This window comes from Fibrella aestuarina BUZ 2 (assembly GCF_000331105.1).
GTDB classification, from domain to species: Bacteria; Bacteroidota; Bacteroidia; order Cytophagales; family Spirosomataceae; genus Fibrella; species Fibrella aestuarina.
Window position 1 is genome coordinate 3,408,478 of sequence record NC_020054.1, and the last position, 115,343, is coordinate 3,523,820.

Annotated in this window: 88 protein-coding genes, 1 tRNA gene and 1 pseudogene; 36 read left to right on the top strand and 54 right to left on the bottom strand. The window is 57.9% G+C overall.

Annotation, left to right across the window (positions count from 1 at the left end; translation table 11 throughout):
- Nucleotides 1-76: 76 nt before the first annotated feature.
- Both FAES_RS13895 and FAES_RS13900 read right to left on the bottom strand, forming a co-directional pair.
- Nucleotides 77-850: an SDR family NAD(P)-dependent oxidoreductase gene (locus tag FAES_RS13895; RefSeq protein WP_015331857.1), complete on the bottom strand. Its 774-nt coding sequence runs from the start codon at nucleotides 848-850 to the stop codon at nucleotides 77-79.
- A gap of 59 nt (nucleotides 851-909) precedes the next feature.
- The gene (locus FAES_RS13900; RefSeq protein ID WP_015331858.1) at nucleotides 910-2,610 is read right to left on the bottom strand and encodes an IlvD/Edd family dehydratase; all 1,701 of its coding nucleotides are present in this window, start codon (nucleotides 2,608-2,610) and stop codon (nucleotides 910-912) included.
- Between the two features lie 191 nt (nucleotides 2,611-2,801).
- Between FAES_RS13900 and murI the strand changes: the two genes are divergently transcribed.
- Nucleotides 2,802-3,647 carry a glutamate racemase gene (murI, locus tag FAES_RS13905; RefSeq protein WP_148289363.1) on the top strand — a complete coding sequence of 282 codons (846 nt, stop codon included), beginning with the start codon at nucleotides 2,802-2,804 and terminating at the stop codon, nucleotides 3,645-3,647.
- A 117-nt stretch (nucleotides 3,648-3,764) separates the two neighbouring features.
- On the opposite strand, the gene FAES_RS13910 is transcribed toward murI, so the two are convergent.
- Entirely contained in the window at nucleotides 3,765-4,985 is a 1,221-nt protein-coding gene (locus FAES_RS13910) for a nucleoside permease (protein WP_015331860.1), read from the bottom strand.
- A 186-nt stretch (nucleotides 4,986-5,171) separates the two neighbouring features.
- Between FAES_RS13910 and FAES_RS13915 the strand changes: the two genes are divergently transcribed.
- Nucleotides 5,172-5,612, top strand: a complete 441-nt coding sequence (locus FAES_RS13915) for an NfeD family protein (RefSeq protein WP_015331861.1) — start codon at nucleotides 5,172-5,174, stop codon at nucleotides 5,610-5,612.
- 101 nt (nucleotides 5,613-5,713) lie between these two features.
- Here FAES_RS13915 and FAES_RS13920 read toward each other — a convergent pair whose 3' ends face one another.
- The 4 genes from FAES_RS13920 to pgeF all read right to left on the bottom strand — a co-directional run bounded on the left by FAES_RS13920 (nucleotide 5,714) and on the right by pgeF (nucleotide 9,606).
- A complete protein-coding gene (locus FAES_RS13920) occupies nucleotides 5,714-5,956 on the bottom strand; it encodes a GlsB/YeaQ/YmgE family stress response membrane protein (RefSeq protein ID WP_015331862.1) in 243 nt (80 codons plus the stop codon).
- Nucleotides 5,957-6,059: 103 nt separating this feature from the next.
- The gene (locus tag FAES_RS13925) at nucleotides 6,060-6,476 is read right to left on the bottom strand and encodes a hypothetical protein (RefSeq protein ID WP_065814302.1); all 417 of its coding nucleotides are present in this window, start codon (nucleotides 6,474-6,476) and stop codon (nucleotides 6,060-6,062) included.
- 65 nt (nucleotides 6,477-6,541) lie between these two features.
- On the bottom strand, nucleotides 6,542-8,824 hold the full coding sequence (locus tag FAES_RS13930) for a carbohydrate binding family 9 domain-containing protein (RefSeq protein ID WP_015331864.1): 2,283 nt from the start codon (nucleotides 8,822-8,824) through the stop codon (nucleotides 6,542-6,544).
- Between the two features lie 11 nt (nucleotides 8,825-8,835).
- Nucleotides 8,836-9,606 carry a peptidoglycan editing factor PgeF gene (pgeF, locus tag FAES_RS13935; protein WP_015331865.1) on the bottom strand — a complete coding sequence of 257 codons (771 nt, stop codon included), beginning with the start codon at nucleotides 9,604-9,606 and terminating at the stop codon, nucleotides 8,836-8,838.
- 51 nt (nucleotides 9,607-9,657) lie between these two features.
- Between pgeF and FAES_RS13940 the strand changes: the two genes are divergently transcribed.
- On the top strand, nucleotides 9,658-10,545 hold the full coding sequence (locus FAES_RS13940; protein WP_015331866.1) for a LytR/AlgR family response regulator transcription factor: 888 nt from the start codon (nucleotides 9,658-9,660) through the stop codon (nucleotides 10,543-10,545).
- Nucleotides 10,546-10,615: 70 nt separating this feature from the next.
- On the opposite strand, the gene FAES_RS13945 is transcribed toward FAES_RS13940, so the two are convergent.
- From FAES_RS13945 to FAES_RS13955, 3 genes are read right to left on the bottom strand one after another with little or no spacing between them, the layout of a single operon-like run.
- On the bottom strand, nucleotides 10,616-11,539 hold the full coding sequence (locus tag FAES_RS13945; RefSeq protein WP_015331867.1) for an aspartate carbamoyltransferase catalytic subunit: 924 nt from the start codon (nucleotides 11,537-11,539) through the stop codon (nucleotides 10,616-10,618).
- 55 nt (nucleotides 11,540-11,594) lie between these two features.
- Nucleotides 11,595-13,163: an alpha-amylase family glycosyl hydrolase gene (locus FAES_RS13950; protein WP_015331868.1), complete on the bottom strand. Its 1,569-nt coding sequence runs from the start codon at nucleotides 13,161-13,163 to the stop codon at nucleotides 11,595-11,597.
- 58 nt (nucleotides 13,164-13,221) lie between these two features.
- Complete coding sequence (locus FAES_RS13955) at nucleotides 13,222-13,719, bottom strand: Lrp/AsnC ligand binding domain-containing protein (RefSeq protein ID WP_015331869.1); 498 nt, start codon at nucleotides 13,717-13,719, stop codon at nucleotides 13,222-13,224.
- A gap of 568 nt (nucleotides 13,720-14,287) precedes the next feature.
- On the opposite strand from FAES_RS13955, the gene FAES_RS13960 reads away from it, so the two are divergent.
- Nucleotides 14,288-15,514, top strand: coding sequence for a DUF819 family protein (locus FAES_RS13960; RefSeq protein WP_015331870.1), 1,227 nt, complete (start codon nucleotides 14,288-14,290; stop codon nucleotides 15,512-15,514).
- A 1,024-nt stretch (nucleotides 15,515-16,538) separates the two neighbouring features.
- On the opposite strand, the gene FAES_RS13965 is transcribed toward FAES_RS13960, so the two are convergent.
- Complete coding sequence (locus FAES_RS13965) at nucleotides 16,539-17,708, bottom strand: glycoside hydrolase family 43 protein (protein ID WP_041257874.1); 1,170 nt, start codon at nucleotides 17,706-17,708, stop codon at nucleotides 16,539-16,541.
- Nucleotides 17,709-17,972: 264 nt separating this feature from the next.
- On the opposite strand from FAES_RS13965, the gene FAES_RS13970 reads away from it, so the two are divergent.
- Together FAES_RS13970 and FAES_RS13975 are read left to right on the top strand one after the other, a co-directional pair.
- Nucleotides 17,973-21,140: a DUF2723 domain-containing protein gene (locus FAES_RS13970; RefSeq protein WP_015331872.1), complete on the top strand. Its 3,168-nt coding sequence runs from the start codon at nucleotides 17,973-17,975 to the stop codon at nucleotides 21,138-21,140.
- Between the two features lie 279 nt (nucleotides 21,141-21,419).
- A complete protein-coding gene (locus FAES_RS13975; protein WP_015331874.1) occupies nucleotides 21,420-22,004 on the top strand; it encodes a 1-acyl-sn-glycerol-3-phosphate acyltransferase in 585 nt (194 codons plus the stop codon).
- 10 nt (nucleotides 22,005-22,014) lie between these two features.
- Here FAES_RS13975 and lpxB read toward each other — a convergent pair whose 3' ends face one another.
- Nucleotides 22,015-23,127, bottom strand: a complete 1,113-nt coding sequence (gene lpxB, locus FAES_RS13980) for a lipid-A-disaccharide synthase (protein WP_015331875.1) — start codon at nucleotides 23,125-23,127, stop codon at nucleotides 22,015-22,017.
- A gap of 105 nt (nucleotides 23,128-23,232) precedes the next feature.
- Nucleotides 23,233-23,649, bottom strand: coding sequence for a 6-carboxytetrahydropterin synthase QueD (locus FAES_RS13985; protein WP_015331876.1), 417 nt, complete (start codon nucleotides 23,647-23,649; stop codon nucleotides 23,233-23,235).
- Nucleotides 23,650-23,966: 317 nt separating this feature from the next.
- Between FAES_RS13985 and rfaD the strand changes: the two genes are divergently transcribed.
- The gene (rfaD, locus tag FAES_RS13990; RefSeq protein ID WP_015331877.1) at nucleotides 23,967-24,932 is read left to right on the top strand and encodes an ADP-glyceromanno-heptose 6-epimerase; all 966 of its coding nucleotides are present in this window, start codon (nucleotides 23,967-23,969) and stop codon (nucleotides 24,930-24,932) included.
- Between the two features lie 92 nt (nucleotides 24,933-25,024).
- Here rfaD and egtD read toward each other — a convergent pair whose 3' ends face one another.
- From egtD to FAES_RS14005, 3 genes are read right to left on the bottom strand one after another with little or no spacing between them, the layout of a single operon-like run.
- Nucleotides 25,025-26,017 carry an L-histidine N(alpha)-methyltransferase gene (gene egtD / locus FAES_RS13995; protein WP_015331878.1) on the bottom strand — a complete coding sequence of 331 codons (993 nt, stop codon included), beginning with the start codon at nucleotides 26,015-26,017 and terminating at the stop codon, nucleotides 25,025-25,027.
- Between the two features lie 7 nt (nucleotides 26,018-26,024).
- Complete coding sequence (gene egtB, locus FAES_RS14000) at nucleotides 26,025-27,197, bottom strand: ergothioneine biosynthesis protein EgtB (protein WP_015331879.1); 1,173 nt, start codon at nucleotides 27,195-27,197, stop codon at nucleotides 26,025-26,027.
- A gap of 43 nt (nucleotides 27,198-27,240) precedes the next feature.
- Nucleotides 27,241-27,735: a DUF4126 family protein gene (locus FAES_RS14005; RefSeq protein ID WP_015331880.1), complete on the bottom strand. Its 495-nt coding sequence runs from the start codon at nucleotides 27,733-27,735 to the stop codon at nucleotides 27,241-27,243.
- An 88-nt stretch (nucleotides 27,736-27,823) separates the two neighbouring features.
- On the opposite strand from FAES_RS14005, the gene FAES_RS14010 reads away from it, so the two are divergent.
- From FAES_RS14010 to FAES_RS14020, 3 genes are all read left to right on the top strand, one after another.
- Nucleotides 27,824-29,290: an ATP-binding cassette domain-containing protein gene (locus FAES_RS14010; protein WP_015331882.1), complete on the top strand. Its 1,467-nt coding sequence runs from the start codon at nucleotides 27,824-27,826 to the stop codon at nucleotides 29,288-29,290.
- A 75-nt stretch (nucleotides 29,291-29,365) separates the two neighbouring features.
- Complete coding sequence (locus FAES_RS14015) at nucleotides 29,366-30,244, top strand: bifunctional 5,10-methylenetetrahydrofolate dehydrogenase/5,10-methenyltetrahydrofolate cyclohydrolase (protein ID WP_015331883.1); 879 nt, start codon at nucleotides 29,366-29,368, stop codon at nucleotides 30,242-30,244.
- A gap of 98 nt (nucleotides 30,245-30,342) precedes the next feature.
- Nucleotides 30,343-32,196 (top strand): family 10 glycosylhydrolase, encoded by a 1,854-nt coding sequence (locus FAES_RS14020; protein ID WP_015331884.1) that lies wholly within the window; start codon nucleotides 30,343-30,345, stop codon nucleotides 32,194-32,196.
- Between the two features lie 7 nt (nucleotides 32,197-32,203).
- Here FAES_RS14020 and FAES_RS14025 read toward each other — a convergent pair whose 3' ends face one another.
- The 6 genes from FAES_RS14025 to FAES_RS14050 all read right to left on the bottom strand — a co-directional run bounded on the left by FAES_RS14025 (nucleotide 32,204) and on the right by FAES_RS14050 (nucleotide 41,772).
- Nucleotides 32,204-33,691, bottom strand: a complete 1,488-nt coding sequence (locus FAES_RS14025; RefSeq protein WP_015331885.1) for an efflux transporter outer membrane subunit — start codon at nucleotides 33,689-33,691, stop codon at nucleotides 32,204-32,206.
- Nucleotides 33,669-36,863 carry an efflux RND transporter permease subunit gene (locus tag FAES_RS14030; RefSeq protein WP_041257875.1) on the bottom strand — a complete coding sequence of 1,065 codons (3,195 nt, stop codon included), beginning with the start codon at nucleotides 36,861-36,863 and terminating at the stop codon, nucleotides 33,669-33,671. Before FAES_RS14030 ends, FAES_RS14025 begins: the two co-directional genes overlap by 23 nt.
- A 65-nt stretch (nucleotides 36,864-36,928) precedes the next feature.
- Nucleotides 36,929-38,065, bottom strand: coding sequence for an efflux RND transporter periplasmic adaptor subunit (locus FAES_RS14035; RefSeq protein ID WP_015331887.1), 1,137 nt, complete (start codon nucleotides 38,063-38,065; stop codon nucleotides 36,929-36,931).
- 312 nt (nucleotides 38,066-38,377) lie between these two features.
- The gene (locus tag FAES_RS14040) at nucleotides 38,378-40,093 is read right to left on the bottom strand and encodes a tetratricopeptide repeat protein (RefSeq protein WP_041257876.1); all 1,716 of its coding nucleotides are present in this window, start codon (nucleotides 40,091-40,093) and stop codon (nucleotides 38,378-38,380) included.
- Between the two features lie 113 nt (nucleotides 40,094-40,206).
- Nucleotides 40,207-40,431 (bottom strand): heavy-metal-associated domain-containing protein, encoded by a 225-nt coding sequence (locus FAES_RS14045; protein WP_015331889.1) that lies wholly within the window; start codon nucleotides 40,429-40,431, stop codon nucleotides 40,207-40,209.
- A gap of 93 nt (nucleotides 40,432-40,524) precedes the next feature.
- Nucleotides 40,525-41,772, bottom strand: a complete 1,248-nt coding sequence (locus tag FAES_RS14050) for a cation:proton antiporter (protein WP_041258955.1) — start codon at nucleotides 41,770-41,772, stop codon at nucleotides 40,525-40,527.
- 96 nt (nucleotides 41,773-41,868) lie between these two features.
- Here FAES_RS14050 and FAES_RS14055 point away from each other — a divergent pair, with 96 nt between their 5' ends.
- Nucleotides 41,869-43,269, top strand: a complete 1,401-nt coding sequence (locus FAES_RS14055) for a DUF389 domain-containing protein (protein WP_015331891.1) — start codon at nucleotides 41,869-41,871, stop codon at nucleotides 43,267-43,269.
- Between the two features lie 11 nt (nucleotides 43,270-43,280).
- On the opposite strand, the gene FAES_RS30065 is transcribed toward FAES_RS14055, so the two are convergent.
- The 3 genes from FAES_RS30065 to FAES_RS14065 form a co-directional block, all read right to left on the bottom strand.
- Nucleotides 43,281-43,484, bottom strand: a complete 204-nt coding sequence (locus tag FAES_RS30065) for a hypothetical protein (protein WP_015331892.1) — start codon at nucleotides 43,482-43,484, stop codon at nucleotides 43,281-43,283.
- A gap of 86 nt (nucleotides 43,485-43,570) precedes the next feature.
- Nucleotides 43,571-44,941: a sensor histidine kinase gene (locus tag FAES_RS14060; protein WP_015331893.1), complete on the bottom strand. Its 1,371-nt coding sequence runs from the start codon at nucleotides 44,939-44,941 to the stop codon at nucleotides 43,571-43,573.
- Nucleotides 44,942-45,619: a response regulator transcription factor gene (locus FAES_RS14065; RefSeq protein WP_015331894.1), complete on the bottom strand. Its 678-nt coding sequence runs from the start codon at nucleotides 45,617-45,619 to the stop codon at nucleotides 44,942-44,944.
- A 156-nt stretch (nucleotides 45,620-45,775) separates the two neighbouring features.
- On the opposite strand from FAES_RS14065, the gene FAES_RS14070 reads away from it, so the two are divergent.
- Nucleotides 45,776-46,012: a hypothetical protein gene (locus FAES_RS14070; protein WP_015331895.1), complete on the top strand. Its 237-nt coding sequence runs from the start codon at nucleotides 45,776-45,778 to the stop codon at nucleotides 46,010-46,012.
- Between the two features lie 3 nt (nucleotides 46,013-46,015).
- Here FAES_RS14070 and FAES_RS14075 read toward each other — a convergent pair whose 3' ends face one another.
- The 6 genes from FAES_RS14075 to FAES_RS14100 all read right to left on the bottom strand — a co-directional run bounded on the left by FAES_RS14075 (nucleotide 46,016) and on the right by FAES_RS14100 (nucleotide 56,907).
- Complete coding sequence (locus FAES_RS14075) at nucleotides 46,016-48,223, bottom strand: bifunctional alpha,alpha-trehalose-phosphate synthase (UDP-forming)/trehalose-phosphatase (RefSeq protein WP_041257878.1); 2,208 nt, start codon at nucleotides 48,221-48,223, stop codon at nucleotides 46,016-46,018.
- Between the two features lie 78 nt (nucleotides 48,224-48,301).
- Complete coding sequence (locus tag FAES_RS14080; protein ID WP_015331897.1) at nucleotides 48,302-49,075, bottom strand: alpha-amylase family protein; 774 nt, start codon at nucleotides 49,073-49,075, stop codon at nucleotides 48,302-48,304.
- Nucleotides 49,076-49,220: 145 nt separating this feature from the next.
- On the bottom strand, nucleotides 49,221-50,726 hold the full coding sequence (locus FAES_RS14085) for a family 43 glycosylhydrolase (protein WP_015331898.1): 1,506 nt from the start codon (nucleotides 50,724-50,726) through the stop codon (nucleotides 49,221-49,223).
- A gap of 160 nt (nucleotides 50,727-50,886) precedes the next feature.
- Nucleotides 50,887-51,936 carry a glycoside hydrolase family 43 protein gene (locus FAES_RS14090; protein WP_041257879.1) on the bottom strand — a complete coding sequence of 350 codons (1,050 nt, stop codon included), beginning with the start codon at nucleotides 51,934-51,936 and terminating at the stop codon, nucleotides 50,887-50,889.
- 183 nt (nucleotides 51,937-52,119) lie between these two features.
- The gene (locus FAES_RS14095; RefSeq protein ID WP_041258957.1) at nucleotides 52,120-53,643 is read right to left on the bottom strand and encodes a RagB/SusD family nutrient uptake outer membrane protein; all 1,524 of its coding nucleotides are present in this window, start codon (nucleotides 53,641-53,643) and stop codon (nucleotides 52,120-52,122) included.
- 33 nt (nucleotides 53,644-53,676) lie between these two features.
- Nucleotides 53,677-56,907, bottom strand: a complete 3,231-nt coding sequence (locus tag FAES_RS14100; protein ID WP_015331901.1) for a SusC/RagA family TonB-linked outer membrane protein — start codon at nucleotides 56,905-56,907, stop codon at nucleotides 53,677-53,679.
- 537 nt (nucleotides 56,908-57,444) lie between these two features.
- Here FAES_RS14100 and FAES_RS14105 point away from each other — a divergent pair.
- The 3 genes from FAES_RS14105 to FAES_RS14115 all read left to right on the top strand — a co-directional run bounded on the left by FAES_RS14105 (nucleotide 57,445) and on the right by FAES_RS14115 (nucleotide 60,884).
- Nucleotides 57,445-58,158 (top strand): gluconate 2-dehydrogenase subunit 3 family protein, encoded by a 714-nt coding sequence (locus tag FAES_RS14105; RefSeq protein ID WP_015331902.1) that lies wholly within the window; start codon nucleotides 57,445-57,447, stop codon nucleotides 58,156-58,158.
- 107 nt (nucleotides 58,159-58,265) lie between these two features.
- Nucleotides 58,266-59,984, top strand: coding sequence for a GMC oxidoreductase (locus FAES_RS14110; protein WP_015331903.1), 1,719 nt, complete (start codon nucleotides 58,266-58,268; stop codon nucleotides 59,982-59,984).
- A 231-nt stretch (nucleotides 59,985-60,215) separates the two neighbouring features.
- The gene (locus FAES_RS14115) at nucleotides 60,216-60,884 is read left to right on the top strand and encodes a hypothetical protein (protein WP_041257880.1); all 669 of its coding nucleotides are present in this window, start codon (nucleotides 60,216-60,218) and stop codon (nucleotides 60,882-60,884) included.
- 120 nt (nucleotides 60,885-61,004) lie between these two features.
- Here the strand turns inward: FAES_RS14115 and acs are convergent, their stop codons facing one another.
- From acs to FAES_RS14135, 4 genes are all read right to left on the bottom strand, one after another.
- Nucleotides 61,005-62,906 (bottom strand): acetate--CoA ligase, encoded by a 1,902-nt coding sequence (acs, locus tag FAES_RS14120; RefSeq protein ID WP_015331905.1) that lies wholly within the window; start codon nucleotides 62,904-62,906, stop codon nucleotides 61,005-61,007.
- 115 nt (nucleotides 62,907-63,021) lie between these two features.
- A complete protein-coding gene (locus FAES_RS14125) occupies nucleotides 63,022-64,938 on the bottom strand; it encodes a propionyl-CoA synthetase (RefSeq protein ID WP_015331906.1) in 1,917 nt (638 codons plus the stop codon).
- Nucleotides 64,939-65,033: 95 nt separating this feature from the next.
- Nucleotides 65,034-65,252, bottom strand: a complete 219-nt coding sequence (locus FAES_RS14130; RefSeq protein WP_015331908.1) for a DUF6814 family protein — start codon at nucleotides 65,250-65,252, stop codon at nucleotides 65,034-65,036.
- A gap of 52 nt (nucleotides 65,253-65,304) precedes the next feature.
- Nucleotides 65,305-66,885, bottom strand: a complete 1,581-nt coding sequence (locus FAES_RS14135) for an MFS transporter (RefSeq protein WP_015331909.1) — start codon at nucleotides 66,883-66,885, stop codon at nucleotides 65,305-65,307.
- 337 nt (nucleotides 66,886-67,222) lie between these two features.
- Between FAES_RS14135 and FAES_RS14140 the strand changes: the two genes are divergently transcribed.
- Together FAES_RS14140 and FAES_RS14145 are read left to right on the top strand one after the other, a co-directional pair.
- Nucleotides 67,223-67,477, top strand: a complete 255-nt coding sequence (locus FAES_RS14140; protein WP_015331910.1) for a hypothetical protein — start codon at nucleotides 67,223-67,225, stop codon at nucleotides 67,475-67,477.
- Between the two features lie 47 nt (nucleotides 67,478-67,524).
- Nucleotides 67,525-68,523 carry an MBL fold metallo-hydrolase gene (locus FAES_RS14145; RefSeq protein ID WP_015331911.1) on the top strand — a complete coding sequence of 333 codons (999 nt, stop codon included), beginning with the start codon at nucleotides 67,525-67,527 and terminating at the stop codon, nucleotides 68,521-68,523.
- Nucleotides 68,524-68,659: 136 nt separating this feature from the next.
- On the opposite strand, the gene FAES_RS14150 is transcribed toward FAES_RS14145, so the two are convergent.
- Nucleotides 68,660-70,405, bottom strand: coding sequence for a SulP family inorganic anion transporter (locus tag FAES_RS14150; RefSeq protein ID WP_015331912.1), 1,746 nt, complete (start codon nucleotides 70,403-70,405; stop codon nucleotides 68,660-68,662).
- 9 nt (nucleotides 70,406-70,414) lie between these two features.
- On the opposite strand from FAES_RS14150, the gene FAES_RS14155 reads away from it, so the two are divergent.
- The 5 genes from FAES_RS14155 to FAES_RS14175 all read left to right on the top strand — a co-directional run bounded on the left by FAES_RS14155 (nucleotide 70,415) and on the right by FAES_RS14175 (nucleotide 77,317).
- Nucleotides 70,415-71,620, top strand: a complete 1,206-nt coding sequence (locus FAES_RS14155) for a THUMP-like domain-containing protein (RefSeq protein WP_015331913.1) — start codon at nucleotides 70,415-70,417, stop codon at nucleotides 71,618-71,620.
- A gap of 113 nt (nucleotides 71,621-71,733) precedes the next feature.
- A complete protein-coding gene (locus FAES_RS14160) occupies nucleotides 71,734-72,405 on the top strand; it encodes a hypothetical protein (RefSeq protein ID WP_015331914.1) in 672 nt (223 codons plus the stop codon).
- Between the two features lie 152 nt (nucleotides 72,406-72,557).
- Nucleotides 72,558-72,953 (top strand): DUF2267 domain-containing protein, encoded by a 396-nt coding sequence (locus tag FAES_RS14165; RefSeq protein WP_015331915.1) that lies wholly within the window; start codon nucleotides 72,558-72,560, stop codon nucleotides 72,951-72,953.
- Nucleotides 72,954-73,093: 140 nt separating this feature from the next.
- Nucleotides 73,094-74,374: an acetyl-CoA hydrolase/transferase family protein gene (locus tag FAES_RS14170; RefSeq protein WP_041257882.1), complete on the top strand. Its 1,281-nt coding sequence runs from the start codon at nucleotides 73,094-73,096 to the stop codon at nucleotides 74,372-74,374.
- A 252-nt stretch (nucleotides 74,375-74,626) separates the two neighbouring features.
- The gene (locus tag FAES_RS14175) at nucleotides 74,627-77,317 is read left to right on the top strand and encodes an MGH1-like glycoside hydrolase domain-containing protein (RefSeq protein ID WP_015331917.1); all 2,691 of its coding nucleotides are present in this window, start codon (nucleotides 74,627-74,629) and stop codon (nucleotides 77,315-77,317) included.
- A 305-nt stretch (nucleotides 77,318-77,622) separates the two neighbouring features.
- On the opposite strand, the gene FAES_RS14180 is transcribed toward FAES_RS14175, so the two are convergent.
- The 8 genes from FAES_RS14180 to FAES_RS14215 form a co-directional block, all read right to left on the bottom strand.
- Nucleotides 77,623-78,531 carry a phospholipase A gene (locus FAES_RS14180; RefSeq protein ID WP_015331918.1) on the bottom strand — a complete coding sequence of 303 codons (909 nt, stop codon included), beginning with the start codon at nucleotides 78,529-78,531 and terminating at the stop codon, nucleotides 77,623-77,625.
- 63 nt (nucleotides 78,532-78,594) lie between these two features.
- Nucleotides 78,595-79,242 carry a hypothetical protein gene (locus tag FAES_RS14185; RefSeq protein ID WP_148289364.1) on the bottom strand — a complete coding sequence of 216 codons (648 nt, stop codon included), beginning with the start codon at nucleotides 79,240-79,242 and terminating at the stop codon, nucleotides 78,595-78,597.
- Nucleotides 79,243-79,244: 2 nt separating this feature from the next.
- Entirely contained in the window at nucleotides 79,245-80,513 is a 1,269-nt protein-coding gene (locus FAES_RS14190) for a glycerophosphodiester phosphodiesterase (RefSeq protein ID WP_015331920.1), read from the bottom strand.
- Complete coding sequence (locus tag FAES_RS14195) at nucleotides 80,513-81,283, bottom strand: hypothetical protein (protein WP_015331921.1); 771 nt, start codon at nucleotides 81,281-81,283, stop codon at nucleotides 80,513-80,515. The genes FAES_RS14190 and FAES_RS14195 overlap by 1 nt, the downstream gene beginning before the upstream one ends.
- A 16-nt stretch (nucleotides 81,284-81,299) precedes the next feature.
- Nucleotides 81,300-82,001, bottom strand: coding sequence for a hypothetical protein (locus FAES_RS14200; RefSeq protein WP_148289365.1), 702 nt, complete (start codon nucleotides 81,999-82,001; stop codon nucleotides 81,300-81,302).
- 28 nt (nucleotides 82,002-82,029) lie between these two features.
- A complete protein-coding gene (locus tag FAES_RS14205; protein ID WP_015331923.1) occupies nucleotides 82,030-83,502 on the bottom strand; it encodes an META domain-containing protein in 1,473 nt (490 codons plus the stop codon).
- A 59-nt stretch (nucleotides 83,503-83,561) separates the two neighbouring features.
- Complete coding sequence (locus FAES_RS14210; RefSeq protein ID WP_041257885.1) at nucleotides 83,562-84,215, bottom strand: beta/gamma crystallin family protein; 654 nt, start codon at nucleotides 84,213-84,215, stop codon at nucleotides 83,562-83,564.
- 119 nt (nucleotides 84,216-84,334) lie between these two features.
- Complete coding sequence (locus tag FAES_RS14215) at nucleotides 84,335-85,573, bottom strand: helix-turn-helix domain-containing protein (protein ID WP_158408781.1); 1,239 nt, start codon at nucleotides 85,571-85,573, stop codon at nucleotides 84,335-84,337.
- Nucleotides 85,574-85,811: 238 nt separating this feature from the next.
- On the opposite strand from FAES_RS14215, the gene FAES_RS14220 reads away from it, so the two are divergent.
- The 5 genes from FAES_RS14220 to FAES_RS14240 all read left to right on the top strand — a co-directional run bounded on the left by FAES_RS14220 (nucleotide 85,812) and on the right by FAES_RS14240 (nucleotide 92,251).
- The gene (locus tag FAES_RS14220; protein ID WP_015331927.1) at nucleotides 85,812-86,192 is read left to right on the top strand and encodes a co-chaperone GroES; all 381 of its coding nucleotides are present in this window, start codon (nucleotides 85,812-85,814) and stop codon (nucleotides 86,190-86,192) included.
- 70 nt (nucleotides 86,193-86,262) lie between these two features.
- A complete protein-coding gene (locus FAES_RS14225) occupies nucleotides 86,263-86,655 on the top strand; it encodes a DUF4174 domain-containing protein (protein WP_148289366.1) in 393 nt (130 codons plus the stop codon).
- Between the two features lie 110 nt (nucleotides 86,656-86,765).
- Nucleotides 86,766-87,638: an SDR family oxidoreductase gene (locus FAES_RS14230; protein ID WP_015331929.1), complete on the top strand. Its 873-nt coding sequence runs from the start codon at nucleotides 86,766-86,768 to the stop codon at nucleotides 87,636-87,638.
- A 39-nt stretch (nucleotides 87,639-87,677) separates the two neighbouring features.
- Entirely contained in the window at nucleotides 87,678-91,061 is a 3,384-nt protein-coding gene (porU2, locus tag FAES_RS14235) for a putative type IX secretion system sortase PorU2 (RefSeq protein ID WP_015331930.1), read from the top strand.
- On the top strand, nucleotides 91,058-92,251 hold the full coding sequence (locus FAES_RS14240) for a hypothetical protein (protein ID WP_015331931.1): 1,194 nt from the start codon (nucleotides 91,058-91,060) through the stop codon (nucleotides 92,249-92,251). The genes porU2 and FAES_RS14240 overlap by 4 nt, the downstream gene beginning before the upstream one ends.
- 19 nt (nucleotides 92,252-92,270) lie before the next feature.
- Here FAES_RS14240 and FAES_RS14245 read toward each other — a convergent pair.
- Nucleotides 92,271-93,775 (bottom strand): annotated as a pseudogene (locus FAES_RS14245) (ATP-dependent DNA helicase).
- A gap of 250 nt (nucleotides 93,776-94,025) precedes the next feature.
- Between FAES_RS14245 and FAES_RS14250 the strand changes: the two are divergent.
- The 4 genes from FAES_RS14250 to coaD all read left to right on the top strand — a co-directional run bounded on the left by FAES_RS14250 (nucleotide 94,026) and on the right by coaD (nucleotide 96,550).
- Entirely contained in the window at nucleotides 94,026-94,463 is a 438-nt protein-coding gene (locus tag FAES_RS14250; protein ID WP_041257886.1) for a CBS domain-containing protein, read from the top strand.
- 114 nt (nucleotides 94,464-94,577) lie between these two features.
- Nucleotides 94,578-95,075: an NUDIX domain-containing protein gene (locus FAES_RS14255; RefSeq protein WP_015331935.1), complete on the top strand. Its 498-nt coding sequence runs from the start codon at nucleotides 94,578-94,580 to the stop codon at nucleotides 95,073-95,075.
- A 45-nt stretch (nucleotides 95,076-95,120) separates the two neighbouring features.
- Entirely contained in the window at nucleotides 95,121-95,996 is an 876-nt protein-coding gene (locus FAES_RS14260; protein ID WP_229364483.1) for a DUF3822 family protein, read from the top strand.
- 95 nt (nucleotides 95,997-96,091) lie between these two features.
- Complete coding sequence (gene coaD, locus FAES_RS14265; protein ID WP_015331937.1) at nucleotides 96,092-96,550, top strand: pantetheine-phosphate adenylyltransferase; 459 nt, start codon at nucleotides 96,092-96,094, stop codon at nucleotides 96,548-96,550.
- A 51-nt stretch (nucleotides 96,551-96,601) separates the two neighbouring features.
- On the opposite strand, the gene FAES_RS14270 is transcribed toward coaD, so the two are convergent.
- The 3 genes from FAES_RS14270 to FAES_RS14280 form a co-directional block, all read right to left on the bottom strand.
- Nucleotides 96,602-97,657: a saccharopine dehydrogenase family protein gene (locus tag FAES_RS14270; protein ID WP_015331938.1), complete on the bottom strand. Its 1,056-nt coding sequence runs from the start codon at nucleotides 97,655-97,657 to the stop codon at nucleotides 96,602-96,604.
- Between the two features lie 191 nt (nucleotides 97,658-97,848).
- A complete protein-coding gene (locus FAES_RS14275) occupies nucleotides 97,849-98,412 on the bottom strand; it encodes a 50S ribosomal protein L25/general stress protein Ctc (protein ID WP_015331939.1) in 564 nt (187 codons plus the stop codon).
- 70 nt (nucleotides 98,413-98,482) lie between these two features.
- Complete coding sequence (locus FAES_RS14280; protein ID WP_015331940.1) at nucleotides 98,483-99,424, bottom strand: ribose-phosphate pyrophosphokinase; 942 nt, start codon at nucleotides 99,422-99,424, stop codon at nucleotides 98,483-98,485.
- 1,299 nt (nucleotides 99,425-100,723) lie between these two features.
- Between FAES_RS14280 and FAES_RS14285 the strand changes: the two genes are divergently transcribed.
- On the top strand, nucleotides 100,724-102,634 hold the full coding sequence (locus tag FAES_RS14285; RefSeq protein WP_158408782.1) for a TlpA disulfide reductase family protein: 1,911 nt from the start codon (nucleotides 100,724-100,726) through the stop codon (nucleotides 102,632-102,634).
- Between the two features lie 89 nt (nucleotides 102,635-102,723).
- Here the strand turns inward: FAES_RS14285 and FAES_RS14290 are convergent, their stop codons facing one another.
- Entirely contained in the window at nucleotides 102,724-103,779 is a 1,056-nt protein-coding gene (locus tag FAES_RS14290; protein ID WP_015331943.1) for an AMP-binding protein, read from the bottom strand.
- Between the two features lie 94 nt (nucleotides 103,780-103,873).
- Here FAES_RS14290 and FAES_RS14295 point away from each other — a divergent pair, with 94 nt between their 5' ends.
- The 4 genes from FAES_RS14295 to bshB1 all read left to right on the top strand — a co-directional run bounded on the left by FAES_RS14295 (nucleotide 103,874) and on the right by bshB1 (nucleotide 108,431).
- On the top strand, nucleotides 103,874-106,108 hold the full coding sequence (locus FAES_RS14295) for a carbohydrate binding family 9 domain-containing protein (RefSeq protein WP_374755355.1): 2,235 nt from the start codon (nucleotides 103,874-103,876) through the stop codon (nucleotides 106,106-106,108).
- Between the two features lie 139 nt (nucleotides 106,109-106,247).
- Nucleotides 106,248-106,703 carry a DUF2452 domain-containing protein gene (locus FAES_RS14300; protein ID WP_015331945.1) on the top strand — a complete coding sequence of 152 codons (456 nt, stop codon included), beginning with the start codon at nucleotides 106,248-106,250 and terminating at the stop codon, nucleotides 106,701-106,703.
- Between the two features lie 77 nt (nucleotides 106,704-106,780).
- Complete coding sequence (gene menB, locus FAES_RS14305; protein ID WP_015331946.1) at nucleotides 106,781-107,602, top strand: 1,4-dihydroxy-2-naphthoyl-CoA synthase; 822 nt, start codon at nucleotides 106,781-106,783, stop codon at nucleotides 107,600-107,602.
- A 106-nt stretch (nucleotides 107,603-107,708) separates the two neighbouring features.
- The gene (gene bshB1 / locus FAES_RS14310) at nucleotides 107,709-108,431 is read left to right on the top strand and encodes a bacillithiol biosynthesis deacetylase BshB1 (protein WP_015331947.1); all 723 of its coding nucleotides are present in this window, start codon (nucleotides 107,709-107,711) and stop codon (nucleotides 108,429-108,431) included.
- A 58-nt stretch (nucleotides 108,432-108,489) separates the two neighbouring features.
- Here the strand turns inward: bshB1 and FAES_RS14315 are convergent, their stop codons facing one another.
- From FAES_RS14315 to FAES_RS14335, 5 genes are all read right to left on the bottom strand, one after another.
- A complete protein-coding gene (locus tag FAES_RS14315) occupies nucleotides 108,490-109,938 on the bottom strand; it encodes a DUF4932 domain-containing protein (protein ID WP_015331948.1) in 1,449 nt (482 codons plus the stop codon).
- A gap of 16 nt (nucleotides 109,939-109,954) precedes the next feature.
- The gene (locus FAES_RS14320) at nucleotides 109,955-110,704 is read right to left on the bottom strand and encodes a LytR/AlgR family response regulator transcription factor (protein ID WP_015331949.1); all 750 of its coding nucleotides are present in this window, start codon (nucleotides 110,702-110,704) and stop codon (nucleotides 109,955-109,957) included.
- Nucleotides 110,701-112,320, bottom strand: a complete 1,620-nt coding sequence (locus FAES_RS14325) for a sensor histidine kinase (RefSeq protein ID WP_041257887.1) — start codon at nucleotides 112,318-112,320, stop codon at nucleotides 110,701-110,703. The genes FAES_RS14320 and FAES_RS14325 overlap by 4 nt, the downstream gene beginning before the upstream one ends.
- Nucleotides 112,321-112,578: 258 nt before the next feature.
- Nucleotides 112,579-112,651, bottom strand: a tRNA-Thr gene (locus FAES_RS14330).
- A 165-nt stretch (nucleotides 112,652-112,816) separates the two neighbouring features.
- Nucleotides 112,817-115,255, bottom strand: a complete 2,439-nt coding sequence (locus FAES_RS14335) for a DUF349 domain-containing protein (RefSeq protein ID WP_015331951.1) — start codon at nucleotides 115,253-115,255, stop codon at nucleotides 112,817-112,819.
- Nucleotides 115,256-115,343: the final 88 nt, after the last annotated feature.

A 115,343-nucleotide genomic window follows, 5' to 3' on the forward strand; every position in this document is an offset into this window, starting at 1 on the left:
CGTCGCCGTTTTTTATTGTTGGTTGGGTACGTTACGCCTGCTCCGAGTGCCTACATGTCCGGAGCGCGTTCAGTAGCTACACCGGCGGGATGCCCACGGCTGTCCAGCCCCCATCGATGGTGAGCGTTTGGCCGGTGATGTGGCTGGCGGCGGGTGAGAGCAGAAAGAGCGCTGCGGCGGTAATGTCCTCGACCGTCGCCGGGCGACCCATCGGCGTAATCCGCGACCAGATCGGAATGTACGTGGGGTCGTCGGTGGTGCGCTCGGTGAGGGTGGCGCCGGGTGCTACGGCGTTGATGGTGATGCCTTCTGGCGACAGGTCGATGACGGCCTGCCGGGCGAGCATCTGTAAGCCTGCCTTGGTCATGCTGTAAACGGGTAGCCCCGGATGCCCCAACTGCCCTACCACCGACGACAGCAGCAACAGCCGACCCGCGATACCCGCTTCGTTTTTGCCCTGCGCCCGCATTTGAGTGGCCGCTGTCTGCACCAAAAAGAAACTCCCCCGCAGGTTCAAATCGACGATTTTCTGGTAAGCGTCGGGCGTAGTCGTGAACAGATCGCCAAAGACCGTGATCCCCGCGTTGGCAATGGCGATGTCGAGCCGCCCGAACGTACCCACGGCTGTATCGACCAACTGCCGGATAAAGGCCACGTCGGATGCATCGCCGGGCAGCGCTTCACAAACGCCACCTTCCTGCCGGATCGTCGCTGCTGCCTGTTGGGCCAGTTCAGCATCAAAATCATTCAGCAGCACGTTGGCGCCCTGCCGGGCCAGTTCGCGGGCCATAGCAAAGCCGATACCCTGCGCGGCACCCGTGATAAGGGCGGTTTGGTGAAGAAAGGTCATTTGGATAAAAGTTGGGTCATGCCTGAGCGGGTGATTTAAATCGCCCGCTCAGGAGACAATCAATGTGAATCGCGCTTGACGACGCTGCCAGAGCCCCCGCGCAGGAAATCGAAATCGACGCCCTCGTGCGCCTGCGTCACGTGCCGGATGAACAGGTTAACGTACCCACGATCATAGCCCAGCTCGAGCGGGGTGAACTTGGCCAGTCGCAGGGCCAGCTCCTCGTCCGACACGTGCAGGTGCAGGCTCCGGTTGGGTACGTCGAGGGTGATGAGATCGCCGTTTTGGACGAAGGCCAGATTGCCACCCACCGCCGATTCGGGCGAGACGTGCAGCACCACCGTGCCGAAGCCCGTACCACTCATACGTCCGTCGGAGATGCGCACCATGTCGTGTACGCCCTGCGCCAGAATTTTGGCGGGAAGTGTCATGTTGCCGACTTCGGGCATGCCGGGGTAGCCACGTGGGCCCACGTTTTTCAGCACCAGCACACAATCCGGGTCCACGTCGAGGTTGGGGTCGTCGATGCGGGCCTTGTAATCGTCGATGTTCTCGAAGACCACCGCCCGGCCCGTGTGCTGCATCAGCGCGGGTGTGGCGGCCGAAGGCTTCAGCACCGCGCCATTGGGGCAAAGGTTTCCCCGCAGCACGGCAATGCCCGAATCCGGTTTCACCGGATTCTCGAGCGTGCCGATCACGGCCGGATCATAGCATCGGGCGTCGGCGCAGTTTTCGCCCAGCGTTTTTCCGTTTACGGTCAGCGCGTCGCGGTGCAGCAGGGGCAGCAGTTCGCGAATGACGGCAGGCAGGCCACCGGCGTAGAACAGGTCTTCGACGAAATGTTCACCCGACGGTTGCAGGTTGGTCAGCATCGGAATTTTGGCCGACAGCGTGTCGAAATCATCGAGCGACAGGTCCACGCCGATGCGCCCGGCAATGGCAGTCAGGTGCAGAATGAAATTGGTCGATCCGCCCAGCGCGGCGTTGACCATGATCGCATTCTCGAAGGCCTGCCGGGTCAGAATTTTGGACGGTGTAACGCCTTCCCGCACTAGCTCCACCGCCCGTACGCCCGTCATATGGGCCAGCACCTTGCGGCGCGAGTCGGCGGCGGGGATGGTGGCGTTGTCGGGCAGCGCCAGACCGAGGCTTTCGACCATCGCGGCCATCGTGGAGGCGGTACCCATCACGGCGCAGTGCCCCTGCGAGCGGGCCATGGCCGCTTCGGCCGCAATAAACTCGGCCTGCGACATGTTGCCCATCTTGTACTCTTCGGCAAAGCGCCACAGGTCCGACGTACCTATCTTTTTGCCCTGAAACCGCCCGGCCAGCATTGGACCGCCCGACACCACCAGCGTGGGAATATCGACCGAGCAGGCGCCCATCACCAGCGAGGGGGTGGTTTTATCGCAGCCGCAGAGCAGGATCACGCCGTCGATCGAGTTGCCCCGGATGCTCTCTTCCACATCCATGCTGGCGAGGTTACGGAACAGCATGGCGGTGGGCTTGATCTGGCACTCGCCCAGCGACATGACCGGAAATTCGAGCGGGAAGCCCCCAGCCTCCCAGACGCCCCGCTTCACGGCCTCGGCCAACTCGCGGAAGTGCGCGTTGCAGGGGGTCAGTTCCGACCAGGTATTGCAGATGCCAATGACGGGCTTGCCTTCAAATTCGTGGTGGGGGAAGCCTTGGTTTTTCATCCAGGCCCGGTAAATGAAGCCGTCTTTACCCGTACGGCCAAACCATTCTTGTGAACGCATGTGTTTAGTCTGGAAAGTCGTTTAGACTATAGTGTAAAGTCTAGAAAGTCGTTTTCTTTTGTAAAAATCCACTTTTATTAGCGCTGCTTCGTGTACAGACGCACGCCTGGATTACATAGGAAGCGGACTATCCAGCCTTTGTACTGCTATACAGACGACTTTCCAGATTAGCTACGTTGACTTTCCAGACTTTGAGTAATCAACCCATCGGCATCTTTGATTCGGGCTATGGCGGGCTGACCGTGATGCGTGAAATCGTGAATGCCCTTCCTCAGTACGACTACGTCTATCTGGGCGACAACGCCCGCACGCCCTACGGCACCCGTTCGTTCGAGACGGTGTATGCCTACACGCTGGAATGTGTGCGCCATCTGTTCGAACGCGGTTGTCGTCTGGTGATTCTGGCCTGCAACACGGCTTCGGCCAAGGCGCTACGCAACATTCAGCAACTCGACCTGCCCCGGCTTTTCCCCGGCAAGCGACCGGGTGATCTACCTACGCGGCGAGTGCTGGGCGTAATCAGGCCTACGGCAGAGGTAATCGGGGGCTATTCGGTGGCAGGCCACGTGGGTGTATTGGCTACCAGCGGCACCGTCACATCGGAGTCGTATCTGGTGGAAATCGAGCATTTCTTCCCGCGCCTGAACGTAGCGCAGGAGGCCTGCCCCATGTGGGTGCCGCTCATCGAAAATGGCGAACATACGCACCCCGGTGCTGATTATTTTGTCTACCAGCACCTCGACCGGCTGCTCACCCGCGACCCGTATATCGATACCATCCTGCTGGCCTGCACGCACTACCCGCTGCTGATCGACAAGATTAAGGCCGTGTTGCCGACCCGTATCCGACTGGTGAGTCAGGGGCCAATCGTGGCGGCTAGCCTGGCTGATTACCTGCTGCGTCATCCCGATTTAGCGGCGCAGTGTAGCCAAACCGGCACCCGCCAGTTTCTAACCACCGATTCCCCCACCGACTTCAGCCGACAGGCCAGCACGTTCTGGGGCGAACCCGTGGAGGCGGAGAAGGTTGCTTTTTGAATGGATAATGTATAATGTATAATGGATAATGTACAATGGCTGGCGCTGGCGTAAACGCACTGACCAGTACCGGTCTACCGGCAGGGCCGTTGTACATTATACATTGTGCATTATTCATTATAAAGCCCCCGGCACGAGTTCTTCCTGCTTGGGAGCGGCCGATTTGCGGTCGGTGAAGAAGAGGACAAACAGCACCAGCACCACGGCGGCAATACCGGCAGGCACCATCCAAAATTTAAGGTAGTCGATACCATTGGCCGTTTTAGCCCAGTCTTTCACCACCCCCGACAGGTACGAGCCAATGCTCATGCCGATGCCGTAGGTAGCCAGCGAAATCAAGCCCTGCGCCGACGAGCGGATGCTGTCGTTGGCTTTGTTATCGGTGTAAATCTGGCCCGTTACGAAGAAAAAGTCGTAGCAGACGCCGTGCAGGATGATAGCCAGGTAAAACATCCAGATCCCCGCGTTGGCATCGCCGTAACCGAAGAACAGGAAGCGGGCAATCCAGGCAACCAGCCCCACGATCAGCATGTTTTTCACGCCGAGCCGCGTAAAGGCAAACGGAATCAGCAGCATGAAAATCACCTCCGACGCCTGCCCCAGCGACATCACGTTCTCGACGTTTTGCATGCCCGAATCCGTCAGCGCGGGGTTGGCCATGGCGTAGTAAAACGACAGCGGAATGCAGATCAGCACCGACGAAATAAAGAAGATGGCAAACGAGCGATCTTTGAAAAGCTGGAAGGCGTCGAGGCCCAGAATCTGTCCCAGCGACGTACCTGCGGAGGCCTTGGGGGGCGTGTTGGGCAGGAAGAATGAGAAAACGCCCAGCGCCAGTGCGGCATACATCGACAGGTTAAAAATCGTGACTTTGTCGCCGATGCCGTAGTAGCCGACGATGTTGGTCACGACGATCCAGGCGATGGTGCCCAACACCCGAATGCCGGGGAATTCTTTCTCGGGACTGCGCATCTGTTGCATGGCAATCGAGGACGTGAGCGCCAGCGTAGGGGCGAAGGTGAGGCAGTAAACGAGCAGCACCCAGAAGAACTGGTCAGGGTCGTTGACGCCGGTGAGCCAGTACAGCACCGCCGCGCCCAACAGGTTCAGAATGCCCAGCACCCGCTGCGCCGCAAAGTAGCGGTCGGCGATCATGCCCACGAAAAAGGGCGCGGCCAGCATGGCCAGTGAGAACGTGGCGAAGGCAGCCCCCTGCTGCACCCCCGTGGCCCCCATACTCTTTTCCATGTATTTGGTAACTTGGCCGTACCAGGCCCCCCACATAAAAAATTGGAGAAACATCATGGCCGACAATTGCAGGCGGGTCGAGAGCGACATGGACTGAGCGGTTTTGGTTTACGATACAAGTCGAGGTAAGCCCGAATTTACGCACAAAAACCAAAACAGAAGCCAGTCACGGCCTAAGGCCGCTTGGCCCGCCTGACGGCCGCTGATCGGGAAAGTGTAGGTTTCCTGACAGGAAAGGCTGTATTTTCAACTGCATCAAATTACCCGGAACAATCCATGAGCACGTTTCTGACCCTGCATCCGGCGCTGGCCTGGGCCACACTGGCGGCCATTCTGCTGATAGCCGAAGTTGCCAACAACAGCTTTGTTTTCGCTTTTTTCAGCGTGGGTGCGGCCCTGGTTGCCTTGCTGACGGGCCTGTCGGTGCTTGGCGGGATCGATAGCCAACTGCTGGTGTTCGCGCTGGTGTCGGTTGGAGCGATGCTGGTCTTCCGACAACGACTCCAGGGCCTGTTTGCCGGATCGAAGCAAAACGAATACGTCGAATTCATTGGGGATCGGGTCACCGTTACGCAGACCATTCCGCCGCAGGGGCTGGGGCGGGTGCAATACCGCGGCACCGAGTGGTCGGCCCGCACCGAAACGGGTAAAACGCATCGACCCGGCGAAGGAACTACCATCCGCCGGGTCGAGGGCATTGTATTAGTGGTCGAATGAGTTTTGGGTTTTCAAGTGCTGAGCCTTATGATAGGTGTGTCCGATCAAGACGCGTCAGCCAACTTGAGACTCGATACTTGAAAACTCAAAAACCGAGCTTGTTACGCTCGGCGGGTACTGCCCTTGATGAGCGCAGCAATGCCAAGAATAACAACCGCCCCCACAAATGAGGTCAGTATGGCGTCGAGGATGCCAGTTGAACGGCCAAACACCCAGCCGCCAACGATCCCACCGGCGATGCCGAGCAGAATTTCAACGAGGAGTGAGAAGGAGAAACGCTTAAATACCAGATCGGCCAGCCAGCCGGCGACGGCACCAACAAGGATTGAGGTCAGGATACCCATGATAGCTCTACAGTTTAAGTTTGATTTGTTGTTCTGTTAAAAACACCTTAAGAACAGCCAGCCTACAGGTTTGTTTTGACGAATTAAGGAATGGCCTTATCCGTCAATGCACCAACAGGTCGATTTGGCTGCATAAACGCTGCACGATCAATTGTACCGTTCGGCGGGTCAGCTCAGCTTCGTCGATGCGAAAGGCCGTCCATTCACCCGTCGTAAACTGGCCGATGACAACGCCCACCAACAGGTTCTTGAATTTCTGATCGGTACGAACGCTGTGATCGATATACGCCTCCTGTTCGGGGCGGGGCAGCCGGGCAAACCGACCTTCCAGACCAAGTTGTTTGCGTTTGGTCAGGTAATCGCGAAACAACCCTAGTACCAGTTCATTCTGTAGTTTCAGAATCGGGCGCAGGGTGCCGTTCTGGAACGCTTCGGCCGGGTTACTGGTCGTCGGTTCGGTGGCCACTTCGGGCCGGAGAGCCAGCAAGCCTTCATCGCGGTTTTGAGACGTGTCATGCATCATTAGGCAAGGAGACGTGGGAAAACAACGCCTACCTACCTAATGATGAAGGAGCACGAACTGTTTTAAAACTGCTTCAGGTAGCTAAGTTTACCGATCAAATGCTGCTCCTGCTGCCGGAATTCCTGTTGCCGTACCGTGCTGGTGTAGGCGCGCTGATTGAATACCAGGTACAGAAACGACAGCGGCTGGTATTCCCACGACAGGCGGATGTTGTAGGCGTCGCGGTTGAGGTCGGTGTTATACTGGTAAAAACCAATCAGTTGCAGGCGTGGGTTGAGCGCAAAGCGCCCTTCGATACTATACAGTTTGACCGACGGACTTTCGCGGTTTTCGCCAACCTCGCTAAACTGATTGCCGATGTAGCGGCCCGTGAGCGAAATGTGGGGGAGGGGAGCGTAGCGCACCGTCAGGTCGGTGGTGGCGAGGTTGCCGTTGTAATAGCCACCCAGCTCGTAATTCAGCGTGTAGGACAACCGGCGCGACGGATCGCTGGCCATCCAGGCGGCATAGCGGGTGTAGCTGTACTCGCCCGGCGCAATCCGCACGCCCAGCGGATCGAAGCCCTCCGCCAGAAACTGATACGTCGGGTTCAGAAACAGGCCGAAAAAGCCGCCACTTTGCAGGTTAAGCCAGAACGGATTGATATTCAGCTGCCGTTCGACCAGCCGCCCGGTGGTGATGGAATGGTAAAACTCGGGCATAAAACCCGGCTCAAACGCCCGGATCACCCTGCGGAAAGGTAGCCATTTGCCCCGGCTCAGCCAGAAGACACCGGGCGTTGTGGCGACCACGTCGTTGCGCGAGACAAACCCAACGCCGGGGTTGAAACTGGCCGTAACGATCGATTCGGTCCACCAGAATTTCCATTGGTTCGTTTGCAACAGGTATTGAACGTACCCGGCAACCCCCTGATCGCCCGCCGCCGACGTACCTGCCGTAGGGACGTTGCCAACCGACGTACCTGAGCGCATCAGCATGGTACTGATCGACTGACTTTCCGACAGCCGGAAGAACCCGTCGATGGCCCCCACCCAATTGGTGCGCCCCGGCTGCCCGACCCGTCCCAGTGAATCGACCAGCTGGCTTTCGTCGCGCAGGGTCAGGAGGGCACCAATGCGGCTCTGTGGGCCAATATTCTGCGAAAATCGACCGACGGCGAAGGTGGTTGTCGGGCTGTTGCCTACGCCCCGTTGCCGCATCAGCAACGCGCCGTAGTTGGTTGTTAGCGATCGGTGGACGAGCCGCGCCCCCGCATCAATCGGGATTGGATTGCCGGCATTGTCGAGGCCGATGCGGCGGCTGAAAAACGGCTGAATCCGCATCGAGCCGCCCGATAGGTCTTCGTATGGCGACAGATTTGGCCCGAAAAGGCTGGCATTTTCGAGGAAAAACTGCCGCCGTTCGGGAAAAAAGACCGAGAATCGCGTCACGTTGTTGACCTGCCGGTCGGCGTCGGCCTGCGCAAAATCGGTATTGGCTGTCAGGTCCAGGACGGTGTTCGGGTTGATGGCCCATTTGAGTTCGCCGCCCAGCTTCACCGCCTCGTCGCGCCGGTTGCCCACGACGGTGCCGTTGTACCGATCGCTCGACACCAGCACGTAGGGCTGCACCCGGATGTTGGCGCGGGGTGGGGGTGGTTGCAGGCCCGCCACGCGTCCGGCGTAGTCCATCCGAAGCGCGCTGAACGAACGCGGGTACCGCGACCAGCCCGATACCTCGTTGGTCATGCGGCGGTTGCGGAAAAAATTGATGCCCCAGCTTTGCGTTGAATCCTGGCTGCCCCGGTAGCGCAACGTCTGCCAGGGAATGGCGATTTCGGCCACCCAACCCGAGTCGGTGCGGGTCGTTCTAACGCGCCAGAGCCCATCCCAATCGGTATCATACAGCAGGTCGTCGAACGAGAGTAGGTCGCGTTGCGTACCGTAGGGATTCGTCATGAACATCATGGCGTTGCGCCGGTCGTTGAACCCATCGATCGAAATGCCGATGTAATCGTGCGAACGAAAGCTGAAGTCGCGGCGTAGGTCGGTGGCCCGGATACTCCGCCGCCCCAGCGAATCGCGACAGAAGGCGCCGATGTAGAGGTATTGCTGATTGAACAGCAGGCGAATGTCGGTGTCGTGGTTGGCCCGGTCGCGCTGCACGGGCTCGATCATCGTAAACCGATTGGCCGGCACGGCCTGTTGCCAGGCGGCTTCGTCGAGTCGCCCGTCAACCCGTAGCTGCGTTTGTATGGGGGTCGCCACGACCACCCGCTTCACCGAATCGGGCTGAAAAATAGGCTGATCCTGCGCGGCGGCGGCAAACGGCGTAAAAAGAAAGAGAACAAGTAGCGGTTTTATCATAGGCTTACGAATCAGCGCACGCCGATAATGGCCAGCATCCGGCCGGTGAGGCCACGCTCGAGGCGGTGCGAAAAATAGTCGGTGTTATGGAGAATGGTTGAATAGGGCGAAACCTCAATCTGCGCGTCGGTCAGGCCAAAGGCGCGGAGTTGATCGGCGTTGGCCTGTTTGAGATCAACCAGGGCTTTGCCGGTGGCGGGGTCGAGTTGCTTCCGATGCTCGGCAAAGTGCGCGGCTACCTCTGGCCCTACCTCGAAATTGGCCCTATCGATGCACGTACCTACGTAAGCCAGGCAGTCGGTAGGCTCTGTGCCGTATTCGCGCTGCATGGTTTGCAGGGCGTTGGTCACGATACCGCCCACGGTGCCGCGCCAGCCCGCGTGGATGGCCGCCACAGCCCGGTTACGCCGGTCATACACCAGAATGGGCGTGCAGTCGGCGACGGTGACGCCCACCATCAGGCCAGGTACGTTGGTGACCAGGGCGTCGTAGCCGGTGGTGCGGATGGCCTCCGTTGCCACAAACACGTCGGTGCCGTGCACCTGATACGACGAGGCCAGCGAGGCTTCAGAATGCCCCCATTGCGCCAGCCAGCGACGCCGGTTCTCGGCTACATGTTCCGGTACATCGTCGGTATTGATACCCAAATTGTTCGTCGAATAAGGCGGCAGGCTGGCGCCCTGATGCCGGGTGCTTTCGGCTGCAATCAGCTGCGTTTGATCGAGGAAGAGGGTAGGAGTACGGAAGGAAGGTGCCAACATACCGACAAAAATAGTCGTCATTGTCGACCGAATGGCTGACAGCTACCACCAACCGCTGCTATTTTTACGGCTATGCGTCAATCGGTACGGGCTTTTTTGAATCGGCCCCTTTCGGAGGATTTCTCGTTCCGCCATCAGGCCCGGTTATCGGCGCAGGCGGCTGGCTACGTATTCATTTTCCTCTTCCTGTTTATGGGCGGCTACAGAGGGCAATATCCCCGTTGGCTGCTACTGGGTACGTTGGCCGTGAGTTGCGGGCTCACCTCGCTGTTGGCCAATGTTGCCGTACCCGCTCTTTTCCCCGCCTATTACGACGAAGAACGCTGGACCGTGAAGCGCCACATCGGGCACGTATTGCTGGTGTTGCTGTTCGTGGCATTGGGTAATCAGGCCATTTTAGGGCTATTCGGGTTGGACGCGCCTCCTTTCCTGATGATGTACCTGATCGTAACCGCCATTGGGTTCTTTCCGGTCAGTCTGGGGATTATGCTAGCCGAACGGCGCCGCCTGAAGCGAAATCTGGAACAGGCGCAGCAGCTTAACCGGCAATTGGATCAGCTCCACAACGTACCCACGACGGCCGCACCAACCACCGAACCAACTCTGCCCCGGTCGATTTCGCTGACGAGCGAATCCGGCAAAGACCGCCTGAACCTGTTGCCCAACCAACTGATCTACGTCGAGTCGGTGGGTAACTATGTGGAGGTGCACTGGTTGAATTTTATGTTTCCGCAGAAAACGGTCTTGCGCAGCACGTTGAAAGACGTCGAGGCCGCCCTGGCCAATCAGCCGCAGTTTTTCCGCTGTCACCGGGCGTTTATCGTTAACCTGCGGGCGGTGCGGCACACCACCGGCAACGCCCGTGGCTACCAACTGACGATGAGCGGCTCAAACCGGGAAATCCCGGTGTCACGTAGTTATGTCCCGGCTTTCGATGCCCGTGTAGCTGGCGAAGTCTGACGAGGGCTAGCGCAAAGCTTATGCGGCACCAGCCATCCTTACACAATAAATGCCAAATCGGGAACCCAATTCACCGTTCCTGGGCGAGCAAATACAGCACCGCCATCCGCACGGCCACGCCATTCTGCACTTGATCGAGGATAATGCTGTGGGGTGAGTCGGCGGCGTCGGAGGTGAGTTCAACGCCCCGGTTGATCGGGCCGGGGTGCATCAGCACGATGGGCCGGTCGAGCTCGTCGAGCATCTGCCGACTGATGCCGTAATAGAGCGAGTATTCCCGCAGCGAGGGGAAGTATTTGATCTGCTGCCGTTCCAGCTGAATCCGCAGCACGTTGGCCACGTCGCACCAGGCCAGCGCTTCGCGCACGTCGTGCCCGATACGTACCCCCAGCGAATTCATGTATTTGGGAATGAGCGTCGTAGGGCCGCAAACCATTACCTCGGCACCCTGCTTCTGCAAGCAGAAAATGTTGGATAGGGCCACCCGCGAGTGGGTAATGTCGCCGATGATGGCCACGCGTTTACCCGCCAGATCGCCCAGCTTTTCGCGCATCGAAAACGAGTCGAGCAGGGCCTGCGTGGGGTGTTCGTGGGTGCCGTCGCCCGCGTTAACGACGTTGGCCGGAATCCGGCTCGACAGGTAATGCGGGGCGCCGGGGCTGCTGTGGCGCATCACAATCATGTCGACCTTCATGGCCAGAATGTTGTTGACCGTATCGAGCAGGGTTTCGCCTTTCTTGACCGAGCTACCCGAGGCCGAAAAATTGATGACGTCGGCCGACAATCGCTTTTCGGCTAGCTCAAAGGAGAGCCGGGTACGTGTCGAATTCTCGAAAAAAACGTTGGCGATGGTCACGTCGCGGAGCGAAGGGACCTTCTTGATGGGTCGGTTGATGACGTCCTTAAACTGAGTAGCCGTCTCCAGAATCAGTTGGATGTCGGTCTCCGTCAGGTCTTTAGTACCGAGTAGGTGGCGCGTACTGAGTTGCGGCATGGCGAACGATTTGCCAAAGATAACAGTAGCGACGCAATCCCTTGCGTCTTCATGATTACGATAAAACCGTCATCGAGTGGGCAGGCAGCGTCAGCGTGCCATCGGTCAGGGACGTTCCGGCTGGTTTCGTAGCAAAAACGAGCTGGTCAGGTACGTTGCTTTCGGGGGGCAGCATCACCTCGACCGACGTACCCGACACGTTATGTACGGTCCAGACTTCGCCGGCGTCGTTGGTGCGCCCGAACGCCACGATACCTTTCTGGCGAATGCCCGTAAACGAGAGGCGGCTGCGGTTGTCGTTCAGCACGGCGTGGCTGTTGCGAAAGGCGATCAGCCGTTTGTAATGGTTGAACAGCGAGTCGGGGTCGGTTTGCTGCTGCGCCAGTGGCCGAACGGTACGGCTGGTGGAGTAACGGGCACCCCGCCCAAACGGAGCAAGCGCCAGCCAGCGGGCGCGGTCAGGGTCGTGTTTGCCGATGTTCCAAAGGAACGGCTCTCGGATGAACTCGTCGGGTTTCATGCCGAGCATACCCAGTTCTTCACCGTAGTAGAGGTAGGGATTACCGGGAAGGGTCAGCAGCAGGTTGGCCGCCACGTTCAATTTGTTCAGATCGCCGCCCAGCATGCTGCCGATACGGTTCTGATCGTGGTTCGAGAGAATTAGCCCGTCGATAAACTCCGGATTCACCGAGCCATAAGCCGACTGTACGTCGTGCAGAAAGGCAATGACGTCGCCCCGGTCGTCGCCCCGCCGGATCACGTCGATCAGTTCGAGCGCCAGATCGAAGTTGAAATTGGCCTGCAAACCCCGAAAGTAGGGGGCCACGCGGGCGGGGCGGGTCCAGACCTCGCCCACCAGGTGCGCGCCGGGCTTGGCCTGCTGTACCACCTGCCCGAACTCTTCCCAGAACTGGTGATTTTTGGGCTCTTCGGCTTCGCGGTACAGGTGGCGGGCGGCGTCGAGCCGGAAGCCATCCACCCCGACTTCGGACAGCCAATAGCGGGCGATTTTGTATATCTCCTCGCGCATGGGCTGATGATCGAAGTTCAGGTCGGGCATACCGCTCCAGAACATGCCGTAATACTGCTCGGTGTCGGCGGTCGGGCGTTCCCGGTTGCGGCGGGCTGCCTTGTCGGCAGTCGGCGGATAATGCCAGGGGTTACGTTCGTCGGAATCGGCGGTGATGTCGCGCGTGGCGAGGTTCTGCCGCTTGATTTCGGCGGGCGTAAGCCATTTGTAGAATTGCCGATAGGGGTTGTCCGGTCCTTTGCAGGCTTCCTGAAACCAGTGGTGTTGCAGGCTCGTGTGGTGAATGACCAGGTCCATCAGCACGGCAATTCCCCGCTGGTGCGCTTCGTCGATGAGCCGCCGAAAATCGGCGAGCGTGCCGTATTCCGGGTCGATGCCGTAGTAGTCGGTAACATCGTATTTGTGATACGTGCCCGAGGTATTGATAGGCATCAGCCAGATGGCTTTGATACCCAGGTCCTGCAAATAATCGAGTTTGCTGGTAACGCCGTTGAGGTCACCGATGCCGTCGCGGTTGCTGTCGCAGAAGGCGCGGACGAAGATTTCGTAATGCACGCCGGTGCCGCCGACGGGGATATGCGTAAGAGGATTCATTGACAGAATAAGTGCACAACGGGCAAAGAGGGTTCCGCTCCAAACGCCCGAATTGCCTTTATTCGTCGCTCATTTCCTGCCCTTCGGTGAACGGCACGGGTCGATTCACGCTTTCTTCGAGGGAAATAAAGGTTTCGGTGCGCTGAATGCCCTGCACTTTCTGAATCTTGTCGTGCAGCACTTCGCGCAGGTGCAATGTGTCGCGGCACACGATCTTGGCAAAAATACTGTAGATGCCGGTGGTGTAATGGATATTGACCACCTCCGGGATCTTCATCAGTTCGAGGGCCACCTCGGCGTAGAGGGAGCTTTTGTCGAGGTAAATGCCCAGAAAGGCGCTGATATCCCAGCCCAGCTTGGTATGGTCGATGATGAGTTGCGAGCCTTTGACGATGCCCATTTCCTCCATTTTCTTCATCCGGACGTGCACCGTACCGCCCGACACGAAAATGCGTTTACCGATTTCTGTATAGGCCATGGTGGCGTCCTGCATCAATAAACTGAGGATTTTTAGGTCGACATTGTCAATTTCAAAATTTTTGGCCGCTTTTTCCATAGCTGTTTTGCATTTATGATAACGAAGTTAAGTGTTTTTTGAGTTAATCGTAAATTTTAGGTTATTTTTATAGAATACTTGCAAAAGATGGTTCTGGGTGCTTAACTTTGTCATGTCAAGTTGATCGGGCAGGTGAGACAGCCCAAGTAAACCAACTGATACGTTCTCTTTTCATTGTAGGGTGTCGAAATTGGCAGACGTGCCCTCCTGTCTCGGGGGTGGTGATAAAGGATAAACGCAGCATAATGCCGCTCTTCGGAGCGACTGGGGTTGACCACCAGAGTTGTACTGTGGCTAACTGCACCGTGGGTGGTTCGAGTCCCCCTCCTACAGCATTTTGGTTTTTAGTTTGTTGATGAAGTGTAATTACGACACGCCGGCTCAAGTTGAGGCCGGCGTTGTTTATTTCGGGGCAATCTGAAAAGCCTGCCCTAAGTCTGGAAAGTCATTTTAGGTCGATAGCTCAAAGTCTGGAAAGTCTGTTTAGTATTGCCAACAGAGACAAACACCGGTTTGGCTTACCAGACGTTGGACGCCTTTTCCAGACACACTTTCCAGCTTTGTTCCGATGCCTACCGTTCTTCTTGGCGTTCTCTTTCTGATCATCGCGGCGGTACTGACGTCGGCCAGTAGTTCCCATCCGTTCTGGCGGCGCTTCTACGAGATAGTCCCCACCACGCTCCTCTGCTATTTCCTGCCTTCACTGCTGACCACGGCCAAACTGGTCGATCAGGCCGCTGTTGATACGCTTTACGGCGTCGTGTCGCGGCTGTTGCTACCCTGTAGCTTGGTGCTCTTCACGCTGGGGGTCGACGTGCGGGCCTTTCGGCGACTAGGGGGCAAGGCCGTGCTGATGTTTGCGGCGTCGGCAGTCAGCATCATGCTGGGTGGGCCGCTGGCGGTGTGGCTGCTGGCGCACGTGGCCCCGTCGCTGGTGGATGGGGCCGGACCCGATGCCGTCTGGCGCGGGCTAGCGACGCTGGCGGGTACCTGGATTGGGGGCGGCGCTAACCAGACGGCGCTCAAAGAAGTGTTTCAACCCAGCGATGCGCTGTTTTCGGCCATTGTCACGGTCGACGTCTTTGTAGCCAACATCTGGCTGGGTACGTTGCTCTATGGCGCCACTCGCTCAGCCCGGATCGACCGCTGGCTCCGGGCCGATGCCTCGGCGGTCGACGATGTCCGGCAGCGCGTCGAGCAACAGGCCAAAGCCCTCCGGCGTATTCCGACGGCCACCGATTTGGTGCAACTGCTGGCGGTTGGTTTTGGGTGTACGGCCGCTGCAACTGCCATTGCCGACCCGCTGGCCGCTTACATCACGACGCACTCGCCCTTGCTGACGCGCTTTAGTCTGGGTACGTCGTTTTTCTGGTTGGTGGGGCTGGCGACGGCGCTGGGCGTGGGGGCGTCCTTCACGCGGCTGCGCCAACTGGAAGGGGCGGGGGCATCGTCGGTGGCAACCGTGCTACTGTACCTGATGATCGCGACGATCGGCTTGAAAATGAACATCCTCGCGATTGCCGATCAGCCGGGGCTACTGCTGGTGGGCGTGATCTGGATGGCCTTCCATGTGCTGCTGATGATTGGCTTCAGCCGACTCATTCGGGCGCCTTACTTCTTGCTGGCGGTGGGGAGTCAGGCCTGTATCGGTGGTCCGGCTACAGCCCCAATCGTGGCGGCGGCTTTTCACCCAGCGCTGGCTCCCGTGGGGGTGCTGATGGCGATTCTGGGGTACGCCGTGGGTACGTACATGGGCTACGTCTGCGGCGTACTCATGCAACTGGCTAGTCCATAGGTACAGTAACGAATAAAATGAGCAGGTTCAGGTACGTTGGCGATTACCTAATGCTTAGCTGAACGAGAGGTATGCTCAAGTTGGCGACAAACTAGCTAAGAAGATAAGTCTAGAATTATAACGTTCGTTTCAAAAAAGCTTAAGCGATAAGAAACTGTATCTTTAAGTTTTTCAAATCTTTCTAATGAATTTATTCTAAGAGTATTTACAAAAGAAACGTCGATACTGTCTATTTTATGCTTTATTTATTTTAGTAAAATTAGTGCTTGTAAAGAATGTATACAATGAAGAATGAGATAACGAATGAAGCTATTCCTAGCACAAAAAAAATAGTACTTTTTCGGATTTTACTGTTTCTGGATGATAAATCAAGGTTTTCGTTGACGGAATCAAAATTTAACAGCGGAAAAATTAGTAGCCTATACAGGATAAAGTAAATACCAAAGGTATAAACGGCTACTTCAACTATAGATGGCTTGAATGGACCATAAATGGATACTCTTATACCTATTGCCAATGTAACAATTGATGTGTAGTAAAAGTAAAGAGACACTAAAAACCTAATTTTTATTATTGGACTTGTAAAGGTAACTGGTTCATGACGTACTGATAAAAAGTAAATTCCTTCATATACGTCCCTAAAATACGTTTTTAACTTATCCATTCTCAATACGTCTGAAAGTTATTAAAAGTAGGGGCATTGACAAATGTAATACGATTTACAATGCCACTATTCTTGACCGTCTCTATGGATTAGTTGATGTATAGAACCTGATCATCACTGATACTCTTCCAGCAGTTGATGCTAGCTATCCAACAGGCGTAAATACTGAAACGCCTGCAAGTAATAAATCAAATCCATAACAGATAGCGCTCTGAGAAATATCGCTATCTGTTATGGCCATCCTTTTGTGAAACGATAAATAGATTCCTCTCACGGGCTTGCTTTTAGGGGAAGCTTACGAGCCCAATGAGCAGGAGCCGGTTCCGCATGGTGATGGCGGCTACTTGCCATGAGCCATACTTAACGCGCCTTTCCGGTAACCGCTGCGCCCGAGGGCAGCTTTTGGGGCGAGGTGGTTGGGCCCGCAATCGTAATTTGCCCGTCTTTTACCGTCATGCGGTCGATGAAAACGACCCGCTCGTCACCCGTTTTGGCGGTCCGGCCGTGGTAAACGCAAAACATCTCTTTGCCGTCTGGCGAATAGGTAATGCTGTTGTGGCCCGTGCCGGTTACCGAGCCGCCTTTGTCACTGTTTTTTTCCAGGATGGGGTTGTTGGCCGCTTTGGTATAAGGACCCAGGGGCGAGGTGGCGGTGGCGTACCCGATGGCATAGTATTGGCCGCCAAAATGATTGGCGGAGTACATCATGTAGTAGCGGTTGCCCTTTTTGAAGGTTACGGAGCCCTCCGTCCAGCGCCGGTTTACTTCGCGGGCCGTCACCGACCGGCTTTCCCAACTCGCCTGCTTATCCTTGAGCGTAACGGGTGGGCGCAGCAACAGCACCGGCTGGCCAATGACGCCCGAAAAATCGGGTTTGAGCTCAACGCCGTACACCCAGCTTTCCTCGATTTCGTCGAACCAGCCTTTCTGGCGGGCCAACCGGGCGACTTCGCTGTCGACGGGATGTTTATAACAACAGCGCGAATAATACAGGTACGCTTTGCCGTTGCTGTCCATGAACACATTGGCATCGATGATGGGATAGCCGGGATCAAACAGCGGTTTGTTGGTCAGGTCGACAAACGGGCCGGTCGGCTTGTCGGCGACGGCCACGCCAATGCGGAAATTTTCCACTTCATGGGTGGGGTTCTCCCGCCATTGGGCACTGTAGAAGAGGTAAAACTTCCCCTTCACTTCATACACCTCCGGGGCCCAGTACGCGCCGTCCCATTTGGCCTTGGGGTCGCTCCAGCCATTTTTGTTATCGTGGAAATACACCTGACCTTCCGACTTCCAGTGCACCATATCGGTCGACGAATACGCGGCAAACCCCCGCTGGGCGCCCCCGCCCGTGCCATACATGTAATAGGTGCCCCGGGTGTGCAGAACGTACGGATCACCGAATTGCACCGGCAAAGGATTGGTGTAGGTTGTTAGTTTAGCCGACGTTGTGCCCGGCGCCGTTTGGGCCATCGAGGTCGACAAACACAGGGTAGTCAGCAGAAAAGTCAGGAGTTTGGGAGCGTTCATGTGGTCGAGTAAGGTGACGGCGGCAAAGGTAGAACTATTGTCGCTGAGGAGGCTGGTTGTGAACGCTGGACGAGAAAATGAATGCACAAAGGGCGTAGATATGGGCGCGGTTGGTTACACAGGCGGGCCGGTTGCGGCGCTTTCAGTATGGCGTTCACCGAAGCCTTCGCCGAAGCTTTCACCGAAGCTTTCACATTAATTAACAGCTTGCCCGCCGCTGTTTTCGCTATTTTTGGCCCCGACTGATATTAACTCCTACACAATATGCTTTCCTACAAACGCCTGAACAACCTCACAGGCTGGGTACTCTTCGGCATCGCGCTTATTACGTATGCGCTGACTGTCGAACGAACCGCGAGCTTCTGGGATTGTGGCGAATTTATTGCCTGTGCCTATAAACTTCAGGTGCCGCACCCCCCTGGGGCCCCGTTCTTCCTGCTGCTGGGACGGTTGTTCTCGTTCATGTCGGGTGGCGACGTGACCAAGGTGGCGTACTGGGTAAACATGGTGTCGGTGCTGTCGAGCGCCGGTACGATTCTGTTCCTGTACTGGACCATAACGCTGCTGATTCAGAAGGCCATGGTGCCGTCAGGTACGTTGGCGGTGGCGGAGCACATCAACGCCGCAGAGCCCAACTATACGCTGGCCGACAAGCTGCTGATCGTTGGGTCGGGGGCCGTTGGGGCGCTGGTGTACACCTTCTCCGACACATTCTGGTTCTCGGCCGTCGAAGCCGAGGTATACGGGCTGTCGTCGTTCTTCACGGCCATCGTCGTGTGGGCCGCACTGCGGTGGGAGCGGATCGAAAACGAAGCGATGGCCAACCGCTGGCTGTTGCTCATCGCCTACCTCACCGGCCTGTCGATCGGCGTTCACTTACTGAACCTCGTGACCCTGCCGGCACTGGCACTGCTGTTTTACTACAAGCACTATAACCGTCTGTCGCCGCGCGACTTGCTGGCGACGCTGCTGCTGGGCGTGATGCTCATGCTGGGGCTGCTGCTGCTCGAAGACGTGCTCTGGCGGACGATTTATATGGCTGTGCTGGTGGGTGCCTATATTATGACGCTGCGGCTGGCCCCGGCTACGCGCTACACCAAACCCACGCTCTGGGGCGTCGTCATGTCGTTCAGCATCGGGATGGCGTTTTTGGGCGTCATCAACGCGGGCGTTATTCCGGGCTTGCCGAGCTCGGGTTTTGCCATCGAGCGCTTTGCCGTCAACACGCTGGGCCTGCCCTTCAACACGGGCGTTATTGCCTTCGTGATCCTGTTCTTCGGCGCGCTGATTTACCTCATCCTATGGTCGGCCCGGAAACGCAACGTAGCGCTGCACACGGGGCTGCTGGCCTTCGCCTTCGTACTGATTGGCTACGCGTCGTTTATTCAGGTGCTGGTGCGGTCGAATTATAACCCACCCATCAATGAGAACGACCCCAGCGATGCGCTTAACTTCATTTCCTACCTGAAACGGGAGCAGTATGGCAGCCGGTCGCTGACCTACGGCCCCATCTTTACGGCTGAACCCACGGGGCAGGAAACTGACAAGAGCAAGCTGGAGCCGGTGTACATGAAGACCAAAACGGGCTACGAAATTTTCGACTACAAACCTGTTTATACCTACGACAAAGGCGATCAGATGCTGTTTCCGCGCGTATGGAGCACGCAGGGACGTCACCCGCAACTCTACCGGCAGCAACTGGGCCTGGCCGAAGGGCAGAAACCCTCGATGGGCGATAACCTGAAATTCTTCTTCAGTTATCAGCTTGGCCACATGTGGGCGCGGTACCTGATGTGGAACTTCGCTGGGCGCGAAAGCGACGTGGAAGGTGCCCACTACTTGACGCCCTTCTCGAGCAGCCGCAACCTGCCCGAACAGCTTCAGAACAACAAAGGCCGCGACAATTTCTACATGCTGCCGCTGCTGCTGGCCCTGCTTGGTATCGTATTCCAGGCGTTCCGGCGCAGTGGTGATTTCCTGGTGGTGTTGCTACTCTTTTTCTTCACGGGGATCGCGCTGCAAATCTTCCTGAACTCGCCGCCCGAAGAACCCCGCGAACGGGACTACATCTACGTGGGTTCGTTCTACTTCTTTGCCATCTGGGTTGGCTTCGGCGTCATGTCGATTGCCGATGGGCTGAAGAATTTTGTGAAAAACGCCGTGGCCCGCAATGGGCTGGTGGCTGGCCTGGCCCTGCTGGTACCGCTGATGATGGGCTTCAAGAGCTGGGATAACCACGATCGCTCGGACCGCTATCACTCGGTCGATTTCGCCAAAAACCTGCTCAATTCCTGCGCGCCCAATGCCATCCTGTTTACCGGCGGCGACAATGATACGTTCCCGCTTTGGTATGTGCAGGAGGTAGAAGGCTTCCGGCGCGACGTGCGGGTGTGTAACCTCAGCCTGCTCGGCACGGAGTGGTACATTCAGCAGATGAAGCGCAAGACCTACGAGTCGGACGCCCTGCCCATTTCGCTGGACATGGAGCAGTTCAACAAAGGCAAGAACGACATCGTGCTCTACTACGCCAACCCGTCGGTGAAGAGCGGAATCGACCTGAAGCAGTACATCAACCTCATCAAGCAGAACAGCCCCGCCATTCAGGTGCCGCTGACCACGGGCGAGATGGCCAATACGCTGCCCTCGTCGACGCTCTTCCTGTCGGTGGATAAGGCGGCAGTCGAGAAGGCCAACTTTGTGCCTGCCGACCTGCGCCCCTATGTGAAAGACACCCTGCAATGGGCGATCGGCGAGCGCAACCTGTACAAGCCTGACCTGATCATGCTCGACATCATTGCCACCAACAACTGGCAGCGGCCCATTTACTTCTCGGCAACGCTGGGCGGCGAAAGCTACCTCAACCTGCGCGATCACATGCAACTGGAAGGGTATGCCTACCGCCTGATGCCGGTGTCGATTCCGGGCGCGCAGGATGGCTACGTGAACACCGATGTCATGTACAACAACATGATGACCAAGATGGCGTGGCGCGAGATGAACAACCCGAAGGTGTATTACGACGAAACCTACAAAGGGTCGCCGGTCATTTCGGCCCGGATTGCGTTCTTCCGCCTCGCCGATCAATTGCAGCGCGAGGGACGTACCCAACAGGCCAAGCAGGCCCTCGAACGGAGCCTGACGGTCATTCCCGACAAGGCCATTCCGTATGATCAGGTGTCGGCTACGTATGTGCGGCTGCTGCTCGAAATAGGCGATACCAAACGCGCCGCCGAGATCGCCGATACCATGAGCCGCCGCGCTGATGAGAACCTGACGTATTACGAGCAGACGGGGCATACCGTGGCCGACACGAACGCCGATCTGTATGGGTTGCAAGTGCTGGCCGAGGCTTACAAGGAAGCCAAACAGCCTCAACTGGCCCAGAAGTACGAGGCCCTGCTCCAGAAACACCTGGGTATTGTCGGGCAGTAACGAGCGTTCAATGGTAAATGCCCAAGCGGTCCGCCGCCGCGGGTTCAAAGTTGCTTGTCTGAACTCTAGTCAGGCTCGACAAGCAACTTTGAACCCGCGGCATTTAACGTTGAACCCCTATTCCCCTTATCTTTGCGCCAACTTTCACTGATATCATGACACACGATACCATTTCGACCATCGGGACCCTGATTTTTTACGCCGTATTGCTGATCGCCTCGTTCATTACCGGCCGTTGGCTCGTTAGCAAAGAGCGTAACTACTAATACTCGATCATCGATGCTCGGTGCGTTTTTAACCCGGCTGTATCATGCGCTGGGCTGGGCGCTTGTGGGGCCACGACCCAACGTACCCAAGGCGTTGTGGGTCGTGGCCCCACACTCTACCAACTGGGACTTTCCGCTGGGCTTATGGATTCGGCACGAGCTGGACATTTACATCGGCTACCTGGCCAAAAGTTCGCTCTTCACCTGGTATGCCGGGTGGCTGTTCAAAGCGTTGGGCGGCACGCCCGTTTACCGCGACAAGACCAATAACCTGGTCGATGCGGTCGCGGATACCTTCAACCGACATTCGGTACTGCACGTCTGCATCACGCCTGAAGGCACCCGCAGCGACGTTAGCAAGCTAAAAACCGGCTTTTATTACATGGCCCTCAAGGCCAACGTTCCCCTCATTCTGGTTGGCTTCGACTGGACACGCAAGCAGATCGTGCTGAGCGAACCGATGTACATGACCGGCGATTTTCAGCGCGATATGCTGCCTTTCTACCAGTTTTTTGCCCAATTGGCCCCGCCCCACAAAACATGGCTCACCAACTGGATGAAAACGGGCATTATTCCTGAGCCGACAGGAGGGAAATAGTCTGTAACGGTCAACGTCTGAGATCGGCGACGATCGCGGCCCCGGTGCGTTCGGAAGCCCCCGGGTCGCCCATGATCTGCTGCAATGCTGCATAACCTGCCAGCATGGCGGCGCGGCCTGTTCCATTGGGCAAAATGGCCCGCAATTCCTGCGTGGCGCGGGCGGGCGTGAGTTCCTCCTGAATCAACTCGGTAACCAGCGGTCGATCGACGATGAGATTGACCAGCGAGATATACGGCACCGCAATCAGCCGTTTGGCAATTGAATAGCTCAGCCACGACGTTTTGTAACAGACCACCTGCGGTACGTTGAGCAGCGCCGTTTCGAGCGTAGCCGTCCCCGACGTCACCAGCGCCGCCACCGATTGTTTGAGCAGGTCGTAGGCCGAATCGGCCACGCGCTTCACCTGCGGGTAGTTGGCCAGCATCTCGTCGTAAAGTGCGGCGGGCAGGTTGCTCACCGTGCCTACCACAAAGTCGTAATCGGGAAACTGCGCCGCCGTGGCAAGCATGATCGGTAGCATCGCCGTAATTTCCTGCCGACGACTGCCGGGCAGTAGCGCCACGATGGGGCGAGTCGACGTACCCAGCCGGGTCAGAAACTCCGGGTCGGGCTGATGCTGAGCGAGTGCATCGAGCAGTGGATTGCCGACAAACTCAACCGGGTAATCGTATTTGTTGAAAAACGTTTTCTCAAACGGCAGAATCACAAACAACCGGTCGACGTTGGCTTTGATCGCCAGGGCGCGCCGCTGATTCCAGGCCCACACTTTGGGCGAGATGTAATAATAAACCCGAATGCCGTGCTTCTTGGCCCATTTGGCCATGCGGAGGTTAAAGCCAGCGTAATCGATCAGAATCAGCGCGTCGGGCCGGTGAGCCAGTACGTCGGCCTGGCAGTCGCGCAGCAGGCGGCGAATGGTGCCCAGGTTTTTGGCCACCTCCCAAAACCCCATAAAGGCCAGATCGCGGTAATGCCGAACGAGCGTAGCCCCGGCGGTTTCCATCTGCTCGCCGCCCCAGGCACGTACCTGCGCCGCCTCGTCGTGCTGCCGAATGGCCCGAATGAGGTTCGCCCCGTGTAAATCGCCCGACCGCTCGCCGGCAATGAGGTAGTAGGTCATGGTAATGTATAATGTACGATGTATACTGTACAATGGCTCCGCAAAGGAAGGTACGTTAGGCTACTCAGCCCTTGTACAGTATACATCGTACATTATACATTCAATTTACTCCCCATAATAATCTACGAAGTTCTTGGGGGTTTCGATCAGGCGGATCTGGTAGAGGCGAGCTTCGGTGAGGGGTTGCAGGGCGGTTTCCAGAATTTTCCAGATTTCCATCACCAGCACTTCGCAGCTCGCCATTTTACCCTGCATGAACGGCACGTCGAGGTTGATATTCTTGTGATCCAACTGCTCGATGATCTCCCGCTTGATCACGTCGCCCAGCACTTTCAGGTCGATGACAAACCCCGTATCGGGGTCTAGCTCGCCTTTGACCGTCACGATCAGTTCGAAATTGTGGCCGTGCCAGTTGTGGTTGGCGCAGGGGCCAAATACTTCTTTATTCCGCTCGTCGGACCAATTGGGGTTGTACAACCGGTGGGCGGCGTTGAAATGTTCTTTACGACTAATATAAACCATTGGGTCTGGTTAGTTAACGGCGGTTACCAGACAACGCCGAGACATTGAGGCCGCAAAGGTAGAAAAAACAGGGCTCAGTTTACCCTATAGCGTTTGCGGGGGCGGCGCGGCGGATAATGGACGTGAATCATAGGAGCAACCAAAGCCCGGAGATAGTAAACAGGCCGCTGTGGTCCAGTATTGGAATAGTTCAATTTAATCTATAAATACGGTATGGTTTGGTACAAACAAAGCCTGTACCTTTACATCCGCTTTTCTGTATTCGATAGCCCTTTCATCCTCGCTGTTACCGGTAAGACGTCTAACGAAAACTGTTTATGATCATTGTTACGGGGGCTGCCGGTTTCATCGGCAGCTGTTTGATTAGTAAGCTCAACCAGGAAAATTTCAATTACATCATTGCCGTTGACGACTTTTCAAATCCTGACAAAGAGCCGAACCTCGCTAACAAACAGATTCAGGAGTACGTTGACCGTGAACAGTTTTTCGACTGGCTCGACCGCAACTATCAGGAGGTCGAGTTCCTGTTCCACATTGGCGCCCGTACCGACACCACCGAGTTTGATTACACGGTGTTCGACCACCTGAACGTCGCGTACTCGAAGCAGATTTGGGAGAAATGCGTTGAATACCAGATTCCGCTGGTCTACGCATCGTCGGCGGCTACCTACGGCCTGGGCGAGTTGGGTTACGACGACAACGAGTCGCTGGTGCCGCAACTGAAGCCCCTGAATCCCTACGGCGAATCGAAAAACGAGTTCGATATCTGGGCGTTACAGCAGGAACGCAAACCGTTTTTCTGGGCGGGCCTGAAATTTTTCAACGTATACGGCCCCAACGAATACCACAAGGGGCGCATGGCGTCGGTTATTTTCCACGCCCACAAGCAGATTGGCCAAACCGGGGGCATGAAGCTGTTCCGCTCGCACAACCCCGACTATACCGACGGGGGGCAGATGCGCGACTTCGTATATGTGAAAGATGTGCTGGACGTTTGCCTGTTTCTGATGCACCACCGGCGCAATTCGGGCATTTACAACCTTGGCAGCGGCACGGCCCGCACCTTCCTCGATCTGGCCAATAATACGTTTGCGGCGATGGATCTCGAGCCCCAGGTTACGTTCATCGATACGCCTGCCGATATCCGCGACAAATACCAATATTACACGCAGGCCAACATGGCCAAACTGCGGTCGATCGGTTACGAAAAGCCGTTCCACTCCCTCGAAGCCGGTATCGCCGACTACGTCCGCAATTACTTGCAGGCGGGGAAGTATCTGTGAGTTTCAGGCTTGAGTTTGATATTTAACGTCTACCGTTGGCTGACGCGTTAGCGAGATCCGTGCGTCAGCCAACGGTAGACGTCAACCCGAAACTAACTTTTCCTGTACACCACGTCGGCGAAATAATGGCGGCAATCGGTGAGCCACTGGGTGAGCGCAAAGCCTGTTTGTGAGGCAAGCTGCTCAATACCATCCCGAGTGAACTTCCGCGAGATTTCGGTGTGAATGAAGTCGCCGTAGGCAAACGGCACGGTCATATCCAGCGCCCGAATGTTGACAGTCTGTTTGGTTTGGCTGATCAGGTAGCTGCGCGCCTCACCCGATTCGGGATCATACAGTTCGTAATGATCGAAGGCAGCGAGGTTAAAGTCGGCGTCGAGGTCGCGGTTGAGGCGACGGAGCAGATTGAGGTTAAACGCTTTGGTTAGTCCCTCCCGGTCGTTGTAGGCGGCGTGGATCACGGCGGGGTGTTTTTGCAGGTCGAAACCCGTCAGCACGAGATCGCCCGGCTGCAGCTGCTGGCTAATCTGCGCGTAGAACGCAACGGCATCCGCAGGCGCAAAATTGCCGATGTTGGAGCCCAGAAACAGTACCACCTGCCGGGGCGCATCAGCGCCTTCGGTCGCTTGGTGGGTCAGTTGAGCCAGTGCTTCGGTGTAGTCGCCCAGTTGCGGCTGCACGGCCAACGCGGGCAACTTCTGCCGCAGATCGGCCGTGAGCCCGTCCAGCGCCGCCGCCGAGATATCGACAGGTACGTAGGTGAAACGAGCCCCCTGCTCCACAAAATGCGAGAGCAACAGCTTGGTTTTCAGGCCATCGCCTGCGCCGAGTTCAATCAGGTTGAAAGGCCGGTTGTCGGCGGCAAACAGGCTCAGTAGCTGCTCCTTGTTCGTATCCAGAATTTCATACTCGCTGCGGGTGAGGTAGTACTCGGGCAGGTGCATGATTTCGCTGAAGAGCCGACTGCCTTCATCGTCGTAAAAAAAACGGGATGACAGCCGTTTGGGCTGGCTCGTAAGGCCCCGGCGCACTTCGTCGGCGAGGACCGGGTCGAAAGCCGCTACGTTGGGTTGGTCGAGGGTCATGATGTGGTTAGTAGGCCAGCCGGATACCGGTGTATTGCCACTGTTTGTCGGGTTGGAAAAAATTGCGGTAGGTAGGCCGGATCGACTCGGGTGGCGTGGCTACCGAGGCCCCACGCAGGACCATCTGACTGCTCATGAACTTGCCATTGTATTCGCCCACAGCACCCGGCGCGGTGGCGAAGCCGGGGTAGGGGAGATAAGCCGATCCCGTCCATTCCCAGCGTTGGCCCGTGTTGGGCAAGCCCTGTAGCCGGGCCGTTTCCCACTCGAACTCACTCGGCAGGCGCATGCCCCGCCAGCGGGCGTAGGCGTCGGCTTCGTAGAAACTGACGTGGCAAACCGGGGCCTCGGGGTCGATGGGTTGCAGGCCCGCGAAGGTGTAGTGTTGCCACTGCCCATCGACGGGATGCCAGTAGAGTGGCGACCGAACCCGGTTAGCGTTGACCCAGGCCCAGCCGTCGGACAGCCAGTGCTGAAACTGCTCATAGCCCCCCGCTTCTAGGAAAGCAAGGTACTCCGCGTTGGTCACCAACGTACCTGACAGCGTGGTCGTGTTCAGGTACGTTCGGTGGGCGCCCAATTCGTTGTCAAAGCAGAAGCCGTCTCCCTGATAACCAACGGTATACACCCCTTCGGCCACCGTAACGGGTGTTGCCGCAGACTGAGGCGTATGCTCTTCGACGGGTATCTCGAGCGGCGGGAAAAGCGGGTTGTGCCCCAGCGTGTATTTGATGTCGGTAACAAGCAGTTCCTGATGTTGCCGTTCGTGTTCGATGCCGAGCGTTATCAGGTTGGTCAGCGTATCGTCGGGCGAAAAGTCGGTCAGGAAACGGTCCATCTGCTCGTCCACGTAGGTCCGGTACCGAAACACCTCGGCCACGGTGGGGCGGCTGAGGTTCCCCCGTTGGGTACGTAACGACCGCCGACCAACCGTCTCGTAATAGCTGTTGAACACGAAGCTGAATTCGTCGTGAAAAACGCGATACCCCGGCAGGTTAGGCTGGAGCACAAACGTTTCCCAGAACCAGGTGGTGTGGCCCAGGTGCCATTTGGCCGGCGAGGCGTCGGGCATCGGCTGGACCACGTAGTCTTCGGTTTCGAGCCCGGCGCAAAGCTGTATTGTCTGGGTGCGAACCTGCTGGAACGAGGCCGCCAGCGTATCGGAAGGAGCAAGGATCATAAACGGAAAAGGTGGGCGATTCGGTCTGTCCCTAGTAAACCCGTTAGCTAGCCGAAGTGTTACCGGTGGCTATTGTGTTAGCAACCTGCCAACCAGCCCCGAGGGTAAGCGCATCTTCCAGCAGCGCCACCGCCGTGTCGGGGAGCCCTCGCTCGTGTGTCAGGTAACGACGTAGGTGGAAGAAGGCAAACGTACCCACCAGCGCGCCCGCCGCGCCCAGCACAGCGCCAAATCGGCCCGATTGGCCCTGTGCTTCGCCAACGGCCGCCCCACAAACGGCCCCCGATGCCAGCCGAACCATGAGCTGCGGGGGCGAGGTGCGGTCTGGCCCATTCGGGGCTTTGTCGCCCAGCAATTCGGTGCCAGCCAGTACTGTCAATGTTTTCGCGGCGTTGGGATTGGTCAGGAAGTGCAACCGGCTGTTGGCTAGCGGGTTGGCGGGCGATTGGCTCAGGTGGCGACTCAGCAGCGCCGGGGCTGAGAGGGCCCGCATACCGGCGACGACGCCGATCAGAAAGGGTGAAAATGAAGCTGTCATAGGAAAATAAGGTGTTGAAGGCTGAACCGCTGGCCCGCCATACTGTTCAGGTGCCAGAGTTTGTGGGCGTATCTTTGCCCCAGATCATATGCAACCTGACCAACCTCTCATTGCGTTAACCAACGCCACATTCCGGCGCGTTGGGGCATCGGCAAGCGGTCCTCCGTTTGCCTTGTCAAATCTGACCTGGGCGCTTCACCCTGGCGATCACTGGGCTATACTGGGGCCAACCGGCTCGGGCAAAAGCCTGTTTCTGGATGCACTAGCCGGGCGAGTCGGTGTGGCGGCGGGCCAACGGCGCTACGTGGCCGATCTGTCGCTGACGGCCATTAACCTGGTGCCCCGCGATTTTTCGTTCGATCGGCGGGTGGCGAGTGCGGCCCAATTCTACCAGCAACGCTACAGCGCCGATGCCGCCCAACTGGCGCCCACCGTCTGGGCCGTGTTGCAGGAACAGGTGTTGCCCGTCGGGACGGTCGACCCGGCGTCGGTGACGCTGCCGCCACCGGCGCATCCGGCCGACTGGCTGGCCGACGTGGCCCAAACCATGCAGATCACGCACCTGCTCGATCGCCCGCTGACGTCGCTCTCCAACGGCGAAACCCGCCGGACGTTGCTGGCCCGCACCCTGCTGCGCCGCCCGCGCGTGTTGCTACTCGATAACCCATTCGTTGGGCTGGATGCCCACAGCCGGGCACTGCTGCACGAAACGCTCAACCGCGTGGCGCAATCAGGGGTATCGCTGGTGCTGGTGACCGACGAGCGCGAAATCCCGACGGCCATTACCCATCGATTGCACCTGACAGCCCCCGCTCAAATCAGCAACACGCTCCCGACACCCGAACCAGTTCGGCGGGCACTAACGGCGGCGGATACGTTTACCAATGCCATCGTGCTGCGCGAGGTGCAGGTACGTTACGGCAATATGGTGGTGCTGGACAAGATCAGCTGGACGGTGCGGCGGGGGGAGAAATGGGCGTTGCTGGGGCCTAACGGGTCGGGGAAAAGTACGCTGCTGAGCCTGATTACGGCCGATAACCCGCAGGCCTATGCCAACCACGTCGAGCTGTTCGACCGGCGGCGCGGGGTGGGGCAGAGCATCTGGGCGGTGAAGCAACGCATGGGGTTTGTGTCGCCCGAACTGCATCTGTACTTCGATCGCAATACCACCGTCTGGTCGGCGGTAGCGTCGGGGCTGTTCGACTCGATGGGCCTGTTTCGTAAACTGACCGACGCGCAAACGATGCAGGTCACGGCCCAGCTACAGGCGCTGGACCTGTGGGCGCTACGCGACGAAACCCTGGCGTCGCTGTCGGTGGGCCAACAACGCTGGACCCTGCTGGCTCGGGCCCTGGTGAAACAACCACCCCTGTTGATCCTGGACGAACCCACGCAGGGCCTCGATACCCCCCACATTGACGCGTTCCGGACCCTCATCGACACCTATTGCGCGCAGGCCCCCGAGACGACGCTCATCTATGTGACGCACTACCCCGACGAGCTACCCCGCTGCATTACTCAAACGCTTCGGCTGGAGAAGGGGAGGGTTGTTTGACTGGTTGGTGTTTAAAGTTTGCCCCTCAAACTCCCACCCCTCCCTTATCTTCGCGCAACCATTATGTAGGGCATCATGATTCTTTTGGACGGTAAATTACTTTCTGCGCAGATCAAGCAGGAGATTGCGGCAGATGTCGCACAGATTAAGGCCGAGGGCGGTAAAATTCCCCATCTGGTCGCCATTCTGGTCGGAACGGCCGGGCGATCAGAGACCTACGTGGCCAGTAAGATGAAAAGTTGTGAAGAAGTCGGTATGCACTCGACGCTGATTCGGTTCGACGACGACGTGACCGAAGCCGAGCTGCTGGCCGCCGTGACCGACGTGAATAACAACCCGGACATGGACGGGCTGATCGTGCAACTGCCGCTACCGAAGCACATCAACCCCGACAAGGTGATGGAAACCATTCTGCCCGCCAAAGACGTCGACGGCTTTCACCCGATCAACATCGGACGCATGGCGAAAGGGTTACCCGCCTACGTGTCGGCCACGCCGCAGGGCATTCTGGAAATGCTCAAACGCTACGACATCTCTACCAGCGGTAAGCACTGCGTGGTGGTGGGCCGCAGCCAGATTGTGGGCCTGCCCATGAGCATCCTGATGCAGCGCAACGATTACCCCGGTAACTGCACCGTCACCCTGACACACTCGAAGACCCAAAACCTGGCCGAAATTTGCCGCTCCGCCGACATTCTGATCGCGGCGCTGGGCCGGCCCGAATTCATCACCGCCGATATGGTCAAAGAAGGCGCGGTGGTAATCGACGTGGGCCTCGAACGGGTACCGGACGCGACCAAGAAGAGCGGCTTTGCGCTGAAAGGCGACGTGAAGTTCGACGAGGTGGCTCCCAAAACCAGCTACATCACGCCCGTACCCGGCGGCGTTGGGCTGATGACCATCTGCTCGCTGATGCAGAACACGCTCAAAGCCGCCCGCCGCGAGGTGTATTAAGCGATACGCCCGTTACGCGTCGATGCGTTTTCCGAAACGGAAGGCATCGACGCGTACTCCATTGCCCCGATTTCCTAACCCTTGCTTACTCAACGTTAATGGCTGCACGTTTCCGCAACGTACTCCCTGTTTGGTGTCTTCTCTTTCTATGTGCGCTATGTGTGCTGCCCAGACCCGATGCGCTGGCCCAGCCCAAGCGCGAATTTCGGGCGGCCTGGATTGCCACGGTCAGCAATATCGACTGGCCATCGCGGCCGGGGCTGTCGGCCGATCAGCAGCGGGCCGAGTTTGTCAAGATCCTTACTCAGCATCAGCAGGCGGGGCTCAACGCGGTGGTCGTGCAGGTTCGTAGTGCCTGCGATGCGCTCTATCCGAGTGCGTTCGAGCCCTGGGCCGACGTGCTGACGGGGCGGCAGGGGCAGGCTCCCGACTATGACCCGCTGGCCTTTATGATTGCCGAATGCCACAAGCGGGGCCTGGAGTTTCATGCCTGGTTCAATCCATATCGGGCGGTGGCCAACACGCAGGTGGGTACGTTGCACGCGGCTCACATCGCCCGCAAACGCCCCGACTGGCTACTGGCGCAGGGCACATTGCGCATTCTGAACCCTGGCCTGCCTGCCGTGCGTAACTACGTCGCGGGCGTGATTATGGACGTGGTGCGGCGCTACGACATCGACGGCGTTCATTTCGACGACTACTTCTATCCCTATCCGCCCGGCCCAGGTACGTTGCCGTTCAACGACGACGCCACCTTTGCGGCCAACAAACGGGGCTTCACTAACCGGGCGGCTTGGCGGCGCGATAACGTCAATCTTTTCATCAAACAGATGGCCGACAGCCTTCAGGCCACCAAACCCTGGGTGAAGTTTGGGGTGTCGCCGTTTGGTATCTGGCAAAACAAATCGGCGGCGCAACCGCTGGGGTCTACGAGTCGTGGCCTGCAAAGCTACAGCGACATCTACGCCGACTCGCGGCAGTGGATACAGGCGGGCTGGCTCGACTATGTAGCCCCGCAACTATACTGGAACAGCAAGCAGACGTCGGCTAATTACGGGCAACTGGTGCCGTGGTGGTCGGCCGTGGTACAGAGTAGCCCGGCTACGGCGGGCGTCAACCGGCACCTGTACATTGGGCAGGCGGCCTACCGGGTGGGCGCCGCGGGCGAAAGCGCGACCTGGAACGTAGCAGGCCATATGCCTGACCAGCTTCGGCTCAATCGTAGCACTGTGGCCGTGCAGGGTAGTATTTTCTACAACACCTCGACCTTCAACCGGAATCCGCTGGGCCTGCGTGACAGCCTGCGCACGGCGGCGTTTTACGGACGACCCGCCCTGCGCCCGGCTATGCCCTGGAAACACAACACGCCCCTGCCCGCACCCACACAATTACAGGCCGAGCGGCAAGGTAGTTGGGTAGCGTTACACTGGGAAAAGCCCTCAACAGTAGCGGACGAACTGAACCGCATCCGGCAGTTTGCGGTGTATCGCTTCATCGATGGGCAGGTGGTATCGACCGAAGATCCGACCGCGTTACTGGCGATCACCGCTACCGATACGACGGATTTTGTCGATGCCAACGTACCTGAGGGGCGCACCGTGCGCTACCTGGTAACGGCCCTGAACCGGCTGCATTCTGAAAGCCCGGCCAGCAACGTGGCGGTGGCATCGGCGGGCGCCGACGATGAACCGGCCGGGTTTGACTTGCGCCTGTCGCCCAACCCGGTCTCTGAACGGGTCGTGATCGATTACGACCTGCCTGCCGAATGCACGGTCCGGCTGGGCATCCGCGACACGTCGGGCCGGGCGATTACCCAACTACCCGAACAGCGACAAAGCGCCGGTACGTACAGCATTCTGTTTCGCCCTACCCAACTACCCAGCGGGGTGTATTTCGTGGTGTTGCAGGCCAATGGCCACGAGCTTTCCCGCCGGATGCTGGTGGCGCACTAAGCGAATTCTATTCCCATCCGCCGCCCAGGGCGCGGTACAAATCGGTCATGGCCAGAAACTGCGCCTGCTTCGTGTTGATGAGCGCCAGTTCGGCCTCTAGTACGCTGCGTTGGGCGGTGATCACTTCCAGATAGGAGGCGTAACCGCTGGCAAACAGGTCATTGGAGGTGCTCACGGCCTGCCGAAGCGTAGTCACTTCCTGCGTTTGCCAGTTGGCTACCTGCCGGAAATTATCGACGGCCTGTAGCTGCGTGCTCACCTCACTGAAGCCCGTCAGCACCGTTTGCCGATAGCGGAAAAACGCCTCGCGGCTCTGGGCGATCGAGCCCCGGTAATTGGCCTTCAGAAAACGACGGTTGAACAGCGGCGCCGACAGCCCGCCTAATAGGCCCGCGGCAATCGAGCCGGGGTTGGTCAGCGTCGCGACGCGAAAGGCGTTGAGACCCAGGTAGGCCGAGAGGTTGAGGCTAGGCAGAAACTCGGCCCGGGCCACGTCGACATCCACGTTGGTGGCCTGAAGCTCCAGTTCGGCCTGCCGGATGTCGGGGCGCCGAACGAGCATCTGCACGGGGAGGCCCGTCGGCGCCTGACCCGGTAATTCACGGTCTTCCAGCGACCGGCCGCGTGCAATGGGCTGCGGGTAGCGGCCCAGTAATTGATTCAGTTCGTTCTCGGCCTGCGCCGCCTGCTGACGTACCTGACCCTGGCGGCTGCGGGTATTCAGCAACTGCGCGGCAAACTGCTGCACGGCCAGCTCGGTCACCCGGCCCGCCTGTTTCTGCACCCGGACCAATTCGAGGGCTCGTTGCTGAAAATCAATGTTTTCCTGGATGATGTTCAACTCGCCATCCAGGGCCAGCAAGGCGTAATAATACCGCGCCACCTGCGCCACCAGACTCGTCACCACGGCCTGCCGACCCCGTTCCGACGCCAGCAACCGCAGGTAAGCGGCCTTACGTCGATTGCGGAGTTTGCCCCAGATGTCGAGTTCCCAGGTGCTGCGAAAGCCGAGGAAATAGTCGGGCGTCGGGTTGGGGATGAGCTTATCGCCCCGGATGTTGTTCGACAGGTTCGTGTCGAAGTTACCCACGCCGTTGAGCGTATACTGCCCGTAGCGGTCGACCCCCGCCGAGGCTGTCGCGTTGATCTGCGGTGCCAGAAACCCCCGGCTGTACTCAAACGTAGCGCGAGCCTGCTCGATGCGTTGCAGGGCAATGCGTAGGTCGAGGTTGTTGGTCAGTGCCGTGTCGATCAGTGCCACCAGCGCCGGTTCGGCGAAAAACGCCCGCCACGACTGACCGGCAATGGACGTTGAGTCGTTGGCGTAGTTGGTTTGTCGGCTAAACGAAGCGGGCACCGACGTGTTGCGACTGTCGCTGAGTGGTACGGCTTCGGGCTGAAACAGGGGTTTTACTGACTGACAGCCCGCCAGCAGCGCCAGCGCCGCCAGATAGCCGGTTTTCTTTATTAGATCAGGAATGAACAATCGTACCATTAACGTGCTGTTGTGTGGACACTGAAGTCATTGGCGCCTCGTCTTCGTCGTCGGGCGTCGTTTGGTTGCCGGAGCGTTCGCCTAATTTGGCGAAGAAGACATAGAGCCCCGGAATCAGCACCAGCCCGAAGACCGTGCCGATAAGCATGCCCCCGGCGGCGGCGGTGCCGATGGAGCGGTTACCGAGGGCCCCCGCCCCCGATGCGATGCAAAGCGGAATCAGCCCGGCGATAAAGGCGAAGGAGGTCATCAGGATGGGGCGCAGGCGTGATACGGCCCCCTCGAGGGCAGCGTCGAGAATGGAAGCTCCTTCCTGCTTTCTCTGATTGGCAAATTCAACGATCAGAATGGCGTTTTTGCCCAATAGCCCGATGAGCATCACGAGCGATACCTGCGCGTAAATGTTGTTTTGCAGGCCCGCCAGTTGCAGGCAAAGGAAAGCGCCGAACACCCCCGTTGGCAGCGAGAGCAGTACGGGCAGCGGCAGTAGCAGACTTTCATACTGGGCCACCAACAGCAGGTATACAAACACCAGACAGATGCCGAAAATGTAAATGGCTTGGTTACCCGACAGCACCTCTTCGCGCGACATCCCCGACCATTCGTAGCCGAATCCTTTGGGCAGCGATTCGGCAGCCACTTCCTGAATAGCCCGGATGGCGTCGCCGCTACTGTAGCCCGGTGTGGCGTCGCCGTTGATTATGGCCGAGGTGTACATGTTGTAGCGCGTGAGCTGCTCGGGACCGTAGACCCGCTCAAGCCGGACGAAGTTGGTGTAGGGTACCATCTCGCCCTGATCGTTCTTCACGCGCATGTTCAGCACGTCCTCGGGCTTGGAGCGGTAGCGCGGATCGGCCTGCACCATCACCTTATACATCTGCCCGAACCGGATGAAGTTGGACGCGTAATAGCTACCCATCAGCGTTTGCAGGGTGCTCATCGCGTTGTCGATAGAAACGCCCTGCTGCGCCGCCTTTTCCTGATCAACGTGCAGCAGGTACTGGGGGAAACTGGGGTCGAAGCTGGTAAAGGCGTCCCGGATTTCAGGCCGTTTTTTCAGCGCGGCCATAAAGTCTTTGGCGGCGTCGGCGGTCTGTTGCAGGTCGCCACTCCGGCCCCGGTCGAGCAGGCGAAGCTCAAAACCGCTGGAGTTACCAAAGCCGGGCACGGTCGGCGGCGGGAAAAACTGAATGCTGGCGTCGGTGATGCCCTTGGTTTCTTCTTCCAGCCGCTCGATCAACTCCTGTACCGACTCGGCGCGTTCTTCCCAGGGCTTGAGGTTGATCATGCCCATGCCGTAGGACGCCCCGGCCCCGTCGGTGAGCAGGCTGTAGCCCGCCAGCGTCGAGACGTTTTCGACCGCTTCCATGTCGGAAGCCACCGCTTCAATCGCATCCAGCACCTTTTCCGTCCGCGACACGGTGGCCCCAGCGGGCGTCGTGACGTTGACGTAGATCATGCCCTGATCTTCGGTCGGGATAAAGCCGCCGGGCAGGATGGTGCTGATGCCCCACGTACCCAGCACGAACAGCGCCAGAATACCCCAGGTAATGGCCCCCCGGTTGATGATGCGCCGGAGCAGCGACTGATACCAACGGGCTAGTGACTCGTAACCCCGGTTGAACCCGGCAAAGAACCGACCGACCAAGCCTTTCTTTTCGCCGTGGTTGGCCCGCAGCAGCAGCGCGCAGAGGGCGGGCGTGAGCGTAAGGGCGTTGACCCCCGAGATCACGATGGCAATGGCCAGCGTCAGCGAAAACTGCCGGTAGAAGATCCCCACCGGACCCGACATGAACGCCACCGGCACAAATACCGCCGACATGACGAGCGTGATCGCCACGATGGCCCCGGCGATGTCGCCCATGGCGGCGAAGGTAGCCGCCCGCGGTTTCATGTGGTCGAGTTCCATCTTGGCGTGCACGGCTTCCACCACCACAATGGCGTTATCGACCACAATCCCGATGGCCAGCACCAGCGCGAACAAGGTGAGCAGGTTGATCGAAAAGCCGATCATGCTCATGAAGGCGAACGTACCCACCAAGGCCACCGGCACCGCCAGCGCGCAGATGAGCGTGGAGCGCCAGTCTTGCAGGAACAGGAAGACGATGATAAACACCAGCACGAAGGCCTCCATCAGGGTACGCACCACCTCATGGATGGAGGCGTCGAGGAAGCGCGACACGTCGTAGGCGTAGTTGTAGGTCATGCCCGGCGGAAATGAACTGGTTTTCAGCTCTTCCATCCGTTTCTTCACGTTGGCAATCACGTCGCGGGCGTTGGAGCCGGGCCGCTGCTTCAGCATGATGGCTGCCGAGGGTCGCCCATCCGTTTTCGACAGCACCTCGTAGCTGGCCGATCCAAATTCGACTTCGGCCACATCCCGCAACCGCAGGAACGACCCGTCGGGGTTGGTCCGCAGCACCAGGTCTTCGTATTGCTTCGGCTCGAAAAACTTACCCGTGTACCGAAGCACGTATTGCAGCACCTGCGGGTCGCGGTCGGCGCTTTCACCCGCTTTGCCCGGCGCAGCTTCCACGTTCTGCCGCCGGATGGCCTGCACCACGTCGTCGGCCGAGACTTCGTAGACCGTCATGCGGTCGGGCTTGAGCCACACGCGCATCGAGTAATCGCGGTTGCCCATGATGGCGGCAAACCCCACACCGTCGATGCGTTTTAGCTCCGCCAGCACGTTGATGTCGGCGAAGTTGTAAATGAATTTCTCGTCGACCGACGGGTCGCTGCTGACAATGTTGAGGTACAGCAGCATACTGTTTACTTCCTTCTCCGTAACCACCCCGGCCTTGATCACTTCCTCGGGTAGCTCATCGAGTACCGTTGTCACGCGGTTCTGCACGTTGACGGCCGCCAGATCGGGGTCGGTGCCGACTTTAAAGAAGATGGTGATGAGCGTGGTGCCGTCGTTACCCGAAATCGACGTCATGTACGTCATGTCGGGGACGCCGTTGATGGCTCGTTCGAGGGGCGTCGCCACGGCCTTCACGCAAACGTCGGCGCTGGCACCGGTGTATTTGGTGGTTACCGTTACCGACGGGGGCACGATGTCGGGAAACTGCGTGACGGGCAGCCCGGTAAGGGCCAGCACACCCAGCAGCACAATCAGTACCGAAATAACGGTCGATAGTAACGGCCTCTTGATGAACGTGTTGAACATAGGGATATGGGGCATGGGTCATCCGTTCACGGCGAAGCGAATGACCGACAAAGACAGGAAAGAGGCTACTGCACGGACGCGAAGAGAATCTTCAGGCTGTCGGCATCGAGCGGGCGCGGCACGATCTTCATCCCGTCTTTCAGGCTCTGAATACCTTCGTAGACCACCCGGTCACCGGCTTTCAGACCCGACTGCACGATGTAAAACTGCTCAACGCGGCTGCGGGGCACAAAGGGGCGGATGCGTACTTTGTTGCCCCCGTCGACCACATACACGAAGTTTTTGTCCTGCACCTCAAACACCGCTTTCTGCGGCACGAGCAGGGCGTCGTCGACATCGTTACTCAGGCGAATTTTGCCCGTCGAGCCGTGCCGGAGCAACTGTTTGGGATTCGGGAAACGCGCCCGGAAAGCGATGGTACCCGAGTTGCCTTCAAAGATGGTTTCGGTGGTTTCAATTTTGCCCTTGTAAGGGTAATGCGTGTCGTCGGCTAGCACCAGTTCCACCTCCCGAATGGTGGTCTTGTTCGGGTCGTGCCGTTTTTTGATGAAAGCCAGATATTCTTTCTCCGATACGTTGAAATAGCCATACATCTCACGCAGATCGGAAATGGTCGTCAGCAGGGCACCTTCTTCGACCAGGCTACCGCGTTTGAACGGAAGGCGGTTGATCACCCCGTTGAACGGCGCACGAATGTTGGTGAGTGAAACCAGCAATTGGGCGTTGGCCAGCGACGCTTTCGCCTGATCGATAGCCGCCCGGGCCGACGATACTTTGGCGCGGGCGAGCTTCAGTTCCGACGCCGAGATGACGTTTTTGTCGACCAGCAGCTTGACGCGATCCATCTCCACCAGTGCCGATTGTTCCTGGGCGGTAGCACTTTCGATGCTGGCCCGTGCCTCGGCAATTTTTACGTTGTACTCGGCGGGGTTGAGCTGAAACAGCAACTGACCCTGCTTCACCGATTGCCCTTCGTCGACGAGGATTTTGTCGAGATACCCGCCCACCCGGGCGCGTACTTCCACGTTCTGTACGGCTTCCAGGTTACCGGCATAGTCGTGGTCGAGGGTGGCGTCTTGCCGGGTAAGCTGAACGATGGGGAGTTCAGGGGCGGCTTCGGCCTGTTTGGTCTCTTTCTGACCAGAGCAGGCTGACAACAGCAGGCCCGAAAGCAGGAGTTTTATCGTTGAGTTTGGCGTCATGTGATCAAGCCGGAGTGGCGAGCAAACACGTGGGTGGACGACGGATCAAAGTTGATCGAATCGAGGCTATGCAATTAACTCCCTTTTAATTGAGGATGTCCTTAGAAAATTATTAGAAAGTGCTTAGAAATAGCGAGATAAGCAGGGTTTAGCTTCTAATAATGCAAAAACATAAGTGCTTAATGATAAACAGTCAGTCGCCCCTGTCGCATTTATGAGCCTAGCCCATTGGTTAAAACAAAACCGCTACCATAGATCGGGCTTCGGTAGCGGTCGAGGTCAACAAACTGACTCATACTCAATTGATCACGGTTATTGTCCGCTGGCGTCGGGTGCGTCGTTGGTCGCGATCTTCGCCAGGTCTTTGTTGTTGGGTAGCCAAGCCATCCCTTTCTGGAGCCATTCGTTCCGGGCGGTGGCATCTTGGGTAACCAGTTCGTGGTACGAGATCAGGTACTTAAAGGCCAGCGCCAGGTCTTTGCTGTAGCGGGTACGTTCGTCGGGCTTGTCGGTAACCATGGTGATGAACTGCTCGAAGAACGGTTTAGCCAATCCCTTGCGTACGGCTTCTTCGGGCGTATAGGCGTAGTACTTCGCCTTGGCCCGATACAGCACCGTGGGTACGTAGGCGGGTGATTGCTGCTGCGCCAGCGCCAGGGCCGAGTCGGCTTTGGCAAACCGGAGGGTGTCGCGGGTAAACTTGCCTAGGCTGTCGCGGGCAAAGCCCAGCGTGTAGTTGCTCATGCCGTAGCGGAACAAATCCTGCACGTCGGCCTTGAAGCCGTGGCTGGCGGCTGAGTCGAGCGCGGCGACGGCCTGCGGGTGCTTTTTGGCCCGGTAATAATATTTGGCCATGTCGCTATACAGGTTGTCGGCGGTGTCGAAGGGAGCGGCCTTTTCCAGGTACGTTACTCCGATGGAATCACGTCCGGCCTGGGTTGAGTCGGCGGCTCCGTCTACGGCGGTCAGGTACGCCCGTCCAAGGTATTTATAGTCGTCGTAGATCACCTTCTGCGGCGCTCGTTCGATAAACGTGGTCAGGCTTTGGATGGCTTTCTGCGGCTGTTTCAGCGACGCATAAGCCCAGCCTTCCATGCGGTAAACGATCGGGTTCTGGCCCAGCACGGCCCGGTTGCTGTCGATCACGTCGATAGCCTTCTGGTATTCGTTGCCCAGAAAATGAAACTGGGCCGACCGCAGCAGCATCTCCGGGCGGGTGTCGTTGGCCACGCGGATGTACTGATCGGTGTAGTTGGCCGCGTCTTTGTAGCGGTTGACGAGGTAATACAACTCGGCCAATTGCCGGTAGGCCGGGGCGTAGGTAGGGACGGTTTCGATCGCTTTCTTGTAATTCTCGACCGCCAGATTCAGGTTTTTACCCTGCCAATAGATATCGCCGATGCGTTGGTAAACGCGGGCCGGGTTCATGCCCAGTTCAAGGGCACTTTCGTAGCGTGATACGGCCGTGCCGGCGTCGCGGTTCAGGTAATGGGCATCACCCAGCGTTAACTGGATATCGGCGTTCTTTTTACCCCGTTCGCTTGCCTGATTGAGCAGTTCGATGGCTTTGGGCGCGTTGACGGCCATCGGGTAGCGGGGTTTGATCGAGCCGCTGTCGGGCGTGAGGTAACCCGTATAGGCCTCGCCCAGCCTGTACAGAATATCGGCGTTTTTGCCTTTGCTCCGTTTCAGCACCTCGTCGATCTGTGCGTTGGCGTTAGGGTCTTTCTGGACCAGGTACGTGATGGCTAGCCCGGTTGCGTTGAGCGGAACCCGTTTTTCGTCCATTGCCTGCCCTTTCTCGAACCAGCTACGGGCCGAGTCGGGTTGGCCGGCGCGCAGGTAGCCATAGCCAGCGTCGAAATAGGCCTGCATGGATGGGGTCTGCTGCGCCTGACGGGCCAGAAGTTGGGTGGCCTCGCTGAACCGGCCCAGGCTCATGAGCGTGGTCGGGTCGGCGGTTGGCGTCTGCGCCAGGGAGGTGGTTGTCAGCCCGGTTAATAGCAACAGCTTTATGTGCGTTTTCATGTCGTTGATGCGGTTTGGGTTCCCGACCGGAGTGGTGACTGGGAACCTCCGCAAATTGACACAAGCAACTAAGAGCCGACTTAAGATCTACTTAGAATTCGCTTAGAGGCGATTCAGGCGTCGGGTTGCACCAGCTCCGCCGTGTAGCCCGCCTGCGCAACGGCCTGCTTCACCTGTTCGGCAATGCGGTTGTCGGTGGTCTGCACCGTCAGCAAGCGATCTGGGTGGTCGGTGTCGACGTTCCAGCCATCGATGTGGTCGATGGCATTCAGCGGTTGCGTGACGGCCAGAATGGCCTCGCTGCTGCGGAGGTTCGTTTTGAAATTAAGCGTTTCCATGTGCAGATACGTTGGTTTAGGTACGTTAACCCGGGGCCGCGCGCTTTATCCCGAAAGAAGGAGGCACCGGCCCAGGCAACGTACCGGTCGAGGCTAGTCTGAGGTGGGGTAGAGCCGCCGGATAAGCCGTTCCATCGTCAGCCCCTGCCCGATCACCGAGAACAGCACAACGACGTAGGTGATGGTCACGATGAACGCTTTCTGCGGAATTGATTCGGGAATAGACAGCGCCATGGCCACCGACAGACCGCCCCGCAACCCACCCCAGGTGAGCATGAGTGGGGCGTTGGCGTCGAGATCGAGCCAGCGCCGGGCCAGGGTGAAGGGAATCAGGATGGCCAGGTACCGCGACAGCAGCACCAGCAGAATGACCAGCAAGTAGATGGTCCAGGGGCCGTTGCCGAACGGGATCACGAGCAGTTCAAGGCCAATCAGCACGAAAAGCAGCGCGTTCAGGATGCTGTCGATCAGCTCCCAGAATTTATCCACGTACTCTTCGGTCTGGTGGCTCATGGCGTCCTGCCGGGCCTTGTCGCCCACCAGCAGACCGGCAACGACCATCGCCAGCGGCCCCGAAATGTGAAGTTGCTGGGCCAGCAGGTAACCGCCCATCACACCCGCCACGGTCAGCAGCACTTCGGTCTGGTAGTGGTTAATCGAGCGCAGCAGCCAATAGAGCAGGTAGCCCAGGGCCAGCCCGAACAGCACGCCGCCGCCCGCTTCTTCCAGAAACGTCAGGCTGATATGCCCGAGCGTGACCGTGTCGGTTCCGCCAACCACCATTTCGTAGATGGTCGCAAAGACGACGACCCCCACGCCATCGTTGAAGAGCGATTCGCCCACGATGTTGATCTTGACGCTCTCGGGCAGCCGGAATTTGGCCAGAATACCCAGCACCGCAATGGGGTCGGTGGGGGAGATGAGCGCGCCAAACAGCAGGCAGAGCAGGTAGGGTAGCTCAAAGCCCAGCCCGTTGCCAATGTAATACAGCCCCGTGCCAACGAAGAAGGTGCTCAGCAAAACGCCCACAAAGGCAAACAGCATCACCGACCGCCGCTCGACCCGCAGCCGGGCAGCGTCGGTATGAAAGGCCCCGGCAAACAGCAGGAAGCTGAGCATGACATCGAACAGCACTTCGCCGAAATCGATCTGGCCTACGCCCTGCCGCACCTGCTCCAGCAGACTGGGCGCAATGGCGTTGAGGCCGAGCATGGCGAGGGAAAACAGCAGCGACAGCACCATCACCCCGATGGCGTCAGGTAGTTTCAGGAAACGGGTGTTGAGGTAAGCCAGTAAGGAGGCGCCAACCAGCAACAGGGTAATTAAGGTAAACACGTTCATAAGAATGATGGGTTGAACATTCGGTTGCTTTTTTGTTTCACGTATGGGCTCGCTCGACTTAATGAACCCGCCACTACCGCCTTTGTTACCAGCCATATGCTACTAGAAGACCCTAACCGCTCCCATGTGCCTGCCAAACGGAATGCTGTGCTTACCCGAATTGGTAAGTGGCTGCAAGATCGATTCAGTCTCGAAGAAGATAAGGAAGACGAAGTTGCCGTCATTGAGTCGATCAGCCGGGGCATCGAATTTCGGGGCATCAATCTCTGGACGCTGATCTTCGCCATCTTCATCGCCTCGATTGGTCTGAACGTCAACTCGACGGCAATCATCACGGGGGCCATGCTGATCTCGCCCCTGATGGGACCGATCATGGGTATCGGCCTGGGTATCGGCATTAATGACCTGGCAATGGTACAGCGGGCGCTCAAGAACATAGCGATTGCCGCGGTGATTAGTTTATTGACCTCGACCGTGTACTTCCTGGTCAGCCCGCTGCACTCGGCGCAGTCTGAGCTACTGGCCCGTACGTCGCCAACGGTTTGGGATGCCTTCATTGCGTTTTTTGGGGGGCTGGCGGGTATCGTGGCGGGGTCGCGCCGCGAAAAAGTGACCAACGTGATACCGGGCGTGGCCATTGCCACCGCGTTGATGCCTCCGCTCTGCACGGCTGGTTATGGGCTGGCCACGCTGAATGTGTATTATTTCGCCAGTGCCTTTTACCTTTTCCTGATCAACGGCATCTGCATCAGCCTGGCTACCTTCCTGATCGTGCGCTTCCTGGGCTATCAGCCCAAACTGTACCCTTCCCTCGACGTAGCCCGACGGGTACGTACCACCATCTGGGTGGCCGTGTGCATCGTGCTCATTCCCAGCACGTACCTGGGGTATCAGATCGTGCGCAGGACCATTTTCGAACAGGCCGCCAAACGGTTTGTGGCTACGGAATGTGACTTCGCGTACCGGCAGGTCATCACCTACACGGCCCATTACAGCCGCGAGCAGCCCCGCCTCGAACTGACGCTGGTGGGTGAACCGCTGCCCCCCGATTCGGTCAATATGCTGCGGGCCAAGATGCCGCCCTACGGCCTCAACAACACGCGGCTGGTTATCAAACAGGGGAGCTTCAAAGATGCGGAGATCGATGTGGATGCGCTCAAGAATACCATTACCGATCAGGTGATCAAATACAGTCAGTCGTCGATCGCCCGTAAAGACCAGACCATCGACTCGCTGCGCCGCTACATCGAACTGACGCAGACTTCGCGCCTGCCCGTCACGGACCTGCGCGATGAACTGAAGACGCTCATGCCCGATGTGCAGACGTTCACGGCGGCCAACTCGCTGGTTATGAACAGTGGAAAGGCCAGGCCCGATACGGTAATGCTGGTGTACGCCCGATTCGCCCGGCGCCACACAGTGGCCGAACGGAACCGGCTGAAAAAATGGCTACAGACCCGGACGAAAAGCCGGAAGATCAAGCTGATCGTGGAGTAAACGTAGCGACCTCAGAGCGGTATGAATACCAGCCCGGCCACCAGCAGCGTGATCATAAATAACACGCCCACCATGATGAGCAGCCAATCGGGTCGGCGCGGCGGCTTGTCGTCGGGGCGCTGCTCGTGGAGTGGGCGCACGGGCGCGCTGGCAAACATCGCTGAGGGTTGTGGCGAATAGGCGAAATGGGTGTCGGAGTTAGTTAATAAGCGCATCGGCTAGCGGAAATGTGTTACGCAAAACTGATTCGCGTTGATTAACCAGTGCTGATAAACCCCTTAGAATTTGCTTAGAAATGAATTTACAACCGGGGTAGCTCGATAGTGAAAACCGTTGGCGAACCCGCCTCCGACTGCACGCTGAGCTGCCCCCGGTGCAGACGCACGATCTGCTCGACAAGGGACAGCCCCACGCCGTAGCCACGTACCTGATCGGCGGTTTGGCGGCTGCGGTAGAAGGGCTCGAACAGGTAGGGCTGCTCCTCCGCCGGGATAGGCGGCCCCTCGTTGGCAACCGTCAGCCGCACGGCCCGGCCCGTTAGCTGAACGGCCACCTGCGCCTGCCCGTCCGGGGCGAATTTGCAGGCATTTTCGGTGAGGTTTTTCAGAGCTGTTGCCAGCAGCGTGCGGTTGCCCGGTATCGCCAGTTGATCGGGGTCGTCGGGCAACGTACCCAGCGTCACCGTAACCCGGAAGCGCGGGTTGAGCGCGCTCACCGTATCGCGGATATCCCAGGCCAGTTCGTCGACCCGAACCAGATCCGTCAGCATCCCCACGGCGGCGTCCTGTTGCACCTGCGACAGTTGCAGCAGCTCGTGCGTCAGCGTGGCCAGCTCGCTCACGTCGTCGAGCACCGAACGAATGGTTGCCTGATAGGCGGCGGGCTCGCGGGGTTTGAGCAGGCTTACCTCCAGTTGTGAACTGATCTGCGTGAGGGGGTTCTTCAACTCATGCGACACGTTGGCCACAAACAGCCGCTGCAGCCGGAACGACTCACCCACCCGGTCGAGCAGCCGGTTGATGGTGCCCGACAGGCGACTAATTTCGTCGGCGTCGGGCCTGACCGGCAGGCGTTCGTCGCGGTTGTTTGGGAAAATATGGCTCAGCGTGTTGTCGATCTGTTGCACGGGACGCATCGCATCGCCCGCGAAAATCCAGCCCGCCAGCGTGGTGATGCCGATGATAAGCCCCAACAGTCCGGTCAGGGCCCAGCGCAGCCGATACAGAAAATCGTCGCCATAGACGTTCTGGGCGCTCGCTACCACCACAAAGGCACCGTCGGCCGTGAGGTAGCGGCTCCCCGAGAGGTAGTAACCATCCTGCCGAAAATCTTTCTGCCGAACCCGCCGGATGTCGTCCAGCGTGCGTTTCGGGATGGTAAGCGACAGGGATTCGTTGGTGGAGAAGATGAGCGTATCCCGCCCGTTGTAGATCAGCACCTTCTGGTTGGGCAACTGATCCCGACGGATGCGGTTGAGCTGCCGGATCAGGTCGGCGTCGAGGCGGTGGCGGATGAGCATATCGCCCATCGTGTTGGCTTTCCGGTCGAGCCGCCGGTAAAAATCCGACGAGATAAAATACCAGCAAAACGCATAAATGCTGACGAACGTGAGCAGCAGGATGCTGGTTACCAGCCCCGTAAACCGAACGATCAGCCGACTCCGAATGGTCATCTATTCTTCCTTAAACACGTAGCCCATGCCAAACTGCGTATGAATCAGCTTCGTCGGGAAGTTACGGTCGAGTTTCTTCCGTAAATAGTTGATATACACCTCCACCACGTTGGTGCCCGTGTCGAAGTTCAGGTCCCAGACGTGCTCGGCAATGGTCGGTTTCGAAACAACCCGCCCCTGGTTCCGCATCAGAAACTCCAGCAGCGTAAACTCCCTGGCTGTCAGCTCGATAGGTTGCCCTTCGCGCATCACCGTTTTGGCGTCCAGATTCAGCTCGACCCCGCCGTAGCGCAGGGTTTGGGCCGTCATGGCCACCTGCGTGCCGCGTTTGGTGAGCGAACGTACCCGCGCCAGCAACTCGGTAAACTGAAACGGCTTGGTCAGGTACTGATCGGCCCCCGAGTCGAAGCCCATCACTTTGTCGTCGGTTTCGCCCAGCGCCGTCAGCATCAGCACGGGCGTGGCCAGGCCTTCGGCCCGCAGTTGCTTCACCAGTTCAAAGCCGTTCATGCCCGGCAGCACCACGTCGGTGATAATAAGCGCGTAATTGGTTTTGAGCGCCAGCCGCCGCGCAATGAGACCGTCATAGGCCACGTCGACCTCAAACTGACTTTCTTCCAGCCCCTGCCGGATCGCCTGCACGGTTTTGGGTTCGTCTTCAACAAGCAGCAGTTTCATAAGCACCAAGTCGTTTCTGTCTATAACAAAGGCCGGGCACACTCGTCCCGGTTCGTAGGCTCTAATTAAATTCTAAGCTTTCCTTAAGCCACCTCTTAATGGGGCGGGCCTCTTTTGGGGATAACCGTTGCTACGGCAACCTAAACGCCACCCATTATGCTGACGACCATTTTGATTAGCGCGGGCATCGGCCTGATCGCCTTGCTGAGTTACCTCACCAGTGCGAAGTTTGGCTGCCACTCATCGCAGACCGGCCCACTGCCTCCGCATTACGAGCAACTGCTCCGCCATCGCCGGCAGCCGCTCCAGCCCAGTCGTGATGACGATACGGCGGCCTACCCCGCCGAAACGGAGCAGGCCGTCTCCGACCGCCCGGCCAACGTACCCCGGTAGCGGCTACAGCACCGGGGTGAGCACCTCGCTCATCTGCCGGAGCAGCGTTTCGACGTCGGGTTGCCGGGCCAGCCGGTAGCGGGCAAACGACGGCCCCGGCCCCACTTTCAGCGTGTAAGCCCAGTTGGGCAACTGCCGGAACATATCTTCGTCGGTGGTGTCGTCGCCGATGCTCATGATGAAGTCGTAGGGCTTCTGTTCGGTCAGGGCGAGGGCCACCGTGCCTTTGCTGTGCTGCGCCGGTTTCACCTCCACCACCTTACTGCCCTGAATGACGCTGAGCGGCACCACCGCCGCCGACCCGCGCAGGGTGGTGGCCAGATCAACCGCCCGGGCTTCCACGTCGTCGGCGTCGACCATGCGGTAGTGCCAGGCAATGGCCGTTTCTTTCTCTTCCACAAACGAGCCGGGAAACTGCCGCACGTACTGTTGGAGGGTGTCGCGGATGGGCGCCAGCCAGTCGGGCGTCGAGAGGTCGAGGGTCTCCCACGATTGCTCCGGCTTTTTTAGAAAAGCGCCGTGCTCGGCTACCAGATAGACCCGCAGCCCGGCAAAGGTTTTTTCCAGAAAGGCCCGGTTTCGCCCGCTGATAACCACCAGGTCGCTGTGTTGGGCCAGCTCGTTGAGCGTCAGGCGCAGCGTGGCCGACGGGCGGGCATCGGCCGGATTATTCACGATGGGGGCCAGGGTGCCGTCGAAATCAACCAGCAGTAGCCGACAACTAGCCTGCCCGAACGCCTGACTGAAGGTGTCGAGTGGCAGGTTGGTTTCCAGCGCGGGGCGGGGCGCCTGACTATCGGCAATGGCCGCCAGGAAATCGTGACTCCACCGGAATACGTTGTGGTTTTGCAGGTGGTGCCGCATCTGGTTCATGCGCAACGCCTGCTCGGGTTCGGGCATGGTGAGGCCCTGCTGAATGGCGTCGGCCACCTCCTGTGTATCGGTTGGGTTGATGATGATGGCATCGGTCAGCTCCTGCGCGGCACCCGCCAACTCACTCAACACGAGCGCGCCCCGCTGATCGTATCGACTCGCCACAAACTCTTTGCAGACCAGGTTCATGCCGTCGCGGATGGGCGTAATCAGGGCTACGTCGCAGGCGGTGTAGAGCGCGAGCAGTTCGGTGAAGGTAAGCGAAGCGTAGGTATACACGATGGGCCGCCAGCCGATGCCGCCAAACCGACCGTTGATCCGCCCCACCGTCTCTTCAATTTCCCGTTTCAGCTCCTGATACTGCCCGATCTGGTCGCGCGAGGGCACCACCGTCATCACGAACGTAACCTTGTTGTGCCAGTCGGGGTATTGGGTCAGAAACCGCTCGTAGCCCTGAAGGCGGTAGGTGATGCCTTTGGTGTAATCGAGCCGGTCGACCGAAAAAATAAGCCGGTTGTGGCCCAGTAGCCGTTGGTACCGCTGCCGGATGCTGGTGACGGTGTCGGTCTGGGCGCTGCCATCGAACTTGGTAAAATCGACGCTGATCGGGAAGTCGCGCACCAGTACCGACCGGTCGGGCAGCACCACGCGCTGCTCCAGTATGGGCAGGTTGAGCACTTCGGCCACGCTGTGCAGAAAATGCTGCCCGTAGTCGGGCGTATGAAAGCCCACCACGTCGGCCCCAAGCGCCCCCTGAATCAGCTGTTGACGCCACAGACGGGGCAACAGTTTCACGATCTCGTAGGTCGGGAAAGGGATATGGAAAAAATAGCCGATGGTGGCGTCGGGTAGCGCTTGCCGCACCAGCTCAGGCAGCAGCATAAGCTGAAAATCGTGAATCCAGATCAGATCGCCCGGCTGGGCGAGGTTCGTCAGCACATCGCGGAAATGGCCGTTGGCTTGCTGGTAATGGGCAAAATCGGCTTCCTGAAAGGAGGCGTACGACGGAAAATAATGGAACAGCGGCCAGAGCAGGTTGTTGCTGAAGCCTTCGTAAAACCCCTGATTAACGGCCTCGTCCAGAAACACCGGGTGGGCCACAAACGCTTCGTTCTCCAGCACGGCGGGGTCTACCTCGCGTAGCACCGATTCGCCATGCCCGACCCAGTGAATTTTGGTCGGTTGCCCGTCGGTCTGACCCAGCCGTTCGGCCATCGACAGCACCGCCGATACCAGCCCGCCCGAATTCTGATGCAGCACGGGCCCGTCGGACGTCTGATGGACTGTAAACGGCAGCCGATACGAAACGATAATCAGTCGGTTAAACGCTTGTGGCATGGTATGGTTAGTTTGTTGATACGAATAAGACATACCAACAAAGACGCCCCAGCGCGTTAAACAGACCTTAATTAAACCTTAGAAAGTGCTTAGAGCGGGTTTTTTACGGCCGAAGAAGGTACGTAGCAGACGAGCAAACCGGCTGTCGTACAGGTAGTCGCGGCGGTAAATCCGTTTCGCCGACAACCGGGAAGTGTGGTGCGTCGGGGCCGGGTTTTCCTGAACGGATTGGGGCTGATCGGCCGGGCAAAGGAACCGTTGCGTAGAACTGGCGCCGCTCTGCCGGGGTTGTTCGCGCACCGTCACGGGCGAGGCTTCACAGTCGACCAGCAGGTAATACTGCCGACCCGTTTGGGTGGTCAGTTGGTTCAGGGCGCGGCGCATGGACCGCAGCGTCTGATCGGGATTAGGCAGGCATTCGCTGTCGGCCAGTCGCAGGGCATCGACGTGAAAATCGCCGAACCACATCAGGGCATTGGCAATGATGCGCGCTTGCGAATCGGGGGTTTGCTGCCATGGACTGTAGTCGACATCGAGACAAACGGCAATGCCCTCATAGTGGCAGATGTCGATAAAATGGCGGAGTTGCTGCGCCAGTTTGTCGGTTGGCTCCAGGGCCTTGCCGGCGGGTGCCCCCAGGCGGCTAACGGCGATAATCACCGTGTTGATGCCTTCCTTTTTAAGGCAAACCACCTGCTGCGCGGCGGCATCCAACGTACCTGACTGGGTGAATGTAGGGAGATCCAGTTCGGCAATTCGGTATTCATCGAAAGGCGGATTCACCCACCCCGTATCTTCCCAGTAAAATGAGATGTCGGTGGCAGGCGAATGCAGTTGCGTTGAGCTAGGCATAACGAAGAGTCGGGCGGTCCGTCGGTACGCACTGGGTTCTGCCTGGGGGCGAACGCGGTGCGCATCGGAGGGGGTAACCCGGATGGTTGACTTGTAAATAACTCGCTGTAGTTTAGAAACAGCTTAATCAAACCTTAGAAATTGCTTAGAACGGGGTCGCCTGAAGGACGAAATCTGAAAAAACGGCTTGCTGATCCGGGTTGCCAACCGCCGTGAGCCCCACCCGAACGGCCCGATCCCAGGGGGGCAGGTACGTGCCGTCGACGGGCTGCGTGGCCAGTGGTTGGTAGGTTTTGCCGTTGGTGGCGTAGGCAAACGAAAACAGGTGACCCTGCTGCGCGGTAAGGCGCAGGGTGAGCGATTTAGACCGGGGAATCGGCTGGGTGGTCAGGATGGTCTTCTGTCCTCGTTCCAGCTTCCAGAGCTGAACGGCGCGGTCGGTTACTGATACGCCCAGTGCGTTGTCGTCATCGCCAATGGCCGCCAGTCCGGCCTGTCCGGTGGAGCGTTTGCGGTTGATGGTCGTCGTGACCGTGTAGTTGCCCGTTAGTGTCCGTTGGGCCACCGAACTGCCGCCTTTGGCGGGTTGGGCCGTCAGGTGAAGAGCCCCGCTGCGGAGCCGATAAACCGGCTGCTTAAACACCGACCATTGCCAGCCATCGGAGAGGGTCTTGCCCTTGAACGAGTCGGTGAGTGTGGTGGGGGCGGGTTTCACGTTACCCAACAAAGTGGTTTCGGGCAGGAAACGTACCCAGCCGTCGGCCGTGAAGGTAAACTCTTTCAGCAGCGCCTGCCGACCCGTGTAGACGTTGGTTTGCTTATCATAGGCGTGGTACAGAAAGTAGAATTTGCCAGCTTTCTCAATGGTCGTACCGTGGCCTGGGCAACGCCAGGCACCCTCATCGGCCAGGATCGGGTTCTGGGCGTATTTCTCCCAGGGGCCAAGCAAACTCTTAGCCCGTGCCACGCCGGTCGCGTAAGTGCAACCCGTGCCGCAGCAGCCCGCTCCGGCGTAGATGGCGTAGAAATAATCGCCGTGCCGCAGCATCGAGACGCCCTCCACGAGGTTGCCTTCCCAGGGGGCGGTGTTGCGGAAAAGCTCCTGTTTTTCGCCGGTAAGGGCGGTGCGCTCCTCGTTCATGGGTTGCGCCCAAATCGGCGTTGGCTGCCGGATGCTGTTGCCGTCTTCCTTCCAGATCAGGTAAAGCTTACCCGACTCGTCGCGCATGGGAAAGCCGTCGATGGAGCCGTAGGGCTGGCCCACCAGCGGGCCATGGTCGCGGTAGGGGCCTTCGGGCCGGTCGGCGCTGGCGACGGCCACGCACAGGTTGCCGCCCTTCTTGTGGGCCGTGTAGTAGACGTAAATTTTGCCCCTTTCCTGCGTGAGTTCGGGTGCCCAGAAGTAGTAATCGGCCCAATCGGGCAGTTTCGTGAAGATGTTGCCGACGGTTTGCCAGTTGACCAGGTCGTTCGATTTGAGTAGGGGATAAGCCGGGAACCAGTTCGACGACGTGGCCGACGCCCAATACGTGTTGCCGACTTTGGTAACCGACGGGTCGGGGTAGTCGCCGGGGATAACCGCTGGTTGGGCCCAGGCCGTTGCGGCGAGGGCGGTGGTGAGGCAGGTTAAGAGGAACTGGGTACGTTTCATGCGACTGGTGTAACGTTGATCGGTTGGTGGCTGGGGTTGGTTTTGTCATGCTGACGAAGGAGGAATCTTAAAGTAGCCCAACGCTTAACTAAGAAAGCGTCACGATTCCGCCTTCGTCGGCATGACAAAACCGTCGGGGACATTCAGTTACCTCACAAAACTACTCGCCGGAGGGGCGTTTGAGGTAATCGTTCAGGTTGACGGGTGTACCGAAATTGGGCGTGCCGTCGGTTTTCCAGGTGAAGGGCTGGATGCGGGCCGAGCGGAAATCGCCGCAACCCTGACCGGGCGCGGCGTTGGCATGATACAGCAGCCAGTTCTCTCTCCCATCGCGTGAGGTAAAGAAACTGTTGTGGCCGACGCCGTAGGTGGTGCCGCTGGCGTAAGGGCCGAAGACCGGGCTCTGCGCTTTGGTCCAGACGGATGCGGTGGTCAGACTCGCCGTCGTATCGGCCGCAAGCTGACCCAGCGCGTATTGATCCGTGCCGCAGAAACTGGCCGAGTAAATGACGAACACCTTGTTGGCATGCACCAGAAACTGCGGCCCTTCATTGACGCCGAACCCCTGCCGCTCCCAAGCTAGCTCGGGCGACGAAATCCGGGTACGTCCCCCTTCGGCTGTGTACGGGTTGGTCAGTTTGCAGAGGTACAGTTGCTGGGAGCCGCCCAAGTCATTCTCCCAGCCCGACCAGGCGCAGAATAACTGATTGTTAAGCTGAATCACCGTGGCGTCGATGGCCCAGCGGTTCTCGGGCAGGTTCAGTTGTCCCCGGTCGGTCCAGGTGCCGGTGGTGGGGTCGGCCGCCGCATTTTCCAGCACAAACATCCGGTGCGTGGCGTCGACGCCGTTGTTGTCGGCGGCGTAGTAGATGTACCACTTGCCGTTGAGGTGATGCAGCTCGGGTGCCCAGATGTCGCGCGAGTTGGGGCCGGTGGCGGGCGGCGTCCAGACGGTAACGGGCCGGGCAGCGCCGAGCCGGCTCATGCTGGCGGTTTTGTAGATGCGCAGGTTGTTGCCCGTGGTGTGCATGACGTAGTAAAAACCGTCGCGGTAGGTCACCCAGGGGTCAGGGGCGGGCGAGATGAGGGGGTTTCTGAATTTGCCCACTGTATCGACCGGCGCAACCGGCGTGGTCGTACCCGATCCGTTGTCGCCCGACTTACAGGCAAGGAAATAAAGCGGAAGGAGCAGAAAAAGGTATTTCGTCATCGTTGAGAAGTTGTTAACACAGCGGCTTTTTGTCATCCCGACGTCAGGAGGGATCTCAGCGTGTCATAACTCCCAAGATGGGACACGCTGAGATCCCTCCTGACGTCGGGATGACAAAAAAGCTTTTACCAAAGAACGCACTATTGACTGCCCCCTGTGTCTATGTATTAAAAACCAGTTGCGTTAATAATTCGGGTTCTGGGTCAGGTTCGGGTTCAGGTCGCGGTCGAGCTGGGGAATGGGCAGCAGCTCGCTTTTGCCCTTCACAAAGGTCGAGAAGGCCGGGTCGCGGCTTGCCAGCTGCGGGCCGAGATCGCCCCAACGGACCAGGTCGTTCCAGCGGTGCCCTTCGCCCGATAGCTCCGTCACGCGCTCATGCTTGAGCTGCGCCAGAAACTGCGCCTGCGACAGGCCAGGCCGGGCGGCGGTGAGCGTAGGCAGTCCCGCCCGCCGACGTACCTGATCGACATAGGCGTAGGCCTGCGTTGTTTTGCCGGTGGCGTTGAGGGCTTCGGCATACAGCAGCAGCACGTCGGCGTAGCGAATGTACCGCCAGTTGTTGGGCGAGCGGTAGCCTTCCTCGTTCTTCCAGTGGTCGTTCTGGAACTTCCGGAACCACACCCGCTTATTGGTGGTGCCGTACCGTTGCAGGAAGGTCTGCCCGTAGATTTGGGTGAAAGCCGGGCCGCGCACGTCGGTCGAGTCGAAGAGGAACGAGGCCTCCAGGCGAGGGTCGCGGGCGTTGGTGGTAGTGCGTTCGTTGAACTCATAAATCGGCCAGCGATTGGCTTCGCCATCTGACCAGCCAATGCCGCTGGGACCAAAAAACTGCGCGATCGAGGTGCCGTAGTTCTGGTTGGGCGTCTGGCTGTCATCATCCGTAAACTCGGCGGGGTTTTCTTGGAACTGCCATTCAAACACCGACTCCCGGTTGTTTTCGCTCGTGATCAGAAAGTTGTCGCGGTAATTGGGCATCAGCGAGTAGATGCCTTTGCCTTCGCCATCGGCCAGCCATTGCAGGGGCGTGAGCGCTTCGGTGTATTTCTGCTGCTGCATCTGCGCCTTAGCCAGCAAGGCATAGGCCGCGCCTTTGGTGGCCCGCCCCAGATTGCCGCCGCTGTAGGTTGTGGGCAGGACCGCCGCCGCCTCAGTCAGGTCTTTTTCGATCTGCGCCCACACCTGTGCGATCGTTGCCGAAGCGGGCCGGTCACCCACCACCGACGTCTGCAACGTCAGGGGTACGTTGCCAAACAGCGTGACGAGGTGGTAATAAAACAACCCCCGCATAAACTTCGCTTCGCCGATGTAGCGGTTCTTCAGCGTCTCGTCCATCGCGATGTTGGGTACGTTCTGAATCACCTGATTGGCCCGGTTGACGCCGATGTAATTGTCGTTCCAGATGGCGTAGGCGTTCCCGTAGTTGTAATCAGTGACCAGAAACTGATCCATGTTGTTGACGATGTCGGTAGCCGGGCTTTGGCTCCGCCCTTCGTCGGACCGGATGATGTAGTAGAACGGCAGCCAGCGCGAAATACCGCCCCGGTGCAGGGTGCTGTAGACGGCATTGACGCCCGCCAGCGCATCGGCGTCGGTTTTCCAGAACGACTCCGCCGTTAGCTGGTTGGGGTTGACAATATCCAGACTCCGGTTGCAGCCCGTCAGCAGGGCAACGGCCGATAGACCCAGACAAATGAGTATCTTTTTCATGGTAAAATTCATGATTGACGTGAGTAGGGTTGGTTAAAAATCGCCGGTGATGCCGACGGAGATGACGCGGGGCGAGGGCCAGTGCCCGTTATCGACGCCGCGTTCCTGAATGTTGGCCCCCGTTATGTCTGGGTCCAGGCCTGAGTAGCCCGTGACCGTGAACAGGTTCTGCCCGCTGACAAACACCCGCGCGCCCCGCACCTTCACCCGGCTCAGGAACGCCGCGGGGAGGGTGTAGCCGATCTCGACGTTCCGCAGCCGGACATACGACGCATCTTCAAGCCAGCGGTCTGTGTACGGGAAGTTGTTCGAAACGATACCCTGATCGCCGGTTTCCAGGCCAAGACGGGGGTCGTTGCCGCCAGTATTGGTCGGTGACCACGGGTTCACGTCGGCGCGGAAGTTAGTGTTCTGGTAGCTGTCGAGGCCGCGGCGCACGTCGTTGTAGACCGTGTAGCCGAAGATACCCAGGAATTGCAGGTTCAGGCTAAAACCCTTGTAGCTGCCGTTGAACTGAGCACCCGCCTGTAGTTTCGGCCAGGGCGAGCCCACAAACTGCCGGTCGTCGTTTTGCGTAATCTGCCCGTCGCCCTGATCGGGAATGCCATCGTTGTTGGTGTCGACCGTCAACTGATCGACGTACCGGATGTCGCCGGGTTTGGCGTTGGGTTGAATCAGTTGGCCGTTTGGCCCGCGGTAGTTGTTGATCTCTTCCTGCGTCTGGAAGATACCGTTCGTCTTCAGCACATACCACCGGCCAATAGGGCTACCCACCTGCGATCGGGTGTTGCCGCTCTGGATGTAATCAATATTCTGGCCCTGATTGCCGACGTTCTCGACCCGGTTTTTGATCGTTGTGAAGTTGCCCGACACATCCCATTTGAAATCCTGCTGGTTGCTGCTGCGATAGGTGGCCGAAAACTCGATGCCCTGGTTGCGGATCGACGCCGTATTGACGTAGGGGTTACCCTGCAAATTACCCAGATAACCCGGCACCGGCAGGTTCAGCAATGCGTCCGTCGACAGCGAGTTGTAATAGTTGATCTCGGCCGTGATGCGGTTGTTCAGGAACGACGCCGTCACGCCGTAGTTCTGCGACAGCCGTTGTTCCCAGCGCAGATCGGGGTTGGCCAGCTGTGCCTGATAGGCCCCCACGTTGGCGGTTTGGTCGACCCCAAAAATGGCGCGGGGGTTGTTGTTGATGAAAGCCGTGTAGGGAAACGAGCCGAGGGTCGGTACCACGATGCCCAGTTTGCCATACGACGCACTCACTTTCAGGTCGGAAAGCCAGTCGACTTTGAAAAAATCTTCCTGACTGATGCGCCATGCGGCGGCTACCGAGGGGAAAAAGCCCGTGCGGTAGTTGGCACCGAAGCGGGAATCCTGATCGATCCGGCCCGTCAGCGTGAGCAGGTATTTGTCGTTGTAGGCGTAATTGACCCGGCCCAGATACCCCAGAATTTTGTAATACGTAGGCGTGCCACCGGCCGAGTTGGAAATGCCCGATGCGGCGTCGATCGTCGGGAAATAGGTGCCGCCCGAGGTGGCCAGGTTCGTGCGTGACCCGGCGGTGTTGTCGCGCCGGGCGGTTTGCTGGCTGATGCCCACCACGCCGTTGATGCTGTGCTTGCCAAACGCCCGGTTGAAGTTCAGGGTGTGTTCAAACAGCAGGCTGTAATACCGCGACCGGTCTTCACCCACTGAACTCGGTACCGGGGCGGCATTGTATTGATACACCCCAATCTGGCGCAGGTTCTGGGTGTAGTCGAAGCTCACTTCCAGCCCCGCGTTGAAGCGGTAGCTCAACCAGTCGGCGAACTTGAAATCCAGGTACGCGTTCCCGACGGCCTTGGCGAAATTGCTCCGGTTGCTGGCCAGGTTACGGGCGGCGACGGGGTTAAAGGCGTAGGTCACGGCGTCTGGGTACGTGCCGATGCCGTAGCCCTGCGGGTTGGTGGCGTTCACGTAGCGCGGGTCCTGCACCGGAATCACCGGCAGAAAACCGGCCATGTCGTAGATGGGGTTGCCCGCGGGGAAGTTCTGAATGTTGGAGTTGGTCAGCACCAGGTTTTCGCCCACGGTAAAGCGGCCCAGTTCGTTGCGCGTGTTGATGCGCAGGCTGGCCCGGTCGAAATCGCTGCCGATCACGTACCCGGCATTCTTGAAATAGCTGCCCGAAATCAGGTACGTTCCCGTTTTGGTCCCACCCGACAGGCTGAGGTTGTAGTCCTGCAAACTGCCCGTGCGGAGTACCTGATCCTGCCAGTCCGTGTTGATGGCCGGATTGAACGTCCCTTCGGCCACGCTGGCGGGCGGTGTCTGGCCCGAGTTCTGGTACTGCTGCCGTTGCAGGGCGGCAAACCCGGCGGCATCGGTCACGTTCCAACGCTTGTATATGTCCTGCACGCCGTATTTGGCCGAAAACGACACCCGGGGTGCGCCCTCGCGACCTTGTTTCGTGGTGATGATAATCACGCCGTTGGCCGCTCGTGAACCGTAGATGGCCGCGGCCGAAGCGTCTTTCAACACCTGAATCGACTCGATGTCGTCGTTGTTGATGGTCGGGTTGGCGTCGGCGATCATGCCATCGATGACGTAGAGTGGGTCGGTATTCAGAAAGCTGGCTACCCCCCGAATCTGGATCGACGCCTGCTGACCCGGAACCCCCGTGTTGCGCACGGTCACGCCCGGCGAGAGGCCCTGAATGGATTCGGCGAGCGAGTTGGCCGTTACCTTGTTCGACTGCGCCGGGTTGATGACGTCGTTGGCCCCTGTCACGTCGCGTTTCCGGATTGTCTGGTAACCGATCACCACCACCTCGTTCAGCGTCCGGTTGTCGGGCACGAGTTTGATGCTGAGCGTCGTCTGGTTGGTAATGGCGACGTCTTGGGTCACGTACCCCACGCTGGATACGGTGAGCGTCGTCGCTTCGTCGGCCACGTTCAGCACAAAATTACCGTTGGCGTCGGTCGACGTACCGTTCTGAGTACCCTTCTCGATCACCGACACGCCGGGTAACCCCGCGTTGTTTTCGTCGAGCACCTGACCCGTAATGCGCCTGGCAACGGTTTGGTTGAGCGGCTGGGTCCGTCCGTCCGGGGTACGTGTATACGGGGTACGTTGCGGCCCCGGTAGGGTAGCGGCGGGGTGGTTACCGTCGCTGGGGGGTATGGCATGCAGGAAGGCAACCGTTGTCGGCTGGGCTACGCCATATAGGCTCAACCCCATCAGCACGACGGATAAAGGTACATACCGGTTTTTCATAAAAATGAGTAATTTAATTGATAGAATAAGTAGATTTTACTGGCAAAAAGATAGGTGTGCAGTGGACGACCGGAACGTATTCCAGCACTAAGGGCGCGACCGATAAAGGGGCTTTCGATGATAGACAGGTAACCGTGGCCTGTCGAAAAAAGACGCTGGGTTGTTCATACCGGCTGGCGTGTAAAAGGTATAAGCTGGCGGACTCGTACCCGATCACCTGCGCTGGATGAGTGGGTGATGCGTTCGGGTATTGGCAGCCTTACGTATGGAGAAAACGAAACAGGCAGGAAAGTTTCATTTTTAACGGAAAAACTTTCATTAATTGAGTAAGTCATTCTACGCCAATGACTTGTGGATGATGGGTTCTGCTCGGTAAGTGAGGGAAGTAAAAAGTAAGGAGCTAGATGCGAACTAACCGTAACCGATCGGGAAAAGGGTACCCTCAGGCCGTGCTTGCCAAGCGAGAATAAGGCTATCTTTAACAGCGTCGCTGGCCGTCGTTCAGTATAAACGGGCGCCAGTCTTTTTTGCATAGATATGAACCGTAGAGAAGCCATTTTGCAAGTTGCCATCGCGATGGGCAGCGCCCTGTCGGCCCCGTCGATGGCGTCTATTCTGGAAGGGTATCAGCCACACCGCCGCCGAGCGTACCCACAGTCGGACTTCGCGCTACAGCCCGACGAACAGGCGCTGCTGGCCGAAATCGCCGAGGTGATTATGCCGGCTACGTCGACTCCAGGCGCCAAAGCCGCCGGGGTACCCGACACCGTTCAGCTGATCCTGAAAGACTGCTACAAATCCGCGCAACAGGCTCATTTTCGGAAGGGGCTGAATGCGGTAGAGGCGGAAAGCCAGAAAGCCTACGGCAAACGGTTCGTGGACTTGCCCATCGACCAGCGCACCGCCCTCCTGACTCAGTTTGAGCAACTGGCGCTGGCCGAAGCCAAACGCAAGCCCAACAAACAGGAAAAGCTGGCTACCGACGCCGAAACGACCCTGAGCGCTGTCGCCGCAGCGGGCAGCGAGCAGACGGAGGCCAAGCTGGTGGATGCCGAAACCGGCGTGGTGGTGAAAGATGCCGCGAAAAACCCGCCCTTGACGCCCTTCTTCACCTTGATGAAGGAACTGACGATTCTGGGCTATTTCAGCTCGGAGATCGGTTGCACGCAGGCGCTGGACTACGTAAAAATTCCCGGCCGCTACGAGGGGGTGGTCAAACTCAAACCCGGCCAAAAAGCGTGGGCAACGTAACAAAACCTGTTCACCGTTCTCCGTTTTGAAGTCACTGTTAGGATGTCCAGACGTACCTGAGCCAACTAACAGCGCCCTGAAGACAGAGGCCTGACTACTCATTTTTCATGAATCTGAATCTTGACGCGAAAAAAGACATGACCTACGACGCCATCGTGGTGGGTTCGGGTATATCGGGTGGCTGGGCCGCCAAAGAATTAACGCAGAAAGGCCTGAAGGTGCTGATGCTGGAGCGCGGCCCCGACCTGAAGCACGTGGAAGACTACCCCACGGCCATGAAAGACCCCTGGGAGTTTCCGCACCGGGGCAAAATTGAGCTGTGGGCCGCCGAAGAATACTGGGCCAACGCCCGGTCGGGCGGGAAGCCGGGTGAGGATCAGCGCCATATGTTCACGCGTGACGTCGACGTGCCGTATATCGAAAAACGGCCTTACGACTGGATTCGGGCTTATCACCTCGGCGGGCGGTCGCTGGTGTGGGGGCGGCAGAGCTACCGCTGGAACGAGCGCGACTTCACGGCCAACCTCGAAGACGGCCACGGCGTCGACTGGCCCATTCGCTACAAAGACCTCGCGCCCTGGTATTCCTATGTCGAGCGCTTCGCGGGTATCTCGGGCAACAAAGACGGGCTCGCCGTCTTGCCCGATGGTGAGTTTGTGCCGCCCATGCAGATGAACAGCGCCGAACTGAAAGCGAAGGCGGGCATTGAGCAACATTTCAAAGGGCGTCACCTCGTGATCGGCCGCCCGGCCATCATATCCGTCGCCCAGAAAATCCATACCGATCTGGGGCGGGCGTCGTGTCAGTTCCGGAACCTGTGCGTGCGCGGCTGTCCGTTCGGGGCGTATTTCAGCACGCAGTCGGCTACGCTGCCTGCTGCCATGAAAACCGGTCGGCTGACGGTGATCACGGATAAGATTGCTTATCAGGTCATTTTCGACGACCAGCAAAACAAGGCCGTTGGTGTGCGGGTGATCGATCAGAACACGAAGCAGCATCAGGAGTATTACGCCAAGATTATTTTCCTGAACGCGTCGACGATGAACACGGCCTGGATCATGATGCAGTCGACGTCGAAACGCTTCCCGAACGGCTTGGGCAACGACTCCGACCAACTGGGTCGCAACCTGATGGACCACCACCTGGGGGCCGGGGCGTCGGGCGAGCTGGACGGCATGCAGGACCTGTATTACTATGGCCGGCGGGGCAATGGCATCTACATTCCACGCTTTGCCAACTGGGCCGACGACAAGCGCACCGATTTCGTGCGGGGCTTTGGCTATCAGGGACGCGGCGGTCGGCAGGATTGGGTGGCGGGTGCCTCGCAACCCGGTTTCGGCCCGGCTTTCAAAGACAACCTGACTAAGCCCGGCCGCTGGGAGTTCAACATCGGCGGTTTCGGCGAGACCCTACCCGACCCCAGTAACCGCATGCGACTGGCCGACAAAAAAGACAAATGGGGCCTGCCCATCATCGAGTTCGACGCGGCCTGGGGCGACAACACCGTTGGGATGCGCAAGGCGATGATGAACGACGCCGCCGAGATGCTCGACGCGGCCGGTTTCAAAAACATCAAGACCCGCAACGACAACACGAAGAATCAGGGCATCGGCATTCACGAGATGGGCGCAGCACGGATGGGTCGCGACCCGAAAACATCGGTGCTGAACGCCTACAATCAGGTGTGGGGCGCAAAAAACGTGTTTGTCACGGATGGTGCGGCTATGGTATCGTCATCCTGCGTGAACCCCTCGCTCACCTACATGGCCCTCACCGCCCGCGCCGCCGATTACGCCGTGAAAGAGCTAAAGCGAATGAATTTGTAGGTACGCTGCCTGAAAACCTTATAGGTTTTGGAAACCTATAAGGTTTGCTTGTGCTGGGAAAGCAGTCGCGTAATAATTCACAAGGATAACAATTTGGTAATCCTGTGTCCATAAATAGTCTCAGTTTTGTTACTGATATTGATATAAAAAAGCGTTATGAGGAAATCGGGCTTACTACTGCTGGGTCTGCTGGCTATCGCATCTTGTGTCCGAAACGATACGACCCCACTTGTGCCAAGTACGCCTGCTACCAACTTATTCGAGAATGCCGATTGGATACGGCTGGAAATACCCACGGGCCGGGAAGCGTATGCGATTGCCGGCGATATTGATCAGACGTTGCTGGTAACTACGTGGACGAAAGCCTATTATTCGTCTGACCGGGGCAAGACATGGCAGGTGTCAAAAGACTTTCAGGGCCCGATTCCCGGTTTGTATGTGCGCAATGACACAACCTTCGCGTTACATGCCCGCCGCTACAATCGGGAAGGTAGTTTACTCGGGGCCTGGGATGCCTTGTACTATTCACCCGATTATGGCAAAAGTTGGGAGTGGTACTCGAAAACGTACAAGAACTATTTGGACGAAGTAAAACCAATTGCGACAATCCGGTCTACCAACGGTATCGTCTATACGATTAAGCAGAATAGCACGCCTACTGCTCCCGGTTCCAACGTAGCCACGGTAAATCCTTCAGTGATTATCCGGCAGGAAGCCAATACCCAAAACACGATCCGCTTTCCGTTTCAACACAATCTGATGAACCTATACCTCGACGGCAAAAACCGCCTGTACGTAGCGGCGTCGGGCGGCACCTACCAGCCGGAGACAAACAGCTTTTTTTGTTGCACGGATGCCATGCCTGCTGTTGTGTACGTATCTAAGCGGCCGCTGCCTTAAGACAGTCTCCTTCACATACCGTGACAGAGAGGCGACGAGGGCGCAAACGGTTAGAAAGGCGTTCACTAAAAAGGCCGAACCAACTGGTTCGGCCTTTTTAGTGCATTCAGGTACGTTGCCTTACATCGCGCCCGACTTGATATCCTCAACCACGGCTGGGTCGAGGAGGGTAGTGGTGTCGCCCAGGTTGTTGGTGTCGCCCTCGGCAATCTTGCGCAGGATGCGCCGCATGATCTTGCCCGAGCGGGTTTTGGGTAGCCCACTCACAAACTGAATCTTGTCAGGTTTGGCGATGGGGCCGATGATGCGGCTCACCGTGGCCAGAATGTCGCGGCGCATCAGGTCGGCGTCGTGGCCGCCCGAGCCGGGGTCGCCTTCGGTGATGACGTAGGCGTAGATACCCTGTCCTTTGATGTCGTGCGGGTAGCCGACCACCGCGCTTTCGACCACACCCGTGTGCATGTTGATGGCGTTTTCGACCTCGGCCGTGCCGATACGGTGGCCCGACACGTTCAGCACGTCATCCACGCGGCCCGTGATGCGGTAGTAGCCGTCTTCGTCGCGCAGGCAGCCGTCGCCGGTGAAATACAGGCCTGGGTACGTTGAGAAATACGTTTGTCGACAGCGCTCGTGGTCGCCCCAGGTGGTGCGCAGGATGCCCGGCCAGGGGAACCGGATGCAAAGGTTACCACTCACGCCGTTGCCTTCAATCTCCTTGCCCGCTTCATCAACGAGCAGGGGCTGCACACCCGGCAGGGGCAGCGTGGCGTAGGTGGGTTTGGTTTTGGTGATGCCCGCGAGCGGCGAAATCAGGATGCCGCCGGTTTCGGTTTGCCACCACGTGTCCACGATCGGGCAGCGGCCTTTGCCGATGTGTTCGTTGTACCAGTTCCAGGCTTCTTCGTTGATCGGCTCGCCTACCGACCCCAGCACGCGCAGGCTGCTCAGGTCTTTGCCCGCGAGCGGCTCGGTGCCGAAGCCCATCAGCGACCGGATCGCCGTGGGGGCGGTGTAGAGAATCGTGACGCGGTGCCGGTCCACAATGTCCCAGAAACGCCCCGCATCGGGCCAAGTCGGCACGCCTTCGAAGATAATCGACGTGCTACCCGCCAGCAACGGACCGTAGACGATGTAGCTATGACCGGTAATCCAGCCCACGTCGGCGGTGCAGAAGTGAATATCGCCCGGCTCGACCTGAAATACGTTCTCGAAGGTGTACTGCGCATAGACCATGTAGCCCCCAACTGTGTGCACCACGCCTTTGGGCTTGCCCGTGCTACCCGAGGTGTAGAGAATGAACAGCGGATCTTCGGCGTCCATCTCCTCGGCGGGGCAGTCGCTCGTGACCTGCTTCATTTCGGTTTCCCACCACACGTCGCGGCCTTTGCGCATCGACACGGCCGTGCGGGTGTGGGTCATCACGATCACGCGCTGCACGCTGGGGCAGCCAATCAGTGCATCGTCGACGGTATCTTTCATCGGGATGCTTTTGTTGCCCCGCGCCGCGCCGTCCGACGTGATCACCACCGAGCACTGGGCGTCATTAATACGGTCGGCGATGCTCTGTGCTGAAAACCCGCCAAATACCACCGAGTGAATGGCCCCCACGCGGGCGCAGGCCAGCACGGCCACGGCCAGTTCGGGCACCATCGGCATGTAGATACAAACGCGGTCGCCTTTTTTTACCCCGTTGCGCTTCAGTACGTTGGCAAAGCGGCACACATAGTCATGCAGCATCTTGTAGGAGAGCGTCACGCTGGGTTCGGCGGGGTCGTTGGGTTCCCAGATGATGGCGGGCTGGTTGGGCCGGTCGCGGAGGTGGCGGTCCAGCACGTTTTCGGTGATATTGAGCTTGCCGCCCGGAAACCACTTGATCGAAGGCTCCTCGAAATTCCACTGAAGGGTCTTGGTCCAGGGTTTCCGCCACTGAAATTCCTGCGCTACTTCCGCCCAGAAGGCTTCGGGGTCGTCAACGCTGCGTTGGTAGGCGGTCTGGTAGTCGGCAAAGGTTCGGATACGCATAAGGGGTAATGAATAAACGGTTCGTGGTTTTAAAAGTAGCGGGCCAGACTGACTTTACGTTGACCGATTCTATCAAATTTGCTCAATGGCCCCGGTCACGCCCCGGCGGCTCGCGTCAGGCGTCGGCAAAAGCGATCCCAACGCGAGCCACCACCAATGCGTCTCGGATCTCGCCGATAATGGCCGGGTCGTCGATGGTCGGCGGGATGTCGAACGGTTCGCCATCGGCCAGTTGCCGGATGGTTTTGCGCAAAATCTTGCCCGAGCGGGTTTTGGGCAATCGTTTGACCGTGAGTGCGTTGCGAAACCAAGCTAGGGCGCCGATTTTCTCGCGCAGCAGCGTCACCAGCTCCTGTTCCAGCTCGGTCGGGGTGATGGTTTGCCCGTCTTTCAGGACGATGAGGCCAACCGGGCGTTGCCCCCGCAGCGGGCAGGCAATGCCTACCACCGCGCACTCCGCCACGGCGGGGTGACTGCTGACCAGTTCCTCCATTTCGCCGGTCGACAGGCGGTGGCCGGCCACGTTGATGACGTCATCGACCCGGCCCATGATGAACACGTACCCATCATTGTCGACGTATCCACCGTCGCCGGAGAGGTAGTAACCGGGGAAGCGGCTGAGGTACGCGTCACGGAACCGGGGCGTGTCACGCCAAAGCGTGGGCAGGCAGCCCGGCGGCAGGGGTAGCTTCAGACAGACGTATCCTTCTTCGTTGGGGCCGAGTGGTTGCCCGTCTTCGCCTAAAATCTGTACATCATAGCCGCAGACCGGCCGGGTGGCCGAGCCGGGTTTTACCGGCAGCGCCTCGATACCCAACTGATTGGCGACCATCGGCCAGCCCGATTCGGTTTGCCACCAGTGATCGACCACGGGTACGTTGGTGACCAGTTGCAGCCAGGCCAAGGTGGGCGGGTCGCAGCGCTCGCCGGCCACGAAGACCGCTTGCAGGGTCGAGAGATCGTACTGGCGGCGGAGCGTGGCGTTGGGGTCTTCTTTTCGGATGGCGCGGAAGGCCGTCGGGGCCGTAAACAGCACGTTCGCGCCGTAGTCCTGCACGATGCGCCAGAACGTACCGGCGTCGGGGGTGCGCACGGGCTTGCCTTCCAGGATCACCGAGGTGCAGCCGTGCAGCAGCGGCCCATATACAGAATAACTGTGGCCCACCGCCCAGCCAAAATCGGAGGCCGTAAATAGCACCTGACCCGGTTGCAGGTTGTAGATGGCGGTCATGCTGTAGACGAGCGCCACGGCATGACCGCCGTTGTCGCGCACGATGCCCTTGGGTTTGCCGGTCGTGCCCGACGTGTACAGAATGTACAGCGGATCGGTAGCGGCCACGGGCACACATTCGGCTGGCTGTGCCTGCGCGACGGTCGACGCCCAATCGGCGTAGCGCGGGAGGCTCAGGTCAGCTTCGCACTGCGGGCGCTGGAAAAGCAGGCAATGATCGGGCTGATGGGTCGCCAGCCGGAGTGCTTCGTTGAGCAGGGGCTGGTACGGAATCACCCGGTCGAACTCGATGCCGCAGGAAGCCGTCAGCACCACCACTGGCTGCGCATCGTCGATCCGGATGGCCAGTTCGTGGGGGGCAAAGCCGCCAAACACCACCGAATGCACGGCCCCCAGCCGGGCGCAGGCCAGCATCGCCATGGCTGTTTCGGGAATCATGGGCATGTAGATGATCACCCGGTCGCCGTGCCCGACGCCCAGTGCCCGCAGCGCGCCCGCCAGTTGGGCCACCTCGTCGCGCAACTGGCGATAGCTGATGCGCCGCACCACGCCCGTCACCGGCGAGTCGTAGATAAACGCATCTTGCTCCCCCCGGCCCTGTTCCACCTGGTAATCAACGGCGGCATAACAGGTGTTGAGTTCGCCATCAGCAAACCAGCGGGTAAGACCATCGGCGTCGGTTGTGCAGATGCGGCTGGGCGTTCGACTCCAGGGAAGAGCTGCCGCCTGTTCGGCCCAAAAACCGTCGGGGTCGGTCAGGCTACGCTGGTATTGGTTGTTGAGCGGCGGCAAGGTGTTCATCGCGATGATGGATTGGGTCCGGATTCAGGTAAAAAAAGCGGTCGCTGGTCCATCGTGCTGACCCAGGACCGCTTTACTCTGACGGGGCAGGCTGGTCAGTCGTCGTATTCGCCCCGTACGGCGTAGTAGCCAAATGTGGCCAATCCGCCAACAATCAGGGGCATCAGCACGAAGACGACAATGATACCAAAAACGAGATCGTCGGTTTTATCAGAAACCAGTTTGGGCAGGCCCAGCGCCGTTATGCCAAAATAACCGCTGAGGGCCGCCAGTGCGAGCCAGACAACGCCCAGGATGCGTTTGATTCGGTTCATCTATCACGAATGTTTTCGAGTGAAGAAAAAGAAGGGGTTCCGCCAGAAGCCGCTACTCGGTAGCCTGCGGGCGGTTTTTGATGTAAAACAAACCAATCACAAAGCTGACCGACGCAATGACGATGGGGTACCAGAGCCCTTCCAGGTACGGGGCTGCGTAGGGGAGGGTGGCCCCGGCTTTCGCCGCCGTGGCGTTGGCTTCGTTGGCGCCGGTTGCTAGGTACGTTGCCACCGCCGGGAGGAGTCCGCCAAACACGCCGTTGCCGATGTGGTAGGGCAACGACATGGACGTGTAGCGAATCTTGGTCGGAAACATTTCGACCAGAAAAGCGGCGATCGGGCCGTAAACCAGCGTCACGAAAATGACCTGCACGAAGACCAGCCAGATGAGCGTCCAGCGGTCGGCATCGTTGAGGGTAACGGTCTTCTTGATCTCGGGTTTGGCCGGCGCGGCCCCGGAGTCGGACGTTACTTTTCGCTTCGTAACCTCGGTCAGTTTGGTGCCGTCGGTGTAGTCGCGGTGCAGGGTTTTGGTCAGGATCGACACACCGGACAGCTTGGGGTCGGCCGTCAGCACCGAGTCCTGCGTGATGGTGGCGGTGATCGCTTCTTTGTTGGCCAGATTGGTGGTCTGGTAGATTTTCTCGTAGATGGGCCGGTACGTAAAAATGGCCACCAGCATCCCCGCCAGCATGATGCCCTTGCGGCCGATCCGGTCCGACAGCCAGCCAAACACCACAAAGAACGGCGTGCCCATCAGCAGGGCGATGCTCATGAGGCTATCGGCCTGAATGGCGTCGACGTTACACACCGTTTTGATGAAGCTCATGGCGTAGAACTGCCCCGTATACCACACGACACCCTGCCCCATCGTAGCGCCAAACAGGGCCAGCAGCACAAACTTGAAGTTGTAGGTATTGCCAAAGCTTTCTTTCAGCGGGTTGGTCGAGGCTTTGCCTTCGGCCTTCACCTTGGCAAACAGGGGCGACTCATGCATGTTGCGGCGGATGAGGTACGAGACGAAGACCATCAGCACCGACACCCAGAACGGAACGCGCCAGCCCCAGTCGTCGAAGGCTTCTTTCGACAGCGACAGCCGCGTGATCAGGATCACGATCAGCGACACGAACAAACCCGCCGTGGCCGTGATCTGAATCCACGAGGTCCAGAAACCGCGCTTGTCGGCGGGTGAATGCTCGGCCACGTAGGTTGCGGCCCCGCCGTATTCGCCGCCCAGCGCCAGCCCCTGCAACAGCCGGAGTATGAGCACCAGCAGGGGCGCCAGAAAGCCGATGGTCTCGTAGCTGGGTACTAGCCCAATGGCAAAGGTGGCCCCGCCCATGAGCATCAGCGTGACCATGAACGTGTATTTGCGACCGATGAGATCGCCCAATCGCCCGAAAAACAGGGCCCCGAACGGACGCACCACAAACCCGGCGGCGAAGGTGGCGAGTGTCGACAGGAAAGCCGCCGTGGGGTTCCCTTCGGGAAAGAATTTGGTCGCCAGAATGGTGGCCAGTGAGCCAAAGATGTAGAAGTCGTACCACTCGATGAGGGTACCAACCGACGACGCCCCAATCACGCTGATCAGCGAACGGGCTGAGGCGGTCTGGGGCTGTTGTTCTGTGAGCATACAGACGATAAGGAAGGGGTTTCAGGAACGCTGTTGACGGCTGGCAGCCTGGTAACTAAAGCCAAAATGAACTGCCGGGGCGCGCCATATCGGGAAGGAAAGCCCGTCCCAATCATACTCACAGCCGGGGCGGTAAAAAGGGGCAGGTCAGGCGTAGACGGGGCGTTTGGGTGGCATGGGGCCGGGAATGGGCTTACTCTCTTTCGGGATTGGCGTAACTGGCCAATGCGGCAGCTCCGGCCCCGTTCGGCAATAGGCTACTAAGCCAGTAGATTTTATTTGCAAACAGTCGGTGGGCCTGTCGGTTGGAAAGGGTACACAAGCAAACGCCAACGGTATGACTACTGAAGAAAACGACGACATCATCCGGGCCAAACAGGCCATTTCACCCGCCGGACTGGGTGATCAATCCATCGAAGGCAACAGCGGCCCCGGTGCCGAGATAGACGCCCCCGAGTTGGAACCCAATGAGCGGGAAGAGACCTACATGGACGGTGACGAGCCGAGCGCCAATGCGCCGATGACCCACCCCAATCGTAATGCCGACGGCAAGGCCGATTTGGATAAGCCCGGCTATGGTGGTGGCCATTAACCTGCCATCGGCCAGGCTGCCTTACTTAAAAACTGATCTCAACGACGATGAAAACACAAACCCCTAACGCACTGCTTGAGCAGGACAACCCCGCTGTGGCGCCACTGGGCAACAGCCTGGGTATAGACACGCCTGAAGCCACTCCTTATGACGTGACCGACGACGTAAAGGGCCTTAAAACGCTGTTTGTCAATGTCTTTTTTGTGGGTCATCCTGGCCCTGGTAATGACTGGGTGCTGGTCGACGCGGGCTTTATGGGCTACGCCGATTCGATCCGGCGGCGGGCTGCCTCGCTCTATGGACCCGGCACGGCACCCAAGGCGATCGTGCTCACGCACGGCCACGCCGACCATGTGGGGTCATTACGTGAGTTGCTGAAACACTGGGGAAACGTACCCGTCTACGCTCACCCGCTCGAACGCCCCTACCTGACAGGCGTATCCAGCTACCCACCCCCCGATCCGGCGATTGGTGGTGGGGCGATGTCGCTGATGTCATGGGTGTTTCCCATTGGCCCCGAAGACTTTAGCGACGTACTGCAACCCATTCCGGCGTCGGGGAAAATCGACGAGTTGCCGGACTGGCGCGTCATCCACACGCCGGGCCATGCGCCAGGCCACGTATCGCTGTTCCGCGACGAAGACCGGACGCTGTTGGCTGGTGATGCCTTTGTTACGACCAACCAGAATGCGCTGTCAGCGGTCATCAATCAGACCGAAGAAATCCACGGGCCACCGGCTTATTTCACCTGCGACTGGAAAGCCGCCGAAGACTCGGTGCGTAAGCTGGCCCTGCTGAACCCACACAGCGTCGGTACGGGGCACGGCCACTCGATGCGCGGCCTCGATCTGCAACTCGAACTAGGCCGCCTCGTCAGCAATTTCTCAGAACGGGCTATTCCGTCAGAGGGGCGCTACGTGAAAGAGGCCGCCGTGACCAACGAAAACGGTATTGTCTCGATGCCATCGCCTACCTCCTTTGTGGTGGCCCGCGCGCTGGGCATTGGCCTGCTCGTCGGACTTACCGTCTGGGCGGTGAGGCGGTAAGGGTAAGGAATGCACAATGAATAATGGACAATGAATAATGGGCCGTGCGGTGGACCGCTGACGCCAGATTACCGGAGCGTCAGCGGTCCGCCGCCTGGTTCATTATTCATTGTCCATTATTCATTGTGCATTCCCATTACTCCCCCGTAATCACTTCCCGGATGGGTTCGTAGCGTGGGAGTTTGTGTTTGTGTTGCGTGACGTCGCGGAGTTCGTAGTCGATACCCTGCAAGACAGCTTTTTCACGGAAATCGAGCAGAATGTTGTAGATGTCCTGATCGATGAAGTTGGCGTTTCGGCCATCGACCAGCACCGAGTCGCCAGTTCGTAGGCCGTGCAGCGTTTCTTTCAACTGCGGTTTGCTCAGAAAATAAAGGTCTTTCTGGAATTCAATCAGCACCCGGTTGCCCGTGCGGACGACGCGGAACGTGGTCTGGAAATTCGAGTAGAGAATAAAGCCGATGCCGACCACCGTGCCGAGGGCAATCCCCACCAGCAGATCGGTAAAGACAATGCCGAGTACCGTTACGATAAACGGAATAAACTGGTTAAGCCCGTCGCCCCAGGTTTTGGTGAAAATCGATGGTTTGGCCAGTTTGTAGCCCACCATAATCAGCAGGGAAGCCAGACAGGCCAGCGGAATATGGTTCAGGATGGAACCCGCCAGAAAAACAGCCGCGCAGAGCAATACGCCGTGTGTAATGGCGGAGACCCGGGTTTTGGCCCCGCCGAACACGTTGGCCGACGTGCGCACCACCACCGACGTGATCGGTAGGCCACCAATCAGCCCCGACAGCAGGTTGCCCATGCCCTGCGCCATCAGTTCCTGATCGGGCGACGACGTTCGCTTGTACGGATCGAGCCGGTCGGAAGCTTCCAGATTCAACAGCGTTTCCAAGCTCGCCACCAGCGCAATCGTCGCGGCGATTTTGTACAGCTGCGGGTTGCTCAGTGCGCTGAAGTCGGGAAAATCGAAGATCGAGAAAAAGCTGTCGCCCGCTTTCACCAACGGAATACGCACCATGTGTTCGTTGGAATCGCCCAGGTACCAGTCGGGCATGTACGCCCCAAAGAAGTAGTTGAGCCCCACGCCAAGGAAAACCACCGCCAGCGCAGCGGGCAGGTTCTGAAAAAACTTGACGCCCCGCCCCGCCGTGCGTTCCCAGGTAATCAGTAGTACTAGCGAAATCAGGCTGATAACCACAGCGCCGGGGCTGGCCGTGGCGATAGCCCGGTAAATTTCGGACAGCGTATTTTCGCCGTCGGCTAGTTGCTGAAACTCAAATTCCCCTTCGTAGTCATTGTCGCGACCGAGGGCGTGTGGAATCTGTTTCAGGATGATCACCAGCCCAATCCCCACCAGCATGCCCTTGATCACAGCATCGGGAAAGAAGCTGCTGAATCGACCGGCTTTGATCAGCCCCAGCACCAGTTGAATGGCGCCCGCCAGCATGACCGCCACCAGAAACGCTTCGTACGAACCTATTTTTAGGATCGAATCGGCTACAATGACAGCCAGACCAGCGGCCGGGCCACTGACGCTCAGTTCGGAGCCCGAAAACAAACCAACCACCATGCCCCCGATGATTCCCGCCACCAGACCGGCAAACAGCGGCGCGCCAGACGCCAGCGCGATACCGAGGCAGAGGGGCAGAGCCACCAGAAAAACAGCTACGCCAGCCGGCAGATCGTAGCGAAACCATTGGGGCTTATACGCCGCCAAACTTTTAAACGGATTCACAGAAACGGAATGGTTATCAATTTGTGTAGAAAAGAGAGTAGGAACGCCATACCACCGAGTTGACCCGCTTACTGAGGCGACTGGCTGGTATTGGTAAAGGAGAATTAAATCTACATTAAAGATAAGTCGAATTGCCCGCATAAACATCCTATGGTGCAACATCTTACCGACGCTGAGCGCGCAGCCATCACTACCCATCTGACGCAGGACGTGCGCGCGTTGGCCCTGCAACTGACCAAACGGACCGACATCGATGGCCTGGTGGTAGTGGCGCAGATTCAGGCCCGGCAAAAGGCCCGCACCAAACTGCCCGGTTGGTACGCCAACCCGGCGCTGATTTTCCCGCCGCCGCTCTCGGTGGAGCAGGCGTCGTCGGAAGCTACCGCCGCCTACAAAGCCTCGTTGGTGGGCGGGGGTACCTTGCTCGACCTCACGGGGGGCATGGGCGTCGACACGGCCGCCTTTGCCGCTCGTGTGGCCCGCGTAACGTACCTGGAACAACAACCCGCCGTGGCCGCCGCCACCGCCTATAACCTGCTGCAATTAGGCCTTGCCAACGTGGAGACGCAGGTTGGCGATGGGCTGGCGTATCTCGGCAACGTACCTGAGCCTGTCGATTGGCTCTATCTCGACCCGGCCCGCCGCGACGAACGGGGTGGGCGGGTGGTTGGCCTTGCCGACTGCGAGCCCGATGTGCTGACGTACCTGCCGTTAGTGCTAGCGAAAGGGCGAAACGTGCTGATCAAAACATCGCCCCTGCTCGACATCGAGGCCACTTTACGGCAATTGCCCACGTGCCGGGCGGTGCATGTGGTGGCGGTGCAGGGCGAGGTGAAAGAGCTACTCTTTGTGTTGGGCCAAACCGAACGGCCTGCCAGCGCCGTGCAGCTTGTGGCTGTAGACCTGCGCCACGATGGCCCCGTGACTTTTGCCTTCGAACGGGCCGACGAAACCCGCGCCACCGTTGCCCTGACCGAGTGGGCAACCGGCTTACCAACGTACCTGTATGAACCCAACGCGGCGGTGCTGAAAGCCGGTGCCTTCCGGCTGGTGGGCGAGCGGTTTGGGTTGGCTAAAGTGGCGCCCCACAGCCATTTGTACACGGGCAACCGCCTGGTAGAAGGGTTTCCGGGTCGCGCCTTCCACATTGACGCTCTTTGCAAGGCCGACCGAAAAACGCTGCTTGCTCACGTACCCGGCGGGCAGGCTAACCTGACGGTGCGGAACTTTCCGCAGACAGTCGACCTGTTACGCAAGCAGTTGAGCCTGCGCGAAGGCGGTGATGTCTATGTATTTGCCACAACCCTGCCCAACAACGACAAGCGGTTAATAATAACCCGCAAAGCATTACTTTGAGGACTAAACATGGTCTAACCACCAACGATTTGGGCATTGGCTGACTCCTTAGACAAGAACCACCGGGCAGCAGCGCCTGACTCCGACAAAAACTCATCTACACACAACTAACTATGCGTAACGTACTGATTGGCGCCGGGCTTTTCCTGGCCACCTTACCCGCCCTCGGCCAGACCATTTACGCGGGTGACCAGACGATCGACAAGCAAACCTACAAAGGCCTGTTTCTGACCATTCCGATGGCCGACCGGCAGGTAGAGCGCGACTGGGAGGAGCAACTGAAGCAATATGGCCGCCTCACCACCTCGCGCAGCGTGTACCGCGTGACGACCGCCGACATCCGCGACATTTCGTCGGAGCCGGTCAACCTGACGAGCCAGCTCAAAGGCAACAAAAAATCGACGACGCTCTTCGTGGCCTTCGATCAGGGTGGCGGTAACTTCATCGCCCCCGGCAACGGCAACTACAGCGCCGCCGAAACGCTGCTGAAAAATTTTGCTGACAAAACGATTTTCAACGATGAAGTGCGGGGTGCCGAAGAGTCGTTCAACGAGGCACAGCGGGCGCACCAGAAGCTGGTGAAACGCGGCGAAAACCTGGTCAGCGACATCGAGTCGAACCGCAAGGAGAAAGAGCGCCTGCTCCGCAAGATCGACGAAAACGCCAAGGAGCTAGAGCAGTTGCAGAAAGACGTCGAAACCAACAAAACCGATCAGGCCAACGCCCTGACCGAGATGGATAACAAACGCAAAAACGTCGAAGCCGTAAAAGCGAAGAAGCAATAGACAGGAACACGGTTTATGTTCACTGGCCTCAGTTCACTGTCTTCTGTTGGCTGATTAGCCAACAAAGGACAGCGAACTGAGGGCAGCGGACAATAAACAGTAAACCGTGAACCGGAGTTGACATAACGTAATCAACTTATCCGATCAACGTTATGCAGTATTCTGAATTCATTCATGCCGCCAAGGCCAAGCTTGGTGTCGACACCGAGCAAGATGTGCTTGATGTGTCCCGTGCGTTTCTGCACACCCTCACGACTCACCTGGCTGGTAATGCCGCCGACAAACTGGGCGCCCAACTGCCGGGCCCGCTGCTCGATATTATCCGCGAAATCCCGCCCGAAGAACGCGATCAGGGCGAGCGTTTTAAACTCACCGAGTTCTACGAACGCGTGGGCGATCAACTCGGCGTCGATGCCGAAGAAGGCAAGCAAAAGACGCATCAGTTCATGGAATTGCTGGGACAGATGATCACCACCGGCGAGCTGCACAAAATTAAAGTCACCCTCTCCGACGACTACGCCCCACTGTTTGACGGCATGGTCGTGTAGGAGTTTCGAGTTTGACGGTTGAAGTTTGCAGCTTCGGGTTTATAGTTAGCTAACGCAAGCCGACCATGCGCGAGCCAACTGTAAACTCGAAACTGCAAACTGCAAACTTTAACCCGAAGACGCCAAACGGCAATTGTCCCATGCCCCTTCCGCTCACGACGCCTGAACAGGCGGTTTCGGCCATCCAATCTGGTAACCGAGTATTCATTCATAGCGTAGCCCAGACGCCCCACGTCCTGATTCGGGCGATGGTCGCGCAGGCCGACCGGCTCACCGACGTCGAGATCTGCCACATCCATACCGAAGGCCCGCTGCCATACCTGGAGCCCCAGTATCAGACCGCCTTTCGGCCCAACTCCTTCTTTATCGGGGCCAACATGCGCCGGCAACTGGCGCAGGGCATCGGCGACTACGTACCCATCTTTCTGAGCGAAATTCCGCTGCTGTTTAGCCGCAACATCCTACCCGTCGATGTGGCGCTGATTCAGGTGTCGCCGCCCGACGCCCACGGCTACTGCTCGCTGGGGCCGTCGGTCGACGTGTCGCTGGCGGCTATCCGGGCGGCCAAATACGTGATCGCGCAGATCAACCCGCGGGTGCCACGTACCCACGGCGATGGCCTGATTCCCGTATCGATGCTCCACGCCGCCGTGGAGGTCGACGAACCGATCTACGAAGTAAAACCCGGTGCGATTGACGCCACCGACCGCAAAATTGGGCAGTACGTAGCGAGTCTGGTCGAGGACGGCGCCACGCTGCAACTGGGCATCGGCGGCATTCCCAACGCCACCCTGGCCGAGCTGATACACCACAAAGGGTTGGGCATTCACACCGAAATGTTTACCGACGGCATCATCGACCTGGTGGAGCGGGGCGTCATCACGGGCGAACACAAGACGGTGTTGCCCTATCGCATCGTATCGAGTTTCGTGATGGGCAGTCAGCGCGTGTATGACTTCATCGACGACAACCCCGCCGTGGCCATGAAACAGGCGAGCTACACCAACGACACGGCCATCATCCGCCGCAACCCGAAGGTGACGGCCATCAACAGTGCCATCGAAATCGACCTCACGGGGCAGGTCTGCGCCGATACCATCGGGACGATGCAGTATTCGGGTGTGGGCGGCCAAATGGATTTTGTACGGGGCGCCTCGCTGTCGGAAGGAGGCAAGCCCATCATTGCCCTGCCGTCAGTCACGAGCAAAGGCCTGAGCAAGATTGTACCGTTTCTGAAAGAAGGGGCCGGCGTAACCACCACCCGCGCCCACGTCCACTACATCGTGACCGAATATGGCATTGCCAACCTCTACGGCCAAAACCTGCGCCAACGGGCCCGCGCCCTCATCAACATCGCCCACCCCGACCACCGCGAAGCTCTGGAACGGGAAGCCCACGCCCGATTCGGGCCGTTGGGTTGAGGTTGGCGTTTCGGGTTTTATGTTTCGAGTTTTGGGCTTCGAGTTTACAGTTAGCTAACGCGAGCTAATCATGTATCAGTTAACTGTAGACTCGAAACTCCAAACTGAAAACGCCAAACGATAAACTCTATTGACAATCAAAGCACTTTACTGCACTTTTCAAGGAATTGGCCGGGGTTCGCCTCCCGGCCTTTATTTTTACACCTTGTTTTACAGTTCATTACCATTCAGGCTATCGTACGACAAAACGTCATGAGTGCAGAAGCAGAAAAATTGCGGATTTATGACCGGGCCGATAATAAAGGCTGGAAAAAGTGGGGACCTTATCTCTCTGATCGCTCATGGGGTACCGTGCGCGAAGACTACAGTCCCTACGGCGATGCCTGGAATTTCGTCAGCCACGACATGGCGCGCTCGCGGGCCTATCGGTGGGGCGAGGAGGGTATCGGCGGTATTTCCGACAACAAAGGGCATATCTGCTTTGCACTGGCGTTCTGGAACCACCGCGACAATATCCTGAAAGAGCGGTTTTTCGGCCTGACCGGCCCCGAAGGCAACCACGGCGAGGATGTGAAGGAGCTGTATTATTACCTCGACAGCACCCCCACGCACTCCTACATGAAGATGCTCTACAAGTATCCGCAGCAGGAGTTTCCCTACAACAAGCTGGTGATCGAGAACATGCGCCGGAGCCGTCAGGAGCCCGAGTACGAGATGCTGGACACGGGCGTTTTTGATCAGGACGAGTACTTCGACATTGTCATCGAATACGCCAAGGCCGATCAGAACGACTGGCTGGTGACCGTAACGGCCCACAACCGCGGCCCCGCCGACGCCCCGCTGACGCTTCTGCCGACGATCTGGTTTCGGAACACCTGGTCGTGGGGTTACGAAAAATACAACGTGCGCCCTATGCTGACGGGCCTGGCCACGAGTCAGATCGAGGTGAACCACCGGCAACTGGGCAAATACAAACTCTATTGCGAAGAAGCCGACGAACTGCTGTTCTGCGAGAACGAAACCAATACCGAGCGCCTCTACGGCCGGCCAAACGTAACGGCCTATCCCAAAGATGCGATCAACAACTACCTCATTACGGGGCGGCCCGAATACGTCAATCCCAACCGGATCGGCACGAAAGCCTCGGCGCGTTACACCCGTAACGTACCCGCGGGCGGGAGCGTCAGCATCCGGCTGCGGTTTAGCGACCAAACCCATCTGACGCAGCCATTCGGCGATTTCGATGCGCTGTTCGCCCTGCGCAAAGCCGAAGCCGACGAGTTCTACGACGACCTGCAGGCCAGCGCCCTTACCGGCCCCAACGCCAGTCCCGACCTGGTCAATATTCAGCGGCAGGCCTACGCGGGCATGCTCTGGAGCAAGCAGTTCTATTACTACAACGTCAACGAGTGGCTGAAGGGCGACCCCAATATGCCCATTCCGTTTCAGGGTCGCGTGTATGCCCGCAACGAGCAGTGGCGGCACATGTACACGGCCAACATCCTGAGCATGCCCGACAAGTGGGAGTACCCCTGGTTTGCGGCCTGGGACCTGGCTTTCCACACACTGACGCTCGCTCGCCTCGACCCCCACTTTGCCAAGCGGCAGCTGGCCGTTATCCTGCGCGAGTACTACATGCACCCCAACGGGCAGATTCCGGCCTACGAATGGAATTTCTCCGACGTAAACCCGCCCGTGCACGCCTGGGCGACCTGGAAGGTCTACGAGATCGACAAGCAGATGAACGGCGTAGGCGACGTGGCGTTTCTGGAGCGTGTGTTCCATAAACTGCTGCTCAACTTCACCTGGTGGGTGAACCGCAAAGACGTCGAAGGCAACAACATCTTCGGGGGCGGGTTCCTGGGCCTCGACAACATCGGGGTCTTCGACCGCAGCCAGCCGCTGCCGATGGGTGGACGTATCGAACAGGCCGACGGCACCGGCTGGATGGCCATGTACACGCTGAATATGCTGCGAATTGCCTGCGAAATCTCGCTCGTACGACCGAGCTATCAGGATATGGCCAGCAAGTTCTTCGAGCACTTCCTGCACATTGCCTCGGCCATGAACAACCTGGGCAAGCAGCACATCAGCCTTTGGGACGAAGAAGATCAGTTCTATTACGACATCCTGCACACGCCCGACAAACAGGCGCGGCTGCTGAAAATCCGGTCGATGGTGGGTCTGATTCCGCTCTTTGCCGTGGAAGTCATCGACGACGAACTGCTCTCGAAGCTGCCCGATTTCCGGCGGCGTCTGGAGTGGGTGCTCACCAACCGCCCCGACCTGGCCTCGCTGGTGTCGCGCTGGCACGAACCGGGCAAAGGCTCGACGCACCTGCTGAGTCTGCTGCGGGGCCACCGGATGAAGATGCTCATGCGCCGCATGTTCGACGAAGCTGAGTTCCTCTCGGACTACGGCATCCGGGCGCTATCAAAATTCCATGAGAAGCAGCCCTACGAACTGCACATGAACGGCGAACTGCTGCGCGTGAAATACGTACCGGCCGAGTCGGAAACGAGCATTTTTGGCGGTAACTCCAACTGGCGCGGGCCCATCTGGTTCCCGCTCAATTTCCTGCTCGTCGATTCGCTGCTGAAGTTCTATCAGTATTACGGCGACGACTACGAGGTGGAGTATCCCACGCATTCCGGGCAGGTGATGAGCATCCGCGAGGCCGCCATACAGGTCGCCGAACGTCTGATTAACCTGTTTCGGGCCGATTCGACGACCGGCCGCATCGCCAGCCTCGGCGACCTGAACCGCTTCGCTGACGACCCGAATTTTAAAGATTTGCTCTTGTTCTACGAATATTTCAACGGCGACAGTGGCAGTGGCCTTGGGGCTAGCCACCAAACTGGCTGGACTGGTCTCATCGCCGACCTGATCGAGTACTATACCCAGTTTCAGTCGGTGAAACAGGCCGTACCAGTCGGGAAATAATGACCTAGCAGATGGCTCTGTGACGTATATTGTGGTAACGGATACGTCACAGAGCCATTTGGTTTCCGGCCGTGATTATAATTGGTGAGTGCTGAAAAGTGTGTTTAATGTCTTGTTAATCAGCACTTTGAGGATTCGGAAAAGCCCGAAGGCTGGGGCTGGAATAGTGTCGCTGGCCTTAACGTGCCTAATCCACAGCAAGATGGATTGAAACTACTTCCCCACCGCCCGCGAGGCCCAGGCGGCACTTGTCATAACGTACCTGATCCAGAGCAAGAAGAATTGAATGAGACCGCCAGGTAGCCTTATAGCCAGTTGACAAGCGATACGGCTAGGCCGATGGTGGTCTGGCGGTGGTTGTAGTCGATGAGGGTTTCGCCGTAGCCATGTAAAATCTGAAGGTCGCCGCGCAGGTTTCCCGTCACCGGAAACGTCCAGTCGAACTGAACCTGCCCCCGGTTGCGCGTCCCGCCCCGGAGGGAGTGACTACCCACCACCGAAAACATATGGCGGTCTGTGTGGTAGATGACCGTCGCATCGGCCCGGCCGATGTTGTCCGTGATCGCCGGGTTTTCGTCTTCGGCATCGGGGAGCCGTAACCACGGACGAAGCAGCACGGTCCACCGGCCCCGCTCAAAACCGGCGTGCAGAATCACCCGGTTCCAACTGCGCGACAGCGGCACGGCCCGCCCGTTTGACTGATGGTTCAGGGCGATGCCGACCATCCGGGTCCGTAGCCCCAGCAACGGAAAATTGGTGGCGAAGTTGAGAATCGCCTCCGGTTCGTAGTTGGTTTCGCGGAAGGGCCGCGAGAACGTCGTGTTATAGACCTGCCAGTGCGATTTTTGCGTGTAGCCCACCCACAGATCGCCGTGCTTGCCAAAAATGCCCTGTAAGGCCTTCACTTTGAGGCTCAATTGCCAGCGGGCTTCATAGCGGCCCAACGGGATATAGAACGGATAGTTGTAGGTGGGGTTTTCGCTGACGGGCTGTTCGTTGGGGTCGCTCGACCAGCGTCCGGCTGTCACGTACAGGGGCTTGTAAGGCGTAATCAGGAACGTACCCCGGCGCGTGGCCGAGTCCAGTTCCCACCGATCCGACAAGGTGCCAAACACGGGCTTCTTGGCAAACAGGGGGTCTTTCTGCGCGTGGCAGGGCGAGCCACACAGGCCACTGCCGAGCAGCGTGATAAGCCAGCATAAAGGATGTTTCATCCGTTGTTGGAGAAAGTGCACGTACTCAGCGCCGCTGAGTACATACCTGATTGATGACGATTGTTACCAGGATAATACCCGCCAGAGCAGTTGTGCCTGTAGGGAGGCGGCATTCTCGCGGGTAGCGGTGGGGTTTAGCCAGCGGACTTCGGCGGCGAGGCGGAGGCGATTCGAGAGCGGCTGCGTGTACGACAGCGCCCACAGCCAGCCCGCACTCAGTTCCTGCGAGTTGACCGAGCCTTTATAGCTGTATTCTGACCGGATCAGGTACGTGCCGAAGCCAACCGTTGCGGCCAGGCGCCGCCACAAACTGCGCTCGGTCCCCGAGTGCCAGGCTAGAGGCATCTGATACACCAGCAGGATCGGAATGGCCGACACGCTGACGGAGCCGGGTTCGCCGTTGACGACACCCTTGTAGGTATAAAACGTGGTCAGGCCGGTTTCAAGGCCAGTTCGAAACCGGTGGTCGGGGTGCCACAAAGCACGGATCATCACCGACTGCCCCAGCCGATTCGTCTCCGTTTGCCGCCAGGCGGGCGGAATACCGATGGCACTGGCGTACTGCGAACTGCCCACGCCCACCGTTACGACGATGTGGTACGTACCCCGTTTGCCGCCAGTGGTGTCGGTAGGGGGCGAGAACTGCGCCCGGGCTGCTCGTCCGGCAAGTAGGGCCAACAAGCTTAACCCGATGATTGTACGTGCGTGCATAGTCATGGCGCGGTGTAATGGTAGTAGGCAACCGCCGGGGCGTAATTGGAAAGAATACCGTTCAGGTTGGCCTGCTTGACGAATTTTTCGATGAAGGGCGCATCATCCAGTGTCCAGACGAAGACCCGCCGCCCTTCAGCCTGCATGGCCCGAACCTCATCGGTCTGCGGCCCCAGCGTCCAGCGGGGCGCCCAGACGGCCGCGCCCAGTTCGCGAACAAGGGCCGGGTCCAACTCGCAGAGCACGGGCGTATTGGCTTTGTTGGGTAAGGCCCGGTAGGCGGCCACAGCGTCGGTGCTGGGGAGCCCAATCACGATTTGCAGCCGTCGGCCCCGCAGCCGGGCGCGTTCGTTGAAACGCTGTTGCAGGGCCTGTACCCGGTCCATCGGCCCGCTGAACTTGGCGTCGATCCAGACAAACTGCAGGTCGGTATTGTCGACGATGGTTTGCAGGGCCTGCTCCAGCGTCGGAATCCGTTCGCCGTAGAGCAGCGGAAACGAGGTTTGTAATTGCTCGAAGGTGTAGTCGCTGATACCGCCGCTCAGCCCATTTTTCTGGATTAGCCGCTGATTGAGCCGGTTGTCGTGGTAAAGAACCGGTATGCTGTCTTTGGTATAGCGCACGTCGATCTCCACACCCGTAGCCCCAAACCGGGCTGCCCGGCGCAGAATCGCCAGTGAATTTTCCGAAACACCCAGCAAATCGGCCGTCCGCCCACCGCCCCGGTGCGCGATGATCTCAAACGGTTTCGGGTTGAGCGGGCGTCGATACATGAGCGTAATGGATCGGGCGGGGGTACCCGTACCCGTATCGAACGTACCCCGAAGGGCCAGCGTGTCGCCCGCCTGCGGGGTGGCGTTGAAGGGAAGCAGGCTGCCGCCCCGTTTGCGAACCAGTTGCAGCGCCGCCTGCCCCGTGCCCTGGTTAGTCAGGGTGCGCCAGAAGCCCGTCAGGCGCAGGCTGTCGGAAGTCTGATCGATTTCCAGGTTAAAGAAGCCCACGCTGACACCCGTCAGAATCGACAGGGTGTGCACACTGTCGACCCCGTCATTGACCGCCGACCAGCGCAGCACCACCTGTTCGCCAAACGTATCGGTGCCACCCGATACGGCATAAACGCCTTCCATGCTTCGGCGAATGCCCGTGCGAAACGGCCCGCTGCCGGGCTTGTTGCTGAAATCGTACGGAATCGGGGCTTCGTAGACAGGGCGGCACCCCATCACCAGTAGCCACAGGCTGGCCAGGTTAAGCAGACAGGAGCGCATCAGCATCAGTAGTGGATGAAGTTAAAAATGAGTTCGGGGTAAAACAGGGGCTTGTCGAATGTGCTGTACAGCGCCCAGAACTGCCAGTTGTAGCGCGTGTAGGCCCCCCGGAAGCCCATCGAGATGTGCCGTTTGTGGTAATAAGGCTGTTCGAGCATAAAGGTGACAGCAAAGCCATCGCGCTCGCGGCTCCGTTGTGAGACACGCAACCCACCCACCGACGAACCGTAATAAAAGCCGAGAATGGCCTCTACCTTCAGCGTGTATTGCAGGTCAGATGCGGGGCGAAACCCCACCGACAGGTTGGGCATCATGAGCAGCCCCGCCGCCTGGCTGTTGAACACATCGCTGATTTTCAGGAACCCGTGCCAGCCGTTGAGCTCATCGCCGACAGCCAGAAACAACCGCTTCGACAGGGGGAGCGCGTAGCGAAGACCGAGGGTGCCGCTCGTTTGCACGAACTGCGTTTGCAGCCGCCCCGTGGCATACAACCGCTGGCTCAACCCCCGCTGCACCTGTATATCGAGTGCTGGAATGCTGATGCGCAACTCTTCCGTCAACTCGGGTGGGGCGGGGGTGAGGGTAATTCCCACCGATTGCCGCCATTGGCCCGGCAGCGGGGCCTGCGGGAAATAGATGCCCGGTCGGTGCTCAACGGCTGCGGCCGCCGGTTGCTGTGGCTGGCTGTTGTCCTGCTGCCCCCTGCCTACCAGCGGCACCAGCGCCAGACCCACAAGCAGCGCCGCCACGAGCCGTTCGTTCAGGTATCCAGTCATTGTAAAGCGGCGTTGGTTAGAGGGCGCTGCCCAGAACAAGGCTCAGGTACGTGCCACCGGGGTTAACACCCGGTCCACCGCTGAGGCTCACGGCGTTAGTTTCCCAATTCGGCGTGTTAAGCGGGAACAGATAGCCCGCTCGCAGACCCAGCAGCAGCTTCTGGCCCAGGCTACTCTGCCCCAGCCCCGTCTTGCTCACTTGCAGCCCCACGTTCCCTACCACTTGCTCCCGCGTCAGGCTCTGCTGATTGGTGGGGCCGGTCAGATACCCGCTGAACGTGGTGCTCGCGGGGGCCACCTTCGAGACCCGCGTACCAAACCAGGCATAAGCCAGCCCGGCATAGGGGATGCACTGGATGCGATCAGTCCTCCCCAGCACGATCCCCAGCGAAGCGCCGGCGGTGGAGCCACGTACCCAACTGCTACGGTTGGCCTCGGTGTCGGTACCGCTATACGACATAAACGTGACCAGCGTAGCCAACCGGGCTTTAGGAAACACGGTGTACAAACCGGCTCCTCGTAGGAGGTAGGCACCCGATAGGGGCAAGAAACCGGCGTTGCTCAGCTCGGTGTTGAGGCTGGAAACGCCCGGCAACGCCACGCCGACTACCGAGTGCAGGTATACCCGCTTGGTGGGCGGAACGGCCGACGTTGACTGCCCGGCTGCCCGCAGGGCCAGCAAGAGCAGGAGTGAGACAAGGAGAATAGTTGGTCGCATAACGTTTGGTGAAGGAGTAAGAACGCACTTAGCGTCGGGTAAAGCGCATGACCGCCACATCATCCGTTAGCAGGGTCAGCGTGTCGTTGGCGAGCGCGTAGCGGTTTACCCGCTGCAGGCTATCGAGGAAACGGCGTTCGCCATCACCGGGGCATTGCATCCGGGTGAGGGCAAATGCCTTCGGGATACGGATGCTGCCGTTGGTGAATTGAACCGGCATAGTAAACCTGTTGCAGCCGGTCGTGCCCGATACGCGCTCGTTGGCGGGCTCGATAAGCAGCGTCGGTTTTTTGTCGGGGTATAGCGTGGTCAGGTCAGTGCCCGTATCCATCAGGTACGTTAGTTCCCAATTGCCAGCAGGGGCAGGGCCCGGCGCGTTGGCTACCACACCGGGCGCCGACAGGTTGTTTTCGGCCAGGTACAGATACGGCGGGTGGAAATGATGCGTGAAGACCTTATCCGCGCTGTCCGGGAAACGATGATAGTAGGTCGAGTCGGCCAGCAGCACGACCATCGCGCCCGTTCTGACGTAGTGATTGCTGTTGTAGTAATCGGGCGCTACATAGCCGTTGAGGCTTTTCTTCACCGTCCGTGAAGCCACGTTGCCGAGGTATTTCTGGTAGTTTTTCTGGGCCTGGAGGGCGGGTTTGCTCAGGTCGTTGTATACCTTACGCAGGACCAGCCGCTTCAGAAAAGGTTGTTTTTTAATGGTTTGATCGGCCCCCGCGAAGGGATTGGTGGTGTTCATGTCGTTGACCGTCTGGATCGAAAACGGTACTTCGGGCACCCAGTCGGCCGAGTTGACCACGTTGTAGGCCCAGCCCGCCTGCGTCAGGGCTTCGTAGTCGTAGGCGAAATACAGGTTGCCCGGTTTGGGGCCCGCGCTGCAATACGTTTTAAACCGGATGTCGGCGGGGAGCTTGCCTTGCCGTTGCAGGTTGTAGAGGTGCGCCGTGAGCAGATACGCGATGGCGCCACCCTGACTGTGGCCCATAATCAGTACATTTCGGGTGCCCCGCCGGTAGCTCGAATCGAGCTTGGGCAGGATGTCGCGGCTCAGAAATGCCATACCGACCAGCCAACCCACGTGCACGGCGGCCCTGGGGTTATCGGCGAGGTGATAGGTGAATCTGTCGTTGTCAGCGAGTTGCAGTTCCCCTTTGGCGGGTACCATCGCGGCGTAAAAGTTGGCCAGCCAGCTCGCGCTATTGGCGGTTGTGCCGCGCAGGTTAATCACCGCCGTGTTGCCGCCGTCGCTCCACAGGTCCCACAGATTATCCAGCCCGACTACCGCCGCGCGGTAAACCGGCTTGAAACGCTGAGGCTTGGGGAAGTTGGCGATGTAGGTCGAATCACCGAACTGCGCCGATACTTTCAGCAGTTCGATGTACTCGGCCTTGTCGAAGCCGGATTGCAGCGACTGAGCCGGAGCGCTGGTGAGTACGAGCAGACCCGCCAGGGCAGTAAGGCAGGTCGTGAAGGCAAGTGCCATTCGCTTCATAACGTGGATCTAGTTTGAGGGTTGGTAAAAAGGTGTCGACCGATCAGTCGGGCCGTTTTCTATTGACGGGCAACAACCAGCGATACCGCCCGATTATCCCAGCCCACTGACCGTAGCTCCGCCGATTGCCCGCGCACTTCGCGTACCATCCCGCCGAATTGGTTTCGGTCGAAAAGCCGGACAACATAGCCCGCCGACGCCTGCACCGATGAAATCTGGCGCGCCAGCCCCTGTAAGTCCCTGGCGCGGTATTGGCCCGGCGTCAGGGCGATCATCCGCCCACCAAACCGCTCGTGTTCATACAGATACACAACGGGCCGTCCGCCAGCAGGTGGCGTCACGGGGATGGGCCCTACTGGGCGGGGTGGCTGTATGACGGGGCGGGGCGGCTGGGTGGGCAGCCCGATCCGGCGTACCCGCGCCGACTGGATGCGATCGTCCCAGATTACCAGCCGGGGAATGTCGCCGACGAGGCGGATAGACTGACCGCGCAACTTGGGCCGGTCGTAGGCATATAGTTCGTAGCCAGCCGGCACCCGCACCGACGTTACCTTGCCGGTGATGGCCGGGCCCAGGCGGTTGTAGATTGATTCACCCAGGATGGCCTGCTGTCCCGTGAAATTAGGGTCGGTATACAGCCGGACCTGCGCGCGTAGTACCGCCGTTGGGCCTAAAATGAACGCGAAAAGTAAAGCTGGATAAAGCTGCTTCATGACGTTGGCTGCGATGACTGTTTGACCAGCAAAGCAACGCATCAATACCTCCGCAGGGCGCTTTCGGCCAGATGGGTTAGTTTCACATTCCTGATTTGATACTGAATCAGCCCGGCGGCTCAGTTGTCGATGGCGTTGGCGCGTTGCATGTACTGGGCCGGGGTAACGCCCATGTGCTTCTGAAACGCCCGGTAGAAGGTCGTTTTCGACGAAAAACCCACCTGCGTGCTGATGCCCTCCAGCGTAAGGTGACTATACTGGTTACTCTCCAGCAACTGGCACAGGTGCCGAACGCGGTGGGCGTTGACGTAGTCGCGGAAGTCGAGGCCCAGCACACGATTGAGGATTGCCGACAGCAGATACGGCGGAATCTGCGTGGCAACTGATACATCGGCCAGCGATAGCCGGGGGCGCAGGTAGGGCTGCTGACTGTGCATGTACTGATCTAGCTGCGCCAGCTTGTCGGCCGCCGCCTGCTCCAGGGTATCTCCCTCAGCGGGCCGGGGCGGCTCGGGCAGGGGTACCGCCTGATGAGCAGCATCCGATAGGACGACTGGAAGAGCCGGGGAGTCAGGTACGTTGCCCGTGAGCGGCTGGCGAGTGCCGTTGAGCGAAAAAGCCCCGTAGAGCAGGGTAGGGCGCTGAATAATGTAGAAGCAGATGACCAGCTGCGCCACTAGGTAGGTGATGTTCAGGATCAGATTGCCGTAGGGTGCATGGCGGATGAAGGGTATTTCGGCCAGCCACACCCCATTGACGATCAGGTGTATGAGCACGAACGTTTTGAGCCAATTGCCGAACGCCGGATTGCTGTATGGGGTACGTCCCTCGCGTTGGCGGTAGGTCCACCACAGGCCCGCCGCCAGTAGCGAGTAGACAAAGCTCGACAGGCTGTAGCCGATCAGGTGAAAGTGGGGCGGTAACAAACCCTCGTGTATGGTGAAAAGCGTATTGGGCGCGGAAGCCAGTTGCTGAAGCCGAGCCAGTTTGGCGGTCGCCGGTGAAACGTAAAACGGCAAAAACTCGACCACGTTCAGCAGGAAGGGCAGCAGCAGCCAGCCGTAGCGCCGCCCATCGAAGCGGGTGGTCGATAGTAGCGATGCCCGCGCGTACAGGTAAATCAGCGGGCCAACCAGGTAATTGAGCGGCGCGGCCGTTCGAAACAGATGCGGTACGTGCACAATGCCCCCGTTGGTAATGAGCAACGTAACGAAGTCAATGTAAACGTAGGTGAAGAGCAGGGTGGCCAATAACCGATTGGCATGTCGACCGGGCTGTTTGCGTGTCCAGAGCAGCCACCCGATCACCGTCGACAGCAGGCAGCAGCCGAACAGGATATAAGCTAACAACGATTTCAAAGGCATCGGAGTCAACGTGTTGGGGAAGCAGTTAAGATATAGATGAAGCGACTATAGACCTACCTACTGTGTCAATTTTGTGTAAACGGTTAATTTGTAAACGGGCTTATCAGCCGGGCCGGATGGTTGAGCCTGCGTGCGGCCGGGTGCCGGGGCCGCACGTACCTGACCGCTGGTAGGGCTTTTTTCGGAAACCACTCTTGCCTCATCTGGTGTTAGTGGGCTAAACCGGAATGAGATGCTGAACGTAACACCTGACAATAAACTGAAACGCCTGCTTGTGGTGGGCGACCGCGTCCTGATCAAACCCAAAGGCCCGAGCGAACGGACGTCGTCGGGGCTATACCTGCCGCCAACGGTGCAGGAAAAAGAACAGGTGCAGTCGGGCTACGTGGTGAAAGTGGGACCGGGGTACCCCATCCCCGCCGCCGTCGACGACGAGCCCTGGCGCGAAACCGAAGAAAAAGTGAAGTACATGCCCTTGCAGGCGCAGGAGGGCGACCTGGCCATCTACCTGCAACGCAATGCCATTGAACTCGACTATGAAGGGGTCCCGTATGTGATCGTGCCGCAGCAATCCATCCTGCTGCTCGAACGGGCCGACGACCTTTTCGATTAAACCGATAAACATCATGCGACGACTCGGGTTAGTAAGTATATGCCTGCTGGCATTTATCGTACTCAACATTATGGAAAGTGTAGCCAACCAGAAGAAGTCGCTCAAGGCGATTCTTGACGAAAAGAAAGACCATCGCCGCGTTGTATTGCTTTACGGACGCGACATCAATCAGGGCCACCTCATCGAGCAGCAACAGGCACTCACGGCCGCGCCCGACGGCCTGGCCGAGCGTGACCTCGACGTAATCGTGCTGATCAACAGCGAACTGATGGAGCCCGACCGCCAGTTCCTGATGCACACCTACCACGAGTTTGTGCCCTCCGACGACTTTGCCGGTTACCTGATCGGTAAAGACGGCCTGCTGAAGAAAAAATTCACCAAACCCATCGCAGCCGACGAGCTGTTCAAAACGATCGACGCCATGCCGATGCGGAAAGACGAGATAAAGAAACAGCACGACTAACGAAGCCGTGCCGGGAAAAGGGTCAGCGTAGTTGAGTATCAACTGGTCGCTGACCCTTTTTTTGTGGCTGATAACAAACCCGTTCAAGCGAGGGAAAACCCCGAAAGGCCATGACCACTCTACTAATTACTACACCAACGGGCAACGTGGGACTCGAAACCCTGCGCGCGCTGGCGATGCGGCCTGAACGCCCCACGCTACGCATCATCGGTGGCGTTCGGCGGCCCGAGCAGGACCGCACCCGGCTGGAGGGGCTGGTGGATCAGCTCGTGCCGTTCGATTTCTCGGAGCCCGGCACCGTGGCGGCTGCTTTGCAGGGAGTCGATAAGGTATTGCTGGTGCGTCCGCCGCAGCTGGCCGACGTCGACCGGTATTTCCGGCCGCTGATAGAGGCCATGACCCGCGCCAGGCTGAAGCAGGTTGTCTTTCTGTCGTTGCAGGGCGTCGAAAACAACACGCTGACGCCCCACCACAAAATCGAGCAATTGATCAGGGAAGCGGGCCTGCCGTATACGATGCTGCGGCCGAGTTTTTTCATGCAAAACCTGAGTACGACGCACCGCCGCGAAATTGCCGAACGGAACGAAATTTACATCCCGGCGGGTAACGAACGCACTAACCTGATCGACGTCGTCGATATTGGCGAGGTGGCAGCGCTCGTACTGGCGACCGGGCAACACCTGAACAAGGCCTACGAACTAACCGGAACCGAAGCGCTGACGTACACCGAGATAGCCGCCATCCTGACCGAGGTGCTGGGCCGACCGATTACCTACAAAGCCCCATCGGTGCTGGCGTTTGTGTACCGGAAATGGCTGGTCGAAAAGCAACCCCTCTCGTTTGTGCTGGTCATGGTGGCCTTATATACCGTTGCCCGGTTGGGAAAAGCAGCAGGTCAGACGTCGGTGTTTCAGGAGTTGACCGGCCAGTTGCCCCGCACGTTTCGCCAATTTGCTATTACTAACCAAAAAGTATGGATGTAACGGAAAATCGTAAATTGGTGGCCTTTTCCAGACCACCGTATGAATCGACTGTACTGCCTGACCGTAAGCCTGTTACTGCCTAGCTGTGCCTACGCCCAATCGCCGGTTTACGGCAATGAGTGGATTAATTACCAACAGACTTATTACAAAATCCCGATTGCCCAGCAAGGGGTTTACCGCCTCAGCAGCAGCGACTTGCAAAAGGCGGGCGTGCCCATTGCCGCGCTCGACCCGCGGACCCTGCAACTGTTTCATCGGGGTGTCGAGCAGGCGATCTGGGTGGACGGGGAGACCGACGGCACCTTCGATGCCACCGACTACGTGGAGTTTATTGGCCGGGGCAACGACGGCCTGCCCGACTCGGCCCTCTACCGCCCGGCGTCGGCGCAACCCCATCCGTATTACAGCCTGTATTCCGATACGACGGCCTATTTCCTGACCGCCCGCCTCGATGCGAAACCCGGCAAGCGCATGACCCGCTACACCGACCTGGACCTGGGTAGCGGCGCGACGGCCCTCGTGCCCGAACCGTATGTATGGGTAGAGGAAAGACGGGTGTTTACGGAACAGTATCCGGCCGGGACTATCTACCCGATAGGCGCAGGCTACGGCAACGGGGCCATTCTGAGCAGCTACGACGTGGGCGAAGGCTGGATGGGCAACAGCATCAAACCCCAGAGCACCTACAGCCAGACTATACCCATCAGCCGCCTCTACACTGGTAGCCCCACCGCCACTCCCCGGCTCGACCTGATCGTAATTGGCCGCACGCCCACCAACCACCTCGTGCAGGTGCGTGTAGGCCCTAATGGCCAGCAACGTACGGTGGCCCCGCTCGAACTGATGAACTACGACACCAAACGACTGACGGTGCCGCTGTCGGCGACCGAAGCACAGGGCGACCTGGTTTGTAGCCTGAGTCCGCAGAACGCCAACGACGAGGTTTCACTGGCGGTATTGCAGGCAACGTACCCACAGCAACCCGATATGGCGGGTTACACGTACCGCGAATTTCGGCTGAATCCGGTGGCGGGAGGCCGGGCGCTGCTCCGCCTGACCAACGTGGGTACCAATGCCCGCCTGTATGACGTCACCAGTCCGGAGCAGGCATCCATCCTGTCAGGTACGTTGGTCAACGGTGCGTTTACGAGCGTCGTGCGCGGGGCTGGTGTGGCGCGTAACCTGCTGCTGGTAAGTGAGGTGAAAGCGGTGCCGGCCATTCGGGCCGTGGTGTTTCGAAACATCAACCCGGCTAAGGTGAATTTCGCCATCATCGCCCACCCACAAACGCGGCAGGCCGTGGCCGAAACGCCCGGTACCCTTGCCCGAGACCCCGTAGCCACCTACGCCGCCTATCGCGCCTCGAAAGCCGGGGGCAGCTACGACACCCTGACGGTATCGATCCATCAGGTATACAACCAGTTCAACTACGGCGAACGGTCACCACTGGCCATTCGCCGGTTTGCCGATTACCTGGTCCGGGCGGGTGGTTCTACCGCCGACGACCCCACCAAATACCTGCTGCTGATCGGGCGGTCGTATGATCCGCAGCGGTTTCGGAAAGAGCCACAGATCGACACCCTCGATATGATTCCCAACGGCGGCTGGCCCGGCTCCGACCTGTCGATGGTAACGGGCATTGCCGGGCGACCCGCCTACGTACCGGGCGTCGCTATCGGGCGGCTCAACGTAACGCGCCCACAGCAGGTGCTCGACTACCTCAATAAACTGAAAGAGCACGAAGCGGCCCCCGCCACGGCCCCCTGGCGCAAACAGATGCTGCACCTGAGCGGTGGCAAATCGGCCTATGAACTGGCCCTGTTCCGGGCGTTTGTCGACGACTTTGGCCAACGAATCACCGGCCAATATGCCAGTGCTACGGTCGAGACGGTATCGAAACAAACCGATAACCCGACCGAGGCGATTTCGGTGGTGGCGCAGATCAACCGGGGGGTGGGCATCCTGTCCATGTTTGGCCATTCGAGCCTCGACATCGCCGACATCGACATTGGGTACGTGAGTGATGATCGGCTGGGCTACCGCAACAAGGGCCGCTACCCGCTGATCATCGCCAACGGCTGTGCATCGGGTAATTTCTATTTCTACATCAACGGCTTCCGCCCGTTTGTGACCGATTGGGTGCTCACGCCCAACCGCGGGGCAATTCTGGCCATTGCTCACACGCACAACGGCTTTGCCAGCGCGCTCAAAAACTACGCCGATCAACTCTACGCCGTGCTCGCCGACAGCGCCTGGATTGGCCACACCTTCGGCGCTATTCAGGTGGAAACGATTCGGCGGTATCTGGCTCAAAACCGGTCGGTGTATGATCTGGCCAATGCCGAGCAAATTACCTTGCAGGGTGACCCGGCGGTGCGGCCATTCCCGTTCACCAAACCCGATCTGAGTTTTTCGGAAGGCGGCATCATGGTGAAAACAACGGGCAGTGCCGTGACGCTGCGGGTCGTGGCACTCAACCTGGGCCGGGCTACTACCAAGCCCGCCGAGGTGCGCCTTCGGGCCTACGACGCCGGCGGGCGCATTCTGTTCACAACCAACACACGCCTCGACGCGACCCGTTTCGCCGATACGCTCACCGTAGCCTTCACGTTACCCACCGCCGCGACGACGCCCTATTACGAGCTGTATGCCGACGCCGACGGCCTGCTCGACGAAGAGCGCCGTGATAACAACAGCCTCCGCTTCGATGCCACCGGCAAGCTGGCCGATTTGCCCTTTACGATCGATAACACCCCGCCCGTGGTGGAAGTGGCCTTTGATGGACGCCGCCTCCGCACCGACGAACTGGTAGCGCCTCAACCCACGATTGAGGTGCTGGTAGCCGATGAAAACACGCGGCTGTCAGCCACGGCCCCACCCACGGTCGAACTGTATCTGCAACGGCCCTGCGCACAGGCACCCTGCCCGTTTGAACGCCTGCCGGTCAGACCTCCCGCTGCTAGCTGGGCCAAACGCGGAACCGACTATGTGCTTTCGTACCGCCCCGCTGTGCCCTTCGCCGATGGCGTCTACACGCTGGAAGCCTACGGCAGCGATCTGAGTGGCAACCGCGCCCAACCCTACGCCATCCGGTTCAGGGTGCGTACCGCGCCGGTCGTCACCGAGGTGGCCGCAGCCCCCAACCCGTTCGTCGCCCAGACGGTGGTACGCTACACGTTGGCTGGCGCGCAAACCCCGGCTCCGGCTACGCTCCGAATCTATGATTTAGCCGGGCGCGAGGTCCGCGCCGTTCGGCTGGCGGCCCATATCGGTATCAACGAGTTTGTCTGGGACGGTACGACCGATAGCGGAGCCCCGGCAGCATCGGGAACGTACCTGTACCGCCTCGACCTGCCCGGTTACACCGCTTTCGAAAACGACGCAAACCGCAAGCTGGCGGGTAAGCTGGTGTTGTTGCGATGAGGGTTGCGGCGCTATGGCTCCTGCTGACAGGCCTGATTGCCGGGCTGACGTTCCTCAACCCCAACCATTACCTCAGCGTCGATTCGCAGTATTATCTCTCTATGGCGGGTTGGCTCGTTGGGCTGGATGGTGATCAGTACGGCCATGTCAGCACCGGCTGGGAGAGTACCTTCCCGATTGGCTATCCGCTGCTGATTGGTGCGCTGGCCCGGCTCACGGGTACGTCGTTGCTGGTTGCGTCCAAACTCTGGCAAAGCCTGCTGCTGGGTGGGTTTCTACTGAACTGGCAGCGGCGGCTGGGCAGCACCACGACGCGCTGGATGGGGTCGGTGCTGCTGCTGGGTGGGTTTGTGCGTCTCCTAACCTATACCTGGTCGGAGTGGGCGTTTGTGGTGGTGTTGCTAGAATGTTACTGGCTCACCAGCCAACGTACCCAGCCGCCCGAGTATGCCTACAGCCTACGCCTGTGGCTGCTGACGATGGGCCTGTTTCTGCTCCGGTACGTCGGTGGGTTTGTGGTTGTGGCGTATGGACTGCAAGCCATCGTGACCTATTGGCGCGGGGAGCGCCCCGGCATCCGGCATCGCATTGGCCCCGATTTGTTGTACGTGGGGCTGTCGGTAGGGGGGATGCTGGCCTACTTCGGCCTCAATCAGTACCTGACGGGCTCCCCCTACGGCGGCGAACGCTTCCTGGGAACGACCGAACCGTTGTGGACTACCCTGTCGCTGACTGTACTGTCGCTAGCGAACGAACTGCTTTTGCTCCGCGACTACGTACCCGGCGAATCGGCCACGCTTGTCTGGTTGGGGGTGGCGGTTCAACTCGGGTTGCTGGTTTGGCTCTGGCGGATCGTCCGGCCTCGGCGCGAGACCTTTTTACCACCCGACGACCGACTTCGTCGGCTGTGGCGTGTCTGGGGTTTGGCCTCGGCAACGTACCTGGCGATCCTGTTCACATTGCGCCTGCTGAGTCCGTTCAGCGGCCCCAACGCCCGGATGCTAGCCGTTGTTTCGCTACCCTTGCTGCTGGGCGTCGCGGCCTGGGTAAGCCGTTTCCCCAACCTGACCCTCCGCCGTCAGCTCGCCCGTTGGTGGGCCGTGCTACTGCTGGCCAGCTGGCTCCAACTGCTGCCCCAAGTTAACGTAGAAAGAAAATTGAATCGGTTTTTTTGGAACGCGACACCTTAGCGCCTTCGCGTTCCAAAACCTACCCGAAGAACTCCGGGTTGAAGTTCATTAGGAAGGCCTCATCGGTGGAGCGGGTGAGGGCCGTGTAGAGCCAGCGCACGAACTCCTGGTTTGACTGGCCTTCGGGCAGGTAACCCTGATCGATGAACACGGCGCTCCACTGCCCACCCTGCGCCTTGTGGGTGGTAAGGGCGTAGGCAAATTTCACTTGCAACGCACTCAGATACGGGTCGCGGCGAATGGCTTCGGACCGTTCTTTCTTGTTGGTGATGTATAGGTAATCCTGCGCCACGCTTTCATACAGCGCTTTGTTCTGCTCCTGCGTGAGCGAGGGGGCTGCCGAGTGCAGCGTATCCAGGATGATCTTCGCCTCGAAATCGGGCTGATCGTCGTAGTCGACCATGTGCAGCGTGACGGTCGCAAACCGGAACCCATGCATCTCTTCCTGCCGCCGCACCTTCTGCACCTCCACAAACTCCCCGTTGGCCAGGAACCCCGCCGGCGAGTCGTCGCCCAGAATGGTGTAGTTGTTTCGGGCAATCATGAGCATATCGCCCGCGTCGAGTTCGTCTTCGCACTGATCGATCACCCGCCGGATAAACTGATTATACTGCACCGCCATCTTGTTGGAGCGGCACAGAATCGCCGTGTTTTCGCGGCCGTATTTGTTGTAGGCGTACCGAATGCCGTCTTCCAGCTTATTCAGCGGCATTTTGAACAGGTCCTGAAACGGATTCGTCACGATGCGAATCGACGTGGCGGGGAGGGGGGCTTCGGAACGTCGTCGCTCAATAGGTGTTCAAACGAGACGGCCTTCGGTTCCCCGCCGCCGGGGTTCAGAATCTCGTCGGAAAGCAGCTTACGCAGTTCGGTGGCGTTGTGCAGAATGCCCGACTCAATATCCTGACGCATCACCTCGGTCAGTTCCTGTTCGTAGACGGTCATGTCGAAGGCGCGGGCCAGAAACCCCCGGTCGAGAGCGGGGCTGTAGTCGCGGCCGACGGGTGGCAGCTGAGCCGTGTCACCCACCAGCATGAGCTTATTGCCTTTGTTCTCGAAGACAAATGAGATCAGGTCGCTCAGCAGGCCTTTGCCGCCGAACTCGGCTTCGTCGGAGATCATCGAGGCCTCATCGACGATGAAGAGCGTGTCTTCGTGGTAATTTTTCTGCCGCTGAAACGCCAGCGTACCGGAACCCTGCTCGGCGACCTGCCGGTAAATTTTCCGGTGAATCGTTTGCGCCTGCTTCTTGGAGTAATTGCCCATCACCTTAGCCGCCCGGCCCGTGGGAGCCAGCAGCACCGACTTCATGCCGAAGCGGGGCAGCACTTTGATGAGCGTACTGATGAGGGTGGTTTTACCCGTACCAGCGTAGCCCCGCAGCAGAAAGCAGTCGCGGTAATGCTCAAATTCCTGCGGGGTGATGAACTGACCAATTTTGTCGAAGAAGGAAAGCTGCCCCGGTGTGGGTGCAAACGGAAAGCGTTTTGCCAGCAGTTGCGCCGCTGTTTGCGTCTCATTCATATCCTCTAATTTACGCATTTTCGAGGAGAAAGTAATGGCTCGCCGATGAGGCAGATTCAACAGATTGGCACGGAGTTTTAGGTACGTGTCTACGCAGATGGAGAGGGTGTGGCAATCAGACCCGTTGACACACAGCGCTAAAAAATCCGCGCTAATCCCTTACATCCGCCCCATCTGCGGGCCATTCATATTTGCGATTGCGTTGAAATTCACTTACTTTTTCCACTCCTTACATAACTGCTCCCTTACCATGAACATCCGGCAAATCCTTCAGCGTAAATCCATTAACACCATTTATTCGGTCGCGCCCGGCGAAACCGTCTATGAAGCTCTGCAACTCATGGCCGCCAAAAACATTGGTGCCGTTCTGGTGCTGGACGGCGGCGATTTGGTGGGTATTTTCTCGGAGCGCGACTACGCCCGGAAAGGTATTCTACAGGGGCGGGCCTCGAAAGACACGCTCATCCGCGACGTGATGACAAGCAGCCTCATCACCATTGCCCCCGAACAGCTACTGGAGTCGGCCATGCTGACGATGTCGGAAAAGCACATCCGCCACCTGCCGGTGCTGGAAGGGGAACGACTGATCGGCATTATCTCGATCAACGACGTGGTGAACGCCATCATCCACGATCAGAAAGCCCGCATCAGCTCGCTCGAAAGCTATATTTCAGGCAGTTCGTATTAGTGGTAAGCGGTGAGTGATAACGAGTGGGTGACCAACAACTTAGGCTCTCACCGTTTACCACTCACCACTTACCACTATCTTTGCCCCTCTTTTTAATCAAACACTACCGTAATTGTGACAAACGTTCTGGACGTGCCTCGTCAGCAAGTAGTCAAATTATATGGCAACCGGCTGCGTGCCCGCGTGTGTGGCCTGTACCGGGAGGGTGACCGGCTGCTCATGGTGCGTCACCGGGGCATTGGCCCAACAGATACCTTTTGGTGCCCACCGGGTGGCGGGGCGCAGTTTGGCGAAACCGCTACCGACGCCCTCAAGCGGGAGTTTATCGAAGAAACCGGCCTGCACGTGTCGGTGGGTAGCCTGTTGTTTGTGAATGAATTTTTGGCACCACCCTTGCACGCACTCGAATTGTTCTTCGAAGTAGAAGCCATTGGAGGCAGCCTGAGTATGGGTATGGACCCCGAAATGGACGCCGATGGGCAGATTATCTCCGAAGTGCGCCTGATGACGTTCGACGAGATTAAAGCCTATCCCGCCAGCGAAGTACATACCCTGTTTGCCCGTTGCCAGTCGCTCGACGATGTGTTTCGGCTTCGGGGCTACCTCAATTAGCCAGCAGCGCGACGCCCGCGCCCTGCCCACTACGTTATGATCGTTATGCCCACTTTATCACCAACGGTTTCGGTTCGCCCAGATGCACTCACAGCCGGGCAGGCCGAAAAGTCGATTCTATGCCTCGACCTGGCCCCTCAACGGCTCCGGCTGACGCTACTCGACCCCCAGCGGCGGATGGTGTGGCTCGATGAATACGCACAACCCACCCTGCTGACCGAAGAGTCGTTGCTGACCCAATTGCCGACCCTGTTTGGCGACCACCCGCTGTTGCACTACGATCAGTTTCAGCAGATCCGGGTGGCGGTCAACGCCTCGGCGTTTACGCTCATTCCGAACGAGTTATACCGGAAAGAATACGCCAGCAACTACCTGACGCTCATGCGCGGGCATCAGCCGCCGCCCAACGAAATCGCGTCGGCCTACGAGCATAACGAGGGGTTCACGGTGGTGTTCGGTCTCGACCGCGCCATTACGGAGTTTGTGGGCGGGCAATACCCGTTGCAGCCCATCACCTACGTGCATCAGGCCAGTACGCTCATCCGGGCTACGCAGCCCATCGACAAACAGGAGCCCGAGACGCAGAACCTGTTTCTGCATTTTGAGGAAGAATTTGCGTTTGTGCTTTTCCGCGAGGAGCGCAAACTGCGCTACTGCAATCGGTTTGGCTACAAAAACGTGCAGGACCTGGTCTACTACGTGCTCTATGTAGCCGACGAACTGGGTGTCGACCCCGATACGCTCAATGTGCTGGCCTACGGCGAGATCACCCCCTTTGCCGAAGCCTACATTGCGCTGTCGCGTTTCCTGCCTAACCTGCACATTGGCTCGCCGCCCAGCGGCCTTAACCCCGCCCCCGACCTCGCCGACCTGCCCGAACATCGCTACCTCGACTTGCAGGGCCTGTGCTTGCTAAGCTAGTTTACCGCTTGTTGTTTGAGAGTTGACGTTTCCTCGTCGTGCAACGTGAACTGAAACAACGTCAACCCTTAACCAATAACCGCCAAACCGTTTCAATGTCCCGTATTGCACTTTTCCCCGGCTCGTTCGATCCCTTTACTAAAGGGCACGAAGATATCGTTCGCCGGGGGTTGCATCTCTTCGATGAAATTATTGTCGGTATTGGCCGGAACGCCAGCAAACAACGCTACTTCCCGCTTGAACAAATGATCGGCTGGATCGAGCAGACGTTTCAGGATGCCCCTCAGGTACGTGTCGTGGCCTACGATGACCTGACGGCCAACGTCGCCCGCCAGTTGGGAGCTCGTTTTCTGCTGCGGGGCTTGCGCAACACCACCGATTTTGAGTACGAAAACGGGATTTCGCAGGTAAACCGCTTCGTGTATGAAGAAGTCGAAACGGTATTCCTGATCACCTCGCCGCATCTGGCGCCCATCAGTAGCAGCATCATCCGCGACCTGCACCGCTACGGCCAACCCGTCGATTCGTTTTTACCCTACAAGCTTAAAGAGTGAAAGACTGGCGCAAGCCATATGGGTGCGCCAGTCTTTCACTCTTTATCGCTTTCACTCGTTGAAAAAGCTCCCGTTGCGGGTTTCGAGGAAGGCCTTGAAGGGGATCATTTCCTGTTTCAGAAAACCTTGCTGCGGTAATTGTTCATCGGCGACCAGCTCAACTACCGCCGCTACGGAACCGGCGGTGGTCCAGGAAATGGCCCGCCAGGCTTGCCCATCGATCAGGCGGGGGTGATAGGCCCGGTAAAACTCTTCGCGGGCCAGTTGGCCATTGCGCCAGCCTTCCACCACGGCGTAGACATACACCACGTCGGCCTGTACGGGTGGTTTGGCTTCGGTCAGAATCTGCTCGGTGAGTTCACGCTGGTTTTTCAGGATCAGCTCATAGAGCAGAAAGCGCATCAACTTGCAGTGGCCGGGGTAGCGGATCGTCTTGTAGTTGAGCGTATCGACCTTGCCTTCGTAGGTCTCGCACAACGTACCCAGCCCGCCCGACGTACTGAAGGCCTCAAATTCCTGCCCTTCGATGTTGATCAACTCGATACCATCGAGCGCCGGCACCATCTTGCGCTGCCCGTTGGCGATCACTTCGCAATCGTTGAGGTACTCGTTGATGACCCCCGCCGGCGACCAGGTAAATGAATAGCCCAACAGCCCGTTGGGGTAACGAGGTAGCGCCCCTACACGCAGTTCAATGTCGCGCAGCCGGTCGAATCGCTGCGCCAGATCGGACCCCACGATCCCGATAAGACCCGGCGCCAATCCGCATTGCGGTGCCATCACGCCCTTAGCCGTTTTAGCCATCTCCCGAATGGCATCGGTGGTGGGTACATCCTCGGTCAGGTCGAAATAGTGAATGCCCAGTTGGTGGGCGACGCGGGCAATGGGCAAATTCAGGTTGTAGGGGAGGCACGACACCACGCCATCGGCAGCCTGGAGTGCGTCCTGTAACGCATCGGTATCCGTCACGTCGCCCTGCCGAACGGGAAAGGGTAATTCGTAGGCAGGCGCCTGCCGGTCGAACCCGCTCACGCTGAAACGCTTACTCAATAACAGGCCTACCAGCGAGCCTACTTTACCTAAACCAACAACGACGATTGTCTTCATGAAAGGCAGGAAAAAGGTTGATGAATAGAGGCAAGATACACAAAAAGCCGCCCCAGACGGGACGGCTTTTTGTGTATCTATTAGCTCGAAAGGTCGTTTGATGCGCAGACGTCAGGGGTTGACGATAGGCAGCGAACCGACTAACCGTAAACTTGAAACCGCGGCGGACCGCCCAAACAGCAAACTTACGTTTACTTGGACACCTGGCCACGCAGTGCGCGCGGGATCTCGATGCTGGCTACGGGGTTCGACGCCTGCTCCAGCATTTCGATGCCGTCGACGGGAATCTGACCCACCCGAACAGACTTACCCAGGTCGAGGGTTGATACGTCTACGTCGATGTACTCGGGGATGCTGTCAACCGGTCCACGTACGCGCAGTTTGCGGATACGGGTTACCAGTTTACCCCCTTTCTGTACACCGGGTGCATTACCCACCAACCGAACCGGAACGGCTACTTTCACGGCTTTGTCTGACACTTGCAGAAAGTCGGCGTGAATCAGCGCGTCGCTAACGGGGTGGAACTGTGTTTCTTGCAAAATGGCGCGGTACTCAGCGCCTTCGATGTTCAGCGTAACGTCATAGACGTCGGGCGTGAACAACAACGGACGGAACAAAATAGCGGGGGCATAGAAATGCACCTGCTGACCATTTCCATACAACACACAGGGTACATTACCCTCGGCGCGAATGGCTTGTGATTCCGTCCGGCCGAGATTCGCTCGTTGATACCCTACAATCTCGATTTTTTTCATAATTCGTAGTGCCGAACGTCCACGTTCAGCTTAAGAGATGATACTGCCGGACGTGGACGTCCGGTGCTACTTAGTAGCGTATAAACAGGGAACTAATAGATTCGTGATCACGGATGCGGCCGATGGCTTTGGCAAACAGCTCGGCAACGGACAGCACCCGAATTTTGGGGTTGGGCTGGCTCAGCGGCAGCGTATCGGCTACGACCAGTTCTTCCAGCACCGAGTTGGCGATGTTCTCGTGCGCTTTGCCCGACATCACCGGGTGTGTACAGATCGCCCGAACCGACAGCGCTCCCTTGTCGAGCAGGATTTGCGCGGCTTTGCAGAGCGTGCCGCCCGTGTCGATCAGGTCATCGACCAGCACCACGTTGGCCCCTTCCACATCACCGATTACCTGCATCGAGGCAATCTCGTTGGCCCGTTTCCGGTGCTTGTCGCACAGTACGATTTCGGCGTTGAAGTGCTTGGCAAACGTGCGGGCGCGGTTGGCGCCACCCACGTCGGGCGAGGCAATAATCAGGTTTTCGAGGTTCAGGTTGCGGATGTATGGCACAAATACCGACGTGCCTTCCAGATGATCGACGGGGAAATCGAAAAAGCCCTGAATCTGACCCGCGTGCAGGTCAATCGTCATCAGGCGGTCGGCACCCGAAGCGGCCAGCATGTTGGCCACTAGTTTGGCGGCAATCGCCACGCGGGGTTTGTCTTTCCGGTCCTGCCGCGCGTAACCGAAGTAGGGGATGACCACCGTTACGTAGTGAGCCGAGGCCCGCCGCGCCGCGTCGACCATCAGGAGCAGTTCCATCAGGTTGTCGCCCGGCGGTGGGGTCGACTGAATCAGGAACACGTCGCAGCCTCGCACCGACTCTTCAAAGGAAGGCGACATCTCGCCGTCGCTGAACCGCCGGCAGGTGTAGCCACCCAGATCTTTCCCGTAGTAGTGAGCAATCTTCTCGGCCAGGTACGTCGATTGACTGCCGGAAAAAATCTTGACGGGGTTGAACGATGCCATGAGTGGGTGCGCCTGAATTTTCCGCAAAAGTACGGTTTATAGTCGCATAAACCTATAAGGTTTCAAAAACCTTATAGGTTTGGGTAACCCTCCCCCTCCTGCACTATACGTCTTAGCTCGGCTATTTCCACTTCTAGCTGCTGAATTCGGCAGCGTTGCAGGGCAATCAACTCCTCATGATGCATTGACAGCGAAGGACTGTATGGATGGGTAGTTGACTGATCGAGTTCGGCTGGTAGCAGGTCACGCACCGGAACGCCGAATACGTCGGCTAGTTTGGGCAGGTACGTGTCTTAACGTCCGTTTTGGCGCTCTCTTAAGAGGCGTACGTATTCTGGCGAACGCCAACGGCTTCGGCTATTTCATCTTGTGAGAGCCGACGTTGACTCCGTAGCTGAATCAGAAGCGTGCTGAGTGGGGCGGATAAAAAAGAAGTTGGTGGCTGTTTTGTCAACAATCCGCACTATGTAGAGCATTTGGTACTTATGTATGATGGCTTATCGACCAAGTAATTAATTTTTATCAAAAAATCGAGTATATTAGGCACAAAGTAATGGTCAGTTTTTTGGCAAGCAAACGTCAGTTAATGGGCACTACTCAACTACTTCTATGTCAGAACGAACCGCTGCCGACCGCAACGCCAGGCAGGCCCTTGTGCCGGATGTCGACTTGCCAATCAGCAGACGAGTAAATTAATAGGACAGATTCCCGATTTACGTGTGGAGGTGACACTCGTAGGCAGCACTCACCCCAGCGACAAGGCAGGTAGCTCAGCACTTACTCGGCTTATCTGGCTCCGGAAGCGATGGAGTACTGGTTCAATGATTCACAGCAACCTGTGATCGCCTGGGAGCGTGATGTAGGTACGATGCACATCAGTGCTGCATATACCGCATCCGACCTGCCATATCTGCGCTGCATATGGTCGGCCGACGTGTCGGTTTGCCCAATGATGAATTTAGTTGAATCGCTATGAATTACTGTTTCACAAATCAAGCATATTATCATCATGAAAGACAAGTTAACCAGTTTTCAGAACGCTACTATTACCGGCGCAGAAATGCGTATTGTAAAGGGAGATTTATGGGATTACACCTACATGTTTAGGTGTGGTAGGATTATTTACGTCGCCAGCCGTAACATTAATTCTTATCGTGAGGATGCACAATGAAATTGTGCTGGCAGAGGGCCAATACATTGTGCGTTTCAAGAAAACAAATCTCAAGTCTATAAAACAAGTATTAGTGTGTTCAATTTTCACAGCGGTACTTGATGTAATCTATGTCAATTATGGTGAGCATGAAATGGATATTATTGTTTTATTTATTGATCAATATTTTTGCCTTGCGTCAGGCCATATGCCAGGAAAGTAGTAACCTAACATTTGACTGGATACAAGGTAAGGACAGTTCTAGCGTAGGTGTAAACTACCATGATAAGATGAATTTATTTTCTTCAACAGATAGCTTATATATAATATATTATCTAAACAAAAGATTTACGAAAGAGCCAAGCGCATTTGAAAAGAAATGTGTTTTTCGGGATAATAAGTGGTATGCTAATATAGTCGTTCCTAACGATGCAGTAAGCTTGATGTTAATAGTAAAAAACGAAAACAATAAATTAGATAATAACAAGGGCACAGGTTACTGGTTACCCGTAACTCATGACGGTGTTGTTTCAGAGGGTGCTTACGCAACTATTGCCTATATGTATGCTGGCGCTTGGGAGGCACCAAATTACAACTTATCAACTCAGCGAGATAGCGCTCGAATTCTATTTGAACAGGAGTTTACATTGTATCCACAGAGCAAGCGTTTTTACCATAGATATTATTTGTCTACTCTAAGTAAAAGTGGTGAAAAATATAAATCGGAACTTAGTATGTTTGAAAGTTATAATGATTTGGATCAATGGGAGCTATTAATGCTAACGGATTTGTATAAATATAAAAATAACGTCGAAAAAACTAGATTTTTTAATGATAGGTTGTTTAAAACATATCCTGGTGGATTTTGGTCTATGCAAATAAATTCGATGCCATTGCAAAAGGCTTTTTCTGGAACCGACGATATGGTAAAGAAGCGAAAGGCATATGAAGAATTTAAGGAAAAATACAAGACGTTTGAAGATGATGATACAAGGCGATACATTGAACTAAGAAAAGGAATTACTATGCTCAGCAGACTATTGCCTCATTTTGTAGAGTATGATCTGGAGAAGGAATGGCTGGCAGATGTCAATGAATTGAGTGATGAATTCAAAATTCCAACATTAGCCTTTGGTGCTCGCTCATTGAATAGCAATGGCAATGGCCTTGTTGCTGAAAAGTATGCAAAAATGGCTGTTGAACTTATGAAAATGTATTTAGATACAAATGTAAGAAAGGTGACAGAAAGGTTATATTACACAGATAAGGAAGTGCGAAATATACGCGAGAGCCTACTGGCTGACTACTTATACATATATGGCCATAGTCTTTTCTTGCAAAAAAAGTATGAACAGGCCGATACAGTGTTGCAGCAAGCAGCTTTAAAATACGCCAAATCAACAGATATTACGAAGAATAAACTTTATCTCAGATGTCTAATCGAAGCAAAGCAATATAAGAAAGCGCAGTCTGTGATGCGCGGTTTTATGAAACGGGGCAAAGTAGACAAAGAAATGGATGAGCTAATGATAAACTTGCCAATAGCCGACGGTGATAAATATGATGCGGAAGAGGCGGTGAAATACGTGATCCGAGATAAAATAAGAGCGAACATTATTAGAGAAAATATACCTGACATGGTATTTAGAAACTCGCTAGGGGAGAAAGTGTCATTGAGTAGTTATAAGGGAAAGATAGTTATTTTAGATTTTTGGGCTTCCTGGTGCGCTCCCTGTATTGCTGGTCTCGGGGTGCTTGACAAGTTTAGGGCAGACAATAAACTGGATGACAAGGTTGTAATAGTCTGCGTGAATACGTTGGAATACGATCTCAAAGGGCGAAATAGAGCAAACGAGATTATGGCTAGTCGTAATTACTCTCTTGTTAGTTTATTCGACGAGCTGAATGAAGCGCCTAAACAAGCCAGATTCACAGCCTTGCCTACCCGCGTCTTTATTGATCAGTCTGGCCAGGTCCGTTATAGGCAGACGGGTATCGAGGGAAGTGAGACCGAACAGTTAGCCGAACTGGCTGTCATCGTAGGCGAGATCAGGAAATAACGCTATCCAGGCAAGAGCATATGCGACTTTGTCATTATCGTCAAGCAGATGCAATGGACAGCGGCCCTACTACGGCGGTTGAAAGGGCGCTAGGTACGTTCCCGACCGCCTTCATTTCGATGAATCGTTGCCTTGCGATCGATCTTGCCAGTGGCGGTTTCGACGAACGTACTTACAACCTGCCACGCTTTGGGTACAGCATACGGGCCTATGCGCTGCCGGACAGCCTGTTGCACCGCTTGCCACTGGCCCTCAGTTAGCGATATACCTTCGCTGAACACCACGATCCGCTGCCCCAATCGCTCATCAGGCAGCCCCACTACGAACAGGCGAGGACCGAGGTGCCAATCGGCCAATTGCCGGGCAATAATTGCCTCTACAGCTTCGGGTTGCACTTTCACACCGCCCGTATTAATGATCGAATCGGCCCGGCCCAGCAACCGGAAACGTACCCGGCTATGGCTGTCTGATGGTAACAACTCGACTACGTCGTTGGTCTGAATCCGGTCGTAATTCGTAGCGGCGGCGGTAATGTGCAGGCAACCCCGTTCGTCGGTGCCGACGTCGACGCCGGATAGTACCGTAAACAGGTCACTGCGGTCGGGGCCGTTGAGGCGTCGAATGGCGATGTGTGACACGGTTTCGGTCATGCCATAGGTACTGTATACGGGCGCGTCGATCGCCTGTAAGGCAGTTTCCAGCGCGGGGCTGGTGGCGGCTCCCCCCACCAGAATGGCCTTCATGCCATTCAGAATGGGCAACGCTTTAGGCTGCCCAGACGTACCCACATCGGCCAGCATCGTTTGCAGTTGTAAGGGTACAAAAGCCGCAAAATCGAAATGGGTTGTGGCGGGGTCGAACGTACCCAGCGGGTTGGCTGAAGGTTCGACGAGGGTCAGTTCCAGGCCGAGCACCTCGCCCCGAACGAGCATCATTACGCCCGCAATGTAATCCGTATTGAGGCAGACCAACGCCCGATCGCCCGGCTCCAACCCGAAAGTTTGCCCGGTCAGGCGGGCGCTGGCTTCCATCTGCGACCGGGTCAGGTGGATTGGCTTGGGTAGACCTGTCGAGCCAGAGGTTTTTAGTATAAATTGCTGTTCGCCCGACCGCCAGGTATCTATGAATAAATGATTAAGTGTCATAATGACGAAAACTATTACTTTTACGGGATAACTACTTACAAAAAACGTAGGTGGATATCTCGTGCTCTACTTCACAAACAGCAAACTAACCCATTTGGTGAAATTTTTACCGTTTTTGAGTTTCCTGCTGATCGCCCTGCCCGCGTTTTCCCAGAAAAAGAACGAGGCGTATCAGTATCACATCAAACGAACGAACACCCCTGTCGTACTGGATGCCTCGCTCGACGATGCCGCCTGGCAAGATGCCCAACTGGCGTCTAACTTCTGGATGGTGTTGCCGATGGACACCAGCCGCAGCCGGTTACGTACCGATGTGCGGATGACCTACGACGCCCAGCATATCTACCTGAGCGCCATTTGTTACTACGACAGTTCGCTGATTGCCCGCAATGCCCCGCCTTACATCGTGGAGTCGATGCGGCGAGACTGGACGTTTGGCCGAAACGACAATTTTCTTTGTTTCATTGATCCGTTTGATGACCAGACTAATGGCTTTGCATTTGGTACGAACACGGTGGGGGCGCAGTGGGACGGCCTCATGTACGAAGGGGGCAAAGTCAACCTGAGCTGGGACAACAAGTGGGCGTCGGTGACACGTAGCTACCCCGATCGGTACGTGATTGAGATGGCCATTCCGTTCAAAACCATCCGCTACAAGCAGGGCATCAGTCGGTGGGGTATCAATTTTAGCCGGAATGATCTGAACTCCACCGAAAAATCGGCCTGGGCACCCGTTCCGCTTCAGTTCCCGACGGCTTCGCTGGCCTACACGGGCGTGCTCGTCTGGGATCAGCCGCCGCCATCGCCCGGCCCCAATATCTCGGTCATTCCCTACGCGCTGAGTAGCCTTAATGCCAATTACCAGGGTAACGTACCTACGGAAGCCAAATTCAATGCGGGGCTCGATGCGAAAGTGGCCGTTACGTCGTCGCTGAACCTTGACCTGACCGTCAACCCCGATTTTTCGCAGGTCGACGTCGATCAGCAAGTGACCAATCTCGACCGGTTCGAGCTGTTTTTTCCCGAACGGCGGCAGTTTTTCCTCGAGAACGGCGATCAGTTTACCAATTTCGGTTACGCCACCATTCGCCCCTTTTTCAGTCGCCGAATCGGGTTGGGCGGTGTGCCGATCCGGTTTGGGGCGCGGCTCAGCGGAAAAATCAACAAAGACTGGCGCTTCGGCCTGATGGATATGCAAACGGGGGCCGTGCCTAATTCGGGACCGGCGGGGGAGACGCTGCCCGCCCAGAATTTTGCCGTCATGGCCCTGCAACGCCGCGTCTTTTCCCGGTCCAACATCGGCGTGCTGTTTGTGAATAAACAGTCGATGAATTACAATCCGGTCGGCGACAGGCCGCTCTATTCGGTCTACAACCGAAACCTGGGGTTTGAATACAACCTGGCCTCGACCAATAACCTCTGGACCGGGAAATTGATGTACGTGAAGTCGTTCAGTCCGGGGGTGGTGGGGCAGGACGCCGTGTATGCGGGTAATCTGCAATACAGCAGCCGAAACTGGCTCCTCAACGGCCAATGGGAAACCGTTGGGCCCAACTACACAGCCGAGGCTGGGTACGTGCCGCGCCGGGGCTACAGCCGGGCCACGGGCATTGCCAACTATTCGTTTTTCCCGACGGGCACGCGCATTCTGTCGCACGGGCCGCAACTGTCTGGCTTCTACGTGGTTGACCCCGCCGGGCGGCGCAGCGACTACGAAGGCGTGCTGGGGTACCAATTCGTGTTCCGGTCACGAAGCGCGTTTTTGGTCTGGGCGGCGTCTGATTACGTGCGGCTGTTACAACCGTTTGATCCAACCAACACGGGCCGTGAACCCTTGAGCACCGGCTCTACGCACCGTTGGCAGGCATGGGGTACGACCTTTATCTCCAAGCCGCAGCAGCTATTTACCTATGGGTTTTCGACCCGTTACGGGGGCTATTACGCCGACGGAACCCGGCTGAATGTGACGGCTGATCTGGGCTACCGGTTTCAGCCGTACGTGAGCCTGGCGGTCAACGCTAACTACAACGACATTCGCCTGCCCGCGCCCTGGAACAATACCAAGTTCTGGCTCGTCGGTCCGCGCTTCGACCTGACGATGACCAACACGCTCTACCTGACGACGTTTATTCAGTACAATGAGCAGCAACGCAACATGAACGTGAACGCCCGGATTCAATGGCGCTACAAACCGGCTTCCGACCTGTTTATCGTCTATACCGACAACTACCTGCCCACCACCGGCCTGCCCAACATGGACAACGTAGGGCCATTTCTCGTAAAAAACCGGGCCGTCGTTCTGAAATGGACGTACTGGTGGAATCTGTAAAGTGAGTTTTTGAGTTTTCAGTTTGGTAGTTTTCAGTTGGCTGACGCCTGAACGAGCTTGCGTCAGCCAACTGAAAACTACCAAACTGAAAACTCAAAAACTCATAAACTGAAAACCCAAATTTGCGGTTACCTTCTGCATGGAAGAGGCCAAAATCGTCAATCCGATCTCGCCTGACAAGGTGACCGATCGTCCGGGTTTGCTGGAGTACGCACACACAGCGGGCGGGGCGGTCATCAGGCCGGAAGACAAAGGCAAAATCACGGGTCGGGCTGTAACGGCCATGCGCGAACAAACCGACCTGCAAATCGCGCAGCTGTACAAGCAGATGCAGTTACTGGCCGAACAGGCCACGGCCATTCGCCATCGGGTCGAGGTATCGGAGCGCATTTACAGCGCACATATGAGCTTTGAGCCGATTGTTGGCCAGACGTATTATTTCTACCTTCGCAAAAACGGCACCGATGTGTTGTCGATGGTGGCACCGCACGAATGGGGCCGCAAATTCCCGTTTGAGCGCTGTGTTGCCACCGTCCGTATGCTGGCCGACCACACCTGGGACGTTACCTACCACGAAACACCAATGAGTGAATGAGCAAACGAGTGAACAGGTGAAGCAAAGGATTAGCTAGTCACTCGTTCGCTCGCTTGCTGGTTCGCTCATTCTATTTTATGAGCACCTATAACTGGACATCGATTCGCGAGTACCGCGAGATCAAGTTTGAGTACTTCGAGGGGATCGCCAAGATCACCATCAACCGACCCCACAAACGCAACGCCTTTACGCCCCTGACTGTCAAGGAGATGTCGGAAGCCATGGAGCTGGCCCGGCAGGACGAGCGCGTTGGCGTCGTGATCCTCACCGGCGAGGGACCCGATGCCTTCTGTAGCGGCGGCGATCAGTCGGTGCGGGGCCACGGCGGCTACATCGGCGAAGATGCCGTGCCTCGGCTCAACGTACTGGATCTGCAGATGCAGATCCGGCGTATCCCCAAGCCGGTCATCGCCATGGTGGCGGGCTACGCTATCGGCGGCGGCCACGTATTGCACGTAGTCTGCGACATCAGTATCGCGGCGGATAACGCCCGTTTCGGGCAGACTGGCCCTAAAGTCGGGTCCTTCGACGGGGGCTTCGGTGCCTCGTACCTGGCGCGGGTAGTGGGTCAGAAGAAGGCTCGCGAAATCTGGTTTTTGTGCGATCAGTACAACGCGCAGGAAGCATTGGACATGGGACTGGTCAACAAGGTGGTTCCCCTGGAACAGCTCGAAGACGAGACCATCGCCTGGTGCCGGAAGATCCTGGAAAAGAGCCCCATCGCTCTGCGGATGCTGAAGGCCTCATTTAACGCCGAACTCGACGGGCAGGCCGGTATTCAGCAACTGGCGGGTGATGCCACCTTGTTGTATTACCTGTCGGAAGAAGCCAAAGAAGGCAAGAACGCCTTTCTCGAAAAGCGCAAACCCGACTTCAGCCAGTTCCCTAAATTCCCATGAAAAATTGTTCAAGGTTCAATGGCTAAGGTTCAACGTTGGCTGACGGATGAGCAATTGTGCGTCAGCCAACGTTGAACCTTAGCCATTGAACCTTGAACTAATCACTATGACTGTTGACGTATTGTGCATCGCGGCGCACCCCGACGATGTTGAAATGACCTGTGCCGGCACGGTACTCTCCTTGGTCGAGCAGGGGAAAACCGTCGCCGTTATCGACTTGACCAAAGGGGAGCTTGGCACCCGCGGCACGCCCGAAATCCGATTGCAGGAAGCCGAAGAAGGGGCTCGGCTGATGCGGTTGTCGGCCCGGCATAACATGGGCTTTAAAGATGGCTTCTTCCGGAATGACGAAGACCACCAAAAAGCCCTGATCGCCTGGATTCGCCACTTTCAGCCCACCATTGTGCTGACCAATGCCATTGACGACCGCCACCCCGACCACGGGCGTGGGGCTGCCCTGGTAACCGATGCCTGTTTCTACAGTGGGCTTCGGATGATCGAAACCACCGACCCCGAAACTGGCGAACAACAAGCCGCCCACCGCCCAACGTACCTGTACTCGTTTATTCAGGATCGGTCGTTGGTGCCCGATTTTGTCGTGAACATCACGCCCTATTGGGAGCAGAAACTGGCGGCGATCAAAGCCTATAAAAGTCAGTTTTTTAACCCCGATAGCACCGAGCCGCAGAGCTACATTTCGGGTGAGCCGTTCATGAAATTTCTTGAATCGCGCCACCGTGAGCACGGTCACATGATCAACGTCGAATTTGGCGAGGGTTTCATGAGCAAACGCATGCTCGGCGTCGATGATTTGTTTGCGCTTAAATAAGCCTGCCTGAACGGGTTGGCGGCGAATCTGCTTAAGCTGTTCAGGTACGTTCCCCGCGTCAGTTGCCTGCCGACACGCGGGTGCTGATGCGGCTATATGGTTTCAGATCGACCCCGTTGCGGCTGCGAAAAGCCGTGCGGGTTCGCCAGGGGTAGTTGAGAACCAGGTGATTTATCGCATTGGCAACCAGCCGGACCTGAACCTGTAACATGGTGCCGTCGTTCGTCCAGCGTAAATCGCTGGTGGCGGGCGTCAGCGCCACGCGTTCCTGGCGAACAACCTTGCCCGCCTGCTCGACAGCCCTGACGAGATTGAGCGACGTGTCGGCCATCATCGGCTCCGAGAAACGGATGATCAGGGTGGCTACCGTGTCGGCGATCGTCTGCTTATCCAGATTACAGTGGGTGATTGTCGGCTGGCTCAGCGACGAAGTCAGCGCGCCAAGCCGCCGGATGAACGCCGGATACAGGTCGTTGAGCCTTTGACCGGGCCGACGGGCCTTGTACAGCCGGGTCAATTCGTGGTTAAAGGCCGAACTGGCAAAGAAGCCGCGTGTGGCGTTTTGCAGCGCCCAGTCTTGACTGACGGTGGCGGCTACATCCGGAAAGTAGGTCTGTACGTAGAGGTCATACACCGCCCAGGTCATGTACTCGTTAAACACCCCGACGCTGTCCCGCCCGTACCCGCTGCTCATATCCCACCGGCTGGCCGTAAAGTTTGCCGCCAGTAAGGCCTGATGCTGCGCCGTGGCCGGGTTGACAAAGGCGTGGTCAAGTTCCGTGAACAGCATATGCGTGCTCGAAGCGATTTCCGCCCGCGTAGCTTTGTTGACGGCCCGGCCGTCGAGCAGAAAGTCGGGTAGGGTGATGAAGTCCGTTCCCACGCCCGCCACGGTGCGGTGGCAGTTCATGCGGCCGACCAGCGGGGAAAACACGATGGCGTAGGCGGTTAATTCGCTACGTTTTCCGAACTCATTTTCCAGAAAATGCCGCATCTCGTCATAGCGTTGCGAGGCCAGATAGGCCGTTGCCAGACGCTGGTAATAGGGGAGATGCGCCCGGTAAAACTGGCGGAAACCAGTCGTTCTGACAAAATCCTCAATCAGGTTTAACTGCTCCTCAAACGGGTTGAACTCCTTGTTGGCGTGAAAATCGATGGCCCTGACCAGCCGGCTGTTGGCGTCGAACGTGAAGGCATACGCATCTGTCCGGAAGCTCAGGTAGCTCTCCCATTTTTCCCGCGAATAATTCACCGCAGTCAGCAGCGGATGATGGGCATACGGGTCGAAATGAGCCCGCACGTCTTTATAATAAGCCGAGTGTTGCGCCACCTCCCACGGGTCGGTTTTGCCGTAGTCGGTCAGGGCCAGAATGATGTTGGCGAGTTCGTAGGTCTCCGATACACGAACTGGATTAGGGCCGGGCTGGGCCTCGACTCGCGAGCCGAATCCGGCCCAAACGAGCATAGCGATAGCGACCGACAGCCGCGTCAGAACAAGGGATTTCATACGTGTTATTGGTTGGTCAGGAGAGGTTCAGGGCTTGCCTGATGGCTTCTTTTTTGCCCCGCGAAATCGGTACGTCGGTGCCGTCGGTCAGGCGTAGGAAGTCGCCAAACTCTTTCTTCCAACTCCTGATCCACGTTCTGTTGACCAGATGCGACTGATGGCAACGCAGGAACCCATACGCCTTCAACGACGCCTCGTATTCGTAAATAGGCTTGCACACCAGCAGCGCTTCGCCGTCGCTCAGAAAGAAGGTCGTGTAGTTGTTGGATGATTCACACCGGATAATGTCGCCCACCTTGACCAGCCGGGTTTCTTTCGCGGTGGCCAGCGCCATGCGCGGCTCCTCGTTGGTCTGTTGGGCTTGTAGCAGTTGCATCAAATGCTCCAACTGCTGATTCTGCACTTTTAACCGACGCTGTTTGATGGCCTTGTCTACCGCCGCCTGCAATTCACCGATGTCGATGGGTTTGAGCAGGTAGTCTACCGCCGCGAACCGCAGGGCCTGGATGGCATATTGATCGTAGGCCGTGACGATTATCAGCTCAAAGTCATAAACCGGCAGGCTCCGTAGCAGGTCGAAACCCGTTTGGCCGGGCATTTGAATGTCCAGGAAAACCAGGTCCGGCTGATGCTGATAGAGCAGCGTTTTTCCCGCCTCCGCGTCCAGAGCGGTCGCGCACACCGTCACCTGTGGGCAGTAGTGGTGCAGCAACGCCTGTAGGTTGTCCAGATTAGGCTGTTCGTCGTCGATCAGGATAGCTTTCATGCAAACCAGTGGTTAAAACGGAGCGTCAAGGTGGCCCCGGTCGGTGAGGGGGGCGCTATCTCAAGCTCGATCGGTTGCTCCCGGTTCAGTTCGGTCAGCAGGTTGATGCGGTCGCGGGTGAGTTTCAATCCGAAGCCACCGGTTGGAGCATCGCCCCGAAAACCGTTTCCGTTATCGCTAATCTGAACCAGCATAGTGTCATTTATTCTGTCGAAACGTACCTGAATCCGGCCGGCATCGCCCAGGGCCGAAACCCCGTGCTTGACCGCGTTTTCGACGAGTGGCTGCAATAGCAGGGCGGGGATACTGCCGTCGTAGGGGTTAATCGAATCGGCGAGGCTAATCTGGTACTCAAACCCGAACCGAAGCCGTTCCAGTTTCAAGTACGTATCCAGGCCCTGTAGTTCTTCGTGGATTGAAATCTCGTCTTTGTTGCTGTTGGTCAGCGACTCGCGTAGCAAGCGGGCAAAATCAGACAGGTAGTTGTTGGCTCCCTGAATATCCTGTTTGTTGATAAGCCCCTGTATCGAATTCAGCGCGTTGAACACGAAATGGGGGTTCAGTTGCGCGTAGATAGCCTTCAGCTCGAGTTGCAACTTCGTTTTTTTGGCCAGTTCCTGCCGACTTTTCTGTTTCTGCTGAACGTACAGCAGCAGGAAAAAAATGGCCCCCAGGCAGGCTGCAACCACGATACCCACCATGATTTTGAACCCCCGCGACTCATACCAGGCTGGCTCGACCACAAACCGGTAGGTAGTTACGTGCTGAGGCTGAGCCGTGTAGCGGAGGCGTACCTGATACGTACCTGGCTTGTAATCTTTGAGCCAGACAAAGCTGTTGTCATACGCGTTGTTCGTCCAGGGAATCACCACATCCTCATTGCGGACGAGCTCATACTGTACTTGTTCTTTGTGGTAAATCGCCGCGTTCAGCACCAGAATCAGATTGGTATTGGTCGACGGGAGCGTCAGGGGCTCGGCGGGGTGGCGCTTCGTTTCTCTGGCCCAGGGGTATTGGAGCTTTTTCAGGAAATCGTCCAGATTATCAGACGTGTAAACGTTGGTAATGACGGGGCGTATGGCCACCCAGGCGATTAGCGACGTTGCGACGATTTGCCCGGTATTGGCTTTGCGGACATCCACGATCAGCGTATGGCCCAGTGGCGCCCTGAACCCGCCCAGGTACCCCATCTGGGGTAAGCCGCTTTGTTGCATGAGCGAGGCCTCTGTGAACTGCTCGATCTGATGCCAGGGTACGACAACCCGGTTCGTTGGATAGTCAAGCACACGAAACTCATAAGCGGCGGCATTGTTGGGACGTACCCCATGTAGAAAAAAATGAGCCCGCGCCGTGTCGAAAGTCGTACGGGCAACCAGATCGGCGGGACGTACCTGCCGAAACGACGAATCGCTGACCAGCTTATTCAACTGTGGGCAGGTTTCGTGCGTTGTCCAGAAGGAGTTGTTCGCCGAAGGGATGGCCAGCATAAGGGCCACGGTTGCCGGGTTATCCGTTGCTCCATCCGGAAAACTCTGCGAATAGGCACCCCAGTCGATCTGCCCGTAAGCCATGTGGGTTACCCAAAAAAGGAAAAGCTGTACACCGATCGTTCTCATGCCCTAGGGAAACAACAGCAAAGGTGAACACCACTTTCCAGACTCGGCGATCAACTGTGAATTTGGCACGTCTGGCTGTGAAATCGGCGTCAAAACAGCGATTCGACGAAGTAGTTACCCATGTTCAGCTGTCGGCGAATAGGTCGGAAGAGACAAGGAACTGATGAGCAATGTGTGTTGATAGAGTGAATCAGCACACGGATGTTCGCCAAACAAAAAAGCCACTCGTTCTACGAGTGGCTTTCTGTCTGATTACTGAGCCCCCAGTCGGGATCGAACCAACGACCTACTGATTACAAGTCAGTTGCTCTACCAGCTGAGCTATGGAGGCTTTTCCGCTCCGCGTTGGCCAGGCTTCCCGCGAATTGTGATGCAAAAGTAGGCCTTCAGAGCCGTTCCTGCAAGCCTTTGCCCATAAAAAAACGTCCGATCGAAAGCGCGTCAATCGGACGTTTTCTAATCAATTGGCTATCAGAAACCTAGCCTAACGAACAGCTTACTGGTTCCGCAGAGCATCTAACTGTTTCTGCGCATCGGCAATTTTCTTCTCGATATCAGCCCGGAGTTTGTCGGCGTTTTTTGACCGCGCAAAGAACTCGATGTTGTTCCGGTACGTGGCGATGTCGTTTTCGAGGGCGTTGATACGGCGGCGCGTTTCGCTGCCACCACCTTCCGTATTCCGACGGTACGCTTCAAAGTCGCCACTTTCGCGGTAGCCGCCTTCGTTCCGGCCCCGATTTTGATCCCGACGAGGACCTCGATCGCGGTTTTCACGGTTACCACCACCCCGCGATTCGTCGCGGTTCCGGTTGAAATCACCGCCGCCGCGCGGACCCCGATCACCACGCGGGCCACCCGAACGCGCCACTTCGGCCTCGTTGTCCTGCATGGCCCGCTCTTTTTCTGAGGTCGACAGGGTGCCGTTGGCCCGAACGAGTGCATTGATGGCCGCAATGTAGCCTTTCTGAATCCGTTCTTTGTCTTTCTTGGGCACAAACCCAATGCCGTTCCACTCTTCTTTAAAAGCGTTAAGCTGCGACAGGTCGGCGTTTTCGGTGGCTGACGCTTCAATCCGGCGAATCAGGTCCTCCTTCTTCGCCAGATTGGCTTCAAACTCGCGGTCGGTATCCTGATTGCGGTTGCGTTTCTTGTCAAAGAAGGCATCGCAGGCGGCTTTGAAGCGATCGAAAATGCTGTTTTTCTGCTTCTCGGGCACCTGACCCACGTTTTTCCACTGTTTCTGCAACTCGATCACCCGCTGGGTGGCATCGCTCGACTCATCGCCCGAGGCCAAGATTGCTTCCACCTGCTCGCAGAGGGCAGTTTTGGCCCGGAGGTTTTCTTCACGCTTGCTTTCCAGCTGCCGGAAGAATTCCCCTTTGTTGGCGAAGAACGTTTTGAGCGCCGCCCAGAATTTCTTGCTCAGCTCTTTGCCTTCTTCGCGGGGCATCGGCCCTTTGATGGCATTCCACCGATCCTGAATCGCCATGACCTCTTTGGTCTTGTCGTTCCAGTCGTTGATGCTTGATGAGCTAAACGACGTCAGCGGAATGAGTTCTTCGTAAATCTTCGATTTTTCTTCGTACAGCTGCGCCGATTCTTTGCGCTGCTCTTCGTTCTGACCGCGACGCTTTTCGTACAGCGAGTCGAGGGCGGCTTTCATCCGTTGCCACAGCACCTCTTGCTCGGCTTTGGGGGCCGGACCGATGTGCTTGTATTCCTCGAACAGATTATTCGCCTCGTCGATTGTCTGACGCGTCACCGATTTGTCTTCGTGCGCTTTGGCAATCGCCTCAACCTTTTCGATCACCTCCATTTTCTGGGTGGCGTTCTTCTTGCGGTCGAGTTCTTTCAGCTCGAAATAGATATTACGGTTGCTGTAATAGCGATCAACCAGAGCGTGGTAGGTAGCCCACAGGGTAGCATTGTGCGGGGAGTTGATGTTGCCCGCTGCTTTCCACTCATCCTGAATCTTCTTGAACTCACCCCAGCTCGTTTTGGCATCGCCTGCGTTGGCTTCATCAGACTCCACCAGTTCGCGCAGGCGGCGAAGCAGATCGGTTTTTGAATTGAAGTTGGCGTCTTTGGCTTTGTCAAGCGTCTGGAAATAGGTGTTCTTCTGCGACTTGATCTGCTTGTAGAGTTCTTCGTAGCGGATCGCCAGGTCGTCGGTCCGGAACTGGAAGCCTTCTTCGGCACCCGTCTCGGCGATGTACTTGTCCAACGCCGCCTGCCGTTCAGCCCGCTTGAGCTGATCCATGGCCGGTTTGGTCTGCTTCAGAATCTCGTCGGCCTGCCGGTACTGGGCGGGGGTGGCGCTTTCCGCCTTCAGGTTGTTGGCCAGTTGGTCGAGGGTAGCCACCAGTTCCTGCTTCGAGTAGGTGCTGTAGTCCACAACGGGAGCAGCCACTTCTTCTTCGGCTTCGTCGGTAGGCTCGGCCTCCCCGTAAGAAGCCGTTATCTCTTCAGCCACGGCGGGTGCCAACTCGGTCAGATTGCCCGGATCGGTGTCGTCGGTTGCCGTAGCCTGGGGTTCAGGGGTTTCGTCGGCCGGGGTGGCTTCTTCGCTGACTGCTTCGATGGCTTCCGGTGCGTCAGTCGCGGGCTCGGTAGCCGCCGGTACGTCGTCGGCCGGAGTCTCGTCGGGCGTTGCCTCCGCAACGGGTTCGGCCTCGGGGGCCGCGTCTGCAACGGGTACGTCGGCCTGCGCTACGGGTTCGGTAGCGGGCTCGTCGGTAGCGGTTGGTTCAGTGGACGGTTCGGCCACGGGGAGAGCGTCCGCCGATTCGGTTACCGATTCGGACACTGCCGGTTCAGAAACCTCAGATGCGGGCGCAGAAGCAACTTCATCAGTTGCCGGAGTCGTCTCGGTCAGGGGTGCGTTGGTCTGGTTCGCAGTCTCTGGCCGATCGATTTGCTGTTCTTCGTTTGTCATGTTGGTTACGCACCAATTACTTTGCAAAACTAAACATTTATACGCGGATTATACCTTTTTTTAGGCCTTAGCCCGCTTTCCAACCTGC

Bases quoted from the DNA above. Each gene is read 5' to 3' on its own strand.
- FAES_RS13895 (WP_015331857.1), bottom strand. From the start codon at position 850: ATGACCTTTCTTCACCAAACCGCCCTTATCACGGGTGCCGCGCAGGGT.
- FAES_RS13900 (WP_015331858.1), bottom strand. From the start codon at position 2,610: ATGCGTTCACAAGAATGGTTTGGCCGTACGGGTAAAGACGGCTTCATT.
- FAES_RS13910 (WP_015331860.1), bottom strand. From the start codon at position 4,985: ATGTCGCTCTCGACCCGCCTGCAATTGTCGGCCATGATGTTTCTCCAA.
- FAES_RS13915 (WP_015331861.1), top strand. From the start codon at position 5,172: ATGAGCACGTTTCTGACCCTGCATCCGGCGCTGGCCTGGGCCACACTG.
- FAES_RS13920 (WP_015331862.1), bottom strand. From the start codon at position 5,956: ATGGGTATCCTGACCTCAATCCTTGTTGGTGCCGTCGCCGGCTGGCTG.
- FAES_RS13925 (WP_065814302.1), bottom strand. From the start codon at position 6,476: ATGCATGACACGTCTCAAAACCGCGATGAAGGCTTGCTGGCTCTCCGG.
- FAES_RS13930 (WP_015331864.1), bottom strand. From the start codon at position 8,824: ATGATAAAACCGCTACTTGTTCTCTTTCTTTTTACGCCGTTTGCCGCC.
- pgeF (WP_015331865.1), bottom strand. From the start codon at position 9,606: ATGACGACTATTTTTGTCGGTATGTTGGCACCTTCCTTCCGTACTCCT.
- FAES_RS13940 (WP_015331866.1), top strand. From the start codon at position 9,658: ATGCGTCAATCGGTACGGGCTTTTTTGAATCGGCCCCTTTCGGAGGAT.
- FAES_RS13945 (WP_015331867.1), bottom strand. From the start codon at position 11,539: ATGCCGCAACTCAGTACGCGCCACCTACTCGGTACTAAAGACCTGACG.
- FAES_RS13950 (WP_015331868.1), bottom strand. From the start codon at position 13,163: ATGAATCCTCTTACGCATATCCCCGTCGGCGGCACCGGCGTGCATTAC.
- FAES_RS13955 (WP_015331869.1), bottom strand. From the start codon at position 13,719: ATGGAAAAAGCGGCCAAAAATTTTGAAATTGACAATGTCGACCTAAAA.
- FAES_RS13960 (WP_015331870.1), top strand. From the start codon at position 14,288: ATGCCTACCGTTCTTCTTGGCGTTCTCTTTCTGATCATCGCGGCGGTA.
- FAES_RS13965 (WP_041257874.1), bottom strand. From the start codon at position 17,708: ATGAACGCTCCCAAACTCCTGACTTTTCTGCTGACTACCCTGTGTTTG.
- FAES_RS13970 (WP_015331872.1), top strand. From the start codon at position 17,973: ATGCTTTCCTACAAACGCCTGAACAACCTCACAGGCTGGGTACTCTTC.
- FAES_RS13975 (WP_015331874.1), top strand. From the start codon at position 21,420: ATGCTCGGTGCGTTTTTAACCCGGCTGTATCATGCGCTGGGCTGGGCG.
- lpxB (WP_015331875.1), bottom strand. From the start codon at position 23,127: ATGACCTACTACCTCATTGCCGGCGAGCGGTCGGGCGATTTACACGGG.
- FAES_RS13985 (WP_015331876.1), bottom strand. From the start codon at position 23,649: ATGGTTTATATTAGTCGTAAAGAACATTTCAACGCCGCCCACCGGTTG.
- rfaD (WP_015331877.1), top strand. From the start codon at position 23,967: ATGATCATTGTTACGGGGGCTGCCGGTTTCATCGGCAGCTGTTTGATT.
- egtD (WP_015331878.1), bottom strand. From the start codon at position 26,017: ATGACCCTCGACCAACCCAACGTAGCGGCTTTCGACCCGGTCCTCGCC.
- egtB (WP_015331879.1), bottom strand. From the start codon at position 27,197: ATGATCCTTGCTCCTTCCGATACGCTGGCGGCCTCGTTCCAGCAGGTT.
- FAES_RS14005 (WP_015331880.1), bottom strand. From the start codon at position 27,735: ATGACAGCTTCATTTTCACCCTTTCTGATCGGCGTCGTCGCCGGTATG.
- FAES_RS14010 (WP_015331882.1), top strand. From the start codon at position 27,824: ATGCAACCTGACCAACCTCTCATTGCGTTAACCAACGCCACATTCCGG.
- FAES_RS14015 (WP_015331883.1), top strand. From the start codon at position 29,366: ATGATTCTTTTGGACGGTAAATTACTTTCTGCGCAGATCAAGCAGGAG.
- FAES_RS14020 (WP_015331884.1), top strand. From the start codon at position 30,343: ATGGCTGCACGTTTCCGCAACGTACTCCCTGTTTGGTGTCTTCTCTTT.
- FAES_RS14025 (WP_015331885.1), bottom strand. From the start codon at position 33,691: ATGGTACGATTGTTCATTCCTGATCTAATAAAGAAAACCGGCTATCTG.
- FAES_RS14030 (WP_041257875.1), bottom strand. From the start codon at position 36,863: ATGTTCAACACGTTCATCAAGAGGCCGTTACTATCGACCGTTATTTCG.
- FAES_RS14035 (WP_015331887.1), bottom strand. From the start codon at position 38,065: ATGACGCCAAACTCAACGATAAAACTCCTGCTTTCGGGCCTGCTGTTG.
- FAES_RS14040 (WP_041257876.1), bottom strand. From the start codon at position 40,093: ATGAAAACGCACATAAAGCTGTTGCTATTAACCGGGCTGACAACCACC.
- FAES_RS14045 (WP_015331889.1), bottom strand. From the start codon at position 40,431: ATGGAAACGCTTAATTTCAAAACGAACCTCCGCAGCAGCGAGGCCATT.
- FAES_RS14050 (WP_041258955.1), bottom strand. From the start codon at position 41,772: ATGAACGTGTTTACCTTAATTACCCTGTTGCTGGTTGGCGCCTCCTTA.
- FAES_RS14055 (WP_015331891.1), top strand. From the start codon at position 41,869: ATGCTACTAGAAGACCCTAACCGCTCCCATGTGCCTGCCAAACGGAAT.
- FAES_RS30065 (WP_015331892.1), bottom strand. From the start codon at position 43,484: ATGCGCTTATTAACTAACTCCGACACCCATTTCGCCTATTCGCCACAA.
- FAES_RS14060 (WP_015331893.1), bottom strand. From the start codon at position 44,941: ATGACCATTCGGAGTCGGCTGATCGTTCGGTTTACGGGGCTGGTAACC.
- FAES_RS14065 (WP_015331894.1), bottom strand. From the start codon at position 45,619: ATGAAACTGCTGCTTGTTGAAGACGAACCCAAAACCGTGCAGGCGATC.
- FAES_RS14070 (WP_015331895.1), top strand. From the start codon at position 45,776: ATGCTGACGACCATTTTGATTAGCGCGGGCATCGGCCTGATCGCCTTG.
- FAES_RS14075 (WP_041257878.1), bottom strand. From the start codon at position 48,223: ATGCCACAAGCGTTTAACCGACTGATTATCGTTTCGTATCGGCTGCCG.
- FAES_RS14080 (WP_015331897.1), bottom strand. From the start codon at position 49,075: ATGCCTAGCTCAACGCAACTGCATTCGCCTGCCACCGACATCTCATTT.
- FAES_RS14085 (WP_015331898.1), bottom strand. From the start codon at position 50,726: ATGAAACGTACCCAGTTCCTCTTAACCTGCCTCACCACCGCCCTCGCC.
- FAES_RS14090 (WP_041257879.1), bottom strand. From the start codon at position 51,936: ATGACGAAATACCTTTTTCTGCTCCTTCCGCTTTATTTCCTTGCCTGT.
- FAES_RS14095 (WP_041258957.1), bottom strand. From the start codon at position 53,643: ATGAAAAAGATACTCATTTGTCTGGGTCTATCGGCCGTTGCCCTGCTG.
- FAES_RS14100 (WP_015331901.1), bottom strand. From the start codon at position 56,907: ATGAAAAACCGGTATGTACCTTTATCCGTCGTGCTGATGGGGTTGAGC.
- FAES_RS14105 (WP_015331902.1), top strand. From the start codon at position 57,445: ATGAACCGTAGAGAAGCCATTTTGCAAGTTGCCATCGCGATGGGCAGC.
- FAES_RS14110 (WP_015331903.1), top strand. From the start codon at position 58,266: ATGAATCTGAATCTTGACGCGAAAAAAGACATGACCTACGACGCCATC.
- acs (WP_015331905.1), bottom strand. From the start codon at position 62,906: ATGCGTATCCGAACCTTTGCCGACTACCAGACCGCCTACCAACGCAGC.
- FAES_RS14125 (WP_015331906.1), bottom strand. From the start codon at position 64,938: ATGAACACCTTGCCGCCGCTCAACAACCAATACCAGCGTAGCCTGACC.
- FAES_RS14130 (WP_015331908.1), bottom strand. From the start codon at position 65,252: ATGAACCGAATCAAACGCATCCTGGGCGTTGTCTGGCTCGCACTGGCG.
- FAES_RS14135 (WP_015331909.1), bottom strand. From the start codon at position 66,885: ATGCTCACAGAACAACAGCCCCAGACCGCCTCAGCCCGTTCGCTGATC.
- FAES_RS14140 (WP_015331910.1), top strand. From the start codon at position 67,223: ATGACTACTGAAGAAAACGACGACATCATCCGGGCCAAACAGGCCATT.
- FAES_RS14145 (WP_015331911.1), top strand. From the start codon at position 67,525: ATGAAAACACAAACCCCTAACGCACTGCTTGAGCAGGACAACCCCGCT.
- FAES_RS14150 (WP_015331912.1), bottom strand. From the start codon at position 70,405: ATGCGGGCAATTCGACTTATCTTTAATGTAGATTTAATTCTCCTTTAC.
- FAES_RS14155 (WP_015331913.1), top strand. From the start codon at position 70,415: ATGGTGCAACATCTTACCGACGCTGAGCGCGCAGCCATCACTACCCAT.
- FAES_RS14160 (WP_015331914.1), top strand. From the start codon at position 71,734: ATGCGTAACGTACTGATTGGCGCCGGGCTTTTCCTGGCCACCTTACCC.
- FAES_RS14165 (WP_015331915.1), top strand. From the start codon at position 72,558: ATGCAGTATTCTGAATTCATTCATGCCGCCAAGGCCAAGCTTGGTGTC.
- FAES_RS14170 (WP_041257882.1), top strand. From the start codon at position 73,094: ATGCCCCTTCCGCTCACGACGCCTGAACAGGCGGTTTCGGCCATCCAA.
- FAES_RS14175 (WP_015331917.1), top strand. From the start codon at position 74,627: ATGAGTGCAGAAGCAGAAAAATTGCGGATTTATGACCGGGCCGATAAT.
- FAES_RS14180 (WP_015331918.1), bottom strand. From the start codon at position 78,531: ATGAAACATCCTTTATGCTGGCTTATCACGCTGCTCGGCAGTGGCCTG.
- FAES_RS14185 (WP_148289364.1), bottom strand. From the start codon at position 79,242: ATGCACGCACGTACAATCATCGGGTTAAGCTTGTTGGCCCTACTTGCC.
- FAES_RS14190 (WP_015331920.1), bottom strand. From the start codon at position 80,513: ATGCTGATGCGCTCCTGTCTGCTTAACCTGGCCAGCCTGTGGCTACTG.
- FAES_RS14195 (WP_015331921.1), bottom strand. From the start codon at position 81,283: ATGACTGGATACCTGAACGAACGGCTCGTGGCGGCGCTGCTTGTGGGT.
- FAES_RS14200 (WP_148289365.1), bottom strand. From the start codon at position 82,001: ATGCGACCAACTATTCTCCTTGTCTCACTCCTGCTCTTGCTGGCCCTG.
- FAES_RS14205 (WP_015331923.1), bottom strand. From the start codon at position 83,502: ATGAAGCGAATGGCACTTGCCTTCACGACCTGCCTTACTGCCCTGGCG.
- FAES_RS14210 (WP_041257885.1), bottom strand. From the start codon at position 84,215: ATGAAGCAGCTTTATCCAGCTTTACTTTTCGCGTTCATTTTAGGCCCA.
- FAES_RS14220 (WP_015331927.1), top strand. From the start codon at position 85,812: ATGCTGAACGTAACACCTGACAATAAACTGAAACGCCTGCTTGTGGTG.
- FAES_RS14225 (WP_148289366.1), top strand. From the start codon at position 86,263: ATGGAAAGTGTAGCCAACCAGAAGAAGTCGCTCAAGGCGATTCTTGAC.
- FAES_RS14230 (WP_015331929.1), top strand. From the start codon at position 86,766: ATGACCACTCTACTAATTACTACACCAACGGGCAACGTGGGACTCGAA.
- porU2 (WP_015331930.1), top strand. From the start codon at position 87,678: ATGAATCGACTGTACTGCCTGACCGTAAGCCTGTTACTGCCTAGCTGT.
- FAES_RS14240 (WP_015331931.1), top strand. From the start codon at position 91,058: ATGAGGGTTGCGGCGCTATGGCTCCTGCTGACAGGCCTGATTGCCGGG.
- FAES_RS14250 (WP_041257886.1), top strand. From the start codon at position 94,026: ATGAACATCCGGCAAATCCTTCAGCGTAAATCCATTAACACCATTTAT.
- FAES_RS14260 (WP_229364483.1), top strand. From the start codon at position 95,121: ATGCCCACTTTATCACCAACGGTTTCGGTTCGCCCAGATGCACTCACA.
- coaD (WP_015331937.1), top strand. From the start codon at position 96,092: ATGTCCCGTATTGCACTTTTCCCCGGCTCGTTCGATCCCTTTACTAAA.
- FAES_RS14270 (WP_015331938.1), bottom strand. From the start codon at position 97,657: ATGAAGACAATCGTCGTTGTTGGTTTAGGTAAAGTAGGCTCGCTGGTA.
- FAES_RS14275 (WP_015331939.1), bottom strand. From the start codon at position 98,412: ATGAAAAAAATCGAGATTGTAGGGTATCAACGAGCGAATCTCGGCCGG.
- FAES_RS14280 (WP_015331940.1), bottom strand. From the start codon at position 99,424: ATGGCATCGTTCAACCCCGTCAAGATTTTTTCCGGCAGTCAATCGACG.
- FAES_RS14285 (WP_158408782.1), top strand. From the start codon at position 100,724: ATGAAATGGATATTATTGTTTTATTTATTGATCAATATTTTTGCCTTG.
- FAES_RS14290 (WP_015331943.1), bottom strand. From the start codon at position 103,779: ATGACACTTAATCATTTATTCATAGATACCTGGCGGTCGGGCGAACAG.
- FAES_RS14300 (WP_015331945.1), top strand. From the start codon at position 106,248: ATGGAAGAGGCCAAAATCGTCAATCCGATCTCGCCTGACAAGGTGACC.
- menB (WP_015331946.1), top strand. From the start codon at position 106,781: ATGAGCACCTATAACTGGACATCGATTCGCGAGTACCGCGAGATCAAG.
- bshB1 (WP_015331947.1), top strand. From the start codon at position 107,709: ATGACTGTTGACGTATTGTGCATCGCGGCGCACCCCGACGATGTTGAA.
- FAES_RS14315 (WP_015331948.1), bottom strand. From the start codon at position 109,938: ATGAAATCCCTTGTTCTGACGCGGCTGTCGGTCGCTATCGCTATGCTC.
- FAES_RS14320 (WP_015331949.1), bottom strand. From the start codon at position 110,704: ATGAAAGCTATCCTGATCGACGACGAACAGCCTAATCTGGACAACCTA.
- FAES_RS14325 (WP_041257887.1), bottom strand. From the start codon at position 112,320: ATGAGAACGATCGGTGTACAGCTTTTCCTTTTTTGGGTAACCCACATG.
- FAES_RS14335 (WP_015331951.1), bottom strand. From the start codon at position 115,255: ATGACAAACGAAGAACAGCAAATCGATCGGCCAGAGACTGCGAACCAG.